85 protein-coding genes (2 of these 85 only partly in view) are annotated in these 115343 nt (G+C 48.3%); 45 read left to right on the forward strand and 40 right to left on the reverse strand.

All coding sequences use genetic code 11. The features are described from left to right. The 7 genes from DF182_RS23725 to DF182_RS23755 all read left to right on the forward strand — a co-directional run. Positions 1-120 carry the 3' end of an RNA polymerase sigma factor gene (locus tag DF182_RS23725; RefSeq protein ID WP_113618271.1) on the forward strand. It extends 534 nt beyond the left edge of the window, so the window shows 120 of its 654 coding nt (coding positions 535-654); its start codon lies off the left edge, out of view; its stop codon occupies positions 118-120. A 111-nt stretch (positions 121-231) separates the two neighbouring features. Then, positions 232-819: an RNA polymerase sigma factor gene (locus tag DF182_RS23730; protein WP_161964236.1), complete on the forward strand. Its 588-nt coding sequence runs from the start codon at positions 232-234 to the stop codon at positions 817-819. An 83-nt stretch (positions 820-902) separates the two neighbouring features. Then, positions 903-2072, forward strand: coding sequence for a FecR family protein (locus DF182_RS23735; protein ID WP_161964237.1), 1170 nt, complete (start codon positions 903-905; stop codon positions 2070-2072). 89 nt (positions 2073-2161) lie between these two features. Continuing rightward, positions 2162-5845 (forward strand): SusC/RagA family TonB-linked outer membrane protein, encoded by a 3684-nt coding sequence (locus DF182_RS23740; RefSeq protein WP_113618274.1) that lies wholly within the window; start codon positions 2162-2164, stop codon positions 5843-5845. 10 nt (positions 5846-5855) lie between these two features. After that, positions 5856-7211, forward strand: a complete 1356-nt coding sequence (locus DF182_RS23745) for a RagB/SusD family nutrient uptake outer membrane protein (RefSeq protein WP_161964238.1) — start codon at positions 5856-5858, stop codon at positions 7209-7211. Between the two features lie 6 nt (positions 7212-7217). After that, positions 7218-8432: a TlpA disulfide reductase family protein gene (locus DF182_RS23750; RefSeq protein WP_113618276.1), complete on the forward strand. Its 1215-nt coding sequence runs from the start codon at positions 7218-7220 to the stop codon at positions 8430-8432. Positions 8433-8591: 159 nt separating this feature from the next. Continuing rightward, entirely contained in the window at positions 8592-9443 is an 852-nt protein-coding gene (locus DF182_RS23755) for a 2OG-Fe(II) oxygenase (RefSeq protein WP_113618277.1), read from the forward strand. 80 nt (positions 9444-9523) lie between these two features. On the opposite strand, the gene DF182_RS23760 is transcribed toward DF182_RS23755, so the two are convergent. The 10 genes from DF182_RS23760 to DF182_RS23805 form a co-directional block, all read right to left on the reverse strand. Next, positions 9524-11188 (reverse strand): ArnT family glycosyltransferase, encoded by a 1665-nt coding sequence (locus tag DF182_RS23760; RefSeq protein ID WP_113618278.1) that lies wholly within the window; start codon positions 11186-11188, stop codon positions 9524-9526. 149 nt (positions 11189-11337) lie between these two features. Then, positions 11338-13158: a WG repeat-containing protein gene (locus DF182_RS23765; RefSeq protein ID WP_113618279.1), complete on the reverse strand. Its 1821-nt coding sequence runs from the start codon at positions 13156-13158 to the stop codon at positions 11338-11340. A gap of 110 nt (positions 13159-13268) precedes the next feature. After that, positions 13269-14138, reverse strand: a complete 870-nt coding sequence (locus DF182_RS23770; protein WP_113618280.1) for an alpha/beta fold hydrolase — start codon at positions 14136-14138, stop codon at positions 13269-13271. A 253-nt stretch (positions 14139-14391) separates the two neighbouring features. After that, positions 14392-14844, reverse strand: coding sequence for an SRPBCC domain-containing protein (locus tag DF182_RS23775; RefSeq protein ID WP_113618281.1), 453 nt, complete (start codon positions 14842-14844; stop codon positions 14392-14394). Between the two features lie 100 nt (positions 14845-14944). Continuing rightward, positions 14945-16018 (reverse strand): 3-isopropylmalate dehydrogenase, encoded by a 1074-nt coding sequence (gene leuB, locus DF182_RS23780; protein ID WP_113618282.1) that lies wholly within the window; start codon positions 16016-16018, stop codon positions 14945-14947. Positions 16019-16043: 25 nt separating this feature from the next. Further along, positions 16044-17567 carry an alpha-isopropylmalate synthase regulatory domain-containing protein gene (locus DF182_RS23785; protein ID WP_113618283.1) on the reverse strand — a complete coding sequence of 508 codons (1524 nt, stop codon included), beginning with the start codon at positions 17565-17567 and terminating at the stop codon, positions 16044-16046. Positions 17568-17587: 20 nt separating this feature from the next. Next, a complete protein-coding gene (gene leuD, locus DF182_RS23790; protein WP_113618284.1) occupies positions 17588-18184 on the reverse strand; it encodes a 3-isopropylmalate dehydratase small subunit in 597 nt (198 codons plus the stop codon). Positions 18185-18219: 35 nt separating this feature from the next. Next, the gene (gene leuC / locus DF182_RS23795; protein ID WP_113618285.1) at positions 18220-19623 is read right to left on the reverse strand and encodes a 3-isopropylmalate dehydratase large subunit; all 1404 of its coding nucleotides are present in this window, start codon (positions 19621-19623) and stop codon (positions 18220-18222) included. A gap of 395 nt (positions 19624-20018) precedes the next feature. Beyond that, positions 20019-21434, reverse strand: coding sequence for a hypothetical protein (locus tag DF182_RS23800; RefSeq protein WP_113618286.1), 1416 nt, complete (start codon positions 21432-21434; stop codon positions 20019-20021). A 39-nt stretch (positions 21435-21473) separates the two neighbouring features. Next, positions 21474-22259: a DeoR/GlpR family DNA-binding transcription regulator gene (locus tag DF182_RS23805; protein ID WP_245957525.1), complete on the reverse strand. Its 786-nt coding sequence runs from the start codon at positions 22257-22259 to the stop codon at positions 21474-21476. 335 nt (positions 22260-22594) lie between these two features. On the opposite strand from DF182_RS23805, the gene DF182_RS23810 reads away from it, so the two are divergent. From DF182_RS23810 to DF182_RS23840, 7 genes are all read left to right on the forward strand, one after another. Further along, positions 22595-25762, forward strand: a complete 3168-nt coding sequence (locus DF182_RS23810; protein ID WP_113618288.1) for a SusC/RagA family TonB-linked outer membrane protein — start codon at positions 22595-22597, stop codon at positions 25760-25762. 24 nt (positions 25763-25786) lie between these two features. Beyond that, the gene (locus DF182_RS23815; RefSeq protein ID WP_113618289.1) at positions 25787-27334 is read left to right on the forward strand and encodes a SusD/RagB family nutrient-binding outer membrane lipoprotein; all 1548 of its coding nucleotides are present in this window, start codon (positions 25787-25789) and stop codon (positions 27332-27334) included. 1 nt (position 27335) lies between these two features. Continuing rightward, complete coding sequence (locus DF182_RS23820) at positions 27336-29585, forward strand: family 20 glycosylhydrolase (RefSeq protein WP_113618290.1); 2250 nt, start codon at positions 27336-27338, stop codon at positions 29583-29585. A 48-nt stretch (positions 29586-29633) separates the two neighbouring features. Next, positions 29634-30953: a gluconate:H+ symporter gene (locus tag DF182_RS23825; RefSeq protein WP_113618291.1), complete on the forward strand. Its 1320-nt coding sequence runs from the start codon at positions 29634-29636 to the stop codon at positions 30951-30953. 21 nt (positions 30954-30974) lie between these two features. Continuing rightward, positions 30975-31442 carry a RidA family protein gene (locus DF182_RS23830; RefSeq protein WP_113618292.1) on the forward strand — a complete coding sequence of 156 codons (468 nt, stop codon included), beginning with the start codon at positions 30975-30977 and terminating at the stop codon, positions 31440-31442. Positions 31443-31503: 61 nt separating this feature from the next. Then, on the forward strand, positions 31504-32541 hold the full coding sequence (locus DF182_RS23835) for a sugar kinase (protein ID WP_113618293.1): 1038 nt from the start codon (positions 31504-31506) through the stop codon (positions 32539-32541). Positions 32542-32552: 11 nt separating this feature from the next. Continuing rightward, entirely contained in the window at positions 32553-33623 is a 1071-nt protein-coding gene (locus tag DF182_RS23840) for a dipeptidase (protein ID WP_113618294.1), read from the forward strand. A gap of 82 nt (positions 33624-33705) precedes the next feature. On the opposite strand, the gene DF182_RS23845 is transcribed toward DF182_RS23840, so the two are convergent. After that, on the reverse strand, positions 33706-36138 hold the full coding sequence (locus tag DF182_RS23845; RefSeq protein ID WP_113619703.1) for an ABC transporter permease: 2433 nt from the start codon (positions 36136-36138) through the stop codon (positions 33706-33708). A 404-nt stretch (positions 36139-36542) separates the two neighbouring features. Between DF182_RS23845 and DF182_RS23850 the strand changes: the two genes are divergently transcribed. From DF182_RS23850 to DF182_RS23905, 14 genes are all read left to right on the forward strand, one after another. After that, a complete protein-coding gene (locus DF182_RS23850) occupies positions 36543-36728 on the forward strand; it encodes a class I lanthipeptide (protein WP_147243530.1) in 186 nt (61 codons plus the stop codon). Between the two features lie 94 nt (positions 36729-36822). Beyond that, on the forward strand, positions 36823-37023 hold the full coding sequence (locus tag DF182_RS32175; RefSeq protein ID WP_147243531.1) for a class I lanthipeptide: 201 nt from the start codon (positions 36823-36825) through the stop codon (positions 37021-37023). Positions 37024-37112: 89 nt separating this feature from the next. Then, a complete protein-coding gene (locus tag DF182_RS32365; RefSeq protein WP_153260013.1) occupies positions 37113-37277 on the forward strand; it encodes a class I lanthipeptide in 165 nt (54 codons plus the stop codon). A gap of 28 nt (positions 37278-37305) precedes the next feature. Beyond that, on the forward strand, positions 37306-37476 hold the full coding sequence (locus DF182_RS32370; protein WP_153260014.1) for a class I lanthipeptide: 171 nt from the start codon (positions 37306-37308) through the stop codon (positions 37474-37476). Positions 37477-37533: 57 nt separating this feature from the next. Further along, positions 37534-37713 carry a class I lanthipeptide gene (locus DF182_RS23860; RefSeq protein ID WP_113618297.1) on the forward strand — a complete coding sequence of 60 codons (180 nt, stop codon included), beginning with the start codon at positions 37534-37536 and terminating at the stop codon, positions 37711-37713. A gap of 98 nt (positions 37714-37811) precedes the next feature. After that, positions 37812-38012 (forward strand): class I lanthipeptide, encoded by a 201-nt coding sequence (locus tag DF182_RS23865; RefSeq protein WP_113618298.1) that lies wholly within the window; start codon positions 37812-37814, stop codon positions 38010-38012. Between the two features lie 78 nt (positions 38013-38090). After that, a complete protein-coding gene (locus DF182_RS23870) occupies positions 38091-39296 on the forward strand; it encodes a lanthionine synthetase LanC family protein (protein ID WP_113618299.1) in 1206 nt (401 codons plus the stop codon). A 37-nt stretch (positions 39297-39333) separates the two neighbouring features. Then, positions 39334-42477: a lantibiotic dehydratase gene (locus tag DF182_RS23875; protein WP_113618300.1), complete on the forward strand. Its 3144-nt coding sequence runs from the start codon at positions 39334-39336 to the stop codon at positions 42475-42477. Then, a complete protein-coding gene (locus DF182_RS23880; protein WP_113618301.1) occupies positions 42477-44666 on the forward strand; it encodes a peptidase domain-containing ABC transporter in 2190 nt (729 codons plus the stop codon). The genes DF182_RS23875 and DF182_RS23880 overlap by 1 nt, the downstream gene beginning before the upstream one ends. 4 nt (positions 44667-44670) lie before the next feature. Continuing rightward, positions 44671-45231 (forward strand): putative HlyD family type I secretion protein, encoded by a 561-nt coding sequence (locus tag DF182_RS23885; RefSeq protein ID WP_113618302.1) that lies wholly within the window; start codon positions 44671-44673, stop codon positions 45229-45231. A 147-nt stretch (positions 45232-45378) separates the two neighbouring features. Beyond that, positions 45379-46581, forward strand: a complete 1203-nt coding sequence (locus DF182_RS23890) for a WG repeat-containing protein (protein ID WP_113618303.1) — start codon at positions 45379-45381, stop codon at positions 46579-46581. A gap of 24 nt (positions 46582-46605) precedes the next feature. Further along, positions 46606-48927 carry a WG repeat-containing protein gene (locus tag DF182_RS23895; protein ID WP_113618304.1) on the forward strand — a complete coding sequence of 774 codons (2322 nt, stop codon included), beginning with the start codon at positions 46606-46608 and terminating at the stop codon, positions 48925-48927. A gap of 11 nt (positions 48928-48938) precedes the next feature. Then, a complete protein-coding gene (locus DF182_RS23900) occupies positions 48939-51392 on the forward strand; it encodes a WG repeat-containing protein (protein ID WP_113618305.1) in 2454 nt (817 codons plus the stop codon). A gap of 57 nt (positions 51393-51449) precedes the next feature. Next, positions 51450-52400: a gliding motility protein GldB-related protein gene (locus DF182_RS23905; protein WP_113618306.1), complete on the forward strand. Its 951-nt coding sequence runs from the start codon at positions 51450-51452 to the stop codon at positions 52398-52400. Positions 52401-52417: 17 nt separating this feature from the next. On the opposite strand, the gene DF182_RS23910 is transcribed toward DF182_RS23905, so the two are convergent. The 5 genes from DF182_RS23910 to DF182_RS23930 form a co-directional block, all read right to left on the reverse strand. Further along, positions 52418-55531 carry an efflux RND transporter permease subunit gene (locus DF182_RS23910; RefSeq protein ID WP_113618307.1) on the reverse strand — a complete coding sequence of 1038 codons (3114 nt, stop codon included), beginning with the start codon at positions 55529-55531 and terminating at the stop codon, positions 52418-52420. An 11-nt stretch (positions 55532-55542) separates the two neighbouring features. Continuing rightward, positions 55543-56682 (reverse strand): efflux RND transporter periplasmic adaptor subunit, encoded by a 1140-nt coding sequence (locus DF182_RS23915; RefSeq protein WP_113618308.1) that lies wholly within the window; start codon positions 56680-56682, stop codon positions 55543-55545. Between the two features lie 50 nt (positions 56683-56732). Beyond that, the gene (locus tag DF182_RS23920) at positions 56733-58040 is read right to left on the reverse strand and encodes a TolC family protein (RefSeq protein ID WP_113618309.1); all 1308 of its coding nucleotides are present in this window, start codon (positions 58038-58040) and stop codon (positions 56733-56735) included. A 266-nt stretch (positions 58041-58306) separates the two neighbouring features. Further along, the gene (locus tag DF182_RS23925; protein WP_113618310.1) at positions 58307-58975 is read right to left on the reverse strand and encodes a hypothetical protein; all 669 of its coding nucleotides are present in this window, start codon (positions 58973-58975) and stop codon (positions 58307-58309) included. 286 nt (positions 58976-59261) lie between these two features. Continuing rightward, positions 59262-59477, reverse strand: coding sequence for a hypothetical protein (locus tag DF182_RS23930; protein ID WP_113618311.1), 216 nt, complete (start codon positions 59475-59477; stop codon positions 59262-59264). A gap of 118 nt (positions 59478-59595) precedes the next feature. Between DF182_RS23930 and DF182_RS23935 the strand changes: the two genes are divergently transcribed. After that, entirely contained in the window at positions 59596-61470 is a 1875-nt protein-coding gene (locus DF182_RS23935; RefSeq protein ID WP_113618312.1) for a M1 family metallopeptidase, read from the forward strand. Here the strand turns inward: DF182_RS23935 and DF182_RS23940 are convergent, their stop codons facing one another. Together DF182_RS23940 and DF182_RS23945 are read right to left on the reverse strand one after the other, a co-directional pair. Continuing rightward, positions 61471-62658, reverse strand: coding sequence for an alpha/beta hydrolase family protein (locus DF182_RS23940; protein WP_113618313.1), 1188 nt, complete (start codon positions 62656-62658; stop codon positions 61471-61473). 31 nt (positions 62659-62689) lie between these two features. Beyond that, entirely contained in the window at positions 62690-63970 is a 1281-nt protein-coding gene (locus tag DF182_RS23945; RefSeq protein ID WP_113618314.1) for an OmpA family protein, read from the reverse strand. Positions 63971-64110: 140 nt separating this feature from the next. Here DF182_RS23945 and DF182_RS23950 point away from each other — a divergent pair, with 140 nt between their 5' ends. Further along, the gene (locus DF182_RS23950; RefSeq protein ID WP_113619704.1) at positions 64111-65184 is read left to right on the forward strand and encodes a cytochrome-c peroxidase; all 1074 of its coding nucleotides are present in this window, start codon (positions 64111-64113) and stop codon (positions 65182-65184) included. A 5-nt stretch (positions 65185-65189) separates the two neighbouring features. Next, on the forward strand, positions 65190-65678 hold the full coding sequence (locus tag DF182_RS23955) for a molybdopterin-dependent oxidoreductase (RefSeq protein ID WP_113618315.1): 489 nt from the start codon (positions 65190-65192) through the stop codon (positions 65676-65678). 43 nt (positions 65679-65721) lie between these two features. On the opposite strand, the gene DF182_RS23960 is transcribed toward DF182_RS23955, so the two are convergent. The 6 genes from DF182_RS23960 to DF182_RS23985 form a co-directional block, all read right to left on the reverse strand. Beyond that, positions 65722-69297 carry a hypothetical protein gene (locus DF182_RS23960; protein ID WP_113618316.1) on the reverse strand — a complete coding sequence of 1192 codons (3576 nt, stop codon included), beginning with the start codon at positions 69295-69297 and terminating at the stop codon, positions 65722-65724. Between the two features lie 10 nt (positions 69298-69307). Continuing rightward, positions 69308-71476, reverse strand: a complete 2169-nt coding sequence (locus tag DF182_RS23965) for a T9SS type A sorting domain-containing protein (protein WP_113618317.1) — start codon at positions 71474-71476, stop codon at positions 69308-69310. Between the two features lie 30 nt (positions 71477-71506). Continuing rightward, positions 71507-72901: a RagB/SusD family nutrient uptake outer membrane protein gene (locus DF182_RS23970; RefSeq protein WP_113618318.1), complete on the reverse strand. Its 1395-nt coding sequence runs from the start codon at positions 72899-72901 to the stop codon at positions 71507-71509. Positions 72902-72912: 11 nt separating this feature from the next. Continuing rightward, positions 72913-76263, reverse strand: a complete 3351-nt coding sequence (locus tag DF182_RS23975) for a SusC/RagA family TonB-linked outer membrane protein (RefSeq protein ID WP_161964239.1) — start codon at positions 76261-76263, stop codon at positions 72913-72915. Positions 76264-76593: 330 nt separating this feature from the next. Then, positions 76594-77787, reverse strand: a complete 1194-nt coding sequence (locus DF182_RS23980; RefSeq protein ID WP_113618320.1) for a FecR family protein — start codon at positions 77785-77787, stop codon at positions 76594-76596. A gap of 87 nt (positions 77788-77874) precedes the next feature. Continuing rightward, complete coding sequence (locus DF182_RS23985; protein ID WP_161964240.1) at positions 77875-78465, reverse strand: RNA polymerase sigma factor; 591 nt, start codon at positions 78463-78465, stop codon at positions 77875-77877. Between the two features lie 117 nt (positions 78466-78582). Between DF182_RS23985 and DF182_RS23990 the strand changes: the two genes are divergently transcribed. From DF182_RS23990 to DF182_RS24000, 3 genes are all read left to right on the forward strand, one after another. Next, a complete protein-coding gene (locus tag DF182_RS23990) occupies positions 78583-79428 on the forward strand; it encodes a hypothetical protein (RefSeq protein ID WP_113618322.1) in 846 nt (281 codons plus the stop codon). 47 nt (positions 79429-79475) lie between these two features. After that, entirely contained in the window at positions 79476-79916 is a 441-nt protein-coding gene (locus DF182_RS23995) for a preQ(1) synthase (RefSeq protein WP_211327195.1), read from the forward strand. 186 nt (positions 79917-80102) lie between these two features. After that, positions 80103-80558, forward strand: coding sequence for a cold-shock protein (locus DF182_RS24000; RefSeq protein ID WP_113618323.1), 456 nt, complete (start codon positions 80103-80105; stop codon positions 80556-80558). Positions 80559-80774: 216 nt separating this feature from the next. On the opposite strand, the gene DF182_RS24005 is transcribed toward DF182_RS24000, so the two are convergent. Next, entirely contained in the window at positions 80775-81602 is an 828-nt protein-coding gene (locus DF182_RS24005; protein WP_113618324.1) for a lysophospholipid acyltransferase family protein, read from the reverse strand. Between the two features lie 153 nt (positions 81603-81755). Between DF182_RS24005 and DF182_RS24010 the strand changes: the two genes are divergently transcribed. Then, positions 81756-82730, forward strand: a complete 975-nt coding sequence (locus DF182_RS24010; protein WP_113618325.1) for a helix-turn-helix transcriptional regulator — start codon at positions 81756-81758, stop codon at positions 82728-82730. Here DF182_RS24010 and DF182_RS24015 read toward each other — a convergent pair. Beyond that, a complete protein-coding gene (locus DF182_RS24015) occupies positions 82727-83491 on the reverse strand; it encodes a hypothetical protein (RefSeq protein ID WP_113618326.1) in 765 nt (254 codons plus the stop codon). The genes DF182_RS24010 and DF182_RS24015 overlap by 4 nt on opposite strands. Positions 83492-83597: 106 nt before the next feature. Between DF182_RS24015 and DF182_RS24020 the strand changes: the two genes are divergently transcribed. Continuing rightward, positions 83598-84485: a DUF4349 domain-containing protein gene (locus DF182_RS24020; RefSeq protein WP_113618327.1), complete on the forward strand. Its 888-nt coding sequence runs from the start codon at positions 83598-83600 to the stop codon at positions 84483-84485. Positions 84486-84491: 6 nt separating this feature from the next. Here the strand turns inward: DF182_RS24020 and DF182_RS24025 are convergent, their stop codons facing one another. The 3 genes from DF182_RS24025 to DF182_RS24035 all read right to left on the reverse strand — a co-directional run bounded on the left by DF182_RS24025 (position 84492) and on the right by DF182_RS24035 (position 88378). Further along, complete coding sequence (locus DF182_RS24025) at positions 84492-86807, reverse strand: patatin-like phospholipase family protein (RefSeq protein ID WP_113618328.1); 2316 nt, start codon at positions 86805-86807, stop codon at positions 84492-84494. 70 nt (positions 86808-86877) lie between these two features. Further along, on the reverse strand, positions 86878-87330 hold the full coding sequence (locus DF182_RS24030; protein WP_113619706.1) for a PA2169 family four-helix-bundle protein: 453 nt from the start codon (positions 87328-87330) through the stop codon (positions 86878-86880). Positions 87331-87586: 256 nt separating this feature from the next. Continuing rightward, positions 87587-88378 (reverse strand): MBL fold metallo-hydrolase, encoded by a 792-nt coding sequence (locus tag DF182_RS24035; RefSeq protein ID WP_113618329.1) that lies wholly within the window; start codon positions 88376-88378, stop codon positions 87587-87589. Between the two features lie 132 nt (positions 88379-88510). Between DF182_RS24035 and lgt the strand changes: the two genes are divergently transcribed. From lgt to xseB, 5 genes are read left to right on the forward strand one after another with little or no spacing between them, the layout of a single operon-like run. Continuing rightward, positions 88511-89332: a prolipoprotein diacylglyceryl transferase gene (gene lgt, locus DF182_RS24040; RefSeq protein WP_211327196.1), complete on the forward strand. Its 822-nt coding sequence runs from the start codon at positions 88511-88513 to the stop codon at positions 89330-89332. Continuing rightward, positions 89319-90269, forward strand: a complete 951-nt coding sequence (locus DF182_RS24045; protein ID WP_113618330.1) for a CobW family GTP-binding protein — start codon at positions 89319-89321, stop codon at positions 90267-90269. The genes lgt and DF182_RS24045 overlap by 14 nt, the downstream gene beginning before the upstream one ends. Before the next feature lie 43 nt (positions 90270-90312). Continuing rightward, positions 90313-91155, forward strand: coding sequence for a DUF4846 domain-containing protein (locus DF182_RS24050; RefSeq protein WP_113618331.1), 843 nt, complete (start codon positions 90313-90315; stop codon positions 91153-91155). A 30-nt stretch (positions 91156-91185) separates the two neighbouring features. Next, positions 91186-92625 (forward strand): exodeoxyribonuclease VII large subunit, encoded by a 1440-nt coding sequence (gene xseA, locus DF182_RS24055; RefSeq protein ID WP_113618332.1) that lies wholly within the window; start codon positions 91186-91188, stop codon positions 92623-92625. Then, positions 92600-92812 carry an exodeoxyribonuclease VII small subunit gene (xseB, locus tag DF182_RS24060; protein WP_245957526.1) on the forward strand — a complete coding sequence of 71 codons (213 nt, stop codon included), beginning with the start codon at positions 92600-92602 and terminating at the stop codon, positions 92810-92812. The genes xseA and xseB overlap by 26 nt, the downstream gene beginning before the upstream one ends. A 24-nt stretch (positions 92813-92836) precedes the next feature. Here the strand turns inward: xseB and DF182_RS24065 are convergent, their stop codons facing one another. Then, a complete protein-coding gene (locus tag DF182_RS24065) occupies positions 92837-93883 on the reverse strand; it encodes an endonuclease/exonuclease/phosphatase family protein (protein WP_113618334.1) in 1047 nt (348 codons plus the stop codon). A gap of 229 nt (positions 93884-94112) precedes the next feature. Here DF182_RS24065 and DF182_RS24070 point away from each other — a divergent pair, with 229 nt between their 5' ends. Next, positions 94113-96641, forward strand: coding sequence for a TonB-dependent receptor (locus DF182_RS24070; RefSeq protein WP_113618335.1), 2529 nt, complete (start codon positions 94113-94115; stop codon positions 96639-96641). Positions 96642-96688: 47 nt separating this feature from the next. Beyond that, positions 96689-98137, forward strand: coding sequence for a DUF5689 domain-containing protein (locus DF182_RS24075; protein ID WP_113618336.1), 1449 nt, complete (start codon positions 96689-96691; stop codon positions 98135-98137). A 98-nt stretch (positions 98138-98235) separates the two neighbouring features. Here the strand turns inward: DF182_RS24075 and DF182_RS24080 are convergent, their stop codons facing one another. The 4 genes from DF182_RS24080 to DF182_RS24095 all read right to left on the reverse strand — a co-directional run bounded on the left by DF182_RS24080 (position 98236) and on the right by DF182_RS24095 (position 103175). Further along, complete coding sequence (locus DF182_RS24080) at positions 98236-98481, reverse strand: hypothetical protein (protein WP_147243532.1); 246 nt, start codon at positions 98479-98481, stop codon at positions 98236-98238. Between the two features lie 120 nt (positions 98482-98601). Then, entirely contained in the window at positions 98602-99558 is a 957-nt protein-coding gene (locus tag DF182_RS24085) for a DNA/RNA non-specific endonuclease (RefSeq protein ID WP_113618338.1), read from the reverse strand. A gap of 100 nt (positions 99559-99658) precedes the next feature. Then, complete coding sequence (locus tag DF182_RS24090) at positions 99659-100813, reverse strand: BamA/TamA family outer membrane protein (RefSeq protein ID WP_161964241.1); 1155 nt, start codon at positions 100811-100813, stop codon at positions 99659-99661. Positions 100814-100952: 139 nt separating this feature from the next. Next, a complete protein-coding gene (locus tag DF182_RS24095) occupies positions 100953-103175 on the reverse strand; it encodes a hypothetical protein (protein WP_113618340.1) in 2223 nt (740 codons plus the stop codon). Positions 103176-103573: 398 nt separating this feature from the next. Between DF182_RS24095 and DF182_RS24100 the strand changes: the two genes are divergently transcribed. Then, complete coding sequence (locus tag DF182_RS24100) at positions 103574-104188, forward strand: HPP family protein (RefSeq protein WP_113618341.1); 615 nt, start codon at positions 103574-103576, stop codon at positions 104186-104188. Here DF182_RS24100 and DF182_RS24105 read toward each other — a convergent pair. The 6 genes from DF182_RS24105 to DF182_RS24130 all read right to left on the reverse strand — a co-directional run bounded on the left by DF182_RS24105 (position 104185) and on the right by DF182_RS24130 (position 114249). Beyond that, positions 104185-105624, reverse strand: coding sequence for a c-type cytochrome domain-containing protein (locus tag DF182_RS24105; RefSeq protein WP_113618342.1), 1440 nt, complete (start codon positions 105622-105624; stop codon positions 104185-104187). The genes DF182_RS24100 and DF182_RS24105 overlap by 4 nt on opposite strands. After that, positions 105621-106538: a sugar phosphate isomerase/epimerase family protein gene (locus DF182_RS24110; RefSeq protein ID WP_113618343.1), complete on the reverse strand. Its 918-nt coding sequence runs from the start codon at positions 106536-106538 to the stop codon at positions 105621-105623. Before DF182_RS24110 ends, DF182_RS24105 begins: the two co-directional genes overlap by 4 nt. Before the next feature lie 15 nt (positions 106539-106553). Then, positions 106554-108047: a DUF1501 domain-containing protein gene (locus tag DF182_RS24115; protein ID WP_113618344.1), complete on the reverse strand. Its 1494-nt coding sequence runs from the start codon at positions 108045-108047 to the stop codon at positions 106554-106556. 20 nt (positions 108048-108067) lie between these two features. Continuing rightward, positions 108068-110800, reverse strand: coding sequence for a DUF1553 domain-containing protein (locus tag DF182_RS24120; protein WP_245957527.1), 2733 nt, complete (start codon positions 110798-110800; stop codon positions 108068-108070). Between the two features lie 65 nt (positions 110801-110865). Next, complete coding sequence (locus DF182_RS24125) at positions 110866-111759, reverse strand: AraC family transcriptional regulator (protein ID WP_113618346.1); 894 nt, start codon at positions 111757-111759, stop codon at positions 110866-110868. Positions 111760-111807: 48 nt separating this feature from the next. Beyond that, positions 111808-114249, reverse strand: a complete 2442-nt coding sequence (locus DF182_RS24130) for an ABC transporter permease (RefSeq protein WP_211327197.1) — start codon at positions 114247-114249, stop codon at positions 111808-111810. Positions 114250-114522: 273 nt separating this feature from the next. Between DF182_RS24130 and DF182_RS24135 the strand changes: the two genes are divergently transcribed. Then, positions 114523-115343, forward strand: partial view of a glycoside hydrolase family 2 TIM barrel-domain containing protein gene (locus DF182_RS24135; protein ID WP_113618348.1) — the beginning only. 2335 nt of this gene lie beyond the right edge of the window; only the first 821 of its 3156 coding nucleotides appear in the window; it begins with the start codon at positions 114523-114525; its stop codon lies beyond the right edge, outside the window.

The following is a 115343-nucleotide window of genomic DNA, read 5'->3' on the forward strand; positions in this document are numbered from 1 at the left end:
AAAATGATGCTGCGGGAACACGTTGCTAATTTCTACAAAAACGATGTGGTGTTTCCGTTCCATCTTATCAGATGCGACCGGATTGTCAACAATGTACTCAGGGAACTGGGTATTCATTAATGATAATATATACAGTCAAAGCGGAGAACAGGAACATATCCTGTTCCCCGCTTTTTTATGCCTGCAGGTAGAGGCTTGGATAATCCAATAAATAATATGTATTTTTCCCCCATGCAACATGAATGGGAAAAGGAAAGTGAACTGCTGCTGCTGGTCGCCGAAGGAGACCAACAGGCATTTACCGTGCTGGTGAAAAGGTATCGCCGTAACGTATATACTACGGCGTTAAAGCTGTTGCATCAGCCTGTGCTGGCAGAAGAAGTGCTGCAGGACGTATTCCTGAAAGTTTGGTTGAAAAGGGCAGAGCTGCCCGAAGTAACGCATTTCCCGGCATGGCTCAACGGGGTAGCCCGTAACACCATCTATACCGCCTTCCATCGTTCTTTAAAGGAAAAGGTAAGCCCTGTTGGTGTTTTGGAAGAAAATATACAGGCAGACAATAATGCAGAAGATCCGCTGCTGGATAAAGAATACACACAACTGCTGGACAAGGCTGTCTCCCGTCTTCCACTCCGCCAGCAACAAACCTACAGGCTTATCCGTCAGGAAGGCTTTAAACGTGCCGAGGTGGCCGCCATGCTGGGTGTTTCTCCGGAAACGGTGAAATTCAACCTGGATGAAGCCAACCGCAAAGTAAGAGCCTATTGCCTGGCACAGCTTCCCCTGGGCGCTTTACTACTCCTCATGAACATCAGATAAAAAAAATCTGGTGACCCACCCCCCCAAGGGATATTTTTTTAGAGACTATAGTTATAGATGCGTATGCATCTTTATGAATGGTTATGCAGGAAAGAGTAGTCGTCCTATATCAGAAATGCCTTGCAGGCACAGCAGATGCTGCTGAAAAGCTGGAGTTGTCACAGTTGCTGGAGGAGCCAGCCAATGAGGCCCGGATCAGGGCGGCTATCGACGACCTGCTGGCAGCAGATAAACCGTTGGAAGATATTCCGGAAGAAACCATGGGCTCTATGCTCCGGGCGATCTTTGAGGCTGCCGAAGCCACCGGGCCTGTTCGTAATAAATCTCCGAGAAGTATAGCACGGCGCGTATGGTGGGCTGCAGCTGTAGTATTAGGGGTAGTAGCGACCACCTGGTATGTCCGGCAACAATACAGGACAATGCCTGAAAGTGCACCAGTGGCCATTCAGGCAACACCGGGATATAACAAAGCTGTACTGACGCTTGCCAGCGGCGAAGTAGTGCTGCTGGACAGCGCCGGCCAGCAGCAGCTCAGTCAGGGAGCCATTTTAGCACAGCAACAAGGCGGACTGCTTACCTATAAACATACCGGTAATAAAACCGAAGCTGGATACAATACACTGAGTACTCCCCGTGGAGGCCAGTTCCGGGTGGTACTGCCCGACGGTACCACCGTATGGCTGAACGCAGCTTCTTCCCTGCGTTACCCGCTTGCCTTTACCGGCAAACAGCGCCTGGTGGAAGTAACCGGAGAAGCCTTTTTTACAGTAGCTCCTGATGCTGCCAAACCTTTTCATGTGAAGGTCAACGGAGTCGTAGAGGTAGCGGTACTGGGCACCAGCTTTAACATCAACGCCTATACGGACGAACAATATATCCGCACTACTTTGCTGGAAGGGGCTGTCAATGTTACCAAAGGGGCTACTACGGTAAGATTGCACCCCGGACAGCAAGCGGAAGCTTCAAACCGGGCGAATGGTCTGCAGGTGGCCACGGGTATAGATCCGGCCCAGGTGGTGGCCTGGAAAAACGGGGTCTTTGATTTTAACCGTATGCCGTTGGATGTGGTAATGCGCCAGCTCGCCCGCTGGTACGATATCGAAGTGGCTTATGAAAAAAATATCCCGGACATCACTTTCTGGGGAAAAATGGGCAGAGACCTGCCATTGTCTGATGTATTGCTGATACTCGAGAAATCACAGGTACATGTACGCCTGGAGAAGAATGGTAAAAAACTGATCGTCATACCGTAATCATTATTATCAGCCAACAGAAATTGCCCGGGCACCTGGATGCCCGGAAGGGAAGTATTTTTTGTGAATCTTAACCAACCATTGCATCAATGCAAGTAAATCACGTCAACCACCGGCGTATGGGAGGCTGCCGAACAACGGCAACTATCCCCGCCGGTAAGTTATCAACCGGAATCAACCGCAGGAAGCGCATCATGCTCCTGCTCACCACGGCCTTACTGCATGTTTCCTTTTCAGTAATGGCCCAGGTGGTCACTATCAAAACTGCCGGTGCTCCGCTGGAACAGGTATTTACAGACCTTGAAAAACAAACCGGATACACCGTGGTAGCCAACTACGACATCATCCGCAAAGCCAGGCCGGTAACGGTAACAGCCCAACAGATGCCGCTGGAAAGTTTTCTGTCGGCCGTACTCAAAGATCAGGGGCTGGACTATTTTATCCGTAGTAAAACGGTCACGATTACACGAAAAACAGCCGACAAACAACCAGCCGCCGACGTTACTGCTATACAAACAAATCCAGCAGTAACCGGCGTAGTCACAGACAGCACCGGCACGCCACTACCCGGTGCCACCATTGCGATACAAGGCAAACCGGGTTTCGCTCCCACCGATGGAAGTGGCAGGTTCAGCATCAAAGCTGTCCCCGGAGAAACGCTGCTGGTCACTTTCCTGGGATATCAGCCGGTATTGGTAAAAGTAATGCCCGGCCAGCAGGATCTGCATGTGATCATGAAACCGGTCGTCGCCCAACTGGGAGAATATGTGGTGGAAGTCAGTACCGGTTATCAGAAACTGAAAAAAACACAGCTGACAGGCGCTTTTACCGTGATAGATCGTAAAACCTACCTGCAGAGCGTACCGGTAACCGGCAATATCATTGAAAACATGGAAGGACGTATGGCCGGCCTCGTACTGAATATGAACCAGACCGGCGTCACCGATCCGTCCAATGCCAGCCCCTTCACCATTCGCGGCGTATCCACCTTTCAGGCTGTCAAAAAACCGTTGATTGTATTGAATGGTTATCCGACAGAAATTAACATCGAATCACTGAACCCTTATGATATTGAATCCATCACTGTTCTGAAAGATGCTGCCGCTGCCGCTATCTATGGCGTACGCGCTTCCAACGGCGTAGTAGTGATCAATACCCGCAAGGGCCTCGACAGCAAACCACAGTTCCATCTTACGGCGGCCATGACGGTAAAGCCCAAACCAGACTATCGCAAACTGGGACTGCTGACCGGCAAAGGATACGTTGATTTCGAAATAGCCAGTGCCTTCAATTCCATGAAAAGGGGAGAGCTCTCCAAAGAAGCACTGGACGCAGCCAATGGTACCTATACCCCTGTTTTCAGCATTGCCGATGATCTGTATAATGGCCATATTACACAGCAGGAGGCGGATAAGCTCCTGGCTCCCTACGAACAATACGATAATACGGACGATTATAAGCGGTTGTTCCTGCAGAACCAGCAGCTACGTACCATCGATTTCAGCTTTAATGGCGGTAACCGCAATGCCACGTATTTCCTGGGTGTTAACCGGGTAGATAATCAACGGGGAGAAAAATTTTCCGCCTTCGATAAAACGAGTATCAACTACAGAGGTGCTTTTGATTTTATGAAGATATTCACGCTAGACGTACAGAGTATTTTTTCAACGCTGAACGATAAGCGGGTGCCTATTCCTGAATATACCTCCTTCCGCCCTTATCAGCATTTTCTGGATGATGCCGGTAATCCGCTGCCCGCTTATCTGTCGCCGTACAACGACTCCTATTATGGATTTGATGGACAATACGGTACCATCAGCCCGGAACGAAATGCTGAGAACATGAAGATGGGATTGTATGATACTTATTATTATCCTTATCAGGAGATGTTTGAATCCAGCACCCACCTCAAACAAAATATTTACCGTCTGCAAGGAAACCTGCGGGCTAAGGTGATGCCCGGGCTGCAGCTGGAATTGGGGGGCGTGTTTGAAAGACAACAGGGCACACTGACAGACTGGGCTTCTGAAAATGCCAATCAAACCCGGTTGATGCTGAACTATTATGCTGCCAGGGACCCTTATACCGATAAACCGCTGTTTCGTTTCCCACAGGGCGGTGTCAATAAAACCACGGAAAGCCTTATCAATACCTATACCGTCAGAGGTCAGGCCACCTATAACAAACTGTTGAACGATAAACATGACCTGTCATTCCTGGCAGGTGGTGAAGTGCGCAGGCTCACTACTTCCAGCAGGCTGAGCACCGTTTTCGGATATGATGGTAACACCCTTTCCATGAAACCGGTAGACCTCAGCCTGATCGGTAACCGGGAGGTATCTCCTGAATACAAAGATGTGTTGATACCGGTAGACTATGGTTACCTCGACGACTATACGATGTTCAGGGACTTCTTCAGGGAAACTTACCAGGATGACCGGTTTATTTCTGGTTATGCCAATGGTGGTTATACCTATGATGAAAGATATAGTATCACCGGAAGCCTTCGTATAGATCAATCGAACCTTTTTGGTACGGACCCCCGTTTCCGTTATACGCCGTTGTGGTCTGCCGGTTTTTCCTGGAACCTGCACCGGGAGCAGTTTATGGCGGTACATACCTGGATCGATGAGCTGAAAATGCGGCTATCTGCTGGTTACAATGGTAATATCATTAAGCTGAGCGGACCTTATACCATCCTGGGCGCTGCGATTAATAATCTTACACCTAATACACTTGTAGGTTATGGTATCAAAACACTGCGTAATAATCAGCTACGCTGGGAGAAAACGCTGAACTACAATGCCGGACTTGATTTCGGGTTCTGGCAGCGCCGCGTGTATGGCAGCATCGATTATTATATCAAAAAAGGAACGGATATATTTTCCAGCCTGGGGATAGATGCCACCAAAGGCATGTCCAATGCGGCTCTCAACAATGCTTCCATCATCAACAAAGGTCTCGATATCAACATTAATACGGTAAATATCTCCGGGAAAAAATTCAAATGGCAAACACAGGTCACTGGCTCCTTTAATCAGAGTAAAGTGTTGAATGTGGCGAATCAGTTTACCGGCTTCTATGATTTTACCCGTGTAGGTTATCCGGAAAATGTAGTGGGGTATCCTATCAGTGCCGTGTTTGCCCATAACTATCTTGGGCTGAATAAAAACGGGCAGCCTATCGTGCGGGGAGAAGATGGCAAACCACTGGTGCTGTCTTTTGGACCGCGGGTGGATGTTCCTTTTTCTTCCCTGAAATATATGGGTGTCAATGATCCCCGTTATGTGCTGGGCCTCAACAACCGTTTTGATTTCGGTGATGTAAACCTGTCATTCCTGATCATGTACTATGGCGGTAATGTAGCCCGTGTAAAACCACCATCCATTTTTGGGGATCGTCCGCTGGAAGGAATACAAAACTATTGGAAGCAGCCTGGTGATGAACAGCATACCATGATACCAGGATTACCGGTGGAATACGGTGAGCCCGGATACTATACAGTAAGAACCGGTTATGATTATGCGCAACAGTTTTTCCGGAAAATGGATTTTCTGGTATTGCGCAATGTCACACTGGGCTGGGATGTGAATGAGAAGCTGGCTAAAAAGGCAGGATTGCTGAATCCGCGGCTGGTGTTCCAGGTACAGAATCCTTTCAAATATGTTTTCAGTGGCAATGATATAGATCCGGAGACGCTCAATTATTTGTCTGGTACCAGAGGCCTGCCGGTTGTTCCGGCATATACCCTGTCCCTGAATGTTAATTTTTAAAATGCATCCAATGAGAAAACAGTTGTTACTATATATTATGCTGCCGGGCTTAATGAGTCTGGCAGCCTGCAACAAGTTCCTGGACGTGAAGCCCAAAGGTGTGATCATCGCCAGTACTATCAATGATTATGAGGCTATGCTGAATGATGTGGATATTGTCAACAGTTTTGGTCTGACCAGTCCATTGCTGGCTACCGATGATGTAACCGATCTGAGCCTGTCTCCCAGGAATCAGGTGTCGGCTCCTGCTAATCTGTATTTCTGGAATCCTTATATCAATGCCTCCCCGGAGAAACCGGATATATGGCTGGACCTCTACAAACGTATTGCCAACCTGAATGTAGTAACAGAAGGTGTACTGTCTGCAGAAAACGGTACGATGAAGAAAAAACAACAGTTGTATGCCGAAGCATTGACCGGCAAGGTTTTCTGTTATATGCACCTGTTGTCCTTTTTCTCACCGGCTTATGATCCGAAAACAGCCAATAGCGTATATGGCGTGCCTTATATTACATCTACAGATATCAGCGTGCCTACGCCGGAACGTCCTGCCCTGGAGCAGTCTTATCAGCAGTTAATCAATGATCTGCAGCGGGCCATTCCGGATCTGGAAGAAACTAATATCAACAATACCAGGCCTACTAAAACCGTGGCCTATGCATTGCTCAGTCGTTTGTTCATGAATATGCAGGACTATCCCCGTGCCTTAAAATATGCCGATTTGGTGATCGCCAATGGGAAGGCTGCCGTAGTGAATTATAACCAGTATCTGGGTCGCTCATTGCCACCCACCAACAACAGCCCGGAGGAAATACTGGTACGATATGCCAACAATCTTACTTTCCGTTATGCAGCAGACCTGATTAATTGTTATGATACCACTGCAGACCTGCGTATCCGCTTTTTTGCAAAACGTAATATAGCAGGTAATCCCGGTGCGCTCAACTACAGCAATTTTTTGTCCTACAATCCCAACAGGGGCATTACCTATCCTGAAATACTCCTGAATAAAGCAGAATGTCTGGCCCGGCAGGGAGATATTACGGCAGCTATGGATATTGTCAACAATGATATACGAAAGAACCGTTTCACGCCGGCCAGATATCAGGAGCTGACTGCTACCAGCCGGGAAGAGGCAATAACGGCCGTTCTGGCGGAAAGGCGCCGGGAACTGGCGTTCAAAGGTGTACGCTGGATGGATATGAAGCGGCTGGACCAGGACAAACGTATGCCCGCTGTAAGACGTATAGCCGCCGACGGTGTAACGGTATTGGCTACCCTGGAACCGGGCAGCCTGCGCTATACCTACCAGATACCGTTGCAGGTACAATCTTTCAACCCATATATGCCGCTAAACAAACAATAATTGTATATGAATATCAACAAACGAATGATGTTAATGATTACAGCCGTACTGGCTGGATCAGTGTCAATAGCTCAACAGCCGTATCAGTTGAGTGGAAAGCTGCCGGGCGTAGCAGATGGTGTTAAAGTATACCTGGAAGATATTTATTCCAGTAAAAAATATCTGGATTCGGCGGTTACCCGGGATGGTGAATTTGTGATCCGGGGTACTCATCCATGGGGAATGGTACATCATTGCCGCCTGCTGATAGATCGTAATCCCGGTGTGAAGAAAGACAGTAAGCAGGTGATTCTTTTTATGGGAGATGAAAACGTGCAACTGTCTGTACCGCATATTGATAGTATGCCCGGCTATTATTACAATACAGGAGGAAGTAAAAAGAATGTTCGTATAGAGGGGGCTGCAGAACAGGCGTTGTATGAGACGTTTCAGGCAGAGAATCAGTCATTGTCTGCAAGCATCGGTGAATGGAATGATCAATATATGCGGGAATATCATCTGCCGGCGCTGGATGGCAAATTTAATACCGCCAGAGGAATAGAGCTGATGCGGGCCATCAAAAATGCAGAGACGGAAATGAATACAAAAAAGATGGCTTTCATCAAGCAGCATCCAAAGAATCTTGTGTCTGTCTTTATGGCGCAGGGGTTGCTGTATACGGCCAATTCGCAATATACTGCCAAAGAGATCGATGAGCTGGTAAACAGTCTGGATGGTTCCCTGGCAGCTTCTCCGGCGATGAAAGCCATGAAAGAAGTTGCTGTTGCAGCAAAGGTAGTAGCTAAAGGTACCCGGTTTATCGATATCCCGCTGATAGATGCAGCAGGTAAGCCCGTGAAGCTGGCGAAGTATGTAAAGCCCGGTCAGTATAATATGCTGGAGTTCTGGGCTTCCTGGTGCGGACCCTGCAGAGGTGAGATACCGCATCTGCGCCATCTGAATGAAGTGGTGAGCAACAAAGACTTCAACATCATCAGCATCTCCATAGATGAAAAAAATGCAGACTGGCTTAAAGCCCTGAAAGAAGAGAAAATGGTGTGGACACAACTCTGTGATACCAAAGGATTTAACGGCCCAGTGTCGCGTCAGTACAAAGTTTCCGGGGTACCATTTTCAGTAGTGCTCGACAAAAACGGCCGGGTGGTGTCCAGTAATATACGCGGTGGTGAACTGGATATGGTGCTGAAAGATTTGCTGGGAGAGAAGATCACTGCTTTCTAAAAACAAGCTGCCTCCGGAAACGGTAACGCCTATCCCGAGTGGGAGAAGTGCAATCCTCTATTGCTATATTTCAACGGGCTGCATTTTGGAAATATGTTTGGATGGAGTATCAAATGAATTACCTTATATTTACATATTCCTCTTTAAATATTTTCCGAGATGCAGTTTGCACAAACCACTACACAGATTTTTGACTCTGAGAAATGGAATGGCCAGTTGTCGGAGTTGAGTCAATCGTACCAAGGGGCGAACCCTTACCCACATATCGTTTTAGAGAATTTCCTGGACCCGGAGGTGTTGGATGAGTGTGTTGATGAGTTTAACAAGCTGAATGAATCAGATGGTTGGATCAATTACACACACTACAATGAGCGTAAGAAAGGGCTGAACAAGCTGGACATGCTGCCGGCGACCATCAGAAAAACCATCCATGAACTAAATTCGCCGGAGTTTCTCGCATTCCTTAGTGAACTGACAGGTATCAAAAACCTGATAAAGGATGACTTCCTCGAAGGAGGGGGCATTCATCAGTCCAGGAGGGGAGGATTCCTAAACATCCATGCTGACTTTACGGTGCATCCCCACCACCGGCATTGGCAGCGCCGGGTGAATGTCCTGGTATACCTGAACAAGGACTGGGAAGAAGAATGGGGTGGCAAGCTGGAACTATGGGACCGGGATATGAAGGCCTGCAAAAGAAAGGTACTACCCGTTTTCAACCGCTGTGTGATCTTCAATACAGATGCGGACTCCTACCATGGGCATCCGGAGCCGATGACTTGCCCGGAAGATGCTTTCAGGAGGTCTATTGCGTTGTATTATTATACAGAGGAAGATAAACCTTTTCGCAGGGCTACCCACTATATGGCCCGTCCGGGTGAAGGCTCCAAAAAACTGATGGTGAAACTGGATAACGCCATGGTAGCCCTTTATACCGAGATCAAAGGCTGGCTGGGCTCCAATGATAAAGTGGTGAGCAGCGTGCTGCGGTTTTTCTCCAGAAAAAAATAAAGTATCCATACTAAAAGGACCGAAGCGAAGATATCAGTATTCTTCGCTTCGGTCCTTTTACATGTATGTTTTGATTCCTTTTACTTTGTTACTTTTTCCCGCTTCAGGAACACAAATCCGTTCTTCCGGTATAGCTCCAGTATACCAGTATGTTGCAGGTATCCTTCTACGCGGTCTATTTTAGTAACGAAATAGGCTGGTTTATCGATATCGCCCTTCAGCAGCCATTCTTCGCTGTAAGCATTTTCATTGGCGGGTTTTTCCTTGTGAGTGTAGAAGAAGGGGGCGTAGCTCCAGTAGCCTAGTACGGTCACATAACAGTCTTCTCCTTGTCGGGCCTCAAAGAAGTCGATGGCCGCGCCTTGTGAGTAGCGTTCTACCTTGGGCACAATGATGGCCGCAGCCAGGAAGATCACCAGGGCTGTGCCGCCAAAATAAGTCCAGGCAGCTTGAGTGAAGCGTTGTTTGCGGAGCATCACCACACCTACGATCAGCGTAATCACCATCAGGGTGCCTACCGCGCCTTCCCAGCCGCTCCAATGTACGTCAGCAGCCATATTGGCCTGTGCAAAAGGGTCTTTCACATAGGGGATGAGTTTTTTCAGGTTCAGGGCCACCAGGGTTACGCCTAACAGGGCCACAGCCACCAGCACACCCAGGATGGTAACGAGTACGCCTATATATTTTTTATAAGGCATCTCTTTCAGATCCCATTTATAAAAAGTGTAGGCCGCCAGGAAGGTAACCGGGAACCAGGCCAGCGATGAATAGTGGATGATACGGGACTGTACAATGGAAAAGAGGAGCGTCACCACCCAGAACAGTATCACCATCCAGCGTTTGAAATCTTTGTCAGAACGGCTGCTGGCGGTAGTTTTGAAAAAAGAAGGAATGGCGAAGATGGAGGAGGGAAAGCAGCCTATCAGAATCACTACGTAATGGTAGCCGAAAAAGCCCGCCTGTCCTGCATCATGGGTAGTGAAGAGCCGGTACTGGTATTTCAGGAACTCGGTAATGAACCAGGGACCATTCTTCCAGGTCTCCCATCCATACCAGGTACAGGATACTGCCGTAGCCACCACCAGGAACAGCAGTGCATGGCCCCAGCCAAAGAAGAACCTGAAACGGTTCCAGATAAAGTACACACCCAGTACCAGCAGGAATACCATCAGTGCTACCTGCCCTTTGGTGAGGATAGCCAGTCCCATGAACAGGCCCGACCATACGGCATAGAACAATGGTGTCCTGTTAAGACCGGGTTTATCGTAGTCATTCCGTTTCCAATGATAAAGAATGAAATAATACAGGGAGATAAAGGTGAAGAGGTTGAACCAGGGGTCAATGATGCCTGATTTGAAATACATATTCGGAAACAATGACCCGCCATAAGCCAGTACCCAGAGTATACCGAATTTCCGGTCGTACAGCCTGGACCCGATAAGGAACAATGTTACCAGGGTAACGATACCGCATATCGCATTGGGAAGACGGGAGGCAAATTCATTAATGCCAAACAGCTTCATGGCTGTACTCTGCATCCAGAAAAACATGGGAGGCTTTTCCCAGAATGGTTTGAAGTTGACGTAAATGCGTGAATAATCATCCAGTTTGATCATTTCCCGGGCACATTCGGCGAAATTGATCTCATCCCAGTCGAAGAGATGCACCCGCCCCAGGAATGGAATAAATAGCAATGCGGCCACTACAGCCAATAATACAACGTTCGAAACTTTGATTGCACGCATATTTGTGAGCGTTTTTTTGAGATGGTTTTTCTGGGAAAAAATGAGTTCATAAATATAGGTTCTTTTTTTTCGCTCTTTGTATTTTAGAGAATTAGTTTTTTATGAATTCTGACCATTCAGCAAACGGCTATTAATTTTTCTTCGACTACCTACTGGTAGTAAGGGTCCATGATGTTGGACGGCTGGTAGTATTCCTTTCTCCACAACTGCCCGGGATTGATGCTGCCATTGAATTCATTGCTGTAGACAGCTTCCTTGTTGGAATGATAGTAGAGTACGAGCCGCAGGCGTGTTTTTTGAGCGCCTTCATATACGGGGCAGGTTAATTGCCAGTATCGTTGCGATTTGAGTTTAACCTCATAGTAGCTGTTGCCACACCAGCTACTGGGTAAAAATTCAATGTCTTTCCACTCGGAGCCACATCTGGCCTGCATCTTCATATCCAGTCGGTTATCCTGACTATCAAAGGCAATCGTGGAGTCGGTAGTATTGTATATAAAAACAGTATATCCTTTGTAGTTAGTGTCAAAGGTGTCCCTGGAAGTGGTATCCACCTTTATCTGCAGCTGACGAGGCAAGAGAGGGCTGTTCATCGGTATGGGTTTGGGAGCGGGCCATTCATGCTGGTAAAAAGCCATTTTTTCATCCCATTCTTCCATCACCCTGAAGTATCCCCGATGCATATAATCGATGTTTAAAGGTGGTTTGTTAGTATTCTGTTTTTCCTGCCAGATGAATTTTCCCTGTGGATTAAGATAAGCGAGCTTGCCCTCATGCAAACATAGTATTAGCCCACTTTTAAATCCTTCCGGACTAATATTGTCAAGCGTAAGCGGGAGCAGTGTTTTACCTGTTCTGTCTGCCATGCCGATGAGGCGTGTTTTTCTGTTGCTATCATAACCCCGGAAGAAAAAACGATCGGCAGTCATTCCTTCGGGGATAATTTCTTCGTATTTCGGACGGATAACATAATTGCCCATCGTGTCGATCATCCCATATTTATCATTCACCCTAACAAAAGCATAGTTATATTGAAAGCCTTCCCGCTGATAACCGTGATATTCTTTTATCGTTTTGCCTTCACCACTGATCAGGAGGACAGCATCTTTTGCCTGAAAGAAAATCCTGTTACTGCTGAATGATCCGTCGATCCGGCGATTGTCGTCCTGATAAAGGATATGCCCGTTTTTATCCATAAAGCCGTAGGTGTCGTTACCATAGTAGGCTGTTTTATTGAATATCAATTTGCCTGCTGAAAATTTATCGGTGCTGATCTTGCGGAGATCCAGCCGGAATAGCGCTTTTCCGGTTGAATCCAGCACTACGGAAGTATTGTTGTTGCTGTCAGGCTGTTGTAGCTCGGCGAGCAGATAGCCTTCATCCAATGACTTAAAATTATCATATTGGTGAAACGCTGGCAGTGGCCTTCCCTGGCCATCTGTAACAAAACTTTTCTCGTTGTCTCTGGTTACCAGCAGCAGGTTATGGGTCACCGGGGTGATGCTGTAAAAATTGGTGTCCAGCAACAGTTTTCCTTTCCTGTCAATAAGGCCGCTGTGTCCGGGCCTGTGGTCAATAATGGCTACCCCATTCCGGAACGGCCTGCAGCCCATATATCCGGGTGGTATCACTTCATGGCCGTTTTTGTCTATATATAGTCCCTTATCTCCTTTATACACCAATGCCAGCCCATCGGAAAACGGTGTCGCATAATCGTAGTTGGGCCGGATCACCCATTCTCCTTTTGCATTGATATAACCATACAGTCCGCCTTCCCGGACATTGGCAAGACCCTCCGAAAAATCCTCGCCGACAGCAAAACGGGCAGGGATAACAATTTCACCCTGTTGGTTGATATAGCCTGTTTTGCCATTTTCCCAATACAGGGAGAGAGGCGAAGAAGGGAAATGACAACTGTTGAAAAGATAGACACAAGTAAAGAATATCAGCAGGAAACGGAACGTTTTCATGGCATAGGTGGTTGGGTACACAAAATAGGGACTTTTATAACAGCTTATGTGTATTAGACAGGATTTAATCCGGCCAATCAAAAATTTGCCATTACAACTTATTCTTAGGGTTATCGCATTCCGCCGGGTTGAAAAAAGGCGATTAACTCTTTTGCAATTTTTTCAGGACTGTTGTCGTTATCGGCGGCAGTATGTCCCAAACCGCGCAATTCTACACGCTTTGCTTGCGGCAAAGTGGTGCTTAATGTATCAAGTGCAAGTTTAAGGTAACGTTGGCTCCTGGTCCCACCCATCAGTAGCATTTCAGCTTTAATTTCTTTACACCGATCTATAATTTCAGGTGATTCACGCACCAATATGAGATCGTAATGCAGGGTTGATATTAAGGATTTCAGGGGCACGTCATCACTCGCTTGTTTCTTTGCATTTGCGTTTATAGCAATATTTAGCAATGGTGCCATAAGAAAGCCTGGCAAGGCTGTAAACAGAGAGGGGTCGTCGGTGCCTTTTATGGCCGTGAACATTGCTTTTCCAAAGTTTCCGCGGGAGAGAGCTGATTCATAGCGACTGGCCCAGGCCGCAGGGTTAGTTCCATTGACCGGGATCGGAGGTTCGTAGAGTACTACTTTTTTAAGCGCTGGTTCTATGATTGCCGTTTGAAGTGCACAAATAGCACCAGAACTAAGTCCAAATATTTTATCCGTTGCCGTCTGATGGATTAATGCCTGCAAATCCTCGCTTTCTGATCCAATGCCATAGTTCGGGCCAAACGGACCGCTTAAGCCGCGACCCCGCCTGTCTGGAATATAAACAGTGAATTCATTGGATAAGAAGCTGGCAAGTTTCATGAAATTTTTAGAGGTCATCATCCCGCCATGGACAAGAATAACTCCCGGCCCGGAACCGGTTTGTCTATAACCAACGCTTGTTCCATCCTTTGACACAACATAGCCGGTAGTATATTTCTCTAAGGTGGGCATTGCCTGATCTGGGTTTATAATTTTAAAAATACGATAAAGTTGTGATGCCCCGGTTCATTTCTTATACCTTATTTAGTATAAATGGTACCCCTGTTTTATTATTCACTTCGTTTTCATTAAACCAGCGCATCTTTGATCATCACCAGCCTTAACCTGGATATTGGGCATGGGAAGTGGGTGCAGTTGTAAAGAAAATGCATAGTTTATTTAAGGATAACCCCTATTATCCTTTTGAGAGGGTGTATTGGGAAGATTAAGCTTTCATAAAATCAAACGCACCTTTTCTCAGGTTGATATTATATTCCAGGTATGCTTTGAGGCAGGCCAGGAAATTAGCCCATCCTTCCGTGTTCTGTCTGAGCCAGGTAATACCATCTTCATTTGCTGGCATTTCACTTTCTGTGATTTTTACCAGGGTGCCGCCACCTTTACCTGCAGACAGGGTGATGTTTGTGGTGGTGCGTTGTTTGGGGGAACCTTGCCATTCAAAAGTTACCTGTTGATCTGGGTTGCTTTGGGTAACAAACACATCGAGCTCGTCACTGAATTCCGGAAATTTCCATGTTAGTGTTTGTCCTTCTTCCATGCGGCCGCTGCCTGTGGCGATGAAGTAGCCGCTCATCTTTTTTGGGTCAACAATTGCTTCATAAACATCATGTGCGGGCTTGGCTATCTGAATGGAAGCTTTAATGATCAGTGGTTCCATAAGAAAATGTGTTGAAGGTTTTAATCATGAAGATACGTAAGAAAACAAAAAAGCAGCGAAGATCGTTCGGTCTTCGCTGCTTTTATTTTCTGATGATATCTTACAGATGTTTCAGTACTTCTTCGCCGATGGCATCAGTGCCTTTGATCATGTGGGCGGGTGTTTGCGGGTTGGCGATGTCGCGGGTGCGGAAGCCGGCTTTCAGCACCTGGTCTACAGCGTGTATAACAGCGTTGGATTCTTCCTTCATGCCGAAGGAGATATCGAGCAGTAATGCAGCTGAGAGTATGGATGCCAGCGGGTTGGCTACACCTTTGCCAGTGATGTCGTGGGCGGAGCCGTGGATGGGCTCGTATACGCCGGTGCCATCGCCGATGGAGGCAGAGGCGAGCATGCCCATGGAACCTGCTATCTGTGAGGCTTCATCGGTGAGGATATCACCGAAGAGGTTGGCCGTCACTACCACGTCGAAGCGGCGCGGATCTTTGATGAGCAGCATGGCGGTAGCATCTACGAACTGATGTTCTACTTCTACATCAGGATATTCGGGTGCTATTTTCTGTATGACTTCCCGCCATAGCCGGGATGTTTCGATGACATTGGCTTTATCGACGGAGCAGAGTTTTTTGCGTCTGGTGCGGGCGGCTTCAAATGCTTTGCGGGCGATACGTTCCACTTCAAAGTGGCTGTATTCTGCGATGTCGAAGGCGGTATCACCGTCATTTTTTCTGCCTTTTTCGCCGAAGTAGATGTCGCCGGTCAATTCACGGAAGAAGAGGATATCTGCGCCTTTCAGTATTTCCGGTTTGATGCTGGAGGCGTCGAGCAGTTCGTCGAATAATTTGATAGGGCGCAGGTTGGCGTATAATCCCAGTTCCTTGCGCATACGAAGCAGCCCTTGTTCAGGCCTTACTTTGGCAGAAGGATCGTTGTCATATTTGGGATGGCCTACAGCGCCAAACAGCACTGCATCTGAGGCGCGCATTTTAGCCAGCGATTCGTCGGGCAACGGATTGCCGGTGGCTTCTATGGCAGCATGTCCTACCAGTGCTTCATCATATGTGAAAGTGTGTCCGAATCGCGCTGCGATTTTGTCCAGCACCTTTTTGCCTACTGCGGTTACTTCCTGTCCTATTCCGTCTCCGGGAACAATTAAAATATGTTTGGTTGCCATCTGTTGATAATAAGATTATGATTGATCAGATCAGGTTGAGCATTTTCTGGGTGGCCTTTATGGCAGACACGGTCTGGTCGCTGTCAAGTCCTCTTGTTTTAAACTCTTTATTCTGGAAATTCCAGGTGATAATGGTTTCGCATAAAGCGTCGCTTTTACCGCCGGGAGGGATGTGTACAGAATAGTCTGTGAGTGCAGGCAGTTCCCTTTTTTTCTTTTTGTATACCTTTTTGAGTGCGTTCATGAAGGCATCATACTGCCCATCACCCTGAGAGTGTTCTTCGAAGAGTTCTCCTTCTACTGATATTTTCAGGGTGACAGAAGGATGAAGATTTTTGGAATGGGAGAGTACATAGTTTTCTATTTTCACCTTTTCCTCTATCCGGCTGCTGTCGAGAATATCAGAGATGATGTAGGGCAGGTCTGCTTGCGTAAGCACTTCTTTTTTATCGCCCAGTTCAATGATGCGCTGGGTAACCTTTTTGAGGTTGGCATCAGAGAGCTGGATGCCCAGTTGCTGAAGATTGTTTTCAATGTTGGCTTTGCCGCTTGTTTTGCCGAGGGCGTAGAGGCGCTGGCGGCCGAAGCGTTCGGGCATCAGGTCACTGAAATACAGTTTGTTCTTTTTGTCGCCGTCGGCGTGGATGCCGGCTGTTTGTGTGAAAACGTTGGCGCCTACCACGGGTTTATTGGCCGGGATGCGGATACCGGAGAATGTTTCCACCAGTTTGCTGGCGCCGTATAATGATTTTTCAGATACCGCTGTTTTGATTTCAGGCATGAAGTCGTTGAGCACAGCGATGGCGCTGGCCAGCGGAGCATTGCCAGCTCTTTCGCCCATACCGTTGATGGTAAGGTGTATGCCGTGAGCGCCGGCTTTCACGCCTTCGAGTACGTTGGCGGTGCCGAGATCATAGTCGTTGTGTGCATGGAAATCGAAGTGCAGCTGCGGATAACGCTGCACGATAGCGCTGATATATTGGCTGACTTCTGCGGGTGTGAGTACACCGAGCGTGTCGGGCAGCATGATGCGTTTGACAGGCTGGTGCTGCAGGAAATCAAGATACTCGTATACGTAGTCGCTGGAGTGGCGCATGCCGTTGCTCCAGTCTTCCAGGTATATATTGCATTCCAGTCCGTTTTTCCTGGCGAGGGCAATTACGGCGCCTACTTCCGCGAAGTGTTCTGCTGGTTTTTTCTTCAGCTGATGGGTGAGATGATTGAGTGAACCTTTTGTGAGGAGGTTCATGACCCTGGCGCCGGCCTGCAGCATCCACTCCACAGATACATCACCATCAACGAAGGTGAGTACTTCTACTTTATTGATAAAACCATTTGCCTCAGCCCATTGGGTAATAGCCTTCACCGCCGCAAATTCACCTTCCGAAACGCGGGCGGAGGCAATTTCAATCCTGTCTACTTTTACTTCTGTTAATAAAAGCTGGGCAATGGTTAGTTTTTCCGAGGGAGAAAAAGAGACGCCGCTGGTTTGTTCACCGTCGCGGAGGGTGGTGTCCATTATTTCAACATATCGCTGCGGTACTGGCATAAAGCAAATAATTATGGGGGTTAATACATACTCTTCGCGGCAAAAGCCTGTATATCTTCTTTCATGGCCTGGAGATAGTCGATGTCATCAAAGCCGTTGGTCATGTTGTGTTTTTTGTAGCTATTGATATCGAACTGCATACTGTCACCGGTAGCGGTGATGGTAATGGTTTGGGCAGGCAGGTCGATGACCAGTTCGGTTTTGGGATCGGCTTCTATGGCCGTGAATATCTTATGCAGGAATTCGGGGCTCACCTGTACCGGCAGGATACCGATGTTCAGCGAGTTGTTTTTGAAGATATCGGCGAAGAAGCTGGACACTACGCAGCGGAAGCCGTAGTCGTAGATGGCCCAGGCGGCGTGTTCGCGGCTGGAGCCACTGCCGAAGTTTTTGCCGGCCACCAGTATTTCACCGGAATAGATCGGGTTGTTGAGTACAAAGTCCGCTTTGGGTGTGCCATCTGTATTATAGCGCCAGTCACGAAACAGGTTGTCGCCAAACCCTTTGCGCTCTGTTGCTTTGAGGAAGCGGGCGGGGATGATCTGGTCGGTGTCCACGTTTTCGATGGGCATGGGTACAGCAGCGCTTTTCAGTACGGTAAATTTATCGTAAGCCATGATGTTGTTACTAGTAGTTAAAAATGAAGAAGTGGTTAGATCAGTTCACGCGGATCGGTTACAACACCGGTGACAGCGGCGGCAGCGGCAACAAGCGGGCTGGCCAGCAAAGTGCGGGAGCCTGGTCCCTGGCGGCCTTCGAAGTTGCGGTTGCTGGTGCTGACAGCATACTTGCCGGCAGGAACTTTGTCGTCGTTCATGGCGAGGCAGGCGGAGCATCCTGGCTGGCGCAACTGAAAACCGGCAGCAGTCAGGATATCAAGGATACCTTCTTCTTTGATCTGTTGTTCTACAATATGTGATCCGGGCACGATCCAGGCGGTCACATGATCTGCTTTACGGCGGCCTTTCACGATGGAGGCAAAGGCGCGGAAGTCTTCTATACGGCCGTTGGTACAGCTGCCGATAAATACATAATCCACTTTTTTACCTAACATGGGTTCTTCTTCGCTGAAGCCCATGTACTGCAATGATTTTGCGTAGCTGGCTTCACTGCCGCCGGCAGCCTGTGCGGTAGGAATGCGCTGGGTGATACCCAGGCCCATACCGGGGTTGGTGCCGTAGGTGATCATCGGTTCTATCTCACTGGCTTCAAAAGTATATTCCATATCGAAGGTGGCGCCTTCCTCTGTTTTTAATGTTTTCCAATAGGCGACAGCGTTATCCCAGGCTTGTCCCTGTGGCGCTTTTTCGCGGCCTTTGATATAGGCGAAGGTGGTTTCGTCCGGAGCGATGATACCGCCACGGGCACCCATCTCGATACTCATGTTGCAAACGGTCATGCGGCCTTCCATGCTCATCTTCTCAAACACTTCACCGGCATATTCCACGAAGTAACCGGTGGCGCCGGCTGCGGTGAGGCGGGAGATGATATAGAGGGTGACGTCTTTGGGGGTAATACCTTTGCCGGTGGTACCGGTAACGGTTATACGCATTTTCTTCGGTTTCTGCTGCATGATGCACTGGGAGGAGAGGACCATCTCCACTTCTGAGGTGCCGATGCCGAAGGCGATGGCTCCAAAGGCGCCGTGGGTGGAGGTGTGGGAGTCTCCGCATACGATGGTCATGCCGGGCAGGGTGATGCCGTTTTCCGGTCCTACTACGTGTACGATACCGTTGCGGGGATTACCCAGGCCCCAGTGGGAGATGCCATATTTGGCAGTATTGGTTTCCAGGGCTTTCAGCTGGTTGGCTGACAGCGGGTCCTGTACGGGGAGATGCTGATTGATGGTAGGTGTATTGTGATCGGCAGTGGCAAAGGTTTTTTCCGGGAACATCACCTTCAGTCCCCTGCTTTCCAACCCCAGAAAAGCTACCGGGCTGGTCACTTCATGGATAAAATGACGGTCTATAAACAATACATCAGGACCGTCTTCAATTTTCCTGACCGCATGTGAATCCCATACTTTGTCAAATAAGGTAGCGGGTATTTTACTCATTTTCATAATTTTAAAGGTAGGTGCTAAATTCTTAAAAAATATCCAGATATTCTTATGATTGTCATATTTTTTCTAAAAAGAGTGGTGAAAGTATGATTATTATTTTGTGCTGTGATCGCAGTGTTTGTTTTTAATATATTGATAATCAATATAAGATAACAAAAAATTTATATGACAAATGGCTATTAAGAGAAAGTGTTGCAGTAGGTGTTGTGTCATGAAAAAGTCATGAATCGTAGCAGCGTATACACGATACCGTTAGTGAGGGGGGGAGATAGGCATAACAAATGCTGACCATCGCAATAATTGCGTATGGCCGTTGGGGTTATCATTTCAAAAAAAGAAAGTATCGTGTAACCGTGCCCGTATTGCGGGGCACGGTTGGTATGATAAGATTACATCTCCTTGAGTACCTTCACAGAATCGAGGCTCATAACTTTTGCTTCTGTACCCATCAGTGACAGGGTATTGGCGAGTAACACGCTCCGGGGAGACTTACGAAACCCGCCGGGACAGTGGTTGCTGGGCAGGTTGGTGTCCCAGTCTCTCCCCAGTATCAGATAAATTTCATATTCAGCTGCCGGTATTCCGCTGATTTCATATTCCGTGTTGGATTGAATATAAGTATTGAGAACGGTGCGGTGCGAACCTTTCCGGAGCAGGCATACGATCGCATCCTCTTGCAGTGGATTCTTTACTTTAAAGGTACAGGGCCCTTTGGTGGGTTTGAGCTGAAGGCAGCTGTCCAGCGGAGCCGCACCATTGGCCAGCTGATTGTCGAATACCCCGGAACTGAATTGGCCTGCCGGTTGGTTAAGATTGTGTTTTTGCGGGGGCTCGTTTACATTCAGGAGATTGAAAAAACGAGTGAGCCGGTATGCCAATAGCACTACGGTCAGGATGGTCGTAAATATATACCATCCGGTTTTTGGGCCGGAAGATGGTTGGGCTACGGATGCGGCAAGGGATACCAGGTCTTGCGTGGGTTCTTTATTTTCAAAGGCAGTTTCGGAATACTCCGGGGCTTTTTCACCGGTGATCTGCTCGTAGTCTTTTTCCAGTTGCTGGCGTAATACAGTAGGGGTCTTTATCTGCAGGAGGTAGTGCAACAGGTCTCCAGGTAATCCGCTGTCAGGCCGCAGCGTTTTCAGCTGCCACGCCGCATTGCGGGCGGCTTCCAGTAAATCAGCCTTTTCTATTTCAAGTTCCCGCGGAAATACATTGAGTGCATCTCTGTTAATCAGCGCCAGGATGGCGGATGACAAGTCGTCTTCCTGGTAGCTGGCTTCATCACGTAATAGTTGTTGGAGGGTAGTCTGATGTTGTTGCAGCAATGTTACCAATGGCTCATAAATCAGTGCGCTGTCTTCTTTGGTGACGAGTGGTGTAATGGATATGTTTTTGAAGAAGGCGTTGGTATTGGTAAGGCTGTAAGCCTGTACCAGGGTCTGGCCGTAGGCTGCTGCGAAGTAGGGACTGATAAAACGGATGAAGGAAGGATCTTTATAGATATACTTTCCTTCGAAGTTGATGGTTGTCAGATGATCGCCGGTGATCAGGAAACCGTTCAGCGTGTAGTCGTTGGCGATAATGTGATAGTAACTTCTTCTCTCCGGGTTATCCAGTTCGGCTATAACGTTTTCGCAGGTGTCCGCATCGAGTAAGTCGCCGTTATAGGAAAGCTGTTGATGAGGAGTGGCGGCTATTTCAGCCAGTAATTCCTTCTTTGCATGGTCAATGACGGCATTGTTGATCTTGTCGGCAGCCGTGGAGGCGAGGCCGAGGAGTTCAATAGGATTGATGTATTTCACGTATAGGGATATGTTATCCCATAAAAGTAGTCATATTTTTTACAGTATCTGCAGGCCTTTGGTTTTATATCCTTGCAGGGCTTCACTGCCGGCGGGCAATTCGGTGATGAGATAGTGGATGTCTTGCAGGTCAGCGATTTTCATTTTCATGGAGGTGTTGAGTTTTTCGCTGATGGCGAGGATGGCCACTTTGTCTGCTGCTTTGATCATGGCTTTTTTCACCTGTATCGTTTCCCAGTCGGCATCAGTGAGGCCGTTGACAGGATCGATGGCGTTGGTGCCGATGATGCAGAGGTCTGCTTTGATATTGGAGAGGTATTCAAATACTTCGCCGCTCACGGTCATCTGGCTGTAGGCAGATATCTGGCCGCCTATCACGATGGTTTTGATCATGGGCTTATCCAGCAGTTCAACTGCCGAGAGCACGTTGACAGTGATAAAGGTGGCGCGCAGGGTAGGCGGTATTTTTTTGATGAACTCTCGGATGGTGGTGCCGCCGCCAATGAGTACGATCATGTCGTCACGCAGCAGCTGCAACGTTTTTTCGGCGATGACCAGTTTGTTGGTCTGTGCGTAGGTTTCGGATTCATGACCGTAGTGATAGGCGATAGACATGGCGCCGCCCTTGATCTTCACTACTTCCCCGTCATCGGCCAGTTCGTTGACATCACGGCGGATGGTATCTTCAGATACATTAATCAGACTTACCAGTTCACTGTAGGTGATCCGGGTGTGAATATTCACTTGTTGTATGATGAGCTGTTTCCTGGATTTTTTTGTGAGGGAAACCGGTGGAACATGGTCCTGTGTGTTCATACTATCCATAGCATCTGATAAATTCAAAGGTGATGATAGACAAAAAAAGTTATATATGCAAAAAGTGTGATAGGTCTTTTTTGCATGCCATAACATGGGTTGGGGCAAAAATAGAAGATCATAGACAATTTTGCACTTTTGGAGCGAAAAATAATTTTTGTTGCAGAATTTGATGAGATTAAGTATTTGATTGATAGTTTTTTAGCGAGAAATTAAAGATTTGTGAAGATGGATTTTTGCATTATTTGCAAATAATTTTTGCGAATTATTTGCAGTTTTGGCAGGAATAGCTATTTTTAACCCCGTAATTTCCGCATTATTTGAAGAACTATCAACCAAACCACATGATGAAAAATATCATAAGAGTGGCCTCCTTACCGAAGATATTCCTGCCACTACTAGGCCTGTTATTTTCTGTATGTAGCTATGCCCAGTCTGATCTGATATCCGGTACTGTCACCAGCGCAGCCGACGGTCAGAAAATTATCGGAGCTTCCGTCTCTCTCGTTGGTGCTAAAGGCATCGGTGCCCTGACCGACGAAACAGGTAAATTCTCCGTTAAAATACCAGCCACCTTCACCGGTGAACTTACACTCGCCGTCACTTTCATTGGCTTCGAAAGAAAAGAAGTAAAAGTAACCAGAGGACAATCCAACATCAGCATCCGTCTGGAAACCAACACCAAAGCCCTCGGAGAACTGGTAGTCACCGCGCTCGGCATCAAAAAGGAAAAAAAGGCACTGGCCTATGCCGTAACAGAAGTAAAAGGTAGTGACTTCACACAGGCCCGCGAAATCAACGTGGCAGACGCGCTCACCGGTAAAATAGCCGGCGTAAACGCCTCCAGCCTCGCCAGCGGCCCCGGTGGCTCCAGCCGCGTAATCATCCGTGGCAACGGTTCCCTCAACGGCGACAACCAGCCACTGTATGTAGTCAACGGCATGCCTATCGACAACACCACCCAAAGTACCGTAATCAGCGGTGCTTCCAACGGTCTCAACTACGACCGCGGCGATGGTATCGCAGGCATCAACCCCGATGATATCGAAACCATCACCGTATTGAAAGGTGGCCCCGCCGCCGCGCTCTATGGCGCCCGCGCCTCCAACGGTGTAATCCTTATCACCACCAAAAAAGGCGTGGCCCAGAAAGGTATCGGTGTAGACTATAACACCACCTTCACCGTAGAAACACCTGCCATCATCCCCGACTGGCAATACGAATACGGCTCCGGTGAAAATGGAATTAAACCCGCTAACCAGTCTAAAGCTATCGCCGCCGGCCGCCTCTCCTGGGGCCCTAAAATCGATGGCAGCGATGTTGTACAGTTCGATGGTGTAGCACGTCCTTACGTAGCCCAGAAAAACAACATCAAAAATTTCTATAAAACGGGCAACACTTTCACCAATACACTGGCTTTCTCCGGAGGCAATGAAAACACAAAATATCGTGTATCCCTCTCCGATATGAGCAACCATAGTCTGGTGCCTAATCAATCTCTCGACAAAAAAATCGGCTCTGTCAGCGTCTTCTCCAATCTCAGCAAACGCCTTACCATAGAGGCTTATGCACAATACAACATCGAGAAGGCCAAAAACAGAAGCAGCGTTTCCGACGCTCCCGGCAATGTCAACTGGGGTACCTACATGATGGCCAACACCGTTGACATCCGCAATCTCAATCCCGGCTATAACGCCGATGACAGGGAAGTAGAGTGGAACCCTTCCGGTTTCGCCTCCAACCCTTATTTTGTAGCTAACCGCTTTCGTAACAACGATGACCGCAAACGTTTTATCGGTAATGCCAGCATTAAATACAACCTGCTGGACAACCTGTTCGTGCGCGGTCGTGTAAGCCATGATTATCTGAACATCAATTATGTAGGTATCGTGCCTACCGGAGCACTCTTCGCTCCAAAAGGTGTATACCAGCAGTACAACACCATCAGCACCGAAACAAACGGTGAGCTGACCATCAACTACCAGGGCAAACTGAGCCAGGACTTCGGTCTTACCGCCATGGCCGGAGGCAACAGACGCAAAACCATCTCCGACGCCGTGAACCTTAATGGTACTGACTTCTTTGCACCTGGTTTTTATGATCCTTCCAACGTGGTAAGCCTGAATACCACCAATGTCAATCAGCGCCAGGCGACCAACTCGCTCTTCGGCTCTGTGGACCTGTCTTTCAGAGATATGTTGTTTATTACTGCCACCGGCCGTAACGACTGGTTCTCTACCTTGTCAACGAAAAACAACAATATCTTCTATCCATCTGTAGGCGCCAGCTTCCTCCTGTCTGAAGCCATTAAAATGCCTTCCTGGATGAACTACGCGAAAGTACGTACCTCCTGGGCTCAGGTAGGCGGCGCTACTCCGCAGCCTTACATCCTCAGACAGACCTATTCTGTTTTATCCGGTGGAGGCCACCTCGGACAGCCCCTGCAAACGCCCACCCCCACCACTCCTCAGGGTGTTGGCGCCGGACTGTTCCAGGCTCCCAATCCAAACCTGAAACCTTTGCTCTCCACTACCTTTGAAGCCGGTATCGAAGCTCGCATGCTCAACAATCGCCTGTCTGCCGATGTTACCGTATACAGCCGCAGAACTACCAATGATATCATGCAGGCTGCTATCTCCCCGGCTTCTGGCTACAACTTCGCCATCCTCAACGTAGGCGAAATGAGCAACAAAGGCATCGAAGTATTGCTCACCGGCGTTCCCATCAAAAAGAAGGATTTCTCCTGGGATGTGAGCTACAACATGGCCTACAATAAAAATGAAGTGGTAAAACTCACAGAAGGCATCAACAGCCTCCAACTCGACGTGAGCGTTAACAGTTACGCCTATATTTTTGCAGAAATCGGAAAACCATACAGTACCATCAAAGGTTTTAAAGTGCTGAAAGATGCAGCCGGCAATACTGTGTACGATAAAAGTACCGGCTATGAAATGCGTACCGGTCTTACAGACCTCGGCACCGGTGTATCTCCTTTCTCTGCAGGTATCACCAACAACTTTACCTATAAGCGTTTTAACCTGAGTTTCCTGATAGATGGTAAATTCGGTGGCCACGTATATTCCGCTACCAACCTGTATGCTACCCGTTTTGGTCTCAGCAAGATCACACTGCCGGGCAGGGAAGAGGGTCTTACTGTGAGTGGTGTAGACCAGGATGGTAAACCTTTCAGCAAAACATTTACCTACGCTACCGGTTTACAACAGTACTACGATAACTTCAAAAATCTCTCTGAGAAATTTGTATACGATGCCAGCTTCATCAAACTGCGTCAGGTGGTGCTGAGCTACAATGTTCCGGCAAAAGTGTTCTCCTTCGCCAGAGTGCAGTCAGCTACCGTGTCTTTCGTAGCCAGGAATCTGTTTTTCCTGTATAAGAATGCGCCTAATATCGATCCGGAATCAACCTTCAGCAACTCCAATGCACAAGGCTTTGAAATGTTCGGCGTGCCCCGTACCCGGAGCTATGGCGTCAACCTGCAGGTAAAACTTTAGTTCATTCTTAAAAATTGTAAGCTCATGCAACGTATTGCCAGATATAAATTCATACTTATTTTAGGGGCTGTGCTGGGATTGTCCTCCTGTGACAAGGGTTTTGAGGCGCTCAATGTCAATCCCAACGCTTCCGAGAAACCTAATGTTGATCTGCTGTTCACACAAAGTCTGCTGAAAGGCAATCTGCCACTGGACCGCGCCTACTTCTTCACCTCTTACCTGCATTGTGGTACCTATATTCAGCACTTTGCCATCGCCAAGGAGGTCGCTGGTTCAGGCGCCGGTGATAAATACGCTGTCAATGATTTTTATCAGAGCTTTTATTACCGTAACGTATATACGAATACGGTTACCACACTGACCGAAATCATAGAAGCCGCCAAAGGGCCGGAGAACGTCAACAAACTTTCCGTGGCCCGTATCTGGAAAGCCCTGATCATGCAACGTATCACTGACCTGTATGGAGATGTACCTTACAGCGATGCTAACCGCGGTAAGTATGATCTGTTTCAGCCTAAATATGATCCGCAGGAAGACATCTATGCCGGCTTGCTGAAAGAAGTGGACGAAGCCATCAAAGCATTTGATCCTTCCAAGCCTACCTATGGCAACGCTGACCTGATCTACAAAGGCAATATCGCCCAGTGGAAAAAATTCGGTTACTCGCTCATGTTGCGTCTGGCCATGCGTACCACGCGCGCTACCAGCACCAAGGTAGTTGCTAAAGACTGGGCACAGAAAGCCATTGCCGGCGGTGTGATCACCGATGCAGCAGACATTGCTGTCATGAGATATTCTAATGGGCCGCAGACCTATAACAACAATCCCATTGCTTTTGAACTGGTAAATCAGGACTATACTACCAGCTCCAAAGGAGCCAGCAACCAGGAATGGGGCAAATTCAGCAAAACGTTTATCGACTTCCTGAAAAATAATAATGACCCTCGCCTGGGTGTGGTATCTGTAGTGTGGACCAACGGTGTACCTGACACTACTGCTGCGCTGCAGAAAGGAATGGCTAACGGTTCTGATGTAAAACCGGCCAACCCGGCTTCTTACTCTGAGCCCAATCCGGCTACCATCCTTAATTACAGCTCTCCTGTGCTGGTGATGACCAACGCCGAAATGAACTTCCTGCTCAGTGAAGTAGCGCTGCGTGGCTGGGGTACCGGTGATGTTGCCCAGCTGTACAACAACGGCGTAACCGCGTCACTGCGCAACTGGGGCCTGTTTGGTGCTGCTGGTGTGATTGCACCTGCAAGGATCGATCAGTATATGGCAGAACACGCCCTTAATACCGGCGGTACTTTCGATCAGCAGATGGAACAGATCCATACGCAGTTCTGGGCTGCCCTGCTGCTCGATGAACAGGAAGCCTATGCCAACTGGAGACGTACCGGTTATCCTGTACTGGTACCGGTGAAATACACCGGTAATGTTACCAACGGCACTATCCCGCGCAGACTGCCTTATTCCCAGACAGAACAGGGTATCAACGGTACCAACTACAATGATGCCGTGAAAAGACAGGGTCCGGATTTATTAACAACCAGAATGTGGTGGGATAAATAGTATGAGACGCATTTTCCTTTTTTCTGTATTCATAACGGTTCATACATGCCTCTTCGCACAAAAGAATCGGGTCGCCTCACCGGCGGCCCTGATTCCTTTGCCGGTGGCAGCTTCCTGGACGACCGACAGCGCTTTTATTACTGCCAACGCGGAAATAAAGGCTATGGCAGGCCTGGAAAAAGAAGCAGCCCTGTTGAGGGAATACATGGGTGCTGCCGTCAACCGGCCATCTGCTCATCGTCAGGCGGCTATTATGCTGTCGCTGGATACTGTGTTGGTAAAACAGCCGGAAGGTTATCTGCTGAACATCAGCGCTACGCAGATAAAACTTACGGCGCATGATGCGGCCGGTATAGGCCATGGTATCGCTACCCTGCGCCAGCTGTGGCGTCCTGCCATTGCAGGAGGGCTGGTAGTGCCGGGAGCCGTTATTGCCGACTATCCCCGTTTTGCTTACCGGGGCATGCACCTGGATGTAGGCCGGCATTTTTTTTCGGTGGATTTTGTCAAACAGTTCATCGATCAGCTGGCGTTTTACAAGATCAACAACTTCCACTGGCATCTTACCGATGATCAGGGATGGCGCATAGAAATAAAGAAGTATCCCGCTTTGCAATCAGTGTCTGCCTGGCGCGCGCAAACCATGATCGGGCATAAGAAGGAACTGCCGCATCGTTTTGATGGCAAAAGATACGGTGGCTACTATACGCAGGAACAGGTCAGAGAAGTGATTGCCTATGCCGCAGCCAGACATATCAATGTGATACCGGAAATAGAAATGCCTGGGCATGCACTGGCCGCACTGGCAGCGTATCCTTCATTGGGTTGTACAGGCGGACCTTATAAAACAGCTGAATTCTGGGGCGTTTTCGATGATGTGTTCTGTGCCGGAAAAGACAGCACCTTTACTTTCCTCCAGGATGTGCTGGATGAAGTGATCGCCCTGTTTCCTTCTACGTATATCCATATAGGTGGGGATGAATGCCCCAAGGCGAAATGGAAACAATGTCCTGCCTGTCAGCAGCGTATGAAAGCCATGCACCTGCCTGATGAAGCGGCTTTGCAGAGTTATTTTATCCGTCGTATCAGCGATTATGTACGCAGTAAAGGCCGTCGTATTATCGGCTGGGACGAGATACTGGAAGGTGGGCTGGCGCCCGGGGCCGTAGTGATGAGCTGGAGAGGAGTGGAGGGCGCTGTGTCGGCTGCCAGGCAGCAACAGCACGTGATCATGACACCGGAAGATGAGTTGTATTTCGATCATTATCAGTCTTTATATCCTGAAGAAAAAACAGCTGCCGGTGGTTATACGCCGCTGGAAGAAGTGTATGCCTACGAACCTTTGAAAGCAGCAGGTGATACTGCGCTGCTGCCCTATATTTCAGGTATACAGGGAGAGATCTGGAGCGAATATCTTTCTACTCCTGAACATGCCAACTATATGATTTATCCCCGTCTGCAGGCAATGGCCGAAAGAGCCTGGTCGCCTATGCAGGTACGGAACTATGATCAGTTTACCCGGAGGCTGGAAGCACTTACCGGCAACGGCTATACGACCTGGCATGAAATAAACTATTCGCTGGACAGCCTTGCTAAAGGAAAGCTATATGTATCACTGCGTTCACAGCTGAAAGGGGCCACTATCCATTATACCACAGATGGCAGTACACCGGTGGCAACCAGCCCGGCTTACAAGGGCCGTATACTGCTGACCCGCAGCTGTAACCTTCAGGCCATGCTTTTCGTACTGGGCACACCGGTAGGACGTTTGTTCCATCAGCCTTTTGAAATATATAAATCTACCGGCGCGATGATTACGCTGCAGCAGCCACCCAATACAAAATATAACGGTGACGCCACTACGCTGGTGAATGGCATAGCAGGTTCCCATCGTTTCAACGACCAGCAGTGGCTGGGTTTCTCGGCCAGAGATCTGCATGCGTTTATTGATCTGGGTGGTATGCAGGAAATAAAGCTGCTGGGTGCTAATGTGCTCAACTATCATTGGCAGCGTATGTGGGAGCCGGCGAGCCTTTCGTTTGAAGTGTCTGCAGATGGAAAACATTATGAGCGTGTAGCCGTCGCTGATAGTTTCCCCGTGAATGGTATCAATCAAATACGTTTACCCATCAAGCCGGTACGGGCAAGATATATAAAAGTGACCGCTGTCAACAAAGGTGTTATCCCTGCCGGAGGCTACGGTGCCGGCGGCAACAGTATGTTGCTGGCTGACGAAATTATTGTTAACTAAATGCTGTCGTACAGAACTTTTCCACGTTAGCATTACAATTTTGACGACATGGCATTTCTGATCGTTGTTTTATGCATCCTGGTACTGATTGTACTGGTGACGCTGGCCAGGTTTAATGCCTTTCTGGCTTTCCTGATTGTTTCGGCGCTGGCGGGCTGGTGGCTGGGCATGCCTGTTACCAAAATCACAGCTTCCCTGCAGAAGGGGATTGGTGATACGATGGGCGGGCTGCTGATCATCATCACCTTGGGCGCTATGCTGGGCAAGCTGGTGGCGGAAAGCGGGGCAGCCCGTTGTATAGCCGGCAGCCTGATACGTTTGTTTGGCACCCGCTACATACAGTGGGCCTTGCTGATAGCAGGGTTTATCATCGGCATACCGCTCTATTATGGCGTGGGTTTTGTGCTGCTGGTTCCTTTGATCTTTTCTGTGGTCTACCAATATAAGCTGCCGGCGGTATACATCGGTTTACCAACGCTGGCGGCTTTATCTATCACGCATGGGTTTCTCCCGCCGCATCCTTCACCGGTAGCGCTGGTCACACAGTTTCATGCAGACATGGGATTGACGCTCATATATGGACTGGTGGTAGCTATTCCGGCTTTACTGGTGGCGGGGCCTTTGTTTGCCCGCTATCTGAAGAAAATGCCGGCGGAGCCTTCATCACTTTTTCAGACTACTGACAACGAGCCGGCGAAAATGCCTGGTGCGGCCAATAGCTTTATCACCGCATTGCTGCCGGTATTACTGCTGGTACTGATGACGGGGCTGCAGCATCTGACCAGTGAGGGTACGGAGATGCACAGTTTTCTGGTGTTTGCAGGTGATGCGCCGGTGGTGATGTTATTCTGTTTGCTGGTAGCTACTTTTTCACTGGGGGTGTTTCAGGGTCGTCCGATAAAGGCCGTGATGGCCATTTATTCGGAGGCTGTTAAAGACATCGTTATGGTGATGCTGATTATTGCCGGTGCAGGTGCTTTAAAGCAGGTGCTGGCAGACAGCGGGGTGAGTGAACAGATTGCAGTGGCGATGCGTTCCTGGCATATACCGGTATTAGTATTGGGCTGGCTGATGGCCGCCGTGATACGGGCCTGTATAGGATCTGCCACCGTCGCGGGTATTACGGCAGCCGGTATGATGGCGCCACTTGTTACTGCAGGGCAGGTAGACCCCAATCTGATGGTATTGTCTGTAGGCGCCGGCAGTCTGATGTTTTCACATGTCAACGATGCCGGTTTCTGGATGTTCAGGGAATACTTCAACATCAGCATAAAAAATACACTCCTTTCATGGTCTGTGATGGAAACAATAGTAGGCATCATGGGATTGCTGGGAGTATTGGCACTTAATATACTGATCACAGGTTAAAACAATTTTAAACCAGTACATATGGAAAACAAAGCAGAAGAAAAGTTAGCGGCATTAGGGTTGGAACTGCCACCCGCACCAACACCGCTGGGCGTTTATAAACCTTATCTGATAGATGGTAAATACCTGTATCTGTCAGGTCATGGTCCGGTACAATCCGATAAATCGCTGATCATCGGCCGTATAGGACGGGAGCTGGATATGGAACAGGGTAAACTCGCAGCCAGACAAGTTGGATTAACGATGTTGTCTACCATCAAAACGCATGTGGGTAGCCTCGACAAAGTAAAGAGAGTGATCAAGGTATTAGGCATGGTCAACTGTACACCGGAATTTGAGCGTCATCCTTATATCATCAATGGTTGCAGTGAACTGTTTGCTGCCATCTGGGGTGAAGAAAACGGTATCGGCGTAAGAAGCGCTGTGGGCTTTGGTTCGCTGCCCGACAATATCCCGGTGGAGATAGAGGCTTTGTTTGAATTGTATTAATATCATTTGCAGCGGATGCAGATGACAGGGAAAATATTATCTTTCCCTTAAATTTTGGATCATGCAAAAGCGGGATGGAAAAACAGCAGTCCGGTTGGCGGCTTTCGGGGAATTTCTGTTAAGACTACATAGCAATACAGGAAAACGTTTCAGTCAATCGGACGGATATATTCCCTACTATGCCGGTGCAGAAGCCAACGTATGTGTGCTGTTGTCGCGCCTGGGCATGCAAGCCGAATATATCACCCGTGTGCCGGACAATGACCTTGCCGCTACAGGGATACAGCTGCTGAAAAGTCATGGTGTGGGTACCGGAAAGATACAGTATGGGGGAGACAGGCTGGGCTTATATTTTACAGAATCGGGTAACGGTATTCGTCCCGGACGTGTGATTTATGACAGGGCAGGTTCTTCCTTTGCCACACTGCAGCACGGGGATATCGCCTGGCAGCCGTTGCTGGAAGAAGTGGATGTGTTTCACTGGTCTGGTGTGGCCGCTGCTTTATCTGCCAGTAGTGCCGCTGTTTGCAGGGAAGCGCTGGAAGCCGCACTTGATGCGCGGCTCACCATCTCTTCGGATTTTAATTACCGTGCCACACTCTGGAAATACGGACAACATCCGTCTGCCGTTATGCCAGCTTTATTACAGCACAGCGATCTGACTGTGGCCGACCTGGATGCCGTAAACGTGTATTATAATATTGAAACAGACAAACAGCTGCCGCTGGAACAAAGGTTTCAGCAATGCCATGAACAGCTGCGCCGGCATATGCCCCGTTTGAAAACACTGGCCATGAGTTTCCGAAAGGTACAGGGTAATCAGATGATCTACTTCGGTGCGCTGGCACAGGATGAACAATATTATTTTGCAGAAGGGTTTACCATTCCGCAGGTCACCGATCAGATAGGCACCGGTGATGCTTTTACAGCGGGCATCCTGTTTGGCATGATGAACAATTATCCGCCGCAACAGACCATCGACTTCGCCACCGCCTGTGGTACGCTCAAACAGAGCATCCATGGCGACTGGGCACTCATCAATAAACAGGAAGTAACAGAACTTATGCTCAACGGCCCGTCCGGAAGAATAGTTCGCTAATTTGACACATTATGTTTACGATCGATGCACACCTGGACCTTAGCATGAATGCTATGGAATGGAACAGGGATCTGCAGCTGCCTGTTGACGCCATCCGCAGCAGGGAAGCCGGACAAAACGATAAACCCGACCGCGGTAAAGGCGTTGTGTCTTTCCCCGAGCTGAGAAAAGGAAATATAGGCCTGGTAGTGGCCACGCAGATAGCCCGTTATGTTGCACCAGGCAACAACCTGCCGGGATGGTTTTCTCCGCAGCAGGCCTGGTCACAAACACAGGGCCAGCTGGCCTGGTATAAAGCCATGGAAGAAGCAGGGGAGATGATCATGATTAAAGATAAACAGGGGTTGGAACAACACCTGGCTTATTGGAATGATGGTACTCCCAACGATAAAAAACGGATTGGTTATATCCTCAGCCTCGAAGGCGCCGATTCACTCGTAACCGTAGGGCATCTGGAAAGGGCTTACCACGCCGGATTGCGGGCTGTAGGGCCTGCGCATTACGGGCCCGGACGTTATGCCAACGGCACCGATGCTACCGGTCATCTCAATGAACAGGGCCGTCAGCTGCTGAAGGAAATGGAAAAGCTCAATATCATACTGGATGCTACCCACCTCTGTGACGATGCCTTCTGGGATGCCATGGACCTCTTCAACGGGCCTGTATGGGCCAGTCACAACAACTGTCGTACACTGGTAGATCATAACCGCCAGTTCAGTGACGACATGATCAGAACGCTGATACAGAAAGGCGCAGTGATCGGTGGCGCACTCGACGCCTGGATGATGGTGCCGGGCTGGATCCGGTTCCAGTCCACCCCTGAAGCGATGAACTGTAACCTCGAAAAGATGGTCGATCATCTGGACCATATCTGCCAGATCGCCGGCAATTCCCTTCACGTAGGCATCGGTTCCGATCTCGATGGAGCCTTCGGAAAAGAACAGTGTCCTTATGACCTGGAAACAATTGCTGACCTGCAATCCTTGCCAGCATTGCTTTCTAAACGGGGATATACCGCCGCTGATATTGAAAATGTCATGCATGGCAACTGGCTGCGCTTTCTGCGTAATGCCTGGAAATAAAGCACGCGAAAAAGATTTAAAATAACAAAGCAGCAAAGAGCGATCATCGTTCTTTGCTGCTTTGTTGTTTTTATACAATTCATTATTCAGTCCGGAGACTGCGTGCAGGATCTGTCAGAGAGGCTTTGATGGCTTGTGCACTCACTGTCAGCAGTGCAGTGAGAAAGGCCAGTGCACCTGCTGCCAGGAAAGTACTGCCACTAATATGGGTATGGTAGGCGAAGTTATTGAGCCACCGCTGCATGCCGAGGTAAGCCAGTGGACTGGCAATAACAAAGGCCAGCAGCACCGGTTTCAGGAAGTCTTTCGATAGCAGGGCGGTAATACTCAAAGCAGAAGCCCCCAGTACTTTGCGGACACCGATTTCTTTAGTCCTTTGCTGGGCATCAAATGCAGCCAGTCCAAACAGGCCCAGACAGGAAACGAAGATGGCGATGAAAGTAAAGTAAGTCAGGAGATGGGAGGTGTTTTTTTCCGCATCATAGTTACGCTGGAAATCTTCATCCAGGAAGGAATATTCAAAAGGTTCTTCGGGTAGCAATGTCTTCCAGTTGTTTTCCAGCGAGGCAATGATGTGCTTCATACTGCCTGTGTTGCTGTGTACCATGAGGTAGTTGAAATGATGATGTGGCGCCATCAGGAAAGCATAAGGCTGTATGGGATGATGAAGGTCTTCGAAGTGGAAGTCTTTCACCACGCCGATGATTTCATACGATAACACCTGTCCCTGCCAGTTGAAGTTAAGCCGTTGACCGATGGCGCCGGCCACCGGGATGGCCAGTTTACGCAGGGTTGCTTCGTTGACAATCAGCCGTTGGCTGGTATCGGTCATGGTGCCGCTGGTAAAGAAACGGCCGCTGACCAGCTGAAAGTCCATCGTATGGAGGAATTCCGGAGCTATCCAGTTGATGCTCACCTGTTGGATATCTTTGACGGTTTGGTCCGGGCGGTAAAGGCTGAAGTCCATGTTATTCCGGATGCCGGGATAGAACAGGGTACCGGCTGCATCTTTTACCTGCGGGTTCCGTAATATTTGCTGACGCAGGCTGTTGTAGGCGTTTTGGGCGGCTTCGCTGCGCAGGGGGATGACGATCTGCTGGTCTTGTGCAAAGCCTAGCGGCTGCCGGCGCAGGAACTGCATCTGATCATGGATCACCAGGGTGGCCAGTATCAGCCCGATAGCAATCACAAACTGTACTACCACGAGTCCGCGTCTTAGAACGGCTACGGATATACGATTTGTATATCTGCCTTTTAAAGTATCTACCGGTTTGAAGGCTGAGAGATAAAAAGCCGGGTAACTTCCTGCCAGCAAGCCGGTGATGAGGGCTATGCCGGGGAAGATGGCTGCCACTGAAGGAGAAAGCAATACGTTGCCGGAGATATTTTTGCCGGTGATGGTATTAAAAAGCGGCAGGGCTGCCATCACCAGGATGATGGCGAGTAGCAGCGACAGAAAAGCCAGCAGGGAGGATTCTCCCAGAAATTGTTTGATCAGCGCACCTTTACCGGCACCCAGCGATTTTCGTATACCCACTTCCGTTGCCCTCCGTAAGGAACGGGCAGTAGACAAGTTCATAAAGTTGACGCAGGCGATGATCAGTATCAGCAGGGCGATGGAGGCCATTATATACAGATACAGCATGCTGTTGGTAGGCGTGACGATGTTTCGAAGTCCGCTATAGAGATGGAGTGAGCTGACGGGCAAGAGAAAGAGGCGTTTGCTGAAACCGGCTTCTTTGAAGTCTTTGCCGGCAATACGTTGCATAAAGGTAGCCAGCTTTTTATCCAGTGCCTGTGCATCGGTACCAGGTTGCAGCCGTAGATAGGTATAGAAAATATTGTTGGTAGAGAAGGATTGAGAAGACCGCAGGAAATCGCCCATCCATCCGGCAGACAGGGGGATAAAGAAACGGGCATTGATATGGGAACGGCTGCTTTCATCTTTATATACGCCGGTTACTTTATAGGCGGCGCCATTGCTGAGTATTACCGTCTGGTTTAACGCCGGCGCCCCTCCGAAAAGTTTGGTAGCTGTTTCAGCTGAAAGTACGATACTGTTGGTTTCTGTTAAAGCACGGCTGGCATCGCCTTCCAGGAACTGATAAGAAAAAAGCCGGAAGAAAGAAGGATCTGCCTGACATCCGCTGCTTTCGTAAATGGCCTGTACCGGCCTGCCTGCAGCTTTTACCTGTAGCAGGGTTTTATCTTCCATGGTATACAACCGGGCTACATCGGCTACTTCGGGGTAGGCCGACCGGATGGCTTCTGCATAAGGCGCCGACAACATGGGGTATTCTTCTCTGGCGCCGGTAGCTACTGTGGCTTCACTGTTGATCAGGTACAGGTCCTTGCTGTACTGATGGTGACGGTCAAAGGATAATTCACTCCGGAGGTAGAGCAGCAGCAACATGCAGGCGGCCATACCGATGGCCAGCCCGGATATATTGATCAGGGAAAAGGAGGTGTTTTTGAGGAGCTGCCTGCAGGCAATTTTCAGATAGTTGAAGAACATGCGTAATGCTGTTTCAGCGTGAGGCACCAAGAAGATGCCATAATTTATTTTCTTGAAAAACAAATACTTGTACATACCACCCCGGTACTAATTGTTCGTTTTTGATACGCCGTCTGTTCGTCGCCGGACGCTGAAAAGATGGCTAAAATGCGTGTAGCCGGTGCCGTTTTAAGATGTTAATTTTACCGAACTTATCATTCTCAGGTAAAATTTTTTTTTCTTGATAAAATACCTATCTTCAATAGCCTTAAAAGCTCAAAATGACCTGTGTCAGTATGTCTATGTTCAACTTTACATAAATCCGGACCATCGTATTCCCATCGCTAAGAATGTACGCTGAACAACCGCCCCAGGGCGTTACCGCTTGGTTGAAGACAGGGGAGGATATTATGAAAACTATAGTTATGAAAAAGAAAAAAATTTCACTGGAGAAAAAACTGTCACTCCACAAAGAAACCATCGCTTCTCTCTCCGAACAACAGAAAAACGGTCTGAAAGGTGGTATCAAAACCGAATTCTATAGCAATATCACCTGGGATCCATGGGTTACCTGTGAAACACATGCGAAGCCAGATCAGGTGTGCATGTAACAACCATCACTATCATCGGTTTGATAGCTGTTAACCAGGCATCAACGATAGTTACTACCATGCATTAAACATTTAACCCGTAAACAACCCTGTTATGAGAAAGAAAAAAATTTCCCTGGACAAAAAACTGTCGCTCAACAAATCTACCATCGTCACACTGAATACACAGCAGCAAGCTGTTGTTGAAGGTGGCGCAATACCTGTAACACGTTTTATAACTTGTCTTTCCTGTGGCGATACTTGTGATCTCTGTGTTACAAATACTCCTCAATGTCTCCAGGTTTTAACTATGTAATGACCTTTTTCTAAACCGCGGATATGCCTTCTTCGAGCTGTTATCCTACAGCTCACAGGATAAGTATGTCTGCCTGAAAATCCCCTATTATGAAAAAGACAAAAATCAAACTCAGCAAAAAACTGCACCTGAAAAAAGATGCAATTGTTGAATTGAATCCGGAGCAGCAATCCAAAATTGCCGGCGGTATGCCTTTGACCAGGACTACCATCTGCTGTATACCAACAGATGTTTCCCGTTGCGAAGTTTGCTGATATCAATAACACTTTTAAATCTCACCAGATGAAAAAGAAAAAAGTAGACCTCAGCAAAAAACTGTTTCTGAAAAAGGAAGCGATTGTTGAACTGAACACTCAGCAACAATCTCAAATCGCCGGTGGTATTCCTTTAACAAGATACAGTACCTGCTGTGTACAAACAATTGAGGTAAGCTGTCCGGTGGTGATGTGCTAACTAAAAACAGTTCATCACAGGGTACCGGAAAAATGATGCCCTTTAAAATTCACCATTATGAAAAAGAAAAAAATCGAACTCAATAAAAAGCTGTTGCTTAGAAAAGATAAGCTTGTAACCTTAAATCCACAGGAGCAATCCAAACTGGCCGGTGGTCAACCGATCACCTGGTTCAGTACCTGCTGTGTGGAAACAGATGAAGTTACCTGTCCTATAGGATGTGTCTGGACACGTTAATAACAATACTAGCCCAGGACTTAAGTCCTGGGCTATATAAGCTGAACAACCGCCCCACGGCTATAGAGAGGGGAGGATTTTCAACCACTTTCTGAATCATGAAAAAGAAAAAAATTGACCTGGGCAGAAAACTGCTGCTCAACAAAGAAACAGTAGCAGCATTGAATGCTGGCCAGCAACAGCACCTGGTAGGCGGTATTAACACATTTTACCCTACCTGTGCCGAAGATACCTTTGTAATATCTTCCTGCATAGCTACCAGCCCAAGACCTAATGGTATTTGCTGCCAGATACCATAACAGGTATACAGCATTTCTGTATTCCCAACAGGGAGAGCACATCTTTTCCTGTTGCAAAAAAATTAAACATCGCAGCCCATGAATAACATTGAAACACAGTTAAAAAACCTGTACAACGATATGATTCCCGCCATACGGGAACGTAAGTTTTTATCAGAATATGCGAACAGTTTGTTCAAAGGTCCCTGGGGTGCCTTGTTGTTTATGTTTTATTACGAACAATATGTAGACACTGAGGCCGACAACGCTACTGCGCTGCTGGAAGAACTATATGCCGATTATGCACCGGAAAACGGCGATAACTATTCCTTCTGCAATGGCCACACCGGCCCTTTCTGGCTGCTCAAACACCTGAGCCGTCACGGTTTTCTGGAAATGGATATCGATGATCTTGCTACCGATTTTGTAACCGCCACTATCTCACAGAGCAACTTCCACAGCGATCATCTTCACTTCGATTTCCTGCATGGCAGCTCTGGTATGTGCAATTTCCTGCTGGGCTTTACCAACCGTCCCGATGTAAGGGAACATCTCGAACAGTTCGTACAACGCCTGTGGGACAAAAGTGTGGCCACTGATAATGGAAGAAGCCTGCCCTTCTTTTATACACATGATCAGCCGGAAGGGATTCTTACAGACTCCTTCAGCCTGGCTCATGGCACCTGCTCCCTGCTCATCATCCTGGCTAAAATATATCAGGCTGGTATCGCGCAGCCGTTGTGCCGTCAGCTGATCGCTGAAAGCATCGCCTTTATGCTGCAGCATAAAAATACCTATGATGATACCTCCATGCATGCCCTGTATCCCGCCATTTTGGATGGAAAATCCGTAGGCAGCAGACTGTCATGGTGCTACGGCGACCTGAACGTAGCGATGGCGCTCTGGCACTGTGGTAAAGTGTTTGACGAAAAAAGATGGACAGACGAAGCACTGGAAATCATGCACTATAGTGCCCGTCGTAATACAGACGAAACCGCTGGTATAATGGATAACTGCTTCTGTCATGGTTCTGGTGGCATCGCCGCTTTTTACCGCAAATTCTGGTTCGAGACAAATGATACTACTTTCCTGGAATGCGCCAACCACTGGCAGCAGAATGCAATAGGAAGAATAACCTTATGTGAAGATGGCAGTCAGCATGGCATCAGAGTATGGCAGGGAAAAGACAAACAGTGGGATTACTGTTGGGACCTGCTCGATGGCAGCAGCGGAGTAGGATTGACAATGTTATCACAATTACATACAACCCCATTAGCATGGGATGAGTGTTTTCTGCTCTCCTGAAATTTTATGATCATTCGTTAAAGGAACAACAATTATTATGGCATTATCGCATACAGGATTTTTCCTATTAAGAAGTCCGCTGTACGCTGTCAACAGGTACCGCGAAGTGTTACAGGACAATTTGCAGGAACTGGCAGACAAGAACCCTTTATTCCTCTATGCGCTGTGTATCGCCTCTGGCGACCTGCTGAAGGAGCTGGAAAGATTCCTCAGCGACCCGGCATCATTCAACCGGAAAAAAACCGACAAGCTGCGGAAATCACTGTACAAATACTGGGTACGCGCCTGTACCCGAAGCACGCCCTATGGCCTCTTCGCCGGATGCACCACCGGTTCCATGGGCGAAACCACCCGGCTGCAGCTACATCCTATGAAAGATGCCCGGCAGTTTGTACGCCTGGATATGGACTACTATACCCGTATCAGTACCCATATCAGCCAACAGCCTGCTGTTAGCGACGCTCTTCGTTATTACCCCAACAACAGTCTTTATAAAAGCGGTGATAAATACCGCTATGCAGAATATACGATCGTCAACAACCGGCGTAAGTACCTGCTCACCGCAGTGGAAGACTCCGTGTTTATGACAAAGATCATTACAGAAGCCACTGCAGGCATGACGATCGCACAGATCGTGCAGCTGATCCTGGAAGTAGACCCTTCCATCACAGAGGAGGAAGCAGCCGACTTTGTTCGGGAACTGATCGACTCACAGCTGCTCATCGCTGAAACAGAACCGCGTATAACCGGTGATGATAACCTGCAATCCCTGACCGAAAGACTTTTGTCTATCCCCGATGCCAGCGAATTCCGGGAATCCCTGCTAGCCCTGCAAAAACTGCTGCAGGAGCAGAACTACGAACGTTCCCGCCTGACCTCCATCCATCAGCTGTGTGAAACGGCTTTCCCCATCAGCATTCCCAAAGACCTGTTACAGGTAGACCTGTTTAAAACAGCGCAGCAATGTGAACTGGGTGAGCCGCTGGTCAACGATATCATAAGCCAGATCAATCAACTGCTGGCGCTCTGCCACGGTTTCCCGAAAGGACATTCCGAAATATCTTCTTTCGTGAGCCGTTTCCAGGAACGCTATGAATCGCAGGAAGTACCACTCAACCTGGTGCTGGACGGAGAAACCGGTATCGGTTACGGTTCCGGTATTGAAAACTCCGTACATGCGCCCTTTGTGGAAGATGTGATGGGCGGCGCCGGTACTGAAAATAATACCGTCACCTGGTCTCTCTTGCAGCAGCTCAGTCTCGATAAATACGAACAAGCCCTGCAACAGGGATTACAAGAGGTGACCATCACAGAAGAAGATCTGAAGAAACTGGGTGACTATGAAACAGTAGAGATGGCGCAGAGCTGCTACCTCTTCGGCAGCCTGCACGCAGCTTCGGCAGCAGCCGCCGACAAAGGCGAATACCGCTTCGCACTCAACTCCATGGGCGGTCCTTCTGCAGCTAACCTGCTCGGCCGCTTCTGTAGCGGTGATTCACAGCTGGCCACCAAAGTAAAAGATATCCTGGAGGAGGAAGCCGCTACCTATCCGGACCTGATCCTGGCAGAAGTAGTACATTTCCCTGAAGCCCGTGCTGCTAATGTACTGATACGGCCTGCTCTTCGTCCTTATGAAATTCCATATATCGGAGTGGCTGGTATTCCGGAAGACCACCAGATTCCCATTTCCGATCTGATGGTATCCATAAGACAAAATGAAGTGGTCCTCAGAAGCAAAAGGCTCAACAAACGCGTGATACCACGTCTGAGCTCTGCACATAACTACAGCTTCAACAGCCTACCTATCTATAAATTTTTATGCGATCTGCAACATCAATCCGGTAACGGTTCGGTATACTGGGACTGGGGCGTGCTGGGTTCCCGTAAACGCCTGCCCCGGGTGGTATATAAAAACATCATCCTCAGCAAGGCTTACTGGACACTGACAGCTAAAGATGTAGAACAGCTGGGTGATGATACCACTGCCAATATGAAATTCTTTGAACAATACTGCCAGCAATATGGCATACCGTCAAAAGTGCTGCTGGCAGAAGCGGATAACGAGTTGCTCATAGACCTTACACAACCAGTAGCAGTACAGCTGCTGATCGATCAGGTTAAAAAAGTGTCTTCTGTTAAACTCAAGGAGTATTTGCTGGAAGATGCCGGTGGTATTGTGTGCGATACGGAAAACAACGTATATGCGCATGAGTTATTGCTGCCGCTTCGTAATGTGAAGACTGCAGACAAGGCCCGCCCGGCTGTCCAGACTGCCGCTGCACCAGCTGTTGTACCGGCCTCTCTGCCGGTCCGCAGTTTTGCACCAGGTAGTGAATGGATGTACGTGAAAGTATATTGTGGTTATCGCGTAGCAGAAGAATTGCTGGCGGGTTATTTTGCGCAACATATTCCCGAATGGCAGGAAGATGGCCTTTTTGAAGATTTCTTTTTCCTGCGGTATAGTGATCCGCAGCCGCATATCCGTTTGCGTTTCCTCAACAGCCGCCGGCCTTCCAATAATGATGAGATCCTGCACCGCATAGAAACAGCACTGCAACCGCTCATCCAAAGCGGACAGGTGTCTAAAATTGTATGTGATACCTACATCAGGGAGATAGAACGCTATGGCGCTTCTACCATCCATCTGTGTGAACAGTTGTTTAGCGCCGACAGCCGCGCTGTAGTAGGCATCGTTAGCATGCTGGAAGGAGAGGAAGGAGAACATTATCGCTGGAAACTGGCCCTGCGTGGTACAGACATGCTGCTGGAAGATTTCGGGCTGACACCATTGGAAAGGAAGTCGCTGCTGGCAAGCCTGCGGGAAGGATTTACCGCCGAATTTGGTGGGGCCAAACTGTTGCATAAGCCACTCAACGACAAATACCGTAAACATCAACAGGAGATTGCATCTTTCCTGCGTGCAGAAAATGATGAAAGCAACGAAATCACTGAAGCCGTTGCCTTCTTCCGGCAGCGCTCGGAGATCAACGTGCCGCTGGCCAGACAGATCCGGGAACAGTACAACAACGACGCCCGTTACTTTGATATCCTCGCCAGTCACATACACATGTTCCTGAACAGGATATTCGTTGCCAAACAACGTAAGCACGAAATGGTACTGTATCATTTCCTGGAAAAATATTACTTATCACAACTGGCTATGGAAGCAACGCTTAAATAATGGCATTTACTTGTTACAGACAACTGGACGCAATGGACTGTGGCCCCACCTGTCTGAGGATGGTGGCTAAACACTACGGTCGCGACTACCCGCTGGACCACCTGCGGGAGCTGGCCAATATTACCCGTGAAGGCGTAAGCCTGCTGGGTATCAGCGAAGCTGCGGAAAAAATCGGTTTCCGCACCAACGCTGTGAAGATTACTTTCGAACAACTCGATGAAAGCGTAGAGCTGCCTTGTATTCTGCACTGGAACCAACAGCATTTTGTTGTATTGCCACCACAGAACTATAACCGGGACAAGAAGAACGATAAGATACTGGTAGCAGATCCCGGTCATGGTCTGGTAAAAGTTGACAGGGAAACCTTCCAGCGATGCTGGCAGGGTAACCAGCAAACCGGTGTGGTGCTGATGCTGGAGCCTACTGACAGTTTCCACAGGTTGGCGGCCCCTGCCAGGGCAGCCACCGGTTTCCGTTTCCTTTTCAATTATCTGCGCCCTTACCGCAAGTATGTGGTGCAGCTTTTTCTGGGCCTCATCCTGGCCAGTATGCTCTCGCTGGTGACACCCTTCCTGACGCAAAGCCTGGTGGACTATGGTATCAACCGGCACAATACTCAATTTGTATACCTGATACTGATCTCCCAGCTGCTGGTCTTTGCCGGCAGCACCGCTATCGAAATGATACGAAGCTGGATACTGCTGCATATGAACAGCCGTATCAACATCAACATTATCTCCGATTTCCTCATCAAGCTTATGAAACTGCCTATCCGCTTTTTCGACAGCAAAATGATCGGAGATATTCATCAGCGTATCGGCGACCATACCCGCATTCAGAACTTCCTCACTGGCACCACGCTCTCCACGCTGTTTTCATTCGTAAACCTGTTTGTGTTTACTATTGTACTGGCCGTGTACAGCCTCAAAATACTGCTGGTGTTTGTACTGTTCAGCGTGGCCGCCATCACCTGGATATTCTTTTTTCTGCGCCGTCGTAAAGCCCTTGACTACAAGCGCTTTCAGCGGATGAGTGACAATGAGAACATTCTCTTTGAACTGATCACGGGCATGCAGGAGATAAAACTGAATAACTGCGAAACAGCACGGCGCTGGGAATGGGAACATGTGCAGGCAGGCCTGTACAAGATCAACGTAAAAAGCCTGGCCCTCGGCCAGTATCAACAGCTGGGTTCTGTATTCTTCAACCAGCTGAAAAATATCCTGATTTCTTTTATCAGCGCCCGTGAAGTCATGAACGGCAACCTCACATTGGGCATGATGCTTTCTGTGAGTTATATCATCGGGCAGATGAACAGCCCGCTGGACCAGCTGCTGGCCTTTGTACAGTCGGCTCAGGATGCCAAAATGAGCCTCGACAGGTTGGGAGAGATACATAACCGGCAGGAAGAAGAAAATCAGCAACAGATCATTCCCCAGTCTAAAAACAACGGCGATATTGTGCTGCAGGATGTATCGTTTCAATATGGTGGCGCCAAGTCGCCGTTTGTACTGAAAGATATCGACCTGGTAGTACCGGAAGGAAAGGTGACCGCTATCGTAGGTACCAGCGGCAGCGGTAAAACCACACTCATGAAACTGCTGTTACAGTTTTATGAACCTACCAGCGGACAGATATTGGTGGGAGAAGAAGACCTGCAGCGCCTTTCGCCCAAGTGGTGGCGTCGCCAGTGTGGCAACGTTATGCAGGATGGCTTTATCTTCTCCGGCAGCATCGCTAAAAATATTGCCATCAGCGACGAGAAAATGGACAAGGAAAAGCTGGTACATGCTGCAGAAATGGCTAATATCCGCGGTTTCATCGAAGACCTGCCAATGGGCTATCAGACAAAAATCGGTAACGCCGGCAGCGGTATCAGCGCCGGCCAGAAACAAAGGATACAGATAGCACGCGCCATCTATAAAAATCCGCATTATCTTTTCTTTGACGAAGCTACCAGCGCGCTTGACGCTAACAACGAACACGTGATCATGGATAACCTGGAGAAGTTCTTCCAGGGCAAAACAGTAGTCGTTATCGCACATCGCCTGAGCACCGTTAAGAATGCCGATCAGATCATCGTACTGGAAAAAGGACGTATCGTGGAATCGGGAACACACGCTTCCCTGACGGCCCTGAAAGGCAATTATTTTGAACTGGTAAAAAATCAACTGGAACTGGGAGGATAAGCATATGCCGGAAAACAACTATTGGGACCATAGCCCCAAGCCATTAAACGGGCACGCTGTACATGCTTCCCTGGAAGAAGTTCGGAGCGAGGAGGTGCAGGAGATCATGGGTAAAATGCCTCCCTGGATCATCCGCAGTGGTATCACGCTGATTGGCGTACTGATTGCAGGAGCCTTTGTATGGGCCGGATATTTCCGTTATCCGGATGTGCTGCCGCTCCAGGTGAGGATTACAACCGATGCACAGGCGCCGGTGGTACAGGGTAATATTCCGGCAGGAGACGCCTGGCGGGTGAAAGCAGGGCAACCGGTGATGCTGCGGCTGGCCGCCTATCCTGCCGACACCTATGGACTGTTGCCCGGTACCGTGACGACAGAGGCCATAGCGGTAAGCGACAGCTCCTTTCGGGTAGACATCCGGCTTACACAGGGCATGCGCTCTACCACCGGCCGGGAGATACCATCCCAGTCGGTGCTAACCGGTACCGCTGAAATTATGACAGCAGACCAAAGTGTGCTCCAGCGGGTAATGGGCCAGGTACTGGCACCGTTGACAAAGAGATGATCAGCTACCAGTCTGCTTTTGAGAACACTTGTATATGTTTTGTAGATGCTTTTTTTCAAAGATTGTAGATGTGATGTAATCTGTAAAATTTGGTTGGATCACGTAAAGTTTGTCACTTTGCATCATTGATTTAACCAGACCTATCTGATGAGAAACATAGTTATCCTGCTTATTTGCCTGCTTATTGTCATGTCGGCATTTGCCCAGGGACCACAAACCGCTTTTACACCGGACAAGCATATACGAACCATCGGAGCCTTTTCGGAAGGACTGGCGAGGACGCAGGTCAGCGGCAGCAAATACGGATATATCGATACCTCCGGGCAACTGGTGGTACAGTCCGTTTTTGAGGAAGCCGGTAATTTTAGTGAAGGTCTGGCGCTAGTAGGGCAGTCTTTCGATGATCATACCCTGTACGGGTATATCGACAAGACAGGTAAACTGCTGATACCCTGCCGCTATGAAGAAGCCCGTGACTTCTCCGGCAACCGTGCCGCGGTCAATAAAAACGGTACCTGGGAATATATCGACCGTCAGGGCAAAACCGCAATGGACAGCTCTTTTGTTCGCATAGATACGCTGATAGACAAAGTATATGGAGGTGTCTACAATGAAATAAAACCTAATCCCCACTCTTTTCATAACGGACTGTTGCTGGTGCGCCGGGGTAACCTGTACGGCTACACAGACACTACCGGTAAATGGATCATACCGCCCGTTTATCCCTATGCCCGTGATTTCTCTGACGGTGTGGCCATGGTGGCCAGCGGGATCAAAAAAAGGGATACCCTGTCCGGCAACGACGAACTGGCCCGCATATATAACAGTCTCCCTGAAGGAGAACCCGAATATGCATACGGTGTAATTGATACCACCGGCAAATTGTTATTTACCGCTGATGTAGACGGGATGGGCGATTTTATGAATGGATGGGCACCCTTTCACCAGGAAAGAGAATGGGGCATGATGAACAAAGCCGGTAAAATAGTGATACCCGCCCAGTTTGGAGAACAGCCCTATGAGATATCCGACGGAATCTTTTTTGTACAGGTAAATGGTAAAGCGGAGGGTAACCGTGATGGCTATATTTATATTCTAAATACCGATGGCCGCACTCCTGTCAAAGTCCCTTTATGTGATACGCCAGACCACTGCATCGTAGATTCCCATATGCGTTTCTCCGATGGCCTGCTGGCTGTTCAGGTAGGTAACAGGTGGGGATTCCTCGACGCCAGCGGTAAAATGGTGATCACTCCCCAGTTTGAAGAGGTCATGGACTTTCACGAGGGACTGGCCGCCGCGGTCACCTCGGAAGGCAATCTGGTAGTACTTCGCAATCCTGTAAAATAATCAACTGTTTTAGCCCTTTTGTATATGAAGAAAGGAATACGTATATCCCTTGGCGTAGGAGCATGGCTCCTGATAGCCAGTACTGCTTTCGCTCAGGCTCCGGCCACCGCAGACTATATTGATGGTTTTGACGGAGAATTTGCCCCGGTGATGATCAACAAGCAGCCGCAGTTCCTGCACCGCAGTGGCAAAATAATGGTAGACAAAATAGAGCGCTTTGGCAGCTATCGTACCGTCATAGCGGTAAAACATGATGCCTACGGTGCCATCAACAACCAGGGTACGGTCATCGCCCCGTTTAAATATGATGAGGTAAACATCTTCGATGAAAAAGACAAAGAACATCCGGAGAAAAACTACTGCTTCATCACCGTGCGGCTGAATGGTGAAACCGGCGCGATAGACAGTATGGGCAATGTATTATGTCCTCCTGAATACAATGAGATTGATGCCCTCTCCCCCCGTACGTTTAAAGTGAAACAAAATGGCTTGTACGGCTTTTGTGATATGAAAACGGGCAAACTGCTGCTGGCTCCCCGCTATGAGGATATTCACAAAAGTTATGTGATCGATAACGTCATTGAAATCAAACAGCAGGGCCGCCTGGGCCTGGCGCTGGAAGACGGTACCATTATCGTGCCTCCGGGATATAAAGACTTCAGAGGATGGGGCGAGGACGGCACTGATCTGTTCAGTTATTTCACGGCTGCCGGTAAATGCGGGCTGATGAACAAACAGGGCAAAGTGGTCACGGAAGCCCTCTATGATGATTTCAATCGTGGTCCTTCGAAAGAGCTGGTAGGCGCGACTGTACAGGGAAAGATCGGTTTTCTCCAGACATCCGATGGCGTGATGAAAGTGCCTCCGCAATATACCCGCACACAGCAATTAGGTCATCTCCTGCAGGTATGGAAAGGAAATAAATGTGGAGTGGTGGATGCTACCGGAAAAGAAATTATCCCGGTTGAAAATGATGAAATAACGCTGATGGACGCCAGAGGCGACGGAGTATACAATGTGCCATCTGTTGCTGTTTCTGCCGGCCAAAGGTCTTACGCTGACCGCGGGCCTTACTATCTGCTTGTAAAAAAAGCTAAAGCAGCAGCTCTGTATACCGATGCCGGCAAACAGTTATTCCCTTCCGAATACGACGATGTTAAGATCCTGCCTTATTACGGTAAAACCTATGTGGCAGTGGTGAAAAACGGAAAGTGTGGCCTGGCCGACTTCTCCGGTCATCTGCTGCTGCCGGTACAGTTTGATGGATTTTCAACAGAACGGAGCCAGAATGGTGGTTATGACGATGACTACGCCGGCGATGATAAAAATAATTTTATAGGGGTGATGAAAGGAGAGAGGGTAGGTGTTTATAATGTAGCTGCCGGAAAAATGGTGATCCCTGTCCGTTATTCCGAAATCCGCTGGCAGAATGCTGAAATACTCCATCTGTCGGCCGGGGATTCTTCTGCGCTGGCCGATAAGTCAGGTAATATACTCCGGCCCATGACGCAGTATGGATTCTACGACGCCGTAGCAGCCAACAGAATCGTAGAGAAACGTTATACTAACAGTGAAGGCAACACGCTGTTAATAGACAAAGCAGGCAACATCCTCTATGAAAATCAATACTGGGAGTTTAATGCCAACAATTATAACAGGTTGTTGATGCCCAAAGACAGGAAAAATTCACCGCTACAGTTTAGTAATGGACTGCTAAAGGTAAGAGGGTATTCTCGTGAAAACCTTTTTGTAGACAGCACCGGAAAACCGCATGTATTTGAGGACTACGCCTATGTAGGTGATTTTTACAACGGACTGGCTGTTGCAGGAAAGGAGAATGGTCATTATGGCATCATTAACGAAAAGAAGGAAGAAGTATATCCGGTGGTGCTGGATGATATAGCCTCTTTTGAAGATGAGTTGCTGCAGATCAAAAAAGATGGGAAGGTGGGACTGTTGCGCAAGGATGGTACGCTGTTTCTTCCGATTGAATATGAAGGTATCGACCGTATTTATGATACCACTTTTTATGTAGTGACCCGCGACGGCAAAAAAGGCGTGCTGAATGCCACCGGAAAACTGGTATTGCCGCTGGAGTACGACGAAATCCGCTACAATAGAGGTATTCAGTTGTTTGACGTTACTAAGGGAGATAAAAGCGGTATCGTAGATGTTTATGGTAAAACCGTGATCCCTGTGGAATACGATGATGTGGACAAAAACAGGGACTGGAACGGAGACATTTTTCCATTGTTTGTAAAACAGGGCGAATGGTATTTTTATCTTGATAAAGATGGAAAGGAACTACCGGTAAAATCAAAAAAGAAAAAAGGTTACGATAACTAAAATCAGCGCACATGAAACCGGCAATATCTATTTTATGCGGCCTGTTGCTGACAGGCAATATGTTGTTAGCTCAACAGGGATCTGTTTTTGTGAACGGTTTTGCCCGTATTGCTACCAAAGACAAAAACTGGTACATCGATACCACAGGTGCACGCGCTTTTGATAAGATCATCGAAACCTTTCATCCGGTGGATAGTATTACGGATCAGCGAAACGGATACCTGTCTGTTAATGAAAATGAAAACAGGCTGATGATGATTGTGAGCAGCAACCATAAAATGGGCGTGGTGAACGATCAGGGAAAATGGGTATTAAAACCGCTGTATGATAAAATTGAAGTTAAATGGAAAACCCATCTGGCTCTTTATCAGCAGGGAAAAATGACCTATGCGGATACCTGGGGGAAGCTGTTGTTGCCCATGATGTTTGAAGATGCTGGTGTGCTGGATGATGACCGCTTTGATGTGAAACAACAGGGTAAATGGGGTGTTTACAGTGTCAGCCAAAAAAAGCTGGTTATCCCGGCTATATATGATGCTATTGACTTTTGCGGAGGTTGCGGTAGCAAAAGCGCTTATGTATATGCACAAAAAAACGGGAAATGGGGTGTTGTTGGTTCCGGTCATGAAATCCTGGTCCCTTTTGAATTTCAGCATAGCCATTACATGATGCGAAGTGATGAATGGGTATGTAGTTTTCAGCAGAAGGGAAAAGAGGTGGTCGTTAATATTCCCCTGAAAAAAGTATATGCGTCACCGGAGTACAGTGATATGCAAATAGTAGGCAATGGCTTGCTGAGGCTGAAGAAGAATGGATACTTTGGTCTGATCAATAAACAGGGAAAGATCTTACTGGATTTTTTATATGAAGATATCTCCGATCCCTACGGTACCTTTGCCAGTGGCCCTTTTCTGACCTTCATCAAAGACCGGAAAACCGGTGTGGTAATGGAAAGTGGCCGTATCGTTGTATCACCAGTCTTTGATGATGGTGTGACCTGCACCAGCGATTATTTTATAGCCGCACAGGATGGATTGTACAATGTATATGACAGTACCGGAAAACCTTTGCTGAAACAAGGTTACAACGATATCTCCGGCATGGCAGTCAACACCGCTACCGGCGATAAGGAACAACTGTTCAGTCTGAAACAGAAAGCGCTCTATGGTTTTTTCAATCCGGCCAACGGAAAGCTGGCGGAACCTGCGTTCCATGATGTGAGAGCGCTGGAGTCCCGTGGGCTGCTGGAGGTGACCTATCAGCAAAAAACAGGTTTGTACAAACCGGATGCTACTCTTTTCCTGCCTGCTCGTTATGATAGTTATTCCTTTATTGCTGATAAGTTGCTGTCTGTAAAAACACAGGATGGCACCGGCATTTATGACGCAACAACCCAACAAGAGATCGTTCCCGCCAAATACCATGAAGTGGAGGTTTTCGGGGCAGACAGCAATCTGTTCAAAGTAATGCTTCGTAAGAACAATGAGTACACTTACGGTCTGTATGACCAGCGGGGGAAAGAACTGTTGCCGGCTACTTACTCAGATATTACGATGCTTAATAAAGACCAGTGTCTGCTGAGATCAGACGAGGGGGCTGCTCAAAGAGTTGAACTGTTTGCTTTGTCCAGTGGTAAGATCATCTCCTGGCCATATACAGAAGTTTCTCTATCCGATGCACCGGGCTTACTGATCGTGTCAGATGGAAAAAACTCCTTTCTATGGAATATTGCATCTGCCAAAGTAATATCAGCTCCTTTCCCGATGTATAAAAAATACGAATGGGATACCAGCCTGACAGTGTCTATACAGCCTTTCATCAACGGGGTTGCGCCGGTGGTGAAAGACGGAAAAGTAGGGTTGATCAATGTTCGCGGCGAGGAAGTAGTACCATTTATTTACGATGGGGCGGTAGGCCTGAAAACAGGACAGGTATTGCTGCTCAAAAAATATACTACTGACAATGGTCTTGAACAGTTGAGGTATGGTTATGTTGATGCCACGGGTAAGTTGATCACTCCGGTAGAATATGACTACGATGAAAATAGCTATCTGTCAGTATTTGAAGACAGTACTTATCTCCTGTTGTTCAAAGCAGCTCCGGATAGCCGTTATGGTTATATGCAGGGGCTTGCAGACAGGCACGGAAAGATATTGCTGCCTGTTATCTATGATAAAATATTCATCGGAGAACGGGGTACTGGCTTCCTGGCCGAAAAACAACGCCAGTTTATGGTGCTGGATGCAACCGGCAAACCCATCAGTCAGGAAAAATATACCGGCGTAATGCTGGACCTGTCGGCCAATCCCTATGCTACTTCAGCCGTGATACCATATCCTTTGTTATGTCGTAAAGGCAATCGGTATGTATACCTGCTGTCCAATGGCAAACAATTGCCTGTTCAGCTGGATGGCACAGTACCTTTTCAGGAGGGGCTGGATACGGTTACGGGACAACCTTTTTAGCGTGAGATAGCAGCGGTAACTGAATTATTTGTAATTTATCCGCTGTAATCTTACTGTATGAAGCATATTCTATCTCTGCTTGTAGCTGGATTTTGTATCTCTGCTGCATCCGCACAACAACAAGCGCCAACTGTTTTTACTTCAGATGTTGATAATTTCTGGAACGCGTATGACAGTATCCGTAGTACCAATGATAGTCTGAAACAGCTGGAATATCTCAATAAATTATACATTGAAAAAGGAACGCCAGGACTGGCAGGCTTCAGAAAAGTTAAGAACTATACGGATACCTATTATCTGAAAGTAATACGCAACTATCCTAAGTTCTGGAATTCCATCAGGGGCAACACGTATAAGGTAAAAACGCTGGCGCCCCAGTTTGGGCCGAGCATCGCTAAACTGAAGAAACTGTATCCTGAACTGAAGCCGGCACAAATTTATTTCACCATAGGAGCCCTTCGTTCGGGTGGTACTACCAAAGACAGTATGGTGCTTATCGGCAGCGAAATGCTGACCGGCGACTCCACCATTGATATTTCAGAGTTCTCACCAGGCATGCAGAAGTTTCTGGGGAATTATTTTAAAACCAACCCCATCAAAAGCGCCGTATTGCTGAATATTCACGAATACGTACACACGCAACAGCGATGCTATGGCTACAACCTGCTGTCCCAGGCGATCTGCGAAGGCGCCTGTGATTTTATCACCGAACTGGTGACCGGCCAAAAGATACCGTTGCCCTATATGGAATATGGGCCTAAAAATGATCAGGCGATTCGCGAACGCTTCAAATCCGAAATGCTCAGTCCATCCTGGGACAACTGGCTCTACAACTCCGCCTCTGAAAATACACCAGTAAGCGATCTGGGCTACTATGTAGGATATACCATCTGCAAATCCTATTACAATAAGCAAAAAGATAAACCTAAAGCCATCCGCGAAATCATAGAGCTCAACTATGGTGATAGTACAGCTGTAACTAATTTCTTCAAACAATCCGGATATTAAGTATACAATCCAGGGTGCTATGCGGTCACCGGTCTGTTCTTATTGTGATTACGGTAGGCATAATAGAAAATAACCGGTAGGGCAAAGAGGTCGAAGATGATATCTGTGATCAACCCCGCAATTACTACGGTTGCCAGTGGTCTTGACGTTTCGGAGCCAATACCTGTAGACAATGCCGCTGGTATTAAACCGATAGCGCCCATCATAGCGGTCATGATTACAGGTCGTATCCTGGCTTGTACACCCTGGCGGATGGCTTCCGGGAAGGTTAAATCGTGAAGCATCATATTGTGTTTGAACTTAGTGATCAGGATCACTCCATTCTGCACACTGATACCAAACAGGGCTACAAACCCGATCCCTGCTGAAATGCTGAAGTTGATATCCCGTATCAGCAATAGGAGGATGCCTCCGATAGTGGCAAAGGGGACATTCAGGAGTACAAGGCCGCAGTCTTTAAGATTGCCGAAAAGGATAAACAGTAGCATGAAAATAATAATAAGCGTAATGGGAACTACTATTTTCAATCTGTCGGTAGCACGCTGTTGGTTTTCGAAGTCGCCGGCCCATTTATACAGGTAGCCAGGGGGGAGTTTCACATGGGCGTTTACCTTGCGCTGCGCTTCGGCAACTGTACTACCCATATCGCGACCCCGTGCAGAAAATTTTACCGCTGCATATCTTTTGTTGCCCTCGCGAAAGATAAGGACAGGGCCCGTTTTGGTAGTGATTTTCGCTATCTCTTTCAGTTGTACCTTGGTACCACGTAACGTAGGCACCATGAGTTTACCAATGTCTGATTCGTCTTTACGATATTCCGGAAGATAACGCACTCTCAAATCGAATTTGCGGTAGCCTTCATATATCTGCGTGGCAGCCTGTCCGCCAACAGCCATCTGTATTACCGTTTGTGCGTCAGCGGTAGCCACACCAAATACAGCCATTTTGTTTTCATCCAGATCCACGCGAAGCTCGGGCTGTCCCAGGTTCTGGACCACGCCAAGGTCATCTATACCCCTTACGGTTTTAAGCTGAGCATATACTTCATCTGCTTTTTGGCTAATGATATTGATATCATCTCCAAAGATCTTTACGGCAATAGAACCTTTGACGCCTGATGCTGCCTCTTCTACATTGTCCATAATGGGCTGCGAGAAATTCAGTACTACACCAGGGTATATGGATAGTTTCTGCTGCATCTCCTCAATCAGTTCATCTTTGGATATATTTCGTTCCCATTGCTCTTTAGGATAGAGGTCTACCATGAATTCCAGGTTATAGAAACCGGTGGCATCGGTACCATCGTCCGGACGGCCGGTTTGAGAAACTACCTGCTTTACTTCCGGGAATTGTGTAAATATCCTGCGCATCCTGTCTGCTACCGAAGATGATTCATTCAGTGAAATACTCATTGGCAGCGTTGCTCTTACCCACAGTGCGCCTTCATTCAACTGGGGTAAAAACTCAGTACCGAGCAAACGGAAGGCCATGAGCCCCAAGACGAGTGCCGCTCCAGAGATGAGGAGGGATATCTTTTTATGACGCTGCGCCCAATCGAACATGCCAAGGCGCCCTTTTACCACCCATTCAACAAAAGGATTGTGTTTTTCCCTTACATTCTTGTTCAATAATATGCTGGAAAGTACTGGTACAAAAGTAAGTGTGAGCAACAATGCGCCCAGCAATGCAAATCCCAGGGTGTATGCCAGCGGGGAGAATACTTTACCCTCTACTTTCTGGAAAGAGAAGATGGGAATCAAACCGGTGATAATAATGAGTTTTGCAAAAAAGATGGATTTTCCTGATTCGGCGGTAGTACGCTTGATCAACCCCAGTTTAGACATCCGGTTGAACTTATCCATTCCCACTTTGTGGGCCAATTCATCCAGTGCCACAAATATGCCCTCTACCATTACCACACACCCATCTATGATGATACCGAAATCCACCGCACCCATAGATAGGAGGTTGGCATTCATGCCTTTCAGGCGAAGACAGATAAAGGCAAATAAAAGAGATAAAGGGATTATTAGTGAAACTATCAGCGTGGTGCGCCAGTCGGCCATGAAAAGAAATACGATCACTGTGACAAAGATGATGCCTTCAGTCATGTTATGTAAAACGGTATGGGTAGCATAGTCGATCAATGTCTGACGGTCGTAATAGGTATCCATTTTAACATCCGCCGGCAGGATTTTTTCGTTCAGCTCCTTTACCTTTTCCTGTACATGGGCCACCACTTCGCTGGGGTTTTCACCCTTACGCTGAAGTACAATACCCTCCACTACATTGTCTGCAGTATCCCTGCCTACACGGCCCAGACTGGGCAGATGAGATTCTGCTACTTCCGCCACATTTTTCACCAGGATAGGTATACCATTCTGGTTATCTACAATTGTATTTTCTATCTCAGGGATATTATTCAGCAATCCGATACCTCTTACCACATAGGCCTGAGAATTCTTTTCAATGATATCGCCACCTACGTTGAGGTTGGTACGGGCAAGCGCCTGATATACCTGCAAAGGGGTAATATCCAGATCGGCCAGTTTTTTGGGGTTAACGCTCACCTCATAGGTTTTTACTTCACCACCAAAGCTGTTGATATCAGCAACACCCGGCACAGACAGTATATTCCTTTCCACTACCCAGTCTTCCAGCGTCTTCAGTTCTCTTACTGTCTTGGTTTTGCTCCGCAGGGTAAAACGGAATATCTCACCGGTAGGGCCGGTAGGCGGCATTACCTGGGGGTTGATATTGTCCGGAAGAGTAAGGCCCTGTAAGGCATTCATGACCTGCTGACGTGCAAAGAAATCCTGTACGCCATCATCGAAGATGAGTTTCACAGAGGATAGGCCGAACAAAGTACTGGAGCGCACTACTGTTTTCTTTTGTACGGTGTTCATCGCAATCTCTACGGGCATAGTAACAAATCGCTCCACTTCTTCAGCACTTTTCCCTGGCCATTGCGTAATGATGGTGATTTCTGTATTGGTAACATCCGGGAAAGCTTCAATAGGTGTTACTTTAAAGCAATATATGCCGGCCACGACCAGTACCCCCACACAAAAAAATACAAAGAATTTATTTTTCAGGGATAAGGCAATCAGCCCTCCGATCAATTTTTTCATGATGCCGCTTTTTATCTGTTATTCATGTTCAGGGCCTGATAAATATAAAGCTGGTTGCTGGCGATAACCTGTTCTCCACTGTGAATGCCTTGCTGAATAAAGGTATGGTCACCCTCGACAATACCAGGCCTCACCTCACGGATAGCGATGTTACATTTATCTTTTATCACCAGTACATAATGTTTGCTGTTGTCGAAAATGATTGCTTTGGAAGGTACCGCCGGCAACTCGGATTTGTTGATAGCACTGGAGAGCATAACACTGGTATACATTTCCGGCTTGAGCAGATAACCCGGATTGGGCAGTTGTACCCGTACCCGCATCACTTTATTCACCGGGTCGAGGACATTGAAGATTTTATCTACAGTGCCTATAAACTTTTTATCAGTATATGTAAGTGTGGTAATCTGTGCATGATCGCCCATCTTTATTTTATCAATATCTGATTCGTAAGCATTGGCGATGACCCATACATTATTGAGATCAGAGATGGTAAACATAGGATTACCGTTGTCGGCGCGCAATTTAGTATCGCTGTTGATGAATTTTTCCACAATAAATCCATCGATGGGTGCTTTCACGATCTGAATGTCAGAAGTGCCGTTGCCTTCATTGATAGAGAGCATGCGTTCTACCCGTTGTACTGTGGATTGGGCCTGTTCAAGACCAACCTGTGCGGAAAGCAGATCTCTTTGGGAGGCAAGGCCGCTTTTATAAAGGTCCTGAGTAGCATCGAGGTTTTTCTTTGCCACAGCAAGGTTAGTTTTGGCATTCAATAGATCATTGGAGAAGCCTACCAGTTCACTACTTTTTATGACTGCCATGACCTGACCTTTGTGTACATGGTCGCCCAGCTGTACGTCCACTTTTTGTACTGTCCCACTGACAAGCGGATATACGTGGATAACATTGTTATCATTAAAGGTGACCTTACCATTCAGCTGCAGTTGGTCATTGACCAATGAGTCTGTGGCGGTGGCAATACCTAATGTTTTGTATAACGAATCAGTAATACAATAGTCTTTGGGCGACTCATGTTTTTGGCTTTTTTGCTTGCAGGCTGCAAACGTCAGCATCAAAAAACATACAGGAATAATATACAGTTGTCGGGCGTTGCGCTTGCCATTGGCTGAACGGTGTAACGGGTTCATTTTGGAATATATTTATAGTTCCTGGTATTTCAGTTTGCAACCAGTGACGCTTAATAGAAAAATTCGGCGCCAGTGTAAAAGTTAATATCTTCAAAAGCACTTACACGATTAAAAAAAATATTGTTCGTTTGCAGAACATTCTGTTTGTAAGAGTCGTAGAAGTCGAGGAAATCCAATAGTCCAATGTTTCGTTTCTGGTAGTTGATCAGTACTTCATGTTGTAATCTTTCGAAGTCTGATTCAAAAGCGGGATCTATGCCTTTATATAATTTATCGGCATCCAGCGCTTTTTGAAGGGCTCTGTATACGGTGCCTTCTATATCTGCTTCCACACTTTTTTGTGTCGCATCGGCCGCTTTTATAGACGCTTTTGCGGACTTGATATTGCCCTGATTGCGGTTAAATACGGGGAGGTCGAAAGCTACGCCCAGAGAGTTGAAGTTGTGGACATAACTCCCCTGACGGTCATAGGCCGCCTGCAAAGTAAGATCAGGTACAGCCAGGGCCTTCTGGTAAGAATAATTCAGCTTGTTGATTTCGGTGGTGGTTTTGGCAATAAGCAAATCTGTACGGGCATGATAGGCTGAATCTATCAGCGTGGCCAGCGGATATTTAGCAGGGCTCAGATTATTGATTTGGTATTGATCAATATCAGGTACTATATAAACCGTGTTTTTTACTTGTAGTATGAGTTTTAGTTCGGATTCCAGGTCGTTTATCTGGTCGACAAGATCATGGTGTTCGCTCTGAAGACTATATAGTAATGCTTTTACACGTACTACTTCTTTTTCTGAAATATAACCTTTCCCTTTCTGTTGTTCGAAGGCGTCCACCACTACTTTAAGAGATGCTATTTCCATAGCATATACCCTTACAGATCGCTGGAGATAATAGATGTTGAAGAAATTGGTGCGCAGCGTGTATTTCAACGTACGGATAAGGTCGAATAGCTGGTATTTTGCCAGCTGGGCACCTGCTTTGGCCAGTTTGATCTGTTTGTTGCGTTTCCCCGCCAGCATAATCAGCTGAGACAAAGCTGCCTGTGTTTCAGAGGCCGAATTGCCAAAGTTGAATAACTTATGATTTTCTCCATTATAAAAGCCCTGGGAAACGGAGAAGTTGGGATTGGGGAATAATCTCGCTTGTATGATGAGTGCACTTGCGGCATCTACATTATATTGCTGGGCGAGCAGCTGAAGGTTGTTTTTGAGAAAGATTTGTTCTGCCTCTTCCAGCTTCAGGTGGGTACTATCCAGTGGAATAGTCTGAGCAGTAACATCTGTAGTGAGCCAACAGGAAAAAAATAAAGGGATGAATGCCCAATTTAACCATCGATTAAATAAGAAGCTTGTATTCATCTGTTTTGACTTTTTAGGTGGTTGAGTATGGGTAGGATTGCTTATTAACAAGATATTTTTTAGATCCTGATTAGTTCGTAGGCAAAGCTAGAGGGGCGACATTAGAATGGTCTTAATAAGAGCTTAGATAAGGATTAAAAACGATTAATTTTTGATTAGGAAAATAAGTATGTGAAAGCTCATTTCTAACACAGCCAGAAAATAGGTATGCTTTTGTTGATAAAAGGACGATCCTTTTATTGCGTGCATATGGATATGCCAACCGGTTATTTGTCTAAGGCGATGATATAATCCCTCAATACTACGGGCACATAGGTGTGATTAACATACAACACCGGGAAGATGCCATTCCGGTGCTGGATATAATCGTAGGCGGCTTTGTCCATGTTGCTGAAGTCGAAGGGTTTAACATATATTTCATGGCCGCCGGTGAAAGAGGTGGGAAGAGATTGGGAGCGCATCCCTACAGTGATTAGGGAAGACTCTAGTAGCTGGGCTACTGTTTGGTTATCCGGATTATTGGTATCAGCGGAGATGTTGATCACCCTGTCAGAAATATGTTGCAGTAATGCAGTATCCCAGCGGGTATCATTAGTGCTGAAAATACCATAATAAACTTGTGAGTGTGCATTGCTTTTTAGGATTTTAGCCAGACATACCTGTTTTTGGGAGATGTTGGCCAATACCTGTTTTTTCCCTCTGCGGGCGATGAGTACAAATAAAAGAATGCCTGTCAGAATAGCTATGCTGGCAATAAGACCATAGATACTGTGCAGTTGCCGGGACTGTAACAGAAAAAAGGTCAGGCTGCCGCCTGTAATCAATAATACAGGTAACATCAGCAGTTGATTGACAGCTGCATGGTAGGCATAATTTTTTTTCCATTCAGTTTTTCTTTCAAGATGTTCCAGTTTGCTGATATCATAATGCGTCATCGGTTGCGATTGTTTTGGAGATGAATAGTTTGGTTTTCCGTCAAAACAAGAGGTATGGGTGGGTTAATAGGACCTGCCGGTTGGTGGTTATGAGGTAATAAATATAAGCAAACTCTCGCAGTTAATGGCAGCTGGGGGGATACTTGATAAAAATATTTTTTTGATGGGAAGAGGAGATGATAAATAAAATTCATCGGTGCTTGAAATTAATGCTGCTTCAAGCTGTCAAACATAGCCCAGGGCTTTAGCCCTGGGATCATAATATCATAATATGTTGTGGCTGCTTTTATCCGGCAAGTTTTGTTTCAATGGCTGTACCCAGTTCTGCTGTTTCAGGTGTTTCATTATCAGTGTCTTTCTCAAACCAGATGTCAGCACCATCGCTGTCCTGTTTTCTCACCAGCATGATGGGTCTGTTGGGTAGTGCTACCAGAAAGGTATTGGCCGATTCCTGCGAAACGGGTACCAGCTGTCCATGATAATCAATATGAAAAGTGCTCATGGCATATCGTTTTATAATCAGGCCACAATGATTATGCCTGTAAAAGGGAGAGCGAACTGAACAACCCTGCATTTTTCAGGCAACTTTAGCTATTTTTAAAGCGCAACAATTCTATTTTATGAAAAGATGTTTTAACATCCTGCTATTATTATGCATGGCAGGGCTGTCTGTGAATGCGCAACAGCTCTACGAGCCCCGTAATATCAGGAAAGCTTATGAGAACAACACCCGCTCCCGCAGCGGAAACCCCGGTAGTAAATACTGGCAGAACAAAGGGCGGTACGATATTCATATTACGGTGGCCCCACCTTCTCCTACAGTGTACGGAAAAGAATCGGTTACCTATATCAACAACAGTCCCGATGCGCTGCAAACACTGGTGTTTCACCTTATCTGTAACGTACATAAGCCACAGGCGCCCCGTTCCGGGTATGTCAGCAAAGACTACCTGGCTAGCGGTGTCGTGATAGATACTTTGCTGATCAACGGCTCCCTGGTACCATTCAATAATGATATCGGTACCGTAGGGGTTGTCAATTTACCTACTCCGCTGGGGGCTAAAGACAGTCTGCAGCTGAAAATCAGCTGGCACTACGATCTGTCTCTCGAAAGTGGTCGCGAAGGCATCATCGATAGCGCTACTTATTTCCTGGCCTATTACTATCCCCGTGTAGCCGTTTACGATGACTACAATGGATGGGACATGCTGGAGCATAACGGCAGGGCCGAGTTTTACAACGATTTCAACGACTACCGTGTAGCCGTGAAGGTGCCTAAAAACTATGTGGTATGGGGTACGGGCAACCTGCTTAATGCAGATGAAGTGCTCCAGCCGGCATATGCAGCCAGACTGAAAAGTTCCTATAACAGTGATTCACTGGTACATATCGCCACCAAAGCAGAAATGGCGACCGGAAAAGTAACACAGCAGCAGGACTGGAATACCTGGAAATTCAGCTATGACCACATCACGGATGTGACACTGGGGCTGAGCAGTCATTACACCTGGGATGCTGCCAGTGTGATGGTGGACAGCACCACCCGCCGCCGTAGCAGTATACAGGCTGCCTACAATGATACCGCCTATGATTTCCATTCTTCTATCCGCTTTGCACACAATGCGCTCAACTGGTTCTCCCACCAGTGGCCGGGAGTAGCCTACCCTTACCCTGTAATGACGGCTTTCCAGGGATATGGAGATATGGAGTATCCAATGATGGTTAACGACGGCTCTATGGGTAAAAACCTGAGCTTCGCACAGTTCCTGCAGGACCACGAGATGGCACATACCTATTTCCCTTTTTATATGGGTATCAATGAAAGCCGGTATGCGTTTATGGATGAAGGTTGGGCCACCACCTTCGAATACCTGGCACGCATCAACGAAAAAGGGAAAAATAGTGCAGACGATCTGTACAAACGCTTCCGGATAGCCTATTATACCAACGATCCTTCTGCTGAAGAAGACCAGCCTATCATCTCGATGTCCAACCAGGTGAGTGGACTAGGGTATGGTAACAATTCATATGGCAAGGCCTCCCTGGCTTATCTGGCCGTGAAAGACCTGCTGGGCGATATGGTGTTCCGTAAATGCCTCCACACCTATATGGACAAATGGAATGGTAAACATCCCATCCCCTGGGATTTCTTCAACTCTTTTAATGCAGCTGCTGGTCAGGACCTCAACTGGTTCTGGCAAAATTGGTTCTTCACCAATCATTACATAGACCTGGCGCTGACCCAGGTACAGGTAAAGGGGAAAACAGCCAGCCTGCAGATTAAGAATACCGGCGGTTTTGCCATCCCGTTTGACGTAGTAGTCAACTATACAGATGGTTCTAAATCCAGCGTGCATAAAACACCGGAGGTATGGAAGAAAAATGACAAGTCATTACAACTGACAGTGCCGGTAAATAAAGCCGTCGCTTCCATTACCCTGGATGGCAACCTGTTTATGGATGCCACCCCGGCAGATAATACCTGGAAAAAATAATCACGGTCTAACGGTAAAGGGCGTACTGAAAGTCAGGGAGTCCTTGCCGGTGATGTTGAAGTACAGTGCAGTGGTGCCTGCCGGTATAACAGCAGATACCCCTTTTTTATCAACGGTAGCAGTAACTGATTGCCATGAGCGCTTTTGCCAGTTACTGCTATCGGTGGTAAAACATAATACCGCCTTTTCGATCTGATATTTCCCCGATAACTCTGCTACGGCCGTTGACCCTTTGATAACAGTGGCACTGTTGGCCGGCAGTGTGGTTTGTTCCCCTCTCACTATTTTACTGGCAAAAGCAAATATTTCAGATTGTTCCCATTTATGCCCATGTTTACTGGTGATGGTCATCGACAGTAGCCGGGGGCCTTTGCCCAGCAGGGCCGACTGCTGCCAGATATCCAGTGGAAACGCGGGATCATTGGTGCCGGTTACCCACAGCGTGGGCACCTGGCTGGAAGGGAGATAAATGGAAGGGTCCCATTTCTGTTTATAGGCCTGGAGCTGTTTGGGTGTCATGGCTTCAAAAAACTGCCGCCAGGATGGATTGCTGGTATTATACAGAAAGCCGCAGCCATATACAGGCACTGCGAAAGCCCAACGGTGGTCCAGCCCTATCACGGCGGAAGTGATCACGCCACCCCAGGAAATACCATGGATACCTATTTTTTGTTGGTTGATTTCAGGGAAGGAAGATAATAGAGAATGGGCTCTGATTACGTCGGCCACGGCATGATAGAACCACTGCTCCCGATCGGCCAGCTCTATATCGCCAAAGGTGGTGATACGGGCGGGGCCAGCGTTTTCATGCCATTGCCGGTTGGGGTAACTGCCGGAAGGCAGGTGCCCTTCCAGATCCATGGCGATCGCTGCAAAACCGTGGTCCACCCAGGCCTGCACCCAGGCAGGGAAAGCGGTGCCACCACCGCCGTGTACGCATACAACAGCAGGCCATCCACCCGGAGGAGGTGTGCCGGCAGGCGTTTTATAATAAGCGAAAACTTTAGTGGGACGGGCTTTATAGGTGATACCTTCATAGAAGAAGGAGCGGAAGCCTGGTACCTGGCAGGAATCGGAAGGATAGGTGCGGGGTGTTTCCTTCAATTGGGAAAGGTCCCAGGGAAACTGACTTTGAGCAGTTGTGATCAGACTGCCCAAAGTCAGCATGAATAGCAGTAATGTTTTCATGAATCTCAAAATAGAGAATCATTTCTACTATTTATAATTTGATAAATTCTACGCGGCGGTTATTAGCTTTTCCTACTTCGGAAGTGTTGTTGTCGATAGGCTGTGTTTTGCCTTTACCGTCTGTTTCCATACGGGCTACATCAATACCAAAGGTTTTGTTGAGGGCTGCTTTTACCGCTTCGGCCCTGCGTTTGGACAGGTCGAGGTTCAGCTTGTCGTTGCCGTCAGCATCGGTATGGCCTATGATTTTAACTTTTACGGCTGCATTTTCTGAAAGCACGCTGGCGATATCTTTCAGAGCACCGTAAGATTCTGCTTTGATATGGTCGCTGTTGGTATCAAAGAGAATACCGTGGGTGGTGAATTTACCTTCGGTAATCAGTTTGTTGCGGGTATCGGGTGCACCTACGGCCAGGTTGATATTGCTGATATAGAAGACGCCGTCTGTCTTATCATAGTCAGGTGCGTAAGAGGAGAACACGAGGGCGTTTAAGCCGCCGTCTGCATCCAGTGCGCGAGGCAGGTCCAGTATCTTGGTGCTGTCTACATATACGCGTACCCGTTGTTTCTGACGCCAGATAGAGAGCCTTACATAGTTTTTCTTCGGTACGTTAAAATATGGGGTACCGCTGATGCTATGATCACCAATCAGATTGGAAGAATAACGAAAAGTACCTTCACCGGAACTCTTAGGGGAGAACGTTACCTTAAAGGAGGGATTGGATGCAGCGCTGCCATCTCCATAATGGAACTTTTCATCGGTATCGGATGCTTTTATCAGGCCCACGGTAATGGCGCCGATGCCGGCAATACCATTGCTGGCCATCAGGTCTACCTGCAGGGTGAAGTTGTCCGGCAGTTTGTTGGTAATATATTCCGGATAAAAAATACCATCCTGTTTGATGGCCAGCCATTTGCCCGGACGGTTGCTGACAGTCACCAGTTCCGCGCCGGAACGGGTGTTCCACTGACCAGGGAATTCACCAATAACGTCCTGTGCAAAATTTTCCTGGACAATGATTTTTTCTCCTGGCACAAAGTCAAAGCGGGAATAGGCTTTGATATCGGTGCTGGCCGAAGGCGCGCTGTTATTGGCGGCCGCTGTATTGTTGTTGTCAGCAGTATTACCGGTGTTATTGTTTCCGGTGTTACCCTGATCGTCTTTCTTTTTTGGGGTAGTGGCTTTGTCAATGGTCTGGTCAATTTTGTCATTGACCTTCTGTTGTACTTTGTTTTTGATGCGGTCAAATAATTGAGCCTGGGTAGTGCTCCCCAGGGCGCATATACCGAGCAACAGGAATACCTTTTTCATGGTGCAGTGATGGTTTCAAAAAAAATGGATAAAAAGAGCTGCAAGGTAGTGATGTTGACAATATCTTTGATGGCTGCCGTGTTATTTTTTTAGAAACGGGTTTGGTGTTGTAACACTTTTTATATTGAAGTATGGCCAGGATGATGAAAATAATTGTTGTAGGGATGATGACCGCCCTGCTGGCAGCCGGTGTATCGGTTGTCCGGAAACCTGTGCCCGCGGCCTTGTCCTGGCCGGCCTATTTCGGGAACCGGGTGTTTGTACCTGCAGATAATCCCACTACGGAAGAAGGCGTACAATTAGGCCGCATGCTGTTTTATGAAAAAGCACTGTCTGTCAATGATAAGATGAGCTGTGCTACCTGCCATCAGCAGGCGAAAGCCTTTACAGATGGGAAAACATTCAGTGCTGGCGCCGATGGTACGCTACAACCCCGTAACACTATGGCACTGGTCAATCTGTTGTGGGTACGTCTCCTTTTCTGGGACGGCAGGGCCGCCGGTTTGGAGGAACAGGCTATCACACCACTGACTGCACCCCACGAAATGGGACAGTCCCTCGAAAACGCCGCGGCCAAACTAAGACAACGTAAGCATTATCCGGCATTATTCCTCCGGGTATTTGGCAATGACAGTATTACCGGCGACCGTATTGTAAAAGCACTGGCGCAGTTTGAACGAACCCTGATATCGGCCAATTCGCGCTATGATCAATATCTGCAGGGAAAATATCAACCTACGGTATCCGAATCAAAGGGTATTTCCCTCTTTTATACCAATCCGGACCCTTCCCGTAATATCAGAGGGGCTTCCTGCGGGCATTGCCATGGCGGCCCCAAAACCTACAGCGACCTGTTTCATAATAATGGTCTGGATGCTGTGCCTGCAGATAAGGGCCGGCAAAACATCACCGGACAGGCTTACGACAATGGGCGGTTCCGGGTGGCCACCCTGCGCAACATTGCGCTCACTGCTCCGTATATGCATGATGGTAGGTTTAAGACACTGGAAGAAGTGATTGACCATTATAGCGAACATATCGCACAAAGTGAAACGCTGAGCCCTTTTTTACAACGCAGCTCCAACATACCGGAAGGTACTTCGCTGCAGCTGTTTCCACAGGAGAAAAAAGACCTGCTGGCCTTTTTGCATATGCTCACTGATTCCAGCTTTATCACTGATCCCCGTTTTTCAAATCCATTTCCCGTTAATTAAAACATATGAAAAGATCCTGTTTAGTAGGGCTGTTGTTAAGCCTGTTTATGATCGCTACAGCGCAACAGCGGCCTTCGGTAAAGATATCCGGCGAAGTCACAAAACCACTGACTTTATATCCGGAAAATCTGCATACAATGAAACGTACCACTGTTACACTGAAAGACCGTGATGGTAACGATCACGCCTATACCGGCGTGCCGCTGCAGGACATCCTGGAACAGGCAGGTGTCACCACCGGTAAAGCTTTGCGGGGAGAGAACCTCAGCAAATACCTGCTGGTAAGAAGTGCAGACGGATATGAAGTGTTGTTTTCACTGGCTGAACTGGACAGTGATTTTACAGACAGAATAGTAGTGTTGGCAGATGAATCCGATGGGCAGCCACTGCCGGCCGGCAAAGGGCCTTTCAGACTGGTGGTGCCAGGTGAGAAAAGACCCGCCCGCAGCAGTTTTCAGGTGACGGAGTTAATCATCAGGTTTGCGAAAGACTGACTTTACAGGATGGATGAAGATCCTGTAAAGTCAGTGGGATGCTTTATTTCTCCACGCCAAACTCCACTTCATTCGCCCAATGTACCTTCCAGTCGGGATGAAAAGCCCGTGCATTTTGTTTGGACACACTTCTTTCTTTAGCCAGTTCCATACAGCTGCCTGGCGCTCCATTGTCATTCACCCGGAAGGATAGCTTAACCGGCAATCCTTTGTCGATGGCTTTTTTTACGTCCGGTAATTCCGACCAGGGAATGGCGCATTCGGTGATCACAGTATTGCCTTCTCTTTTGATCACTAGTTTCCCATTCGTAACAGGGCCTTCTTTTTCAGATACCGGCTGCCTCGGAAAAAAATGTTTCCTGTTAAGCCCCGGCGCCAGCAGCCGCCATATCTCCGTGCCTCCTCCATATTGAGGGGCTACCTGATTAAGGGCATATTCGTAGTCGGTGCATTTGTATCCGGTATAACGGGGCATAGTGCCCGGAGGACAGGCCAGCATGCCATCCTGGCCTTCGGGAATAACATTGAACGCCAGCAACACATTGTCGTACGAATAGCCTAACCCAGAATTATCCGGTGTAACGGGGTTCTTCTGATAGGTGTAGTGCCGCACGCCGGCTGGCCATATCAACGGCTGTTTAACTTCCCGGTGGACGGGCGATACAGCCACACCAGCCGGTAACTGCGAACCCAGACCAGCAATATGATACCCCATACTACCATATACACCACGCCAGTTGCCGCGGGTATCAAAATCCTCTTTTACAAAAAGACTGTCGGTGCCAGGCGGATCAAACAGCAGCGCGGCCAGTTTGGGCGTATACCACCAGCCGTTGCTATGCAGCACGATCCTGTTATCACCCTGTAGCCGCAATACTTCCCAGGCGCCGCCCCAGAGATTGGTGAGGGTACGCCTCAACCGGAGGGCGCCGGTATGATTATCAAATACCTCCAGTATCAGCGAAGATACCTGCAGGTTGGGCAGATAAAGGGCTACCTGCATGGGTTTTGCAAGCTGGAGATCTATTCCGAAGGAGTTGGTGTTGTCGCCACTTTCCCAATAATGAAGGATACGTCCGTTGCTGGTCGGTAGTTGCAGCGCGCCGGCACCAGTGGCTGCTGCACTGTTCTCTTTAGTAGCCAGTGTTTGTTGCATATCCATCGCGTAAGCGGTATCGGGATAAAAAAATGTATCGTCAGGCCGTTGGGCAAAGCGGTAGGTACCGGGGTGGGGCGTGCTGTCAGCTACTTTGGAAGCAAAATAAAAATACTGATCGTCGTAAGCGAAGTAACCATTCGCATATCCGTTGGCGTTAGTGTCAAAATTTTTGAATGGGTACCAGGCTGCTTCTGTGAGACTAACAGTGGCGGCGCCTTTGCTGCTGACGGTTTGGGGCAAGGCTGTCTGCCAGTCATCTAACTTCCCGTCTACGTGTATACTTAACCGTGAAATGACATTCACATGCATGTCTTCATAGTGTGTGGCCATACCATCTGCACCAGCATCAAAATGTACGGAGAGGGGATAGGTGTTGTTGGGTACCTTTACTCCGCCTGTGGTTTTCACGGGAATGGTCCTTGTTTCATGCGGGGCCAGGCTGATGGTGGCAGGTACGGCTGTCTGCAGTCCTGCCAGGCTTACTATAAGTTTACCTTGCACAGGGCGGTTGAGAATATTGGTCAGTTGCAGCGGCAGGATGGGCGATTGTTCTATGCGCGTGGTCATATCTTTCGCGATGATCTCTACCGGCTGGTAACCTTCTATACGGGCGGTTTTTAAAGCTGCGATCAGTTTTTCGAAAGTGCCTTTGGAACCATCAGTGCGTAGGTAATAGCCCTGGCTGTTGAGCGGTATCTCCAACTGCTTACCGGTAGTGGGTATCAGGTTTCCGTAAAAATCATATAGCCGTATGTAAGGGGCTGCGGGCAACAGCATCCGGCCACCACGAAGTGGCCGGTATTTTTGTAATTCCTGTTGAAGGCTGTCTGTAGCCATATGGCCGGCGCTGAGGGCTGCTCTTATTTTTTCTTTTTCCATCACTTCCGTCAGTCCTCTTACGCCACGGAACAGTACCCGTTCGGGACCAAAGGCTTCACCGATGTCGCCGCATATTACGGCAGTGCCATCGTCAGGCTGTTTGCCGTCAAAAAGCATTACCCAGGGTAGCCCGTTGGGAAACAGCAGCTGCCGGAAGTTCCTTTCCCCGATCAGCTGCTGCACCGCGCCCAGGGCGGCGGCAGGCGACCAGGTGTCTGGAATGCGCGCGATCTCCGTGATGCCCGAAGGAGTATGGATTTTTTGCGTGAAATGTTCACTGCCTCTGCCGCCGGTATACATATAACCGGCGTAGATGCCCATAGACCGGTCGTAACCGGTGGAACGGTTGGTAGCTACGGTAAGGCCTATACGATCATCGGTATTACCCACCCAGCTCTCCGTGTCCCATATTTTAACACGGCCATGGGGCGAGCGGCGGTTAACCCACTCCGGATAAATGGCCGGTGATTCCATCCCCTGATAATGGATAGAACAGAAATCAAAGATGGGAAGGAAGGTCATCTTCCCATCTGCAAAAAGTTTATCCCAGGCGTTGGAATTGGAGTCTCCACCTCCCACCAGCACATCGGCTCCTTTTTTACGTGCGTCGATCACCGCTTGTGCCATCACACGGTATATCTCCCGGTATCGCAGGATATCGGACTGCCATCCTGAAATAGACAATCCCTCCCAGGGTTCATTCCAGAGTGATACCGCCGTCACAGGTCCTTTGGGCCAGCCGTACTGCACACAGAGGTGATGGACAAAACGTTCGAAATCTGCGTCAGAAGAAGGGAGCCATACATAGTCCTGCTTGGTCTTCCGCATCACGCCAGCACTGTCGAGGAAGGGGAGAGGCCTGCCTAGTGGCAAAGGGGCTGTGCCTGCGCCAAACATCAGCAGTACGGTAATATGCTTAGACTGGTACTCTTTCAGTTTGCGGTCCAATGCCTGCATTTTCTCCGTATAGTCGCTGGCGGTAGTGGGAGTATAATCTACGCCCATCCGTATGGCCTGTACACCTACCCGTTGCAGGAAGTCTGCTCCCATGTCATCAAGTGATTGTTTGGGATACTGTAGCCGTTGCGGGTTGGCAGCGAACGTACGTACCAGGCTGGTTACAAACCTTCGCCCATATCTGCCCAGGTCCATCACTATGGCGTAACCACCCAAACGCTCCGGTATCACCGGTTGATGGGTGATGTCAAGATAACCGTTGGCAGGGATATTTACCTTTACTGGTATGGAGGTCACCGGTCCTGCGGGCACTACCTCCGGCAGCCATATATCGCCGGGAAGTCCCCGGGTACCATATGGGATCAGCTCTATCCTGCCTTCTGCCACCATAGGTTCATTTAGCTGGTTGACAACCTGCAGTGTATAGGAAGGCTGTTCTCCCGGCCATAATACATTGGTAGCACAGGAGGCACGAACAATGGCTACGTCATAATCATAATGCCGCTGATTGTTTTTAACGTCCATAACCTGTTCAAAGTGTACCCATTCGGCAGGCGCCTTCATTTGTGCCATACCGTTATACCCGCTGCTGATCAACAGCCCGAGTATCCATACATATTTCATTCTTTATCTTTTAGAGCTTAATAAATTTCTGTTGCCCTACCACCTTACTACTGGCGGCATCGGTGACGCGCAGCACATAGGAGCCTGGCAGCAGACTGGCCACATCGGCCTGTAAGATGCTTTGGCTGCCTGCCTGTATTGTTTTAACGGTTTTTCCCATGAGATCATAAATATGAATGGTGAACCCTTTGGCAGCCTGTTGTTTCAGGTCGATATACAGTGTTTTGTCTACCGGGTTGGGATATATTCTGAAATCTGCTATGTTGTTGCCACGGGCCAGTGTAGCCGTTGCCGTTGTAGTGCTGTCTGTTGCCGGTGGTGGTGTGGGTGGTGTCCAGCGATGCAGCACTACTTTATTGGCGTTGTAGTCATCTTTGGTGATGAGGTATTCGCCGGTGCTGCGGTGGTAGGCTCTGATGCCATATTGTGAGTCCACATCATTGCCTACATAAACGGCGGGGTTGCTGCTGTTCATCGTCAGTACCAGTGCGCCGGTGCTGAGGTCAAATACATCGATATCAGGAATGGCATAATATCCCACAAAGAGATAGTTGCCGGCGGCCGACATGGATTTGGCCTGTGCTCTGCTGAGGGTGATCACTACATTCGGTGTACGATTGCCGGCCTGCCACCCACGGTACACTTCTATCCGGTTGCCGATCAGTGTCCAGTCGGCATTACCGCCGGCCAGCACCATCACATCGCTGGCAGGAATATATTCCAGCCGGTTAAGACGGGCGATGGATGCGGGTGTAGGGGTAGACACCACTGGCCCCCAGATAGGTTTGCCATTGGCAGCAAAACCAGTCAGCGGATAATGCTGGATAGCATTGGTTTTATCCTGTGATATCCAGATGTCCCCGAGAGAATCGAGACAGAAACCGTTGCGTACTTTGGAGATGGTATCACCGGGAATGGCGATATATCCGTCGGTGGCGGGGTTGAAGTAGAAGGTATAAAATACGTCGGGGTTCTGATTGCAGGCTACCAGTATTTTATGTCCGCCTACATTGGCAAGGTGTCCGAAGAAAGCGCCGCGGCCGGGATCACTTTTCTGAATGCGGGCATCCTGAGGATAACGGTAGGGATCTATGGTATTAGCTACGTAAGAGCCACCATCGGTACCGTTGTAGGAGAAGAGGATATTACCGGTATAAAACAGGGAGCCATCGCTGCCGGCATCTGCGGCAGCATTACCTTCGAAGTTAAGGGCCTGCAGTGTCCAGCGGAGAGTGCCGGTATTACTGTAACAGTGGATATCGGTAAGGCCGTTGCGACCAAGGTCCCAGGTGCCACCCCAGGGATTGTTGAGCACATAGAGATTACCGGCGGTATCTTTGCCGATGCCCACTACGCGGGTGAACCGTTTATCGCCGGCGGCGCCACGGGTACCGCTGGTCTCGTTGAGATAACCGCCTGTTGCCCCAAAAGTGCCGGATAGTGTAGGCGTCCCCGTGAGATTGTTATAAATTTTGATGTTCATGTCTGGCCCCTGGTCCCCGATGAGCAGTTCGCCCCGGATGCTGTCTGCATAGAGGGCCGATGGACGGGCAGTGGCGGCCAGCTGTATAATCGTATTGGCGTTACCGGTAGTGTCGTAACTACGGATGGTGCCGTTGCTTTTCTGTGCCACCCATAGCTTTCCGCTACTGTCTATTGCCAGTGCGCCGGGACCTAACACCGGCCATTGCCGTATCTGCACGCCACCGGTGGTGAATACTACAATCCGGTTACCGCTGGAGTCGCTCACAAATACACGGCCTGCGGATACAACGATGCCGCCGATAGCATCACCGGTGCCGGCGCTGGCCACAAACAAAAGGTCGCGGGTTTTGGTGGCACGGTTGTACCGTCCTACTTTACCGCTGTTGGGCGTTTCCTGCGCGGTGAAAATATAGGTGGCATCGCCGCCGATGGCACAGCCCTGCGATTCCTTATTGCCGCCCATAGAGCCAAGAGTGGTACCGTTTTGATAGATGCCGATGTTTCTGGCTTTTTCATCCCATCCGGATGCCGTATATACAACGCCTTCGGGAGATACCCACATAGACCTTGCGCAGTTGCCCACATGACGGTTAACGTCGGGAAAGTTGTTGCCGAGCCAGCTAGTGGTATACTGGCCATAGCTGCAGGTTACCGCCAGCAGAAAGCCTGACAGTACTGTAAATAGTTTTTTCATGGTGTTTGGGTTGAGGTGAAAAGAAAAATATTAATAACCGTGATTTTGTACCAGCCGTGGATTACGCCCCAGTTCCCGCAACGGAATCGGCCACAGTGCCTGATCGGCATTAATGCCTAACACGGCATTGGCCCTGCCGGTGCGTACCAGATCGTAAAAACGATGGCCTTCAAATGCCAGCTCCTTAAACCGCTCGTTTTCTATCGCCAGTGTAAGGTCGCTGTCTGTTTCTCCGGCCTGGGGAAAATCATAGGAGGATGACGTAGTGGTAGGCAACCCGAAAGCCCTGCGGCGAATGGTGTTCAGCATGTCCACCGCTTCGGCATGTTTGCCCAGTTTGTCCAGGGCTTCCGCTCTCACGAGGATAATGTCTGCCAGCCGTAATGCAATGATGTCGGGTTCGGTACCATTAGTTAACCGGATATATTTGCTGACATAGTTGAGTGCCGGCGTGGCGGTATTGAGGCCGAGGGTAGCGTTTCTGCGGATATCGCCCGGCTCGTATGCCTTTACGATTTTATCGGTAGGTGCTATCTGATAACTGCCCGGCTGTACACCGGCAGGTATGCCGTTTACAGGGATATACAAACTGAAAAGACCGTTGGCCTGTGCAGAAGAACTAACATATTGTATCTCGAAAATGGCTTCTGTACTGTTTTTACCGCTGACGGTAAACATGTTGTTGTAGGCGCTGCTCCCACTTACCAGCGTATATACGGGACTGTTAATCACATCCAATGCTTTGGCGGCGGCAGAGTCGTAGCGCTGCAGGCTCAGGTATGCCTTGGCCAGCAAGGCTTTGGCTCCGCCTTGGGTAGCCCTTCCCCTGGTATCTGCTGCCGTAGGGTAACTAACAGGTAACGATGTTTCTGCAATGGTAAGATCCGCGATGATCTGCCGGAAGATAACGTCTACGGGTGTACGTTCTATGGTGAAATCAGCATTAAAGGAAGTGTAAGGTGTTGTCACCAGCGGTACAGGGCCGTAGGCTTTTATCAGATTAAAATAAAAGTAAGCCCGCAGGAAACGGGCTTCTCCCAGTATCTCCTGCTTTCGGTTGCCGGTGAAAAGGCTGTCTTTCATATCGGGCACATGTTTCAGTAGATCGTTGGCCCTGCCGATACCGGTATAGTTATTCTGCCAGTAGGAGGCTACGATCGCATTATCTACCGGAATACCGTGCTGACTAAAGGGTGAATAGTTGATCAGCAGGGCAGTGGCGGCATCGGAAGCGGCATCAAAAGCTACGGGAAACTGCATGGAGAGGCTTTGCACAGCAGGATATATCCCTACGGCAGCGCTCTCCGCATCATTGGCAGTAAGCCAGAAATTATCTTCTGCAATGGTATATTCCGGCACCTGGTCCAGTACTTTGGTGCAGGCGCTGAAGGCTATAATGATAAAAAGGAGTACTGTTTTTTTCATTTCTTACTGCTTTAGAAGTTCACGTTTAACCCTACCATAAAGGTGCGGGGCTGTGGTTGTACGGCCCAGTCGATGCCCAGCTGGGAGTTTTTGACAGACTGGTTCTGCGACTCAGGATCATATCCGGAGTAATGAGTGATTAAAAAGAGATTCTGCCCGCTCACATAAACACGGGCATTGCTGATACGTATACGCTTGAGTAGCGCAGTAGAAAAAGTATAACCGATGGTGATGTTTTTCATCCTGATAAAAGAACCATCTTCTACAAAACGCTGGGATACTTCTCCATTGGTTAGGCTGTTGGGTACCACCGGATCGTTGAAGATGGCTTTGGGCACGTCAGTGACGGTATTGGTAGGAGTCCAGCGGTTTAGCGTGCGTGCGTCACCGTTATTATAGCTGCTCATACGTTCCAGCATACTGCGGGTCTGGTTGTATACCTTGTTGCCATAAGACCAGTAAATGAAGAAGCTGAGGTCTATGCCCTTATATCCGAAGGTATTGGTGAGGCCGCCGGTATAGTCCGGAAGGGCATTGCCAAGGATTACGCGGTCGGCCGCAGTGATCCTGCCATCTTTGTTGATATCATCATAGATCATGTTGCCGGTGGCCGGATCTACGCCTTTGTTGCGGTAACCGAAGAAGGAGCCAACGGGCTCGCCTACACGGAATATGCTGGTAGGCTGGCTGGTAAAGAAGGAGCCAGGCAGACTTTCCGTGAAATCGGAACTGGAAGGATCTCCGGCCACTGTTTCAGGCAAACTGGTAATTTTATTACGGTTGAAATAAAGATTGAAGTTGGTGCTCCAGGTGAACTTACCCCGGATATTATCTGTATTGATGCCTATTTCAAGGCCTTTATTCATCAGCTGTCCGATATTGGCGCCATTGGTACGGTTGAAGCCGGAGGTATAGGGCAGCTCCAGTTTAAAGATGAGCCGGTTGGTGATTTTGCGGTAGGCATCTACGGTGATATTGATCCGGTTGTTGAGGAAACTGACGTCCAGACCCAGGTTGGAGGCGGTGGTGGCTTCCCAGCTCAGGTCGCGGTTGGACAGGGAAGTGGGAGCAATGCCGGCGGAAGCGCCGTAGTTATATCCGGTAGAATAGGTGGCCAGAGAGGGGAAGTCATTGCCGAGTCCTTCATTATTACCGGTAACGCCTATACTGGCACGCAGTTTCAGATCGTTGAAGAAATGCTGGTCTCTCATAAAGCGCTCGTTGATGATACGCCATCCTGCTGATACGGAAGGAAAGAAGCCATATTTTTTATTGGCACCGAAACGGGAAGATCCATCTGTACGAAGTACGGCTTCCAGCAGGTAGCGATCATCATAGTTGTAACTCGCCCTGCCAAAATAAGATACCAGTCCCCACTGCGAACGATAGTCCAGCGGAGAGAATAGGTTGGTAAAACCAGTCACGGCCTGAATGATATCAGTGGAGTTGGTATTACCGGAAACACCTATTCTGCGCACGGTAGCCTCCTGTGCGCTTTGTCCGAGCAGCGCACTCAGGTGGTGTTTGCCTTTGAGGGCTGGGGTATACGAAAGCGTATTTTCGTTGACCCACAGAAACTGGGAGAAGACAGATACAAAGCCGGTGGCGGCAGACTGGTTGTTGACCTGTTTGGACTGGTAACGGTCATCGGTTACGTGCTGGTTATCAAAACCGAAGCTGGTCCTGAATTTCAGTCCGGGTATGATGGTGTATTCACCGAAGATGTTGCCGATATAACTGTCTACTACCGATTGGAACCGTAGTGAATTGGCGATCATCACGGGGTTGGTCCAGCGCCGGTTGGGATCGGCATAGTAGGTGCCATTGGAGTTATAGATAGGGTCGTTGGGATTTTCTATCAGGGCGAGTGCCAGTACAGATTGACCGGAGAAGCTGTTGTCCATGCGGTTATTGATGGAATGTACGCCGGTGAGATTTACACCGATTTTGATTTTGTCGGTGGCGGCAAAGTCAAAGTTGACACGGCCGTTGAACCGTTTAAAATGCTGTACCCCTGTAATGGTGCCTGTTTGATCGAGATAACCTACAGACACATAGTGGGAGGTTTTAGGACTGCCGCCGGAAATGGAAAGGTTGTAGTTGGATACCGGTGCAGAGCGGAAGATGGCGTTCTGCCAGTCAGTATTCCTGCCTGTTTTAACAATGGCGGGATCTGGCGCTAGTCCGGCGTTGGTGCGGGATTCGTTGAACAGGTCCACAAACTGGTCGCCATTCAGGAGCGGCAGTCTTTTGGGTACATCGGCAACGCCGGTGTACATGCTGAAATTGAAGCGTGATTTGCCTTCAGCTCCTCTTTTGGTGGTGATGAGGATGACACCGTTGGCGCCACGGGAACCATAGATGGCCGCTGCGGCAGCGTCCTTCAGTATTTCAACCGATTGTATGTCGTTGGGATTAATATTATTGGTAGCGGTGATACGCTGGCCGTCACCGGAGATACCATATTGTGCTGCGGGCAGATTGCTCATAGGCACCCCATCGATCACGTACAGGGGACGGTTCTCTCCAAAAAGAGACCCGTTGCCACGGATACGGATATATGTTTCATCGCCGGGGGCGCCGGAGTTCTGTACTACCTGTACACCAGGAGCCTTGCCCTGCAGGGCTGCATCGAGGTTGGTGACGGCTACACCGGCGAGTTCGCTGCCTTTGATGGAAGAAATGGAGGACGTCAGATTTTTTTTCTGCTGGGTGCCGTATCCCACTACCACCAGGTCATTCAGGGAAGCGCTCTTCTGTTGCAGCGTGATATACAGTGTCTGTTGTCCGTTCACGGCTACTTCTTTGGGTTCAAAGCCTACAGAAGAGCATTGCAGCACACTATTGTATCCCGGTACATTCAGTGTATAGTTTCCCTGCGCATCTGTAGTGACGCCGATGGTAGTGCCCTTTATCCGGATACTGACACCCGGCAGCGGAAATCCTTTGTCATCAGTGATCTTACCGGAAACAGGCAGGCGGGAAACCTGCACCTGATCTGTTACTGGTGGTGGATTGTTTTCCTTGTGGGTTACCACCACAATTTTATCTGAGATCTGATAAGTCAGGGAAAGCTTGTCGAGGAAGGGTTTTAGTACCTGTTCCAGTGGCGCATCCCTGCATTCCAGAGATACATTTTTTAACGCAGCCGTCGGCTCACCGCGCCAGATAAAAGAATAGCCGGTTTGTTGTTTCAACGCAGAAAAGACTTTTTCCAGCGGCACATTTTTTAAGGCTACAGTCACCTTCTGGGCAAAGCCAGGAGCGCCTGCCAGCAGCAGCGTAAAGGTCAGCATTACCCGTAGTGGCTGTCTTCTTATGACAATGGGAATACACGTGGCAAGGAATTTCATAATCTTCATTCGTGGATTTTTTAAAGCAATCATATTCCAGTCCCAGGGCTAAAGCCCTGGGCTATGTTTGTTGGAGGATAAGACGGTGGTGTTTTTCTTCTTTAGCTGATTTTAGAAAAGGTTACTATGTTGTTTTATGCTATTGTTTTAGTGTATTCAAAACCCTTCATCATATCTATCTGCTAATTTGTTACCAGATAAAATGGTGGTATTTTTCTTCTTTAGTTGATTTTAGAAAAGCTTCAAAACCCTTCATCACATCTATAAGTATATCTTATACTATTAGTTTAATTTATTCCCAAGCCTCCGTCCTATCCCCAACAAACATAGCCCAGGGCTTCAGCCCTGGGAAACGAAAATGATTCGATCTTTCATGCGGAAGCGAACGATTTTTGTCAGCTCGAGTGCTTTCAGCAGTTGTTGGATGTCTCCGTTCCGGGAGATGATGCCGGAGAGGGAGAGGTCTGTCATGTCACCTTCATATTGTACTTCTACGTTGTACCAGCGGGCTACCTGCCGCATGATGGTTTTTATGTTGGTATCGCGGAAATAGAATTCACCGTTTTTCCAGCTGAGTACTTCGTCGAGGTTGGGCCGGGAGATGCTGAGTTGTCCGGAGGTGTGGCCGATGGAGGCTTGTTCGCCGGGTTGCAGCAGCTGTCTGGTTTTGCTGGTGTTGATATTAATGGCGCCTTGTACGAGGGTGGCCTGTAGGGTGTTTTCATCGGGATATGCCATTATGTTGAAGGCGGTGCCCAGCACTTGTATCTGTATGTCGTTTGCGGTGACGGTAAAGGGTTTGTGTTCATCTTTGGCGATATCGAAGTAGGCTTCTCCGGTTACTGCTACCTGGCGGCTGTTTGCCGGGAAGGTGGTGGGGTAGCGGATGGAGGATGCTGCATTGAGCCATACGCGGGAGCCGTCGGGCAGGGTGAGCTGATACATACAGCCATGAGGTGTTTGCATGGTGTTGTAGATGGTCCTGCCGGTGGGGGCGGATGCGGGCTGATAGGCTACTTGTCCGTTGGATAGTTTTACGATGCGGGAGCCACCTTGTTGTGCGATGGTGCCGTTGGAAACGTTGTCCAGTGATATTTTGGAGCCGTCGCCGAGTATCAGGACGGGCTGGGCTTTTCCGGGAATGGCAGGTTGGTTGGTGGCCAGTGTTTGTCTGGCGGGATGCCTTCTGCCGGCGAATTTCCAGGTTCCTGCTACCAGGCAGCCGAAAAGGGCTGCTGCTGCGGCGTATTTAAACCAGGGTCTGAATACGGGTGGTTTGCGGGTTGGTGGGAGCAGGGATAATACTTCATCCTGTTGTCTGGCTTTGAGCAGAATTTCGGCGGCCATCTCGCTGGCGTCGTAATCCGCTGCTTCTGCGTAGGCGGGGTTGCTGAATGCTTCTTCCAGCAAACGGGAGAGCAGTTGCCTGTTCTTCCGGTCGCGGGCCATCTGCCGGAACTGCTGTAGCTCCGATGCACTGAGCGTTCCGCTCATATAATCTTTGAACAGCGTTTCAAATAATTGGTCGGACATGCGGATGCTGGTTTAAGGTCATCAGTTTTCCCCTTTGTTATAAGGACGGAAAACAAAAGGAGGGTAAGACAGTCAACGGAAAAAAAATTAAAAAAAAGTGGTCAGCAGTACCAGTAATGTGAAAATCCGTTCCGGATGGCGGTCGAGGTATTCCCGGATACTCCGGAGGGCTCTTACAATATAGGTCTGTGAACTTACTATGGAGATATTCAGTTGCTGGGCTATTTGTGGGTGACTTAATCCCTTGAACCGGTGAAGGATAAACACCTCCTTTACTTTGGCGGGCAGGTGCTCGATGGCTTTTGTCAGTGTATATTCCAGCTCTTTGTATTCGAGGGTGGCCTGTGCGTTGCGGAAGGGATCTTCTTCCAGATGGCCGGCGAGGGTGTCGAGGTTGTCGGTACGTAATACCTTTTTCTCGAGGAAGTCCATGATCAGGTTACGGGCACATACATAAATGAAGGTACCGGCGTTGTCTACCTCGGAAAGTTTGCTACGGTTGTTCCATAGTTTGAGGAAGATATCCTGGGAGAGATCTTTGGCCTGTTCGGGGGAACGGGTCAGCCGCAGGGCTGTACCGTAGACCTGCGGCCAGTACTGCTGCACGAGCTGCCGGAAGCTGCGTTCATCCCCGCTGGCAACAGAGAGCAACCATTGTTTTTCATTACTGTGGTCCAAAGAGGTCGTGTTGATAAAATGTGTACGGTATGAAAATAATACAACCTCCGCGATTTACAAAACGGAGCTTGTCCATCGTTTTTTTCTGGTTTTTAAGGAGATGTGTATCTTGCTTTTATGTTAGCACTCCATGACGCTGCCTGGCAGCAACTGAATGGCCCTTACGGAATAGACGATACATTACCCGAAGCATTGGCCCTATTAAAGAAAGACTGGTCTGATGACCTGCTGGATGAAATCATCTGGGAAAGGATTTATCACCAGAATACCTTGTATGAAAACACTTTTGCCGCGGTCCCCTATCTGATAGACCTGGCTGCCGGTCTTCCGGATCCCGCCTTACAGGTAGAAACGCTGGGGAGCCTGGCGGTACTGATCTCTGAAGATGGCAATGCCCCGGTGCCAGACACTATTCCTGCCGAATTCAGCCATAATACGGCTATTCCGCCGGCACTGGTCCGGGAAATTTATAATGCCTATATTCAGGCTTTGCAACGCCTGCCTGCGTTGTGTACCGCTCTGCTGCCTGCTGCACTCCAATATATGGTGGAGGAAACGGACCGAAATTATTTCCTGGCTGCAATCGCGGTAGCTCATGACCAGCGCGCATTTGCCCGCTTCTGTATCCGGTATGAAAGCGGAGATGAGTATATAGGTATTTGCGCTGCCTGTAATAAGGAGAGTTATATATGGCCGGATGGCAACCAGCTCAGGGTATACGCTCAGGACCCTGTATTCCATAAAGACCAGCAAGGGGAGGTTATCGTACCCCATCCGGAAAAAGTGCCCGCCTGGGACGGCACAATAACGGACACGAATATGCGTAACTGGGGCTACCATTATGCAGCACAGCTGAAAATGACCTCAGTGATGGAACGCTGGCCTTACCTGTTTGGTACCTGCTCCTGCTCTGGCTGCGGTAAACCCATGCAGGTGTTCGGGAGTATATTGGCAAGTATTTAAAATAATACGGAACCTTATTAACTTTAAATCAGCTTAATCGACCATTTATGACCACCATGACCAAAAAGCTCTATCAGCAGATAGATCTGACAATCCTGAAGGCATTACCCAACCCGTCCAGTGAAAAGTATGAAATGAAGATTAAAGTGCCGGAGTTCACTTTTCTTGGCGTACATGAACAGCCCGACTTCGCCAAGCTGTACATTACTTTTTATCCTAAAGGCAAAATCATTGAGCTGAAGTCGCTCAAACAGTATGTGTATCATCTGCGCGACATCATCGTGTCTTATGAGCGATTGATCAATATCATGTATGATCACATGATGGAGGTGTATCAGCCCGACCGTTTAAGGGTGACGCTGATCTGTAATCCCCGTGGTGGTATCAGCTCCAAACTGGTGATCGATTCCGACTGGAAAGACAGGGGAGGAGAGGATAAATACAAGGATTATCCGGAGCGGGATGATGAATGGGGTATTTTAATGTAATACCTGTCATCTGTCCCCTATGACATATATGTAATTATTTTATGCGTCCGGGTTTTGTTTGAAGGCTGGCTGGAAATCTTACTGCTGGCGAGTTTCTGAAGTGCGAAAAGTTCCTGAATTTTTGTATCTTCGATGAAGGTTACTGCGTTTCTAAAATCAATAAAGCAGTCGCCGAAATAATAAATTATGGCTAAATCACAGGGAAACTTCAACAAAAAAGAATCTGAAAAGAAAAAACAGCAAAAGCAGAAAGAAAAACAAGAAAAGAGAGAGGAAAGGCAGGCCAATAACAAAAAGGGAAAAAGTTTAGAAGATATGATGGCCTATATCGATGAAGACGGAAACATTACATCTACCCCTCCGGACCCCAGCAAAAAGAAAGAAGTTAATCTGGAAGATATCCAGATTGGTGTTGCCCGACAGACAGATGACGATGAACAGGATCCTATTCATACCGGTGTAGTGACCTTCTTCAACGAAAGCAAAGGCTATGGCTTTATCAAGGACCAGAAAACACAGGAAAGCATATTCGTGCATGTGAATGGATTACTGGACCGGGTTAAAGAACACTCTAAAGTAACATTTGAAGTGGAAATGGGCCATAAGGGGCCTAACGCCGTACGCGTGAAACTGGTGAAATAGGGGCCTCCCGTTTCATCATTCCTCATATTTCAGACTGCTGATGACCAGCGGAGAAAATTTTTCCCCGCTGGTATCAGCAGCTTTTTATTTATACGTGTCGTAAAATGGTTCTATCTCACTCCCACTCCCGGTGGAGGTTGATTAAAAGGAGCAGCGGTACCAGCAAGATTAGCAGGAAAAAAAGGCCGGTGCCGGCAATACAGATGGCGTAAAGGTTCATATAGCAGAAAGATTGTTTTTCCAGCGCCGGTGTGTCCATAGCCAGTAGGCAGGACGCTGACGGATGTCGTTCTCCAGGCGGGCGTTAAAAATATGGGTGATCTCAAAAGGTGCTGTATTTACGGGCTCGTCCGTTATCAGCGATAAAGACATTTTCCACTGACATGCTTTGGTTTTATGAAGCACAGCGTACAACACTACGGCATTGGTAGCCCTGGCCAGCCGCTCCGTGCCTGTGATCACGGAGGTCGGCTGATGCAGGAAATCTACAATATGTTTGCAGTGAGGAGGCGACTGGTCAGATACAAAAATATAAGCTCCCGGTGGTTGCCGCCGTTGCAGCATATGCCGCGGCACCTCCTCCATAGAAAGAAGCTGCAGCCCGAAACGGGAACGTATCTTTTTCATCAGCCGGTCGAAAAAACGGTTGCTGAGTGGTTTGAATACCCCGTAAACCCTGCATGGCAGCAAAGCCGGTAATAAAGACAAACATTCCCAGTTGCCGTAATGCCCCAGCATAATGATAACAGGCCGGCCCTCTGCCTGATACTGTTCTACCAGTGCTGCCCCCTCCAATACCAGCCGTTTTGCAACCCTGCCCCTGGGTAGCATCATCAGTACGGGTATCTCTGCAAACAATCGGCTGAAATGATGGTAAAATTCCAGCGCAATCCGTTTAATCTCCTCATAGGACTTCTCCGGAAACGACCTGGAAAGATTCTGAATCACTTCTGTATAACGGTAACGCATCACCTTGTACAACAGGAAATAAATGATACGGTAAGTTATCCCCGTGTACACCGATGTCTTGTAGTTTGTAGCCATAGGTTAAAAAAAAGTTAAAGCATGCCCATGACGCAGGGTAAGTGTGCTTTCAGGTGTCACTACCGTATTGCAGCGGCATTGTACAAAATGACTACATTTTACAAACAGCCTGTAGCAGATAACGGAGAAACATTTGCGTAAAACGGATTATTTATGGGGACCACCTTTAGAGACAACAACGGCGATATCCTTCACATGGAGCACCAAACCATGCAACTCAGTGAACTGATGCGAACCACAAACCGAGAGGCCCGGCTGCCTTTCTGGGATATCCGCTATCGTCAGCATTATTCCGATGGCATACACGTAGGACACTGCACTTTAAATGTACATCAGGATATCAAAGTCAACAGCGGACTGGATACGCCTATTCCCGGACTGGTGTTCCTGCAACAGGGGCGTATCACTACTACTGCGCATAACAGTAATACTACTCATCAGTTCACACCAGGGCAACATAGTCTCCTCCCCAATCCTTATAATCCCAGAGAAAGTATTTTTTACCAGCAGAAAAACCTGCAGTTCCTGGTAGTCAGTTTTGTGCCGGAACGTTTTCTGCAGCTGGCTGAAAACGCAGGACCAGCTCTTTATAAAATGGCCAACAACATGGTAAATGGACGAGCCGATTCTACACTCAGTAATCTCCCGGTCACACCGGAGATGCAGCAAACCATCCGGGAAATCAATGCCTGCCGCTTCGAAGGCGGACTCAAAGACCTGTTTCTGCAGGCTAAATCCATAGAGTTGCTGATCCTCCAATGCGAACAATTTGAAAAACAGAATGATACCTCCCCCAAAAAAATAAAACTATCGGAAACGGATATACGAAAAATACATGCCGCCAGAGAATGCCTGCTGGCCAATATACAACATCCGCCTTCCCTGGCACAGCTGGCAAGGCAAACAGGACTGAATGAGTTTAAACTGAAAGCAGGATTTAAGGAAGTATTTAATAATACGGTATTCGGCTATTTTAAGGCATACCGGCTCGATATTGCTTATAAGCTGCTCAAAAAAGGAGAGCTACCGGTAACGGAAGTGGCTTATGAGGCGGGGTATACCACTGTACAGCATTTCAGTAATGAGTTCAGCAAACAATACGGGGTACGTCCTTCGCTGGTGGATTAGTAGCTGGTATATTTTGCAACATAACGCCCGTTCTTCAACTGCCAGCGGAAATGCTGGTTAAACAAGGCTTTGCGCTGTGCTGCCGTAAGCTGTTTGTTCAGCGTATCCCGGAACATCTGCTGCATGGCTGCAGGTAATATTTCACTGGTGACGAAGTTGTCAGAAAGAAAAACAGTATTTATTCTGAGGGTGTCTTTTTCGGAAAAACCACTGCAAACGGCGATGCTCTGATTGTCGGGTGAGATATCCAGCGCTATTGTACTGACGGGCATCCTGTAGGAATGTTGTTTGTCTTCTGCCAGATCAAAAATAGTGTTGAGAAAATAACCTTCTTCGGGAGAAAACTCTTTTTCATTAACCAGGTATTTGCTGCCAATGAATTGATAGGGTATCTGATTGCCATTGTTGAAGAGAAGCCAGTAATGAGGTCTGCCTTTTTTTTCTTCTACAAGATAAACGGGAAAATTGAAGGTGTTGGCAATATGCGCAAGCAGCTTGCCGGGCAAACTGTCCAGTGCCTGTACACTAATATAATAACCGGATTCATGTTGGTTACGTCCGGTGATATCTGAAGGTGTAATGTTGTGGCCTTTATAACGGATACGGTAACTGTATGCTGTGTTCTTACTGCCAGTATTCCAGTTATTGTAGTTTTGTTTGCTGGTAATAACTGTAAAGGGGCCGGATTGTTTTTTTTCGCTGCAGGCGCTCACCAGCACTACACTCAAACAGACAACAACAATATTGAACAATCTTTTCATAGTTGAAAGATAACTTTTATTTCCCCTTTGTTAGACCTTTATTTTTTTAACATTTTTGAAAGGTTACCTTTTAACGATTGTTGGTATAAACGGTAAATCATCCACTATGCGTTTACTATACCGTTATGCAGTGCTACCTGCAGTGGTTCTTGCTGCCTGTAGCCAATCGAACCCCCATGATTCCTCTACCCGCGCTGCCGACGATGAAACGTCTAAATATGTAGCCACCGCAGATTCCACAGGTTTCTCCAATGATATTGCCTCGCTAACTTCTCCATCCCGAAAACGTGTACGAACAGCAGATGTACGTTGCAGAGTTGGGGATGTTTTTACTGCCTCTACCCGTATGGAGCGTACTGTAGCGGGTTTGCAGGGAGTGGTGGTAGAAAGCACGATGAAAAATAAATATAACGGTCAGTATGAATTGCCGTATACGGCTGATTCGCTGAAGCGGATGCAGTTGTATACGCCTACTGCTAATCTTACCTTGCGCGTACCGGTGGCTCATTTGGATTCGGTGGTGAGCACACTCACGTCTATGGCTGCTTTCATTGATTACCGGGTACTTACCGATAAAGACTATACGTTGTCATATCTGTCTAATTCATTAAAGAATGACAGAACAGGTCAGTCTACCGGAAAGACAGTGCCTGGTAAAAAATCCACTGCACTGGATGTTGCGAAATACGAAGACCAGAAGGCGGAAACAAATGTAGACAGGAGTATTGCCAACCTGCAGATACTCGACGATGTAGCTTATGCCACCTTTACCGTAGAGCTGTTTCAGTCTGAAGTAGCGAATGTAGAAACAGTGATTAACCCCCGCCGCATTTCCCGCGCTGCATTTGGTACAGAGCTGCTGAATGCTGTCCGCGAAGGTGCTTCCCTATTGCGTGATCTGCTGCTGTTTTTTGTGCAGATATGGCCCCTGCTGATTTTAGCTGTACTCGGATGGTTTGGTTACAAACGTTACCGGATATATCGTCTTAAATAGGATTCCTTATTTTTTTATGTCATTGATAATTGCGGTTAAAGCGGTGTTGTTTTTCAGTCGCTGATTGATCCGCCGGATGGTCGTGTCCGACATGCACCAGTTCATGGTATAGGAAGGTTCTCCTTTGGGGAACCTTTCCCGTAATGGATCATGCTGCCATTCCAGACTGTCTTTGTACAGAGGTATCTGTATATACGACGCTCTTTTGTAGTAGTAGTCATTGATATCACTGATATAATGTATTAAGCGTTTATCGTTGACCGTAGTTTGCATACCATAGGCACCTGCTACGGTAAACACCGGTGCGAAGAGGTCATTGATGACCGGGGCTACAGACCGGAAGTGGTCTTCGCCGGGAATGATGGCACTGTTGGTAATGTGCAGCACTTTAAAGTGAAGATGACTGATCTGCTGATACAAACGGCTGGTATCGCCATGTTGATGCCGGTCGTCCTCCCCGATGTTGATGATGCCACGGATGATTTCCTGAATGATACCGGCGCCGGAGTTATCGAAATAGCCGCCGTCTACGAAGTACTGGTCCTGTATCCTGCCGGCAGGGCTGAGGAAGGGAAACCGCGCGCCCAATATTGCTCCGGAAGTGATAGTGATATCAGAATCATGACGGAGCAGGCTGAGCACATCTACCCGGCTGTTGAATACATCCGCGTTGAGTTGCAGGTTGGTGACTACGCCGGGATTACCATCCTGCATGCGGGTGGTATTGATACAAAGTACCGGCATCAGTATGGTATCGGCCCGCATGGCCGGAAAGGAAGACAGGGCTTCATCAAAAGGTACGCGGTAGAGGGAGTCTCCTGCTATCTGTGTGCTGTTTTCGAATGATTCTTCCAGGGCCGCGGCTCTGTCGCCGGAGCGTGAGGTGCGGATGATATAACGGAAAAAGTCGGGGCCCAGCATCCGTGCAAACGTATAACTGAAATAATCCTGTTTGAGATAAGCCATGGCAGACCTGGCATACAGTGGCTGCTGCCGTGTTTTGTCTTTCAGGAGGGCAAAGAAGGAGGCTACGCCTACACCACCACCGGAGGTGCCTGAAAGGCAAAAGAGGTGGCGGGAAAAACGGTCATCCGGATGGTTGCGTATACTGGCATCTTCAATTTCTCCCAGCACTGCTGCTGTCCAGTAGGCAGAGCGGGAAGCGCCGCCGTTGGCCAGCACAAAATAGATATCATAGGTGCTGTCTGTCGTTACCGGCCGGCTGTCCAGCCAGGTACGCAGATAAGTGTCCAGCGACGGCCTTTGATTGTAGTGGTTGCCGTTTTGGGCAGTTGTCAATTTCACATAATGTGTTTCCTTCAACCCAAAAATCAGCGCCATTACCAGCAACAGAAAATGGAGGCTGATACGGTAACGCACAGACAGTGCCGTGATGATGTTGCCAAATAACAACAACATGCCGCATGCGAGCAACAGAAAGGGGAATGGCCCCAGTCTTCTGGCAAAGCCCAGGCTGTAAATCGCTCCTACATAAACAACCAGTGCCGCACATCCGATGATAATAAATAAACGGAAGAACCCTTTTTCAGAGCGGGGAATATAAAAGTATTTCATCACATCGTCGAGCAAGGTGTGTGAAAGCAGCAGGCTCTTACGGGCGTAGATGTCCAGTTCTACCCGCCGCAGGTGCGTATACAGGAGGAAAAGGGCATGCAGGAGCACCAGCAGTGCGAGCAGCAACAGGATACTGATATGCGGAATAAAACTGGTGGCAATGGCGACTGTCAGCCAGGCGGCCAGCAGTATCAGAAACACTTTCGGGAAAGCTGGTTGTAACGACAACTTGTTGAGTGGCCGGGGAAGAAAATAAAGTCCTGTCAGCGCAGCGGCGAAAACCAGCCAGGATACAGTACTGCTGAGCGGATAATACAATACCGGCGATTGCAGCAGGGCCAGTTCCAGCAACAGAAAACAGCAGTTGCCCAGCAACCGCGGAAATGCGTCGAGAAACGGTTTACTGATAGGAAAGCGGTCGCTGTAATGGTTGTAATCGGCGGTGGCGGCTGTTTCGCTGATCATGGCCTGGTCCTGTATGTCCATGATCTGTCTGGCTTTTTTTATGTAAGAAATGATTCGGGAAGAATACCAGCTGACATATACCCAAAAGCCTATTGCCAGAAAAAAGATGATCCTCTCATGATAAGTGTTTTCCGTGTAAGCTACAATTACGTCCTTGCCCTGGTCCATTGACCAGCTGATAAAAATGATGAACAGTAAAAAGATGATTCCGGGGAAGAACAACCAGATTGACTTCAGGAGGTGTGAAGCAATTCTGAGCAGGTTTCTCAGTAGCGGGTGCATAGGATTGATATTTAATGCTAATATAGAAAAATGCACTGCGCTACAGGGGGTAACAAAAAAATCCCGGACCTTAGGCCCGGGAACGAAGTGAATGAATTCTATCCCGCTCTGACCGGAGGGTGGATTGCTGTTGTGCAAGCATCTCCCGGAGATAGGCAGGCAGGTGATCATCTTGTAATGCGTCCAGATAGGCACGCTGGGCGGCATCTTCTCCGGCTTCACAGTTAGACAGCACGCTTTGTCTGTCGTGTCCGGTAAAGACTGCTTTTACGTCCATCCAGGCCCTGAACAGGCGGCCGCTGGCAGTGGTGCCTTTTCCCATCTCACCGCCGAGACCCTGTACTTCTTTGCCTAATGCATTTCTCAGTGTACGGCTTTCATCGATCATATGTGTGAAAAGTGGTTTCAGGTCGGCATTATTGGACTTGGTATCCTTCAGGGCTTTTTCGTAACCGTTGATCCGGTCGTTGTTAATGCTGATGAGATCGTTCAGAATCTCAATGGTATCATGTGTTGTATCCATGGCTGCAGGTTTTGTTGACATAGAATCACGGCCATAAAACATGCCAACAGATGTTGTTAATTCCTGCGTTTTGTGACAAACTGATGAAAAACTATTTACCCTTCTGCTGCTGCCGGGCAGCCTGTTGCAGATACATGATAAAACTTTTGCAGGTGAGGTTTCCGCCTGGGCGGAATCTACTCCGGGAGGCAATAAGATGGAATATGACGGTATGTCTTCCTACCGGGCATCCCTATACGGAGAAAATGGAGGTGTTTTACATTGTTGCAACACTTTCCACAGCATTGGTCGCTTTCACCTGAAATACGGCTGTTTCCGCATGGCGGGAAGCCACAATGATCCGGGTGCCGTTGGCATGCTGATCAAAAAGGTCCTGTACAAGGGAGGGATTGTTGTTGTCCTGAGAAAGATGTGACAACAGCAGATGCGTCATAAACGGCGGGCGCTGGCTGGTGAATATCTCCAGTGCCTGTCGGTTGGAAAGGTGCCCTTTCCCGCCACGGATACGGTTTTTCAGATAGTAGGGATATCTGCCCTGGTCCAGCATCTGCTCATCATAGTTGGCTTCTAAAAAAGCGGCATGACATTGCCGGAAATGATGCAGCACATGTTCGCAGGGTGCACCGATATCTGTAAATACCCCAATGTTGACACCGCTGCCGGTCACAATAAAGCTGTGTGGCTCTACGGCATCATGGTGTTTGGGGAAAGCGGTGACAGACAGCCCGCCTATCTGTACCGGCTGATAAGCATTAAATGGCATGACCCGCTGCAGTGCCAGATTGCCGCCTGCCAGCGTACTCTGTGTGATATACACCGGCAGCTGGTGTTTTTTGGCCAGCACGGTTACTCCTCTGATATGATCTGAATGTTCGTGGGAGATAAAGATGGCTTTCACTTTCGTCATCGACAAGCCCAGGCGGGCCATCCGTTTTTCCGTTTCCCGGCAGGAGATGCCTGCATCTATCAATACTGCCTCCTGATCGTTTCCGACATAATAACAGTTACCGTTGCTTCCCGAATTCAATGACGTGATAAAAAGTGACATGCGGCCAAAGATAAGTTTTTTTACCTGCAAAGCATCGGTACGCCAGGAAGGGGATATGGGCTGTGCTCTTTTAAAATTCGTTTCTATCTAAACTTTATTATATTTGCAACGATGTTGCAAATGATGAATCTGATGTTGTTATTTATCCGCTGGAATATTTCACCGGAAATATTCCGTATCGATGGTTTTGCTCTCCGGTACTATAGCCTGGCGTTTATGCTGGCCTTTCTGGCCAGTTACCGGATTATGGCGTATATGCTGGACAGTGAAGGGAAAAGTCGTATGATACTGGACCGTTTGCTGATATATGTGGTGGCGGGCACGATCATCGGTGCAAGGCTGGGACATTGCCTGTTTTACGAATTCGGCTACTACCGGCATCATCTCCTGGAAATCGTACTGCCGTTCCGGTGGGGGAGTACAGGTATCGAATGGACCGGCTATCAGGGGCTGGCCAGTCATGGCGGCGCCATCGGTATTCTGGTAGCAACGGGTTGGTTTGCCCACCGGTACAAACTATCCTGGATATGGCTGCTGGACAGGCTGGCAGTTGTGGTGCCCTTGGCGGGTGGGCTGGTTCGTATAGGCAACTTTTTTAATGCAGAAATTGTCGGGCTGCCTTCACAATTGCCATGGGCGGTGATTTTTGAGCGGGTAGATGATATCCCCCGTCATCCGGCCCAGTTATATGAAGCAGCCTGTTATTTCATCATCTTCGCGTTACTCATCTTCCTATATAAAAAAAATAAAGCAGCAAGGAAACCCGGATATTTATTCGGATTATTGTTGATATTAGTGTTCAGCACGCGTTTCCTGATAGAATTCGTCAAAGAAAACCAGGAGGCTTTCGAAAACGGGCATCTGTTAAACATGGGCCAGCTCCTGAGTTTACCACTGATTGCTGCCGGTTTTTATTTCTTATGTTTTTATAATCGTCAACATGACAAAAAATAATCCTGTTAAAGTGTATCTGGTGACCGGCTTTCTGGGTGCCGGCAAAACTACGTTGTTGAACAGTCTCCTGCAGCAGTTCAGTACGCTCCGCAACATCGTAATAGAAAACGAATTTGGGAAAGTCAATATCGATGCTTCATTGGTGTCGGCTCAAGTGGATGATGTATACGAGCTGACCAGCGGCTGTATCTGTTGTTCCCTGGACAACGACCTGCTGGAGGTACTGGGGAATATCTTACAGCTGGAAGACCGGCCTGACCAGCTTTTTATCGAAACCACGGGTATTGCAGATCCAGGTAATATCATCGGTATGTTCAGTATGCCAGAGGTGAAAGCCCATTACCAGCTGGTATCTACTATCTGTGTGGTGGATGCTGAAAATGTGGAAGAACGCCTGGAGCAGGTGACAGAGGTAGGCAAACAACTTTCCTGCGCCGATGTGATTGTGCTCAACAAAGTAAAAGGGCTGCCGGTACCGGCTTTGCTGCGGTTGCAGCAGCTGCTGGAAGAAGTCAACCCGCTGGCTTTTATCACTGCCACAGAAGATGGTTGTGTGAGGGTTAGTGATATGCAGCCCCGGGAGCGGATAGGACGTGATCAGGCACCACCGGTGGCTTCGGTAAAAACGGCCCACAAGATAAATACTGTATTGTTTGAATCACCCCATCCTTTTGACCTCAATATGCTGGTGTTTGTACTGGATCTTCATTTTAACATGTATTCGGAACAGTTATACCGCATCAAGGGATATGTGGCGGTACCAAACGATCCGCAGAAATACCTGGTACAGTCTACCGGCAAATACCTCCATATCCTGCCAGTCGGGCCCTGGGGCGATGTGACGCCGGCTTCCACGCTGGTGTTTATCGGTAAAGAGCTGAAAACGGCCACCATCGAGCGGATATTGAAACCTGCCCAAAAAGAATCTGTCGGGTAGTATGGAAATTGATGTTTCCTGCATCTCCAGCTAAATACTACCTATGCGTACCGTACATGCCATTCAGTTATTGACCCTTTGTGCCGGTATCAGCGCCTGTAATGCTGCCGGCCATACTTTGCCGGACACGCCAGCTGCAGATGTGAAGGCAGCAGCGCCAGCCACTGTAGGCGAAATTCCACTGCCGGCTGGCTATGCCCGCATTCCTCAGGCGCCTGGTACTTTTGGCGCCTGGCTTCGTAAAATGGCTTTAAAGAAAGATCATACTGTGTATCTGTATGATGGTCGTCGCAAAGCCAATCAGGAAGCGCAATATGCCGTTCTTGATATTTCCGTGGGCGATCGTGATCTGCAGCAATGTGCAGACGCTGTGATGCGCCTGTATGCCGAATACCTGTATACATCGGGCAAAGAACAACAGATCGGTTTTCATGCAACAGATGGTACCTGGATGGATTACGCCAGCTGGAGGCAGGGTTATCGTTTTGTACTGCAAAAGGGTAAACTCAGCAAACAACGGCTGGCACAGCCTTCTATCGATAGGGTAGGTTTTATGCAATATCTTCAGACGGTATTTGCGTATGCAGGTACCTTGTCGCTGAGCAGGGAGCTGCAAACGGTGGAGGCTACGCGTGAGATATTGCCGGGGGATGTATTTATCAGAGGAGGTTCTCCCGGACATGCGGTGATTGTGATGGACGTAGCCCGAAATACAGCAGGGGAGAAGGTTTTCCTGCTGGCACAGAGTTATATGCCTGCTCAGAATATCCATGTCCTCAAAAATCCTGCTGCTACGGGCCCCTGGTACCCGGCTTCCTTCGAGGGAAAACTGATCACGCCGGAATGGATATTCAGTCAGTCTGAGCTGGCCCGTTTTCCGGGATGATGGTGCTTTTCACTATCTTTACAGTCACCCATGACTGCATCCGAATCCATAAAACTCTCTGCGCTTACCGGCAAGATCCAGCAGGCCCTTTCCAATGTATTTGGAGATGAAACCTATTGGGTGGTGGCCGATGTAACCAATCATTCTTTCTATGCCCAGAAAGGGTATCATTATTTCGATCTGGTGGAAAAAGATACTTCCTCCAGCGCCATCGTGGCCAAAGTGTCTGCAGTGGCCTGGGGCAATGGTGCCATACGTATCCGGGAGTTTGAATATGTGACCGGCCAGCAGTTCAGGAATGATATTCATGTATTGGTGAAAGTGGCTGTCAGCTATCATCAGGTGCATGGCCTGCAGATTACTCTGCTCGATATCGATACCAGCTTTACCATTGGTATGCTGGAGCAGCAGAAACAACAGACCCTGCAAAGATTACTAACGGAATGTTCGGACTTTATCCGTAAGGTAGGCGATCGATATATTACACGAAACAGTCAATTATCCTTCGGGGCAGTCATTCAGAAAATCGCAGTCATTACTTCCGGAAACTCTGCGGGTTTTCAGGATTTCCGGCATACGCTGGATTATAATCGTTTTGGTTATAAGTTTCAGGTTGACACTTATTTTACTGTTGTACAGGGAGAAACAAAAGCAGAGCTGGTACAACAGCGGCTGATTGATGTGTATATGAGTGGTGTTCCTTATGATGCAGTGGTGATTATCCGCGGCGGTGGCGCGCAAACAGACTTCCTGTTATTTGACACTTTCCTGTTGGGCAGAGCTGTAGCCAAGTTTCCCATTCCTGTTATTACCGGTATCGGTCACCAGAAAAACGAGACCATCACCGATATGATGGCGCATAGTCCTACCAAAACGCCCACCAAGGCAGCAGAACTGATCATTGCACATAACAAATCTTTTGAGGATGCTGTGAGCGGATTGCAACAAACCATTCTGATCAAGGCTCAGCAACTCTTTTCAGAACATTACAAGGCCTTGTCGGCGTTGAATGCTGCCGTGATCAACCAGTCCCGTACCGTGTTACAGCATCACCGTGAAATATTACACGGATATCATAGTCTGGTGTCGCATGGCTCCCGTTCAGTATTGCAGCAGCATCAACATGCGTTGCTGAACCTGAGCAGCGGGATATTATCCCGGCCCCGGATAGTGATGGCAGCCAAACAAAACGAGCTGCAGCACCTGGTAGCCAACATCCGATCCTTTAACCGGCTGTATACGCAGAACAAACGCGGGCAGCTGGCACATTACGATACCTTATTTAAATTGATGAGTCCTGTTAATATACTGAAACGTGGCTTTGCCATTGTATATGCAGGCGATAAAATTATCAACAGCGCTCTTCCGGTAAATCCTGGCAGCCCCATTACAGTACGGCTGCACGATGCATCACTGGAAGCCACCGTTACAGCAAAAACACCGCATGATGGAACAGGAACTGACTTATGAAGCCGCTTATGCTGAGCTGCAGGAGATTGCAGCAGAAATAGAAAATGAAACCGTTTCAGTAGATGTACTGGCAGAAAGAGTAAAACGGGCTTCCCTGTTGATAGAGTTCTGTCAGCAAAAGCTGAGGGCCACGGAAGCGGAGGTCAACAATATTATCAAACAAATGGAAAGCAAGCCGGGAGCTTAATCCGGCCTGCTTTTATTTAACGGGTTATTCAATTGCTTTTATCAAAGAGATGAATGTCGGGAAGTGATCGGAGAAACCACCCGCATAGTTATCAAAATCGTAGGTCCGTTTGGGATAGCCCTTATAACGGCCACTGGTCTGTATCATATCATCCCGTTTAAAAATATTGGCTTTATAAAAACGGAACTGTCCTTCTTTTTTTGACAACAGATTCTGGGAGATGACGATCTGGTCGAATAATGCCCAGGCATCCTGATAGGCGAGGGTGCCGATACCTTTGTTGTAGAAAGATACCCATGGATTGAAAAGTTCACCGGCTTTCAGCTTTTGCTGATCACCGCCGGCTTTCAGCACGCGGGTAAGGCTTTCATTGGTAGGGTTGTCATTGAGGTCACCCATCACTACGATATTGGCATCGGGTTCCTGCTGCAACACGGAGTCAATAAGTGTACGACAGACATTTGCTGCAATAGCGCGCAATGGCGCGGAAGCCGCTTCACCACCCAGTCTGGAAGGCCAGTGGTTTACCAGCACGTGCAACGTTTGTCCGTCGAGGTTACCTTTTACCCACAATACATCTCTTGTTTTATGACGGTTGCCGGCCGCATCTGCAGGGAGTTCTACCGGCAGGGGAGCACTGTGTTCCACCTTAAAATGCCGGGGATTATACAGGAGTCCTACATCTACGCCTCTGGCATCAGGAGAATTATAGTGCACGATTTCATAACCACGGTCTTTTAATAACGGGTGTTGTGTAAGATCTTCCAGCACGCCACGGGTCTCTATTTCCGCTACGCCAAGAATAGTCAGTCCTTCCGGAGAAATGTTGGTGCCAATATCTTTTATTACGCTGGCGAGGTTTTTAACCTTGTCAAGATATACTTCACCGGTATATCGTTTCTGTCCCTGCGGCAGAAATTCATAATCGTTTACCCCTTGCTGATGGGTAGTGTCGTAAAAGTTTTCCAGGTTATAAAACCCGATGTTGACTACTTTATACTGTTTGCTTTGAGCATAGGTGCAGGTCACGGCCAAGCACAGAGATAGCCATAATAATCCTCTTCTGATCATGTGTATGCCAATGTTATGGGGCGCAAAGATAATGGAATTTTTTCTCGCAGCTGATTAGTGTTAATCAGTGTTAACTAATATTAAGAGATCGTAAACAAGTGTCTATACCGATAAAAAAATACCTTAGCTTTGCGACCTTGATTTTTAAAATTATCTCTGTGCCAACAAAATCTGTTTGTAGACCTAGTGATAATAACCCGGACCAACGAATCTGTACAAATTACAATGCATGAATAGATCTGCTAGGATTTTTTCCAAAAGACTGTTTACGGGAATAAGCTTGCTGCTTGCTGCTCCCGGCGTTTTTTCCCAGGTGAAGAAAGACAGTGTGGCAGCACTGGAGCTAAAGGAAGATATCAGGAGCAACATCCCCGTAATTGTATTGGACGAGAATGATGCTGACAACAATGCCGGTTCATCCGGACAAAGCATCTCCTCCATCCTTTATGGCGGCCGTGATCCTTATTATTCCGGCGTATTTAATTTTAATGCGGCCCGCTTTAAATTACGCGGTTATGATGCTTCCTACTTTGATACCTATATCAATGGAGCGCCTGTTAAAAATCTCACCAACGGCTATACGGCCTGGAGTTTATGGGGTGGTCTCAATGATGTGATGCGCAGCCGTATCACCAGCATTGGCCTGCGTCCTATCGATTTTGCCTACGGCGATATCGGTGGAGCCAACTACATCGACACCCGTGCATCCAAACAAAGCAAAGAGCTGAGTGTAGGTTATGCACAATCCAACCGCAACTACAACAACCGTGTAATGGCCAGCTGGTCTACCGGTCTGATGTCCAACGGATGGGCCTTTTCCGTAGCCGGTTCTTTCCGCTACGCCGGCCAGGGTTATGTAGATGGTACTTTTTATAACGGTGCTTCCTACTTCGCATCCATCGACAAAAAAATCAACAAACATCACCTGCTGTCATTCACTACCTTCGGTACGCCCACCGTTTATGGTGGACAAACCGCGGCCACACAGGAAATGTATGACCTCGCAGGTTCCAATTTCTACAATCCTTCCTGGGGTTATCAACAGGGTAAAAAAAGAAGTGCCAACTATTCCAGCAACTTCCAACCTTATTTTATCCTCAACCACGAATGGACCATCGATAATAAAAGCAGCCTGAAAACAACAGGTTCCTACTCTTTTGGTGACCGTACCCGCACCGCGCTGGACTGGTACAACGCTCCGGACCCACGCCCGGATTACTACCGCAACTTACCCAGCTACGCCACCGATGACGCTACCCGTCAGCTGCTCACCGGTATCTTTACTAACGATGTAAATGCACGCCAGATCAACTGGGACAACTTATACGAAGTAAACCGTCACAGCATTGGCAAAGATGGTCTGCGTTCCCGTTATATTCTGGAAGACAGAATTACCGCTACACAAAAAGGTAATTTCAACTCCGTTTATAATACCCTGCTGGATAAAAATATTGAGTTCACCGCAGGTATCTCTTATAATGTACAACAGGACCACAACTTCAAAAGAGTAAATGATCTGCTGGGTGGTGATTATTATCTCAACCTGAACCAGTTTGCTGAAAGGGACTTCCCGGGCAGCAGCCAGATGAATCAGAACGATCTGGACGATCCTAACCGTGTACTGAAAAAGAATGATAAATTCGGTTACGACTATACGTTGAACCTCAACGAAGCCAAAGCCTTTATGCAAACGGTCTTCAAATACAACCACTTCGACTTTTTCCTCTCCGGCGCTTATTCTTCCACTTCCATGTGGAGAACCGGTAATGTACGTAATGGTCTGTATCCTGATAATTCCAAAGGCAAGTCTACCGTTTACACCTTTATCAACTACGCTGCCAAAGGTGGTATCACCTGGAAAATAGATGGCCGCAACTATCTGTTCGCCAACGGCTCTTACGCTACCCGCGCACCTTTCGTGGAAAGTGTGTTCACCTCTCCGCGTATACGTAACACTGCCCAGAACGATGTTCGTTCCGAACAGATCATTGATGTGGAAGCTGGTTATGTGCTCAACTGGGAAAAGCTGAAGTTCCGTCTCAATGGTTATTATACCAACTTCAAAGATGGTATGGACGTGCTGAGCTACTACGACGACAGCTACCAGAACTTTGTGAACTATGCGCTTTCCAATATCGGTAAAGAACATTATGGTATCGAGATCGGTCTGGAAGCACCGCTGTACAAAGGTTTGAGCGTTAAAGCTGCTGCCAACATCGGACGCTACTACTACAATACCCGTCAGAATGCAGTGGTAACTGTAGACAACAGCGCTACCGTACTGGCCAACGAAACCGTTTATTCCAAAAACTATCGCATCGGCCAGACACCGCAGGAAGCATATACTGTAGGACTCAACTATCAGGGTAAAAAATCCTGGTTCGTGAACCTTAACGTAAACTACTTCGATCAGATGTGGGTGAGCATGAACCCTATCAGACGTACAGAACGCGCTACCAATGGTGTTGAGCCTGGTTCCGATCTGTGGAAGAGCATCCTCGCACAGGAACAACTGTCAGGTCAAACAACCGTAGACATCTTCGGTGGTAAAACCTTCCGTATCAAAACCGGCAAAATCAGATCTACACTGGTATTCACCGCAGGTGTCAACAATCTGCTGAATAATCAGAAAATGATTACCGGTGGTTTTGAACAGCTGCGTTTCGACTACACCGATAAGAACGTGAATAAATTCCCTGCCAAGTATTATTATGCATATGGCCTGAACTACTTTGCTAGTCTGGCTTTGCGCATGTAATAGTGAAAAAGATAAAGTATAACTAAAATTATTAAACTGAATATCAGATGAATAAATTGTATAAACAATTCGTACAATTCTCCGGTGCAATGCTGATGCTGGCCCTGGTTGTTGCCGGTTGTAAAAAAACTTTTGACGAACCACCCTATAAAGATGGTAATCCTGATCTGAAAGTAACCAATACCCTGGCTGAACTGCAGGCGATGTACAAAGGCGCTCCTGTAGACATCACCAATGATATAGTGTTGTCTGGTGTGGTAATCGGTGACGACAAATCCGGAAACCTGTTCAAACAGATCGTTATCCAGGATAACACTGCTGGTATCAACATCCAGCTGGATGCCTCCAACCTGAATGCTAAATATCCTATCGGCCGCAGAGTATTCATCAAAGCCAAAGGCCTGACCCTGGGCGCTTACGGCGGTTTGCTGGAACTGGGTTATGGTGTGAATGATTCCAAACAACCCGTACGTATTCCGCAGGCACTGATTGACAGTTTCCTGGTAGGTGGTAGCGCCGGTAACGTAGTTGCTCCGCTGGAACTGGCCCTGGACCAGCTGAACGGCAAATACCAGAACATGCTGGTGAAAATCAAAAAAGCACAGGTATCAGTTGCAGATACCAGCAAAACTTTCGGTGATCCAACAAAAGGACAGGCTTATGTAAGCATCAGTGTTCAGGATACTACCAAAGGCAGCCTGGTAATCCGCACTAGCAGCTATGCCAACTTCGCTGCTACTAAAGCACCTAAAGGCAGTGGTGAACTGACTGGTATCTATACCATCTTCAACGCAGACAATCAGCTGGTAATCCGCGATGTGACTGACGTCGCTAAAATGACTGGTGCTCGTAACGAGCCAGTTGTTCCTCCGGCTACTAACATTGAGCTGAAAACATCTCCGTTACTGATCAATTTTGATGATATCGCAACTGAACTGCCAATAGGCGTTACTGTTAGAGCCAGTGCGTCTGCTACTTATCTTGGTAATGATTCTATCGCTGCTTTCAAGAAAGCTCCTTTGAAATGGACTGACGTAGCTTTCGGATTTAAGAATTTTGCTTCCGGAACAGATATGACTTTGGACTCGGCTAAACAGTCAGCAGCTACAAACCGTGCACTTGGTGTTCGTCAGACCGGATCAGTAGAGGCGGGTGTTGCATTTGTATTTGAAATCAAAAACACTACAGGTAAAAAGAACCTGAAAATGAGCTTTAAACTGCAGTCACTGGATGCTTCCAGCGCGCGTGTGACTACCTGGGCTGTAGACTACGGTACCGGTGATACACCTACGTCCTTCACTACTGCTAACGCTGTAGGCACAATGACTACCGGTGGTTCTACCGCTGCTAGTAACACTGTGACCGTTGATTTCGGTAGCGCATTGGATAACAATAGTAATAAAGTATATATCCGTATTGTTACGCTGGGTAAAACCTTAAACTCTGGAAACAGAGCATCTTCTGCTATCGATGATGTGCAGTTCTCCTGGAATTAATAATTAGGATTATAAAAGGCAAAGCCCCATTGATTTCTACAATCAATGGGGCTTTTGTATTTTAAGATTTAATCAATAACCCTATCTGAGGTTACGGTTTATTTAAACACGTCTTTCCCTTTATAATAAACGTTATACAGGCTATTGGCATCCAGGATGGCAGTTACACAATGTCCGTTGTATATGGATTGTCCTAAAGCAACTCCTCTTTTACAGGGTTTCATTTCTACTACCACTTCTTCGCCGGGAGGTAGTAGAAATTCAAAGGCTTCTGGCTCATGTATAATATACATGTCTTTTTCAGATTGATTGAGTATGGTAAACGATACGCGATCCTCACTCATAAATATTGATTAAAGGCTAACAACATTAATGTAAAAAAGGCTGACCAAAGTAAAAGAATACTTTCTGGTCAGCCTTTTATATCCGTGCCTGCCGGAGGCGGCAGTTTAAAATTAATCAGTTTATTTGTACAGCTTTTTCTTCAGCTGTGTTCTTACGCTTTCGGGCAGTTTCTTAAACAGGTCCAGTGGAACGCCGGCCGCTTTGGCTTTGGCTTCCAGTGTTTCTACAGTGCAGACATAGTCTTTCCATGCAGTAGTTTTTCCGGAGCCGGTATAGAGTGTGTTGTCGTTCGGCATATCTACAGCGATTACAGTAGCATTAGCGTCTACACGAGCCAGGTCATTGGTACCTTTAGGAATGATCACTACTACTTTCCATACTTGTTTGGGTACTGTAATCCTGCCATCGTCCAGTGTTTCCACGAAAGCAGTTTGTTTGTCTCCGCGTCCGCCTTTGCCATAAGAACCCATAACGATGAAAGCTTCATTACCGTTTTTAACAGTCTGACGGATAAAATCTTCCATATTAGCCCAGGGTATCTGGTTGAGTGAAGCAGCCTGCGGAATCATGTTGGTCATCAGGAAAGTAGCGCTGTTGGCAGGTTTAGTGGCAGTGCGGTCGCCTGAAGGGCAGTTGTGGCCGCGATCAAAACCTGTTACGCTACCGGCGTAGCTGGAGGCCAATACCTGGTACCAGCCCTTAGGAAGATTGATGTCTGATCTGAAATCATTAGAACGATCAATAGTTCCTGGGCAATCTTCAGCCTGCAGATGCCAGCTTACCCAAACGGGGATACCGTCGTTTTTACTATAAGCTTCCATAAAATACTGTTGATCCATCAGGTAGTTCTCAAGGAGAACAAGATCTGATTTTGCATCTGTTGGATTACCCAGCAACAGGTGTCCATTATCACCAGGAACAGCGCCTGGTTCAGTAGGTGTTACAGGTGGATTTACGACAATGGTGTCTGGTTTGCCGGCCGTACCGGGAGCGGATTTGCGGATGTCATCCTTGGCACAGGCAACGATCAGTAGCAGAGCGATATAGGTCGCTAGCAGTCTAAAGTTAATTCTCATCTATCCCTCGTTGTGAAATTTAAAAATGCAAAGGAAGCACTTTAATGTTAAAACAACGTGAAATAATCAGAATAAAACGTGTATACGTGAAAGATAGTAATCAGAATACTTCGTTGATGCCAAAGTAAAAGCCGGATTGGTCTCTGCCGCGGCCATAGTCCAGGCGTATATTCACCCGGTTTTTGAATTCCCACCGATAACCAATCCCGTAGCTGATCAGTGTTTCACTCAAGCTCAGTTCATTGAAGCGCGGGAATACATTGCCGCCGCCCACCCATAATACACAGCCGCTGCGGCGGTAGATACGCTGCCGTAGCTCTGCCTGGCCTGTGAGATAGTTACGGTCGCGGAAACGGCCTTCATAATAACCACGTAGCCGGTTGGTGCCGCCAGCCTGTGACAGCAGGTTCCAGGGGACGTCGCCATTTTGTTGTTCTGCATAGATATCAGTAGCAACAATAGCACCACGCCACAAACGATGGTACCAGTCATACTGTAGTTCCAGTTTGGAGAAAACAGTTTTGTTACCCAGAAAGGAAGGGTAGAAGCGGTAGCCTACTCTTGCAAACATGCCTCTGGAGGGGTTAGGGATGAAGTCCCGTGTATCATACACTACAAATGGACCTATGCCCATGCCGAAAACATTGTCGGGCTGCATGAGCGGTTTGCCTCCTGCTGTGTCAATATCTCTGGCCTGTGCGTTTTGTATATGTATACTGGCACCTGCATAAAATTTATTGCTCAGGTTGATACTGAAGTCTGACTGAAACTTCTCTGTAAGCAACAGGTATTTGGTATAATGATTTTTGTCGGAACCGGCGTCATAGCCAATACCCCAGTATTTGTCGGGGCGTGAGCTGAAAGAGGCTCTGATGCTCATGCGGAAACGGTCTTTAGGGAAGATGGTGGTATTGTTGATACCGATGCCATAAAAGCCGGTGAGGGATACGGAACCGAAAACAGCTACATTGGAAACAGGCAACAAGCTGTCTGCCCGGTCGGTACGGTATTGTGCGGCTACCATTACAGCAATGCCGGCACTGGTTTCCGGTGTATATACAGGCCCACCGATAAAGCTGAGATCTACTTTTTTATGTTTCCTTTCTTCATTGGTATGTTGCAGATAGTGTAGAATGCGTTGGTACAGCCCATTGTGGACTGTTGTGTCGGTACCGCTCCGAGGAACAGTATCTTGTTGGGCCAGTGCCTTATAACTGCAACCAACAAATAGCAGAAGTAAGAGTTTTCTTATCATGTGAATACCTGTCATTCAATATAACAACAATAACCAATAAACAGTTGCCAGGCATCAAAACGGAAAATGAGAACGGATAGTATAAAAGCAGGGCAGCCAGACAAAAATGCCTGGCTGCCGTTATAAAAGGGTTAACACATCAATCGATGAATAGTTTTGTCACGGCGGCTGTATCCATGGCCCATTGGGCGGTATATGTCTCATCGGCTTGCAGACTATCAGTTATCTGTAGTTCTTGCGCAGCGGCTTTTATTTCCAATAATTGACCAATGCTCAGTTTCTGGTCCAGTTTACGCAGGATTCCCTGTACGTTATTGGCTCTCAACCCTTGAACAACCTGGCCTTCGAAAGGCATCTCCAGCCAGATGATAGTGGCAGCAGCCACATCCAGCACTCCGAATGCCAGCCCTTTGGTCAGTCCTTTTGTGATGCGCACCTGGTGCTGTACGCAGGAAGGATCATAGGCCACGCCTGTTTTTTCGGAGATCTTCATTTTATGTGCACTGTTCATCCATCCGACTACCATTTCAGGAACAAGTGCCCCTGCAGTGTAGGCGTTACAGGTGAAGGTGACATAACGGGCGCCAGCAGCTGCCAGTACGGGCAGGTCCAGCTCTATGTATTCGGCAGTACCTGTCTGGGCTGGTATATAGCGGATGTCTCCACTATGCAGACAACCGGTTGTCTGTAATTTGGCGAAAGAGCAGAAGTCTATACTATCTTCATAGCTGATATGACAGCTCAGGTCCATATCAAGGTGCTGGGCAGGCATTCCTTTACCCCACTGCATAAACAGCCTCACCTTGTCGCCTTGCACTGGAAAACGGGTCCCCATCAGGGTGGCAGACAGATCCTGTATTTGTTCGCTACGGTCGCCAATGGCGAGCGGTATACGGAATAAAGCAGGATCTATATACATCGTACGGGCATCTGTTGGGACGGCTGCAAAACGTTTTTTAGTAGCAGTCAGACAAAGGTTGGTTACTGCCTGCTGCATCTGCTCCAGCTCCTGTTGGTCATACAGCGCCAGCAGTTTGTTAGGCTGCAGTTGTTTGACCGTACCACCACCCAACGGTTTCACAAAACGGATCGCCTGATGGTCGAAGTAATAGCTGGCATACATCTGCAGGGTAAACAACAAGCGTGCAGGCACTTTATCGGCTACCTGCGAAAACGCGCTGATGGCTGCTTCCGGGCCAAACCACAACATATTGGCAAACAAGGAACGGGCAAACATCCCCGGACGCTGCTGCAGCAGATAAAACGTGCTGGCTGCATCACAGCGTAACCGAAACTGGTTCACTCTTGCCTGCCATACTTCATAATCACCACGGTAAAATCTGTCCATGATCGTTTGCAGTTGCTCAAAACCCGCACGCTTGCTGTATTCCGCAAGGCGCAGCGCTCTGATAAAACGTACCCACATCTCACGTTGAGGATGCATGTCTGCACAGATCTTCGCTGCATCGGCAGGCAGGGCATTCATCCATTGGGCTACCATTAAAGCCTGTTTACGTCCGTATTTCAACTTCAGGGAAGCTTTGACGGATGTTTTGGCTTCCGTTGTTTTAGGGTATGCCAGGTGCTGCTGGTTACGTTGCTGACGGCGTGCCACGGTCTTAGGGCTTACCAGCTGCAGGAAGCCGGTGTGTTTGTACCAGAGGTACCGTAAGATATCTGTTGGGGTATTAAAGAGATGTTGCGCCGCTGTTGCCTGGTCCTGCTCAATCAGGATGTCTACCACCATCATAAGGGTTTCTTTGATAGTGATTTTTACTGCCGGCATCGGAAGCGTAGCAAGCAGCTGCCGCAGGCTTTCCTGTTGCGTAGCATCCAATGCTGTTTTTGAGGCCAACAGGTTTTTGAGGAACTCAGTGGCATCATCATCGGTCCAAAGCTCCAGTACCCGCAATTTGCTGGCTTGTCCTGAATACACTGCTGTAGCGGTTTCCAGAGGCATCCCACAGAAAGGGCAGCCATTGTATCGTTCCAGCGGAAATGTATCAGGTGGGATCAGATGCCCACAGGCCAGTCTGGTACCACCGCTAAGGCCCAGCAGATTGGTGAAGTAGGTAATGATGTGGTCTGCGGTGGTTTCACCGGTAGGCTCGCTCCAGTTTTTCACCAGCGGAGCCCAGTTTAAACCTACGCCCATCACTTTCCGCAGGTGCCGCAGTATCTGGGCATGATAGTCAGGGGTAGTATGCTGAAGGGCATGTAACAATGGTTCGGATATCGTATAGCCAAGTTTATTCAAACCGGCAACCAGCGCGGCTGTAGCCAGGGTCATGTTCTCAGTGGATGCCTTGGAAGAAACATAGATGGCTTGCTGCCGTATGGCTACGGATAAAATGTTGTTCATGATATGTAGAATTATAATCAGATAATCTTGTTGCTATTTTTATCCAAAAAAAGAAGTAAGCAACAATTGACCTTAACTATGATAACTATGATAACTATGATAACTATGATAACTGTGAAATGATTGTGATGAGAAACCGTAATCGTAGAAGTAATCGAACCATAATCGTAGTAGTAACTTTTACTTGACCGTTTCAACAATACAAAGATGCAGATACATGTGCGCAGTCTTTTTGCGCACTATAATTTTAACTGTGATTTTTTTTGATTTTTTTGATTCTCCTGATGTGGGGAGATTGATTTTTTATGAGAAGGAAGGATGATATTTTTTAAATCTCTGTTGTAAAAGTGCATTCATCCTATATAATTTTACGCCGCGATTATTATATTATTCAATCAATGCAAATAACAAAAAGAGGTCTTCGCTCATCAGGAGCATCAAAAAAAATCAGAAAAATCACAGTTCATAGGGGCATACGCATCGCGCGTTATGTGGTGTACCGGGAAACCCTGATTGACAAAAAAAATATCTATTGGTCATTTATAGGAGCCTTTATAGGCATAGCTTCCATCGGGTTGCTCAGTTATTATTATATGGCTATAAAGGATAATCTTTTCCTGATAGGCTCTTTCGGGGCATCAGCTATTTTGATCTACGGGCATACACAAAGTCCGTTGGCACAGCCGCGTAACCTGGTTGGCGGGCATATCCTGAGTGCCATCATCGGCGTAACAGTACGGTATCTCATTCCCTGGCCGGAGTGGGAGTGGCTGGCTTGTTCGCTGGCGGTGGCTTTGTCCCTGATTGCGATGCAGATAACCAAAACAGTACATCCGCCGGGCGGCGCGACAGCCTTGTTGGCCATCGCTGGTTCGCCCGCTATCCGGAAGCTCGGATTCTGGTATGTATTATCTCCTGTAGCGAGTGGTGTCGCTATCCTGTTGGTGGTAGCGGTGGCAGTCAATAATATGACCGATATCCGGAAATACCCTGATAAAGGCAAATGGTTTTAATCTGTTTTTTTATGATATAGGACCGTGTCGGAGGCCAGCTTTTCAAGCTGGTAGCCGCCGGTATCGATCCTGAGCTGTGGCAGCTGCTGTTGTAGTGACTGCAGGGCATTGTCATGTGTAGTACGCTGATAAAGGTACAGCTGTTCCAGTTTTTTGTTTTTAGAGAGAGTAGAAAAAAAAGTGGGATTAAGCGTGGTGCCGCTTAGATTCAGGTAACGCAACTCCTGACAGGTTGCCAGCGGACTACCGTTATTTCCTTTGATGGCCGTGTGTTTCAGTTCCAGTCTGGTAAGCGCAGCCAGTTTACCGATGGTAGCCAGCGCTGCATCTGTAATGCGGGTACCGGACAGGTCGAGCCATACCAGCTGGGCTTTTAGCGGTAGCAACAACGTCATGTCTTCATCGCCAAAACCAGCGGCATTGATACAACTTATAGTAAGATAGTGGCTGTTGGCCGCTACTGGCAATACTTTCACACCTTTAGCTTCCAGGGCAGCCAGGCTTCCATGGTCAGCTGCTGCTACATCAGTGGAAGGTACATATTCATTATGGTCTAGGGCTTTCGCTGGCATCATCGCTTCCAGCACCAGCTGTATACGGGGTGTGGCTGGCAGTTCTTTTACTGTTTTACCTGCGGGCGCTCCCTGGGCTATCCACCAGTACAACAGTTCCAGCTCCCGAGGGGTGAGCTGTGGTTTGCCTTTGGGCGGCATGCGGTGCTCATCGTTATCAGGTAGTACCAGTCGTTTGAATAGCTCACTTTCTTCCGGCATGCTGTCTTTCAATACAGGACCATGTTCCCCGCCCTGGCGGATGAGGGCCATGGATTCGAGTCGCAGTCCTCCTTTAAGTTTTTGTGCATTATGGCAGCCATAGCAGCGGCTGGATAATACAGGCATCACCAGGTCTTCGTATACCCTGGCATCCCCGATATTCGTATAGGTGGCTACGTTATCTGCCGGCTTTTTGCTGCCAGTAAATGATTGCAGGGCTGGTGGCATAGCCTGAAAGAGATAATCATCGCCATGGGTCAGGGAGCCGCCATAGTGGCCGGCAGCGCCGACCATCAGTATCAGTACGATGAAGAGTGGCAGCTCTGCTTTGGACCAGCGGCCCTGGCGTGTATTGACCAGCAACAACAGTACGCTGATAACGGCCACGCCTATACCGAGCCACTGATGGGTGGATAGCAGATGATCATCATAACCACCATCGAGCGAAAGCAGGTAGCCTGCCACACAGCTGGCGATGGCAGAGAGGGCGGCAGCCAGCAGTAGTACGGGCAGGGCTGTACGAAGTGCTGCCCGTTTACTGTTGCGGGCCAGCAATGCCAATATAAAAGTAATGATCAGGACGCCTATGGGCAGGTGTACGATCAGCGGATGTATCCTGCCTATAAACAGGTTCCAGTTTCCGGAAGCAGCTAATAATCTCATTTTTTTCCGTAGCGCTGTTTGAGTTGATGCATCATGTATACATTGATGTCCCACTGGTTGGCAAGTGGCTGACGGGTATACGGCAGCACAGGCATATAGTCGGCAGGCCCGAATTCCGTAAGTATGGTGAGTGGTTTGCCTGCGGCCTGATGACGTTGCACTACCTGGTCCCACCAGTTGAAATGAGCTTTCACTGCGTTGGCCCATTCGGGTGCGCGCGGATCATTCACCTGCGGGCCTTCGGGATGGCCTATGCGTGCATGGATATGACCGGTGCGTTCCAGCGCTTTGGCCACAGTGGTTGCCTGGTCTTCAAGCAACGACTCATGTACATTGCACCAGTGGGAGATGTCCAGGGTAAGCCGCAGATCAGGCTTAGCCTCGATGAACTGCCGGGCGATATGGGCGGCAAACAACATGCGGGAACGGTGTGTTTCGTGATAGATGGGAATGCCCGTCCGTTGTGTGATGCGGGTGGAGATATCGATGAGGGCTGTATTCTGTTCAAAGGAAAAATAATCCTTACCAGACTGGGTATTGATATACAGCGGCCGCGGTCCATTGCTGGTGGCGGCTGTCAGCATGTTCTCATACTGAGTGGCATGTTTCGTATAGTCGCTATCGTGACCACCGCAGAGGTATCCTACCTGCAGCTTATATGTAGTCAGGGCGTCAAACAAAGCTTCCTGTGCTGATTTTTCGGATGGCCACCATAACTCTATGCCGTCGTAGCCGGCTTGTTGTGCGTCGCGGCAGAAGTCGTATATGCTGCCACCATAGCCCCAGTTGGTAGCCATGACAATGAGCCGGAAGCCGTTGGCCGGGGCTGCGGCAAAGGAGGGCAGAGATGCCAGGCATAAAGCGCCGCTCATTACGGCGGACTGTTTTAGGAAAGTTCTTCTGTTGGAATGCATGCGAGAATAGCTGTTTTAGGCTAATATGGGAGTGATTACTTTTCCGCCTACGTCTGTAAGCCGGAAGGGACGGCCCTGGAAATGATAGGTCAGTTTTTCATGGTCAAAGCCCAGCTGTTGCAGGATGGTGGCATGGATATCATTGATGGCGACTTTCCCTTTAACGGCGGTATAACCGATTTCATCGGTTTCTCCCCAGGAAAATCCTTTTTTAATACCGGCGCCGGCCATCCACATGGTAAAAGCTTCTACGTGATGGTCCCGCCCCAGGAAAGGCGTGTCTTTACCATCGCGGTTTTCCTGCATAGGGGTGCGGCCAAATTCACCGCCCCATACCACCAGGGTTTCGTCTAGCAGACCCCGTTGCTGCAGATCTTTCAGCAGTGCGGTAATAGGTCTGTCTATCTCTCTGCATTTATTACGGAAGCCATAGTCGATAGCCAGGTTTTCGTCGGTGCCGTGGCTGTCCCAGCCCCAGTCGTACAGCTGCACAAAACGAACGCCTTTCTCTACCAGCTTACGTGCCAGCAAACAGTTGTTGGCAAAGGATTCCTTGCCAGGCTGGGTGCCGTACATTTCGTGTATATAATCCGGTTCCTTGTTGATGTCCATTACATCGGGAACGGATATCTGCATTTTATAGGCCAGCTCGTACTGTGCAATACGGGCCACTGTTTCAGGGTCACCGAATGTTTCATATTCCTGCCGGTTGATATCATTGATGGCGGTGATGGATTGTTTGCGGAGATCGCGGCTCATGCCTTCCGGATCAGTAAGAAACAGTACAGGATCACCTTTGGTGCGGCATTGTACGCCTTGATAAACAGAAGGAAGAAAACCGCTGCCCCACACGCTTTTACCTGCATCCGGTGTTTTACCTCCGGAGGTGAGCACCACAAAACCAGGTAGGTTACTGTTTTCGGTGCCCAGGCCATAAGTCACCCAGGAGCCTATGCTGGGCCTTCCCAGCCTGGCACTGCCGGTATGCATGAGCAGCTGGGCAGGGCCGTGGTTGAACTGGTCTGTCTGCACAGCTTTGAGGAAACTCACGCCATCGGCCATGGTCGCAAAGTGTGGCAGATGATCGGATATCCATGCCCGTGATTCGCCGTGCTGTGCAAATACTGCCTGTGGCCCCAGCATTTTGGGTACGCCTCTGATAAAGGCAAAACGTTTGCCTTCCAGCAGGGAGGGCGGACAGAGCTGGTTATGTAGTTTCTGCAGCTCGGGTTTGTAGTCAAATAATTCCAGCTGCGAAGGTGCGCCGGCCATATGAAGGTAGATAACGCTTTTGGCTCTGCCAGGGAAATGCGGTGCTTTGGGCGCCATCGGATCGAGGTTGATATCAGGCTGTTGATGTGCACTGCTGCCGCAGCTGCTGAGCAGGAAAGAGCCCAGGGCCGCGCTGCCCAGGCCGGTCACACAGTTCAGCAGGAAATGCCTGCGGGTAATATAACGCAGCGTCTCCTGGTTGGCTTCACGGATCAGTTTTTCGTGTAGACTGGACATATAGTTTCAGTTTAACGTGTTTACGATTTTGTCAGAAATTCATCCAGGTTCATGATGGCATTGGCTACCACAGTAAGAGCCGCCAGCTGGGCCATCTGTGGTGTTGTGTCCTTGTATTGCAGCAGCGCTTTGGCAGCTGCCGGCGATTGCCGGTACTGCTGCAGGGCGCTTTGATACAGCCGATGTAGCACGGCCAGTTTGTTGTCGGGCAAAGAACGACACATAGCTGCCTGATAACCCCAACGGATACACGCAGTGGCATCGTCATGGCCGTTGCTGAGCATCTGTTGTGCCAGCGCCCTGGCTGTTTCCACATATACGGGATCGTTGAGTGTCGTCAGTGCCTGCAATGGAGTATTGGTACGGATGCGGCGTTGCAGGCATACTTCTCTGCTGGAACCGTCGAAAGAGATCATAGAAGGGTAAGGGCTGGTACGTTTCTGGAACACATACAGGGCACGACGGTACTGGTTGCCGTCCTGCGCCTGTTTCCAGTATTCACCGCTCCACACAGTTTGCCAGATGCCTTCCGGCTGGTAGGGCATTACGCTGGGGCCATGCAGGTTGCGGTTTAACAGACCACTGACAGCCAGTGCCTGATCTCTTACTTCCTCTGCAGTAAGTCTGAAATGCGGTCCCCTGGCCAGCAACCGGTTAGCAGGATCTTTTTCCAGCAGGGCCGGTGTGGTGGTAGCATCCTGCTGATAGGCGGCCGATAGTACAACATCGCGCAGCAGTTTTTTCACACTCCAGTGGTGATCGTGCATAAACCGGTAGGAGAGCCAGTCCAGCAACTCCGGATGAGACGGCAGGAATCCCTGGGAGCCTAAGTCTTCCACGGTTTCTACAATACCAATACCGAATACCTGCTCCCAGAGCCGGTTGACCATCACTCTCGCAGTAAGTGGATTGGCAGGGTCAGTGATCCAGCGGGCCAGCCCCAGCCGGTTACGGGGCGCATTAGCCGGAAATGGATTCAGTGAATGTGGTACATCCGGTGTTACTGCTTTGCCTTTCACCATCCAGTTGCCCCGCTCAAAAACATGCGTGGTGCGCTGCATGGAAGGCGGGTTTTCTATCATCACGGGAATATCCTGTGGTTGCTGGTTGATAAGTGCCAGCAGCGATGCATTCACAGCATCATATCCTTTTTGTCCTTTGCCGGGAAGATCTTCCCGGAAAGCAAACCACTCCACCATACATACCGGGTCGGCAGGCTTCAGAGAAGCATTACGAAATACGAAGTAGAGATCATGGGTACCGTTGGTGGCGGGAAGCGGAATAGTTATCACCTGTCTGTCTTTGGTGGGCGCCAGTGCCTGTGTAAAGTATACAGGCCCGCGCAGGCTGTCCAGCCGGCATTCCAGCGTGCCTCCCTTGTTGCCGGTCCAGTAGTTCATCAGCAGCTGTGTTTTGCCACCGGTGGTTTGTGCAGGCAGCCGGCAGCTGCCGTTATGCCGCACACCAAGATATTTGGTATCGTATAAAGAGCCGTTCACATAACGATCGCAGTCGTGTGCATGTACTTTAGGCTCCAGCACTTTCAGGAAGTGGGCCACGTCTGTCACCTGTTCGTTGTTGCCGTATTGTTGTACCCAGGCGCTGATACGGTTTACTTCGTGGATACCCAGACTGTCGTAGAAGCGCAGCTTGGGATGTTCCATATGGGTATCTTCATCGCGGGTATTGTTCATGAAGGCGAGTAGCTTGTAGTAGTCTTCAAAGCGGAAGGGATCATAGGGGTGGCTGTGGCATTGTACGCAGCCAATGGTGACGCCCTGCCATACTTCCATGGTAGTGTTGATACGGTCCATGACGGCGGCGGTGCGGAACTCTTCATCCTGGGTGCCGCCTTCGTCGTTGGTCATGGTGTTTCTGTTGAAGGCGGTAGCGATGAGCTGATCGTTGGTAGGCGCTGGCAGCAGGTCGCCGGCCAGTTGTTCGGTGGTGAACTGATCATAGGGCATGTCTTTGTTGAATGCATCAATGACCCAGTCGCGGTAGCGCCAGATGTTCCTGCTGGCGTCTCTTTCATAGCCTTTGGTATCGGAGTAGCGGGCGAGGTCCAGCCACATGGCGGCCCAGCGCTCGCCATAGTGGGGCGATTGCAGCAGGGAGTCCACTATCCGCTGGTAGGCAGCGGGACTGTGGTCTGCGCTGAAAGATGCAGCCATGGCGGGTGTAGGCGGCAGCCCGGTAAGGTCGAAGCTTACGCGGCGCAGCAGCGTCATAGGATCGGCTGGCGGTGAAGGTTTTAATCCTTCGGCCTGCAATCTGGCGATAATAAACCGGTCTATATCATTGCCGCTTTTGATATTTACATCGGGCACAGGCAATGGTTTCAGGGGTACATAAGCCCAGTGTTCTCCCCATTGGGCACCTTCTTTTACCCAGCGGGTGAGGATGTCCACTTCTGCTGCGCTGAGTGGTGCTCCTTTCTGTGGCATCCTTTCTTTTGGGTCTTTACAGGTAAGGCGGCGGATAAACTCACTCTTTTCCGGATGGCCGGGGATGATGGCGGGTTTGCCGGATTTGGTATTGCCAAGGGCTTCTTCCCGGAAAAGCACGCTGAAGCCGCCATTCTGTTTTACGCCGCCATGGCAGCTGATACAATGTTTGTTGAGAATAGGTTTGACTTCCGCGCTGAAGTCGGTGCGCTGGCGGGACTGGCAGGCCGTTAGCAGTATGCTGCCGGTAATCACCAGCGCAGTTGCGGCCCTGAACGTGGATAAGGAGCGCATAAGTTTTTTCATTGAGCTATGTAAAAGTAATCGTCCGCTTGCACTAACCGGATAGAGGATTTGCTGAATATGATGGATTATTTTACGGTGGCTGTTTCTTTCTCCCGGTATTGGGCGGGCGACAATCCCATTACTTTGGTGAAGAGGCGGGAGAAATAATAAGGGTCTTCTATGCCGAGCAACGCGGCGATCTCCTTGATGCGCAGATGGGTGAAATGCAGGTACTGACAGGCTTTCTGGACTTTCAGATGGTTGAAGTATTCGATAGGGGAGTAACCGGTATTGTGTTTAAACAGCCAGGAGAAATGGGAGATGGACAGGTTGATGGACTGCGCCATTTGTTCCAGTGTCAGCATACGGTCCAGGTGATTGTTCATATAGTCGATAGCGTGATCGATAGTGTCCTGGCCGGGTTTTGATTTGCCCGGATGATAACAGCCAGGGTAGATGCACGACGCGAGAAACGACCAGAAGCTCATATTGGCATACAGCAGGTTTTCTGTGCGGTAACCTCTTTCCAGCTGCTGATAGATACTGTCAAACAACGAAATACGCTCGTTAGCATGCGGCAGAAAAGTCTGGTGCCCGTTTAACTGCTGGATGGCGGTATGCACAATGGCGTCAGCTGTATGGCCTGCAAAATGGGCCCAGTAGATCGTCCAGGGATCGGTATCATGGGCATGATAGGCGTGTGCCCATTCCCGTGGTATCAGAAAACAGTCACCCGCCTTGATGGGGTATTCATTTTTTTTCAGCCGTATACTGCCCCGGCCTTCCTGGCAATAGATCAATATATGTTCGGGCGCTCCGTTCAGCCGTTTACAGTAGTGGAACTGCGCCTTGGGATAATAACCGATGTCTGTGATGTACATGGTTTTCATCACCGGATCGGCGGAACATCTTTCAAGCAGAATGTTACGGGGTATGACGATCGCGCGCTGGCCCTGAAAACCTTCCCTTTTTCTGATCATGCAACGTGGATTTTACTCCTTTGAAAGTAAGAAAATCCATCCGTTATTTTAGTTGGTTTTCAGGCTTTTTAACGGATTGGCCAGTGCAGCCCGTACTGACTGGAAACTAACCGTACACAGGGCGATGAACAACGTGGCAGCACCTGCCACCACAAACACCCATATACTGATATGTACCCGGTAGGCAAAGCTGTTGAGCCATTTGTTCATAGCCCACCAGGCCGGCGGAGCGGCAATGACAAAGGAAATGGCCACCAGCCGGATAAAATCCCTGTTGAGCAGCTGTATAATGCTGGTCACGCTGGAGCCCAGCACCTTACGGATGCCGATTTCGTGTGCACGTTGTGCCGCCATAAAAGTAGCCAGCCCGAAGATGCCCATGCAGGCAATGATAACGGATAAGGCAGAGAATATCATCGCCAGCTGCTGTACCTGCTGGTCAGCCTTATACATCCTGTTAAATGATTCATCCAGAAAATAATAGTTGAAGGGCATGCCGGGTGCAATCTTTTTCCATTGCAGGCGGGCCTGGGCAATCACTTTCTCCGCGGCAGTACCGGTTACTTTCAGGGATACCAGGCTAGGTCTGTAACTGTCCAGTGTTAAACAGAGCGGGCCTATTTTCTGATGCACGGATTCGTAGTGGAAGTTTTTCACTACACCGATGATCGGGTATTGATCCATAGTGCCATCATTCCTGCGGCAATAGATGATTTTACCTATCGGATCTTTATAACCCAGTATACCGGCTGTGACTTCATTAATGATCACCGCGGAAGAATCTGCGCCGTAGTCGTGGCGGAAGTTGCTGCCTGCAGCCAGCTGCATACCCATCGTCTCCAGATAATCATAGTCTACTTCCCATTTTTGTGTGTTAAAACTATTGGTGGCTGTGGGTACGGCTTCTTTACAGATGTTCCAGGCATTGCGGTCCGAACCGGATACCGGCAGATAAGAACTGACAGTCGCATTTTTTACTTCCGGTATAGACAGCATTTCTTTTTTGAAAACCTGGGTGTGACTGCCAAGGGCCGCTGCCCCACTGATAACCAGCACCTGGTCCTTATTAAATCCGGGGTTGCTGTTTTGAATATAACGGAGCTGCTGATATACTACCAGCGTGCCTATAATCAGAAACACCGCAGTAGAAAACTGAAACACCACCAATACGCTGCGTAGTCCGGCGCTCTTGCCACCCAGGCTTAATTTGCCTTTGAGTACTTCCACCGGCCTGAAACCCGATAGGAAAAAAGCGGGATAACTGCCGGCCAGTATTCCTACTGCAAATGGTAATAACAGCAGCCATGGCAGTATACGGGATGACATAAGATAAGACAGCGCCATCGTTTTTCCGGCAATACTGTTAAACAAGGGCAGTACACAATAAGTAAGTACCATTGCTGCCAGCAACGCCAGTATCGCCATAAGGGTAGACTCCGTAAGAAACTGGCCTATCAACTCTTTACGGGTAGTACCCAATACTTTACGAATACCCACTTCTTTACTTCTGCCAGCAGAATGGGCAGTGGTCAGGTTCATAAAATTGATGCAGGCAATCAGCAGTATAAACAAGGCTACTGCACAAAAGGCATATACGTACTGGATATTTCCCGGCGGACTTAATTCATCCTGACGATCACTATACAGATGGATACGGGTAAGTGGCATGAAGTAAAAATCCGTGAAGTTGCCCGCCTGTTCAAATTCTGCCATACTATGAATGTTCAGCGGTGCCAATGCAGGGATCAGATAGTTGATTACAAACTGCCGCATATTCCCCTGAAATGTTTTGTAGTCGATGCCGGGCTTGAGTACGATATAAGTGTAAAAATTATAGTTACCTGTTTGCCCCCATTCATAGTTCAGGCTTTTCATGGAGAAAAGGAAATCGAAATGAAAATGGGAGGCAGACGGAATATCTTTTATAACAGCTGTGATCTTATAAGGGACTGTTTTTTGATCTTCTTTAATGTCGAGATATCTCCCTGTCACATCGGTGCTGCCAAAATATTTCTGTGCGGTACTCGCTGTTATCACCACTGTATGGGGCTGGTCCAGCGCTGTTCTGGTATCTCCCTGTATGGCCGGAAGGGTAAAGACATCGAAAAATGTGGAGTCGGCGTATGCGGTCTTTTCTTCCAGAATATATTCTTCATTTTTCTTTACCAGCTTGCGGTTCTCGTGCGCGTAAAGGCGGGTATAGGTTTCTACCTGGGGATAATCTTTTTTCAACACAGGTCCCATTACATCGGAAGTGCGGATCATCCGGATATCCTGGCCTCCCCAGCGTATATCACTTTGAATACGATAGGTCCTATCTGCTTTCTCATGATACCTGTCAAAGCTCCATTCATCGGTAACATACATGCTGATCAGCAAAAAGCAACACAAACCAATCGCCAAACCAGCCAGATTGATAAAAGAGAATAACTTGTTACGTACAAGATTCCGCCAGGCAATAATTATATAGGTTTTTAACATCATTATCATATAATAGGCGATAAGTGCCCACGAATAAAATGCCGCACTTAAAATATATGTAAATCATTATTATACATAGTATGTAATATTTTATTTCGTCCGGTTTCGATCTTTATCTGTCCGTTTCCGGTCAAAAAAATAAATCCTTGTCCTCCTCCATTTCCATCATTATCATCACACACATCACACACATCACAGTTCCCATTCATGTAAATAATTGTTGTATTTTATACGCTTATTAATATACTTGTAGTCGTTCTTGCGTAAATCTATAACTGAACAATGAAAAAAAGTGTACTTACCATGGCCTTTGCCGTTATTGGAACGGCAGGGTGGGCGCAGCAGTTGCCTTCGGAGTTGCAGACACCGGAAGTGGTATCTGTTAACAGGATGCCGATGCGGGCATCAGCCTTTGCCTTTGAGAATTTTACGTTGGCCCGGCAACGTGATAAAGAGAAGTCCGGCAATTTCCTTTCGCTCAACGGGCAATGGAAGTTCAACTGGGTGCAGGATCCCCGCAAACGCCCGGCTGACTTTTACAAAACAGATTTTAATGATGCCGCATGGGATAACTTTAAAGTGCCTGCCAACTGGGAACTGAACGGTTATGGTCTGCCCATCTATGTGAATCATCCATACGAGTTTACAGGCCGCACCAAAATGGGCGGTGCACTGAAACCTCCCTACGATATACCGGAAGACAACAACCCGGTAGGCTCTTACAGAAAGAAATTTACTTTACCGAAAGACTGGGACGGCCGTCAGGTGTTTATTCATCTGGGTGCGGTGAAATCGGCCTTCTTCATCTGGATCAATGGTGAAAAGGTGGGCTATAGCGAAGACAGCAAACTGGCCGCTGAATTTGATATCACCCGTTTTGTAAAACCAGGTGAGAACCTGGTAGCCCTGCAGGTGTACAGATGGAGTGACGGCTCTTACCTGGAATGTCAGGATATGTGGCGTATCTCCGGGATTGAGAGAGAGGTATATCTCTATTCCACCCCCAGACTGGATATCAGGGATTTTAAAGTAGCTGCCACACTGGATAAATCGTATACCAACGGTGTACTGGATGTAAGTCTGGATGTGAACAATTACCGCAT

This window comes from Chitinophaga flava (assembly GCF_003308995.1).
Taxonomy (GTDB): Bacteria; Bacteroidota; Bacteroidia; order Chitinophagales; family Chitinophagaceae; genus Chitinophaga; species Chitinophaga flava.

What these genes read in the sequence shown, in the direction of transcription:
- DF182_RS23900 (WP_113618305.1), top strand. Translation starts at nt 48,939, where the DNA reads ATGAAACCGGCAATATCTATTTTATGCGGCCTGTTGCTGACAGGCAAT.
- DF182_RS23895 (WP_113618304.1), top strand. Translation starts at nt 46,606, where the DNA reads ATGAAGAAAGGAATACGTATATCCCTTGGCGTAGGAGCATGGCTCCTG.
- DF182_RS23875 (WP_113618300.1), top strand. Translation starts at nt 39,334, where the DNA reads ATGGCATTATCGCATACAGGATTTTTCCTATTAAGAAGTCCGCTGTAC.
- leuD (WP_113618284.1), bottom strand. Translation starts at nt 18,184, where the DNA reads ATGGCTTACGATAAATTTACCGTACTGAAAAGCGCTGCTGTACCCATG.
- DF182_RS24000 (WP_113618323.1), top strand. Translation starts at nt 80,103, where the DNA reads ATGGCTAAATCACAGGGAAACTTCAACAAAAAAGAATCTGAAAAGAAA.
- DF182_RS23785 (WP_113618283.1), bottom strand. Translation starts at nt 17,567, where the DNA reads ATGCCAGTACCGCAGCGATATGTTGAAATAATGGACACCACCCTCCGC.
- xseA (WP_113618332.1), top strand. Translation starts at nt 91,186, where the DNA reads ATGACTGCATCCGAATCCATAAAACTCTCTGCGCTTACCGGCAAGATC.
- DF182_RS24110 (WP_113618343.1), bottom strand. Translation starts at nt 106,538, where the DNA reads ATGCATTCCAACAGAAGAACTTTCCTAAAACAGTCCGCCGTAATGAGC.
- DF182_RS32370 (WP_153260014.1), top strand. Translation starts at nt 37,306, where the DNA reads ATGAAAAAGAAAAAAGTAGACCTCAGCAAAAAACTGTTTCTGAAAAAG.
- DF182_RS23950 (WP_113619704.1), top strand. Translation starts at nt 64,111, where the DNA reads ATGATGAAAATAATTGTTGTAGGGATGATGACCGCCCTGCTGGCAGCC.
- DF182_RS23885 (WP_113618302.1), top strand. Translation starts at nt 44,671, where the DNA reads ATGCCGGAAAACAACTATTGGGACCATAGCCCCAAGCCATTAAACGGG.
- DF182_RS23975 (WP_161964239.1), bottom strand. Translation starts at nt 76,263, where the DNA reads ATGAAGATTATGAAATTCCTTGCCACGTGTATTCCCATTGTCATAAGA.
- DF182_RS23860 (WP_113618297.1), top strand. Translation starts at nt 37,534, where the DNA reads ATGAAAAAGAAAAAAATCGAACTCAATAAAAAGCTGTTGCTTAGAAAA.
- DF182_RS23815 (WP_113618289.1), top strand. Translation starts at nt 25,787, where the DNA reads ATGCAACGTATTGCCAGATATAAATTCATACTTATTTTAGGGGCTGTG.
- DF182_RS32365 (WP_153260013.1), top strand. Translation starts at nt 37,113, where the DNA reads ATGAAAAAGACAAAAATCAAACTCAGCAAAAAACTGCACCTGAAAAAA.
- DF182_RS24030 (WP_113619706.1), bottom strand. Translation starts at nt 87,330, where the DNA reads ATGGATACAACACATGATACCATTGAGATTCTGAACGATCTCATCAGC.
- DF182_RS24025 (WP_113618328.1), bottom strand. Translation starts at nt 86,807, where the DNA reads ATGCACCCGCTACTGAGAAACCTGCTCAGAATTGCTTCACACCTCCTG.
- DF182_RS23750 (WP_113618276.1), top strand. Translation starts at nt 7,218, where the DNA reads ATGAATATCAACAAACGAATGATGTTAATGATTACAGCCGTACTGGCT.
- DF182_RS24005 (WP_113618324.1), bottom strand. Translation starts at nt 81,602, where the DNA reads ATGGCTACAAACTACAAGACATCGGTGTACACGGGGATAACTTACCGT.
- DF182_RS23775 (WP_113618281.1), bottom strand. Translation starts at nt 14,844, where the DNA reads ATGGAACCACTGATCATTAAAGCTTCCATTCAGATAGCCAAGCCCGCA.
- leuB (WP_113618282.1), bottom strand. Translation starts at nt 16,018, where the DNA reads ATGGCAACCAAACATATTTTAATTGTTCCCGGAGACGGAATAGGACAG.
- DF182_RS23980 (WP_113618320.1), bottom strand. Translation starts at nt 77,787, where the DNA reads ATGTCCGACCAATTATTTGAAACGCTGTTCAAAGATTATATGAGCGGA.
- DF182_RS23865 (WP_113618298.1), top strand. Translation starts at nt 37,812, where the DNA reads ATGAAAAAGAAAAAAATTGACCTGGGCAGAAAACTGCTGCTCAACAAA.
- DF182_RS23940 (WP_113618313.1), bottom strand. Translation starts at nt 62,658, where the DNA reads ATGAAAACATTACTGCTATTCATGCTGACTTTGGGCAGTCTGATCACA.
- DF182_RS24080 (WP_147243532.1), bottom strand. Translation starts at nt 98,481, where the DNA reads ATGAGTGAGGATCGCGTATCGTTTACCATACTCAATCAATCTGAAAAA.
- DF182_RS24120 (WP_245957527.1), bottom strand. Translation starts at nt 110,800, where the DNA reads ATGAAAAAACTTATGCGCTCCTTATCCACGTTCAGGGCCGCAACTGCG.
- DF182_RS23745 (WP_161964238.1), top strand. Translation starts at nt 5,856, where the DNA reads ATGAGAAAACAGTTGTTACTATATATTATGCTGCCGGGCTTAATGAGT.
- DF182_RS23955 (WP_113618315.1), top strand. Translation starts at nt 65,190, where the DNA reads ATGAAAAGATCCTGTTTAGTAGGGCTGTTGTTAAGCCTGTTTATGATC.
- DF182_RS23995 (WP_211327195.1), top strand. Translation starts at nt 79,476, where the DNA reads ATGACCACCATGACCAAAAAGCTCTATCAGCAGATAGATCTGACAATC.
- DF182_RS23730 (WP_161964236.1), top strand. Translation starts at nt 232, where the DNA reads ATGCAACATGAATGGGAAAAGGAAAGTGAACTGCTGCTGCTGGTCGCC.
- DF182_RS23870 (WP_113618299.1), top strand. Translation starts at nt 38,091, where the DNA reads ATGAATAACATTGAAACACAGTTAAAAAACCTGTACAACGATATGATT.
- DF182_RS24100 (WP_113618341.1), top strand. Translation starts at nt 103,574, where the DNA reads ATGCAAATAACAAAAAGAGGTCTTCGCTCATCAGGAGCATCAAAAAAA.
- DF182_RS24075 (WP_113618336.1), top strand. Translation starts at nt 96,689, where the DNA reads ATGAATAAATTGTATAAACAATTCGTACAATTCTCCGGTGCAATGCTG.
- DF182_RS24065 (WP_113618334.1), bottom strand. Translation starts at nt 93,883, where the DNA reads ATGATCAGAAGAGGATTATTATGGCTATCTCTGTGCTTGGCCGTGACC.
- DF182_RS23945 (WP_113618314.1), bottom strand. Translation starts at nt 63,970, where the DNA reads ATGAAAAAGGTATTCCTGTTGCTCGGTATATGCGCCCTGGGGAGCACT.
- DF182_RS24070 (WP_113618335.1), top strand. Translation starts at nt 94,113, where the DNA reads ATGAATAGATCTGCTAGGATTTTTTCCAAAAGACTGTTTACGGGAATA.
- DF182_RS24020 (WP_113618327.1), top strand. Translation starts at nt 83,598, where the DNA reads ATGCGTTTACTATACCGTTATGCAGTGCTACCTGCAGTGGTTCTTGCT.
- DF182_RS23830 (WP_113618292.1), top strand. Translation starts at nt 30,975, where the DNA reads ATGGAAAACAAAGCAGAAGAAAAGTTAGCGGCATTAGGGTTGGAACTG.
- DF182_RS23735 (WP_161964237.1), top strand. Translation starts at nt 903, where the DNA reads ATGCAGGAAAGAGTAGTCGTCCTATATCAGAAATGCCTTGCAGGCACA.
- DF182_RS23740 (WP_113618274.1), top strand. Translation starts at nt 2,162, where the DNA reads ATGCAAGTAAATCACGTCAACCACCGGCGTATGGGAGGCTGCCGAACA.
- DF182_RS23920 (WP_113618309.1), bottom strand. Translation starts at nt 58,040, where the DNA reads ATGAATACAAGCTTCTTATTTAATCGATGGTTAAATTGGGCATTCATC.
- DF182_RS24085 (WP_113618338.1), bottom strand. Translation starts at nt 99,558, where the DNA reads ATGAGAATTAACTTTAGACTGCTAGCGACCTATATCGCTCTGCTACTG.
- DF182_RS24045 (WP_113618330.1), top strand. Translation starts at nt 89,319, where the DNA reads ATGACAAAAAATAATCCTGTTAAAGTGTATCTGGTGACCGGCTTTCTG.
- DF182_RS23990 (WP_113618322.1), top strand. Translation starts at nt 78,583, where the DNA reads ATGTTAGCACTCCATGACGCTGCCTGGCAGCAACTGAATGGCCCTTAC.
- DF182_RS23810 (WP_113618288.1), top strand. Translation starts at nt 22,595, where the DNA reads ATGATGAAAAATATCATAAGAGTGGCCTCCTTACCGAAGATATTCCTG.
- DF182_RS24125 (WP_113618346.1), bottom strand. Translation starts at nt 111,759, where the DNA reads ATGATCAGAAAAAGGGAAGGTTTTCAGGGCCAGCGCGCGATCGTCATA.
- DF182_RS23820 (WP_113618290.1), top strand. Translation starts at nt 27,336, where the DNA reads ATGAGACGCATTTTCCTTTTTTCTGTATTCATAACGGTTCATACATGC.
- DF182_RS23930 (WP_113618311.1), bottom strand. Translation starts at nt 59,477, where the DNA reads ATGAGCACTTTTCATATTGATTATCATGGACAGCTGGTACCCGTTTCG.
- DF182_RS23965 (WP_113618317.1), bottom strand. Translation starts at nt 71,476, where the DNA reads ATGAAAAAACTATTTACAGTACTGTCAGGCTTTCTGCTGGCGGTAACC.
- DF182_RS24015 (WP_113618326.1), bottom strand. Translation starts at nt 83,491, where the DNA reads ATGAAAAGATTGTTCAATATTGTTGTTGTCTGTTTGAGTGTAGTGCTG.
- DF182_RS24035 (WP_113618329.1), bottom strand. Translation starts at nt 88,378, where the DNA reads ATGTCACTTTTTATCACGTCATTGAATTCGGGAAGCAACGGTAACTGT.
- DF182_RS24105 (WP_113618342.1), bottom strand. Translation starts at nt 105,624, where the DNA reads ATGAGATTATTAGCTGCTTCCGGAAACTGGAACCTGTTTATAGGCAGG.
- DF182_RS23765 (WP_113618279.1), bottom strand. Translation starts at nt 13,158, where the DNA reads ATGAAAACGTTCCGTTTCCTGCTGATATTCTTTACTTGTGTCTATCTT.
- DF182_RS24115 (WP_113618344.1), bottom strand. Translation starts at nt 108,047, where the DNA reads ATGTCCAGTCTACACGAAAAACTGATCCGTGAAGCCAACCAGGAGACG.
- DF182_RS23880 (WP_113618301.1), top strand. Translation starts at nt 42,477, where the DNA reads ATGGCATTTACTTGTTACAGACAACTGGACGCAATGGACTGTGGCCCC.
- DF182_RS23915 (WP_113618308.1), bottom strand. Translation starts at nt 56,682, where the DNA reads ATGAACCCGTTACACCGTTCAGCCAATGGCAAGCGCAACGCCCGACAA.
- DF182_RS23850 (WP_147243530.1), top strand. Translation starts at nt 36,543, where the DNA reads ATGAAAAAGAAAAAAATTTCACTGGAGAAAAAACTGTCACTCCACAAA.
- DF182_RS24050 (WP_113618331.1), top strand. Translation starts at nt 90,313, where the DNA reads ATGCGTACCGTACATGCCATTCAGTTATTGACCCTTTGTGCCGGTATC.
- DF182_RS23960 (WP_113618316.1), bottom strand. Translation starts at nt 69,297, where the DNA reads ATGAAATATGTATGGATACTCGGGCTGTTGATCAGCAGCGGGTATAAC.
- DF182_RS24090 (WP_161964241.1), bottom strand. Translation starts at nt 100,813, where the DNA reads ATGATAAGAAAACTCTTACTTCTGCTATTTGTTGGTTGCAGTTATAAG.
- DF182_RS23760 (WP_113618278.1), bottom strand. Translation starts at nt 11,188, where the DNA reads ATGCGTGCAATCAAAGTTTCGAACGTTGTATTATTGGCTGTAGTGGCC.
- DF182_RS23905 (WP_113618306.1), top strand. Translation starts at nt 51,450, where the DNA reads ATGAAGCATATTCTATCTCTGCTTGTAGCTGGATTTTGTATCTCTGCT.
- DF182_RS23970 (WP_113618318.1), bottom strand. Translation starts at nt 72,901, where the DNA reads ATGAAAAAAACAGTACTCCTTTTTATCATTATAGCCTTCAGCGCCTGC.
- DF182_RS23925 (WP_113618310.1), bottom strand. Translation starts at nt 58,975, where the DNA reads ATGACGCATTATGATATCAGCAAACTGGAACATCTTGAAAGAAAAACT.
- leuC (WP_113618285.1), bottom strand. Translation starts at nt 19,623, where the DNA reads ATGAGTAAAATACCCGCTACCTTATTTGACAAAGTATGGGATTCACAT.
- DF182_RS23890 (WP_113618303.1), top strand. Translation starts at nt 45,379, where the DNA reads ATGAGAAACATAGTTATCCTGCTTATTTGCCTGCTTATTGTCATGTCG.
- lgt (WP_211327196.1), top strand. Translation starts at nt 88,511, where the DNA reads ATGTTGTTATTTATCCGCTGGAATATTTCACCGGAAATATTCCGTATC.
- DF182_RS24130 (WP_211327197.1), bottom strand. Translation starts at nt 114,249, where the DNA reads ATGATAATGATGTTAAAAACCTATATAATTATTGCCTGGCGGAATCTT.
- DF182_RS23825 (WP_113618291.1), top strand. Translation starts at nt 29,634, where the DNA reads ATGGCATTTCTGATCGTTGTTTTATGCATCCTGGTACTGATTGTACTG.
- DF182_RS24095 (WP_113618340.1), bottom strand. Translation starts at nt 103,175, where the DNA reads ATGAACAACATTTTATCCGTAGCCATACGGCAGCAAGCCATCTATGTT.
- xseB (WP_245957526.1), top strand. Translation starts at nt 92,600, where the DNA reads ATGATGGAACAGGAACTGACTTATGAAGCCGCTTATGCTGAGCTGCAG.
- DF182_RS23805 (WP_245957525.1), bottom strand. Translation starts at nt 22,259, where the DNA reads ATGGATAGTATGAACACACAGGACCATGTTCCACCGGTTTCCCTCACA.
- DF182_RS23755 (WP_113618277.1), top strand. Translation starts at nt 8,592, where the DNA reads ATGCAGTTTGCACAAACCACTACACAGATTTTTGACTCTGAGAAATGG.
- DF182_RS23935 (WP_113618312.1), top strand. Translation starts at nt 59,596, where the DNA reads ATGAAAAGATGTTTTAACATCCTGCTATTATTATGCATGGCAGGGCTG.
- DF182_RS32175 (WP_147243531.1), top strand. Translation starts at nt 36,823, where the DNA reads ATGAGAAAGAAAAAAATTTCCCTGGACAAAAAACTGTCGCTCAACAAA.
- DF182_RS23840 (WP_113618294.1), top strand. Translation starts at nt 32,553, where the DNA reads ATGTTTACGATCGATGCACACCTGGACCTTAGCATGAATGCTATGGAA.
- DF182_RS24010 (WP_113618325.1), top strand. Translation starts at nt 81,756, where the DNA reads ATGGGGACCACCTTTAGAGACAACAACGGCGATATCCTTCACATGGAG.
- DF182_RS23770 (WP_113618280.1), bottom strand. Translation starts at nt 14,138, where the DNA reads ATGCCCACCTTAGAGAAATATACTACCGGCTATGTTGTGTCAAAGGAT.
- DF182_RS23910 (WP_113618307.1), bottom strand. Translation starts at nt 55,531, where the DNA reads ATGAAAAAATTGATCGGAGGGCTGATTGCCTTATCCCTGAAAAATAAA.
- DF182_RS23845 (WP_113619703.1), bottom strand. Translation starts at nt 36,138, where the DNA reads ATGTTCTTCAACTATCTGAAAATTGCCTGCAGGCAGCTCCTCAAAAAC.
- DF182_RS23835 (WP_113618293.1), top strand. Translation starts at nt 31,504, where the DNA reads ATGCAAAAGCGGGATGGAAAAACAGCAGTCCGGTTGGCGGCTTTCGGG.